The sequence below is a fragment of the Massilia sp. CFBP9026 genome (assembly GCF_034045165.1).
Classification (GTDB): domain Bacteria; phylum Pseudomonadota; class Gammaproteobacteria; order Burkholderiales; family Burkholderiaceae_D; genus Telluria; species Telluria arenae.
In genome coordinates this window covers 56,671-172,013 of record NZ_JAXCWH010000001.1, presented here as the reverse complement: position 1 = coordinate 172,013, position 115,343 = coordinate 56,671, and the positions used below count along the sequence as shown (strand labels likewise).

Here is a 115,343-nt window from a genome sequence, read left to right as displayed (position 1 = left end):
CGAGTTCGGCACGCCGGAAGGTGACCGGCTGGACGTGCTTGCGACACTGGTCGAAGCCTACGAGGCAAAGCACTTTCCCATGGAAGTCGCAGACCCGGTCGAAGCCATCAAATTCCAGATGGACCAGAGAGGCCTCACTGTCAAGGATCTCGAACCGATGATCGGCCGCTCTAACCGGGTGTTCGAAGTGCTCAATCGGATACGTCCTTTGACACTTCCGATGATCTGGAGACTGCATAAGGGACTTGGCATACCCGCCGAGGCACTGATTCAGCCACCCAAGCGTACTGCTGCTGTGTGATCGTCTAGTACCGACTGCAGATGATCTCCAAAGAAAAGCATCTAAAGGCCTTCCGAGATTCGGCCTGGCTATCTGAACCTGACTCACATTAGCTGGTCTCGACGAAAGCCGGGGCGATTCACTCTTCCCAAGAACAAGTTGGGAAGCCTAACCGAATAGTTAGGGCATCTAAAACCGAGCGTTCAGGAAAAGGTTGGGCATCCGTTTATGTCCTCAAGAGCCTGTTCCGTCATCATAAAACTCGCTAGTGCGGCTTGGCCAAAACACTGCACAGCTGTTCGTACTGGCCAATTTGGTGCTGGTCGGCAGCCGCTTCACGATCACTAAATTTCGCAGGCCCTCTTGATTACTGAACAATCCGAGAAATCACGTCAAATGGAGCGAAAAACGGCTTGACCGGCTCGCCGTTCGACCACTTTGCTAAGAAGCGAATTGATCAGCTTCCCTTGGCTGTCAGCCGATCGGCACCCCGACCTGCCCATCGGGCCGCCTGGCTTGGCGGGCTTCGTGCTCCAGGTAGCCTAGACACAGGGTACTGTCAACTTACCGAAGTTCGCAAAGCGTTGTAGGCTAGCGGGGGTGACAACCTCTCAACTTTAACGTGGCTCCGCTACCCTCGCGAGATCATCAGCCATGTGGTCTGGCTCTACTTCCGGTTTTCGTTGAGTTTTCGCGACATCGAGGAGCTCATGGCCAGCCGCGGCGTCATCGTCACCTATAAGACGATCCGTCAATGGACGCTAAAGCTCGGCCAGGGATATGCCAATGCGCTGCGCCGGCGCCAGCCGCAGCGCGGCGACAAATGGCATCTCGACGAGGTGGTGCTCACCATCAAGGGCAAGTACCATTACCTGTGGCGCGCAGTCGATCAAGATGGTCATGTACTGGATATTCTCATGCAGAGCCGGCGTAAGCGGCAGTCGGCGAAACGCTTTTTCTGCGAGCTACTCAAGGGTCTGCGTTACGCTCCACGGGTACTGGTCACCGACAAACTGAAGAGTTACGCCGCAGCCAGGGTGCAGATCATGCCGGGTGTTGAGCATCGACAGCACAAGGGGCTGAATAACCGGGCCGAACTCTCGCACCGACCGACGCGGCAATGCGAACGACAGATGCGTCGCTTCAAGTCACCTGGCCATGCACAGCGGTTTCTGTCAGCGCATGGCCCGATCAATAATGTTTTCCAGTGCCAGCGCAACCGCCTGTCGGCGCAGCAGTACCGACACGTCCGTACCCAAGCATTTTCAATCTGGAATGAGGTCACCAATGTAGGCAGGAACGTGTAATCCGCCACATTTCGTTCCCCGGACCGGGGCAGTTTGTCCCGGCTTCTACAACTCGGTTTCTAGATTCAGCAAGTTGACAGTACCAGCGTAACGGCTTGCTGCCACCCCGAGCGCTCTGGCATGACAATTGCGTACGGATCGGGGGGAATACACCATTCCCTCGCCCCATGAGCGCTTCTGCACCACATCCAGATACGTCCGGCGCCCGCCCGGTCCAGCGGATCGTCAAGATCCGCCGTGACTACAACACCTGGGTGGCCGACGAAACCATCGAGGATTATGCACTGCGGTTCACGCCGCGCGCATTCAGGAAGTGGTCGGTATTCCGGGTCGCCAACACCGCCTTCGGCGCGATCTCCTTCCTGGTGCTGGAGGCGATCGGCGGCACCATCGCCCTGCACTACGGCTTCATCAACGCCTTCTGGGCGATCATGGCGGTGGGGCTGATCATCTTCCTTACCGGCCTGCCGATCAGCTATTACGCGGCGCGCCATGGCGTCGACATGGACCTGCTCACGCGCGGTGCCGGCTTCGGCTACATCGGCTCGACCATCTCGTCCTTCGTCTACGCCTCGTTCACCTTCATCCTGTTCGCGCTGGAAGCGGCCATCATGGCGTATGCGCTCGAATTGTATTTCGGCCTGCCGCTGTGGCTCGGCTACCTGGTCAGCGCGCTGGCGGTGGTGCCACTGGTGACCCACGGCGTGACCCTGATCAGCCGCATCCAGATGCTGACCCAGCCGCTCTGGCTGGGCCTGATGGTGCTGCCCTTCATCGCCATCCTCATCAAACGTCCTGAATTGCCGGCCGAGCTGCTGCACTTCGGTGGTGCACAAGGTGGCCACGGTGGATTCGACATGCTCGCTTTTGGCGCCGCCACGGCGGTCGGCGTGGCATTGATCACGCAGATCGGCGAACAGGTCGACTTTTTGCGCTTCATGCCGCCGCAAGAGAAACCCACGCTGCGCTGGCACCTGGGCGTGCTGGTGGCCGGTCCCGGCTGGATCGTGCTCGGCATCCTCAAGATGCTGGCCGGCGCTTTGCTGGCGCTGCTCGCGATCGAGGGCGGCGCCAGTCTGCTTGAAGCGGTCAATCCGACCCATATGTACCTGGCCGGTTTCGGCGAATTCTTCGACAGCCATGGCGCGGCGATGCTGGCCACCCTGGTGTTCGTGGTGGTGTCGCAGATCAAGATCAACATGACCAATGCCTATGCCGGCTCGCTGGCGTGGTCGAACTTCTTCGCGCGCCTGACGCACAGCCATCCGGGACGCGTGGTCTGGGCCTGCTTCAACGCCCTGATCGCGGTGCTGCTGATGGAGATGGACGTGTTCGGGGCGCTCGACCTGGTGTTGGCGCTGTTCTCGAACGTGGCCATCGCCTGGATCGCCGCGGTGGTGGCCGACCTGGTGGTCAACAAGCCGCTCGGCCTCAGCCCACCCGGCATTGAATTCCGGCGCGCCTACCTGTACGACATCAACCCGGTCGGCGTCGGCGCCATGCTGATCGCATCGACGCTGTCGATCGCCGCCTTCGGTGGCCTGTTCGGCGTGACTGCCCAGGCCTTTTCGGCCTTCATCGCCCTCACCTCTGCCTTCATCGCCGCACCGGCCATCGCGTTCGTCACGCGCGGGCGCTACTACATGGCGCGCCAGCCGCGCGACCAGCCGCCGCGCAGCACCGTATGCAGCATCTGCGAGAAGGAGTACGAACAGGAAGACATGGCGCACTGTCCGGCCTACGGCGGCGCGATCTGCTCGCTGTGCTGCTGCCTCGATGCGCGCTGCGACGACGCCTGCAAGCCGCATGCGCGCATCGCGGTCCAGTGGGAAGCGGTGATGCGCTGGGTGCTGCCACGCGCCAGTTGGCCCTACCTGGGCGGCGGCCTCGGTCACTACCTGCTGTTGATGACGGTGACGGTGCTGTTTCTCGGCGCCTTGCTTGGCCTGCTCTACCTGCACGAAGCCGACGCGCTGGCCCAGGCGGGCGACACGCGCCTCTTGGGGCCACTGCAACTGGCCTTCATCAAACTGTTCGGGGCGCTGCTGCTGGTGAGCGCGATCATCGCCTGGTGGTTAGTCTTGAATAGCCAGAGCCGCCGCGTGGCGCAGGAAGAAGCGCAGCAGGCCAAGCGCCAGGCCGACCATGCCAACCAGGCAAAGAGCCGCTATATCGCCGGCATCAGCCACGAAATCCGCACGCCGCTCAACAGCATCCTTGGCTACGCCCAGTTGCTGGACGACGACCCGACAATCCCGGCGCACCGGCGCCAGGCTATCCGCGTCATCCGCGGCAGCGGCGAACACCTGCTGTCGCTGATCGAGGGCACGCTCGATATCGCCCGCATCGAGGGCGGAAAACTCAGCGTCGATTTGCGTCCGCTGCGCTTCGACGCCTTCGTCGCCCAACTGGTGCGCATGTTCGAGCAGCAGGCCGCGGCCAAGGGCCTGGGCTTCGTCCACGCATGCGACACTGCGCTGCCGGCGCTGGTGCGGGCCGACCGCAAGCGGCTGTCGCAAATACTGATCAACATCCTCGGTAACGCCGTCAAGTTCACGGCGCACGGCAGCGTCACGTTCCGGCTGCGCTATGCACGCGATATGGCGACCTTCGAGGTCGAGGATACCGGCCCCGGCATCCTGCCCGAGGAAATCGACAGCATCTTCGAGCCGTTTACGCGCGGCAGCGCGGGTGACCTTGGGGACAGCGCCGGCACCGGGCTGGGTCTGCCGATCAGCAAACTGCTCACCGAGTTGATGGGCGGCGAGTTGACGGTGCGCGCCGGCGAATCGGGCGGCAGCGTGTTCGCGGTGCGCCTGCGGCTGCCACACATGCAGGACGACGCGAGCACTCCCGCAAGCGTTCCGGTGCGGCGTCATGGTTACGCCGGCCCGAGGCGCCGCATCCTGGTGGTCGACAACGAACGCAACGACCGCGAATTGCTGGCCCAATTGCTTGCACCCCTTGGTTTCGTGGTCGGCCAGGCGGCATCCGGCGCCGAATGCCTGCAGCGCCACGCCGGCTTCGCACCCGACCTGATCCTGATGGACCTGGCCATGCCCGGCATCGACGGCTGGGAGACCAGTCACCTGCTGCGCACCGAACACGCCTGCCTGGCGCCGATCGCGATCGTCTCGGCGAATGCCTACGACAAGGGATTGCCGAATCCGGCCGGCATCGGCGCCGCCGACTTTTTCACCAAGCCGGTGCAGGTCGATGAGCTGCTCGACTGGATCGGGGCGCGTCTGCAGCTCGACTGGCTGGGTGCCGCTGCGGCGCCGGTTGCAACGCCGCGTGCGCTGCAGTTGCCGCCACCGGATGTACTGGCCGGATTGCGCGCCCAGCTCACGGCCGGCTATGTGCGCGGCATCCGCGCAGAACTCGACCGCATCGCCGAGATCGGCGCGGCCCACCACGACTTCGTCGACCAAATGCGCGGCCATGCGGCGCGCCTGGACCTCGACGCCATGACACGCCTGATCGACACGGGAGCGACCCATGCTACAAGCCATTGAACGACCACCAGGACAATTGGTGCTGGTCGTGGACGACGTCCCTGAGAACCTGGCAGTGTTGCACGATGCACTCGACGAATCGGGCTATTCGGTGGTGGTGGCCAACAACGGCGTCACCGCGATCGAACGCGCCTGCGCGCTGTCTCCCGACATCGTGCTGCTCGACGCGGTGATGCCGGGGATGGACGGCTTCGAGGTATGCCGGCGCCTGAAGGCCGACCTGCGCACGCGCGCGATTCCCGTGGTGTTCATGACCGGCCTGACCGAGGATGAACACATCCTGGCGGCATTCCAGGCCGGCGTCGCCGACTACGTCACCAAGCCGGTACGCCAGAGCGAGGTGCTGGCGCGGATCCGCGCCCATATGCGCACCGCCAGCATGGTGACCGAGGCGCGCAGCGCGCTCGACGCCTTCGGTCACGCGGTGCTGGTGGCGGGCCTGGATGGCCGCATCGCCTGGCAGACGCCGCTGGCGCGCGCCTGGATGCAGTCCTGGTTTGCCGACGATGCCAATCGCGGCATGCCGGCGCGCGTGGTGCTGTGGTTGCAGGACGCCGTCAGTGCCCGTGCGGCCGGCCAGGAAACGCCACCGCTGGTACTGGCGCAGGGCACGCGCCGCCTCGCCTTCGACCTGGCCGAGGCCCAGGACGATGGCTATTTCACGCTGGTACTGCGCGAAGAATCGGATGACGCTCAAGTCCAAGGCCTGATGGCCGGCTTCGCCCTGACCCGACGCGAAGCCGAGGTGCTGCACTGGGTCAGCAAGGGCAAGACCAACCGCGACATCGGCGACATCCTCGGCACCAGCCCGCGCACCGTCAACAAGCACCTGGAGCACGTGTTCGCCAAGCTGGGCGTCGAGACGCGCACGGCGGCAGCGTCGCAGGCCCTGGCCCGCAGCGCGCGCCAGCGTTAGATCGCGAGGTGGCGCTTGACGTCGTCGCCGTCCATGGTCGACTGCAGCCCCTGCGCCACCACCGCGCCACGTGACAGCACCACGTAGCGGTCGGCCAACGCGTGGGCGAAGTCGAAGTACTGCTCGCACAGCACGATTGCCATGTCGCCACGCGCGCGTAGCAGGTTGATCACGCGCTCGATGTCCTTGATGATCGACGGCTGGATGCCCTCGGTCGGCTCGTCCAGGATCAACAGGCGCGGGCGCTGCAACAGCGCGCGCGCGATCGCCAGTTGCTGCTGCTGGCCGCCCGACAAATCGCCGCCACGGCGGCCCAGCATGTCCTTCAACACCGGGAACAGGTCGAACACCTCGGGATCGATATGCCGCGCCGCGCGGCCCGGCAGCACGGCCATGCCCATGCGCAGGTTCTCTTCCACCGTCAGGCGCGCAAAGATCTCGCGGCCCTGCGGCACATAGGCGATGCCGGCGGCGGCGCGCGCATGCGGCGCCAGGCGCGTGATATCGCGCCCACCCAGGTGCACCCGGCCGGAAGCCAGCGGCAGCACGCCCATCAGACATTTGAGCAGCGTGGTCTTGCCCACGCCATTGCGGCCCAGCAGCGCCAGGCACTGGCCCTGGGCCAGGTCGAGCGACACCCCGCGCAAGGTGTGGGAAGAACCGTAGTACTGATTCAGGTCATCGGCTTGCAGCATCATGGTCAGCGCCCCAGGTAGACTTCGATCACGCGTTCATCGGCCTGCACTTCGTCCATGCGGCCCTCGGCCAGCACCGATCCCTCGTGCAGCACCGTCACCTTGTCCTGGCGCGCGACGTGGGCGACGAAGCCCATGTCGTGTTCCACCACCATGATCGAGTGCTTCCCCCGTAATTCGTCGAGCAGTTCGGCGGTACGTTCGGTCTCGAAGTCGGACATGCCTGCCACCGGCTCGTCGAGCAGGATCAGCGCCGGCTCCTGGATCAGCAGCATGCCGATCTCGAGCCACTGCTTCTGACCATGCGACAGCAGGCCGGCCGGACGCCAAGCCTGGTCGTCCAGGCGAATCTGGCGCAGCACCGCGTCGATGCGGTCGCGCTGTTCGCCATCCAGGCGCGCGAACAACGCCGCACGCACCCGCTTGTCGGTCTTCAGCGCCAGTTCCAGGTTCTCGAACACGGTGTGCGATTCGAACACGGTCGGGCGCTGGAACTTGCGGCCGATGCCGGCGCGCGCGATCTGGTGCTCGCTCATCGTCGCCAGGTCATGGCGCTGGCCAAACCAGGCGCTGCCCGCCGTGGGGCGGGTCTTGCCGGTGATGACGTCCATCATCGTGGTCTTGCCGGCGCCATTCGGGCCGATGATGCAGCGCAGTTCACCGACCGAGATGTCGAGGTTCAGCCGGTTCAAGGCCCGAAAGCCGTCGAAGCTGACGCTTACGTCTTCCAGGTACAGGATCGCGCCGTGGCTGGTATCGAGCGCGTCGTCGTGGGCGAGCCTCATGCGGCTTCCTCCAATGCTTGTTTTTCCCTCAAAGCAGTTGGTGAGGCGCGCCGACGCGGCAGGCGCAGTCCCAACATCCCTTTCGGCATGAAGAGCGTGACCAGAATGAACAGCATGCCGAGCGCGAACAGCCACAGGTCGGGGAAGGCGGCGGTGAACCAGCTCTTGAGGCCATTCACGGTGAACGCGCCCAGGATCGCCCCAATCAGCGTGCCGCGCCCACCCACCGCAACCCAGATCACCATCTCGATCGAGTTCGCCGGTGACATCTCGGACGGATTGATGATGCCGACCTGCGGCACGTAGAGCGCGCCGGCGATGCCGCACAGGACCGCCGACAGCGTCCACACGAACAGCTTGAACCACAGAGGATCGTAGCCGATGAACATCAGGCGCGGCTCGGCATCGCGCACGCCCTGCAGCACCCGGCCCAGGCGCGACGCCACCAGCCAGCGGCACAGGCACAGCGCGCCGACCAGGAGGGCCAGCGTCACCAGGAACATCACCGCACGTGTACCAGGCGCGGTGATGTCGTGGCCGAGGATGCGGCGAAAATCGGTGAAGCCGTTATTGCCACCGAAGCCAGTATCGTTACGGAAGAACAGCAACATGCAGGCGTAGGCCAGCGCCTGGGTGATGATCGAAAAGTACACGCCCTTGATGCGCGAACGGAAGGCGAAGTAGCCGAACACGAAGGCCAGCACGCCCGGCACCAGCACCACCAGCACCATGCAGTACCAGAAGCTGTCGGTAAAGGCCCAGAACCACGGCAGCTCCTGCCAGTCGAGGAAGACCATGAAGTCGGGCAGCGCGCTGCCGTACACGCCATCGCGGCCGATCGCGCGCATCAGGTACATGCCGTGGGCATAGGCGCCGAGCGCGAAGAACAGCGCGTGGCCGAGCGACAGGATGCCGGTATAGCCCCACACCAGGTCGAGCGCCAGCGCGGCAAGTGCGTAGCACATGAATTTGCCGACCAGCGCCAGCGTGTAGCCGGAAATGTGCAGCGTGTGCCCGGGAGGGAACACCAGGTGCAGCAGCGGCAGCAGCGCCGCCACGACGACCAGCACCACGAGAAGATAGCGGGCCGGCCGCGAGAACAGCGCTTGCGTCGGATGGGTCATTCCACACTCCTTCCCTTGAGCGCGAACAGTCCCTGCGGACGGCGCTGGATGAAGACCACGATGAAGACCAGGATGCCGATCTTGGTCAGCACGGCGCCAGTGAACGGTTCGAGCAGCTTGGTCAACTCTCCCAGGCCGAGCGCGGCGATCACGGTGCCGGCCAGTTGCCCGACGCCGCCCAGCACCACCACCATGAACGAATCGATGATGTAGGCCTGGCCCAGGTCGGGCCCGACGTTGCCGAGCTGGGACAGCGCCACGCCACCCAGGCCGGCGATGCCGGAACCGAGGCCGAAGGTCAGCATGTCGATGCGGCCGGTCGGCACGCCGACGCAGTCGGCCATGCGCCGGTTCTGCATTACCGCACGCACGAACAAACCGAGCCGGGTGGCGTTGAGCAACAGCCAGACGGCGGCGGTGACCAGCGCCGCGAACACGATGATGGCGATGCGGTTGTACGGCAGCACGAGCGAGCCGAGTACGGTCACGCCACCCGCCATCCAGGCCGGATTGGCGACTTCGACGTTCTGGGCGCCAAACAGCGTGCGTACGCCCTGCATCAGCACCAGGCTGATGCCCCAGGTGGCGAGCAGGGTCTCGAGAGGACGGCCATATAGCCAGCGGATCACGGTGCGCTCGAGCGCCATGCCGGCCAGCGCCGCGACCAGGAATGCGGCCGGCAGCGCCGCCAGCAGATACCAATCGACTGACTCGGGAAGATAATGGCGAAACAGCGACTGCACCAGCCAGGTGGTGTAGGCGCCGATCATCAGCAGTTCGCCGTGCGCCATATTGATCACGCCCATCAGGCCGAACGTGATCGCCAGCCCGAGCGCGGCCAGCAGCAGCACGCTGCCCAGCGACAGCCCCTGGAACAGGCGGCCGGCCAGGTCGGCGCGGCGCTGACGGCTGTCGAGGGCGGCCAGCGCCGTGGCCGCGGCCACGCGCACCGACTCGTCGGTTTCAAAGCCCGGTTCCAGCAAGGCTTGCAGCAGCGGGCGCTGGGCCGCGTTGCCCGATTCTCCAAGCTGCACGGCGGCGGTGCGACGCTCGGCCGGGTCGTTCGATTGCAGTCCAATGCGCGCTACCAGCAGCGCCAGCACCGCGCGCACCTCGTCATCGGTCTCCTGAACCAGTGCGCGCCGCGCCGGCGCCGACTGGGCCGGATCTGGTTCGCCATCGAGCATGGCGCGCGCCGCTGCCAGCCGACGTGCGGGCTGCGGCGCGCCCAGGTCCATGCCGGACAATGCCGCCGCGATGGCCACGCGCAGCCGGTTGTTGACCATGATGGTTTCTGCACCCTCGGGCAGGCTGCGGTCCGGACCGGCGATGCCGACTTCCCCCTCCGCGGTCGCGTACAGCGCGTCGTCCTGCAGCGCGCGCAGCACCGCCGCCGCCTGCGGCGTGCCGAGTGCACCCAGGAACGCCACCGCCGTCACGCGGGCGTCGGGGTCGTCGCCGGCCAGCGGCGCCAGCAGCGCCGGCGCCACGCCTGCCGGTGTGGCCCAGGCGGCGCCGGCGACCAGCCACAGCGCGGCCAGCAGAACCCGTAATACGTGCATCGTCATGTGGCGCTCTCCTCGACCCGCAACCGTTGGTGCATCAGATCTTCTGCTTCGCTTCGTTGCCCTTGATGTAGGGGCTCCAGGGCTGGGCGCGGATTGGCGCCTTGCTCTTCCAGACCACGTTGAACTGGCCGTCGGCCTTGATCTCGCCGATCATCACCGGCTTGTGCAGGTGGTGGTTGGTGGCGTCCATCGTCAAGGTGAAGCCGGATGGCGCCTTGAAGGTCTGGCCGGCCATCGCCGCGATCACCTTGTCGGTATCGACCGACTTGGCTTTCTCGACCGCCTGTGCCCACATGTGGATGCCGACATAGGTCGCTTCCATCGGGTCATTGGTGACCGCCTTCTGCGCATTCGGCAGCTTCTTGGCCAGCGCGTAGGCTTTCCACTTCCTGGTGAATTCGGCGTTGACGGGGTTCTTCACCGACTCGAAGTAATTCCAGGCCGCCAGGTGGCCAACCAGTGGCCGGGTATCGACGCCGCGCAGTTCCTCTTCGCCGACCGAGAACGCCACCACCGGCACGTCGGTTGCCTTGATGCCGGCGTTGCCCAGTTCCTTGTAGAACGGGACATTGGAGTCGCCGTTGATGGTCGAGATCACCGCGGTCTTGCCGCCCGCCGAGAACTTCTTGATGTTGGCGACAATGGTCTGGTAGTCGGCGTGGCCGAACGGCGTATAGGCTTCCTGGATATCCTCGTCCTTCATTCCTTTGCTCTTGAGGAACGCACGCAGGATCTTGTTGGTGGTGCGTGGGTACACGTAGTCGGTGCCGAGCAGGACGAAGCGGCGCGCGCCGCCGCCATCCTTGCTCATCAGGTATTCGACGGCGGGAATCGCCTGCTGATTCGGCGCGGCGCCGGTGTAGAACACGTTCTTCTCGAGTTCTTCGCCTTCATACTGGACCGGGTAGAACAGCAGGCTATTGAGTTCCTTGAACACCGGCAGCACCGACTTGCGCGACACCGAGGTCCAGCAGCCGAACACCGCGGCTACCTTGTCGCGGGCTATCAACTGGCGCGCCTTCTCGGCGAACAGCGGCCAGTTCGAGGCCGGGTCGACCATCACCGGTTCGAGCTTGCGGCCCAACACCCCGCCCTTCGCATTGATTTCCTCGATGGCCATCAGGGCCACGTCCTTGAGCGTGGTCTCCGAGATCGCCATGGTGCCCGACAGCGAATGCAGGATGCCGACCTTGATGGTCTCGGCCGCGGATGCCGGCAGGCCGCCAGCCAAGAGGGCGGTGGCCGCGGCGATATGGGTCAGGCGAGTGATGAATTGGCGACGCTGGTGCATGGTGATTCTCCTGGTCGATGAAATAAGGCACGCTCAGTACTGGACTTGCAGGTTGACGGCGAAGATCGAACGGTCGGCAAACGTGTCCTGCCGGGTCTTCGAATAGACCGCGCCAAGCTGGGCGTTGTAGCCGTCGATGATCCAGTTGACGCCGGCGTCGCTCTGGCGTGTGTCCAATCCGGTATCGGGACGGAACTGCTGGTAGCGCACGAACGGCTGCAGCGGGCCGGCGCCGGCATTAACGGCGAAGATGTAGCCGAGACCCGCCGACCAGGCCTTGCCCTGCTCGGCCAGCACCACGTCGTCGTTGCGGTAGTGGTAGTACGCCGCTTCGACGGAGAGCGCGCCGCCCGGCAGGCGTTTCTCAAACAGGAAGTCGACGTTCCAAGCGGTGTAGTTGCCGACGTCCGACACGGTGAGCACGCCCTCCTTCTGGTAGCGCGCGGCGACGCCGATCGCCAGGATGTCCTTGCTGCCCAGGTAGTTGCCGGTGCCGTAGTAGCCCGGCTCGGCGTCCCAGAAATCGTATTGCAGGCGCCCGGCGAACATCGGCTGGTCGCCGGCATCGACGCCGGCGGCGCGCGCCTGGCCCTGGGTCAGGCTGCCGATGCCGAAGGTGCGGCCTTCGAAGGCGCCGAACGAATATCCCAGTTTGCCGTCGGCCACATTGCCCCACACGACCACGCCGTCGTCGCGGCCGCGGAAGATGCCGCCGTTGTAGCCGTAGCGCGACGCCACGCCGGCCCAGTAGCCGCCGCCGAGCGAGTAGTACGGTCCGGCCATGTTGGCGCGGTCGCTGGGCGAGAGCAGGCGTCCCGCCCAGACATTCAGCGCCGGTGAGATGGTGAACTGGGCGGCGGCGTCCAGCACGCGGATCCGGTCGCCGTCCCATTCGGTATTGAACATGCCGCCGATGGTCTTGTTCAGGGTGGCGCCGAAGTACAGGCGGCCGCTGTCGAGGTTGAAGTCGTGCGAGCGGCTGTCGCCATCCGGTGCGCCATCCTCGACGCTGGCGTAACTGGCGCGGGAGCCGAAGCCGACCGAGACCGAACGGTCCGGACCGATGGGAATCGTCGCGCCGGCCTGGGCCTGGGCTGCGGCGCAGGCGCACAGCAGAACGGAAAGCTTGAAGGTGGATCGCATGCGGTCCTCGTTGTGGGGTGGGCGGGATTGCCTGAAATGTTTCCTGTTGCGAAAAGATTAGCGACCCGCGCCGGGTTCGGACATACGTCACTTGGCGTATTGAGGGTGGCTTCCCGCGCCGGGATACTGGTCACGGAAGAGCTGTCCCGTCACCGATCACTTACCCATCACGCACAACCATGACCAATCACCCGAGCGCCCCCCCTCTCTCCACCGCGTTCTGGACGCTGGCCGACTGGGCCGCCGCCTATCGGAACGGCGCCAATCCGGCCGACCTGCTGGCGCCGCTGGTGGCTGCGCTGGATGACGCCGACCCAGCCTGGATCACGCGTCTCGACGGCGCTGCGCTGGCCGCGCGCCTGGAACGGCTGGTGCAGCAGCGCGACGGCGCCGGCGACCTGCCCCTGTACGGCGTGCCATTCGCGGTCAAGGACAATATCGACGTGGCCGGACTGCCGACCACCTGCGCCTGTCCCGACTTCGCTTACGTGCCGGAGACCAGCGCCGCCGTCATCGCGCGCCTGGAAGCGGCCGGCGCGGTCGTCATCGGCAAGACCAACCTCGACCAGTTCGCCACCGGCCTGGTGGGAACGCGCTCGCCGTATGGTCCAGTACCCAATTCGTTCGATCCGGAGTACGTCAGCGGCGGCTCGAGTTCGGGCTCGGCGTCGGCGGTGGCGCGCGGCCTGGTGCCGTTCGCGCTCGGTACCGATACTGCCGGCTCGGGCCGGGTGCCAGCCGGCCACAACAACCTGGTAGGCCTGAAGCCGACCCGCGGCCTGGTCTCGACGCGCGGGCTGGTGCCGGCCTGCCGCACGCTCGATTGCATTACCGTGCTGGCCCTGAGCGTGGACGATGCCGATGCGGCGCTGCGCGTAATGGCCGGCTTCGATGCGGAGGATCCGTATTCCCGGCATGCGCCGGCGCGGCCGGTGACATGGCCGGCGCGGCCGGTGCTGGGCGTGCCGCTCGCGTACGACTGGTTCGGCGATACGAACGCCGAAAGCCTGCATCTGGACGCCTTGCAGCGTCTGGAGGCACTGGGCGTCGAATTGAAACCGGTCGACTTCGGGCCGCTATTCGAGACCGCCGCGCTGCTGTACGAAGGCCCCTGGGTGGCCGAGCGCTACGCCGCAATCGCCCCCTTGATGCAGAAGCACCCCGAATCCGTCCATCCGACCGTGCGCGCCATCATCGGCCGCGCCACCAATTTCAGCGCCGTCGACGTCTACCAAGCCGAATACGGCCGCATGGCGCTGGCGCGCCAGGCCGAGAACCTGATGGCGGGCCTGGACGGCCTGCTGGTGCCTACCGCACCCACCATCCCCACCATCGCCGACGTGCTGGCCGATCCGGTCACGCTCAATTCGCGCATGGGCGTGTACACCAACTTCGTCAACCTGCTGGACTGGAGCGCGATCGCCCTGCCGGCCGGGATCCGCAACGACGGCCTGCCGGCCGGGATCACCCTGATCGCCCCGAGCTGGCACGAGGCGCGCCTGCTTGAATTCGGGCGCAGCTGGCAGGCGGCGTCACCATGGTTGCGCGGTGCGTCGGGTCAGCCGCTTCCCGCGCCAATGCCCCCTGCGCCATCGCTCGACGGCCAGGTCGTGCTGGCCGTGGTCGGCGCCCACCTGTCCGGCATGCCGCTTAACTGGCAGCTGGCCGAGCGCGGCGCCGTGCTGCTGGAAGCGACGCAAACGTCCAGCGCCTATCGCCTGTATGCGCTGCCCGGCACCGTGCCGCCCAAGCCGGGACTGGTGCGCATCGGCGCCGGCGCGCCGATCGCCGTCGAACTGTGGGCGATGCCGGTCGAACGCTTCGGTTCCTTCGTGGCGCTGATCCCGGCGCCGTTGGGCATCGGCACGCTGGAACTGGCCGACGGCCGCAGCGTGCAGGGCTTCGTCTGCGAATCGTGGGCCACTGCCGGCGCCCAGGACATCACGGCGCTGGGCGGCTGGCGCGCCTATATCGCCACGCGCTAAAACGACGTTTCCCGGGCTTGATCCCTGACTGGAGTATCCGACCATGTTCCACACCGTCCTGATCGCCAACCGCGGCGAAATCGCCGTGCGCATCGCGCGCACCCTCAAGAAGATGGGCATCCGCTCGGTGGCCGTCCATTCCGACGCCGACCGCGACAGCCTGCACGTCGCCGCCGCCGATGTCGCAGTATCCCTGGGCGGCAACAGCGCCGCCGAGAGCTATCTGCGCGGCGAACGCATCCTGGACATCGCGCGCGAGACCGGCGCCCAGGCGATCATTCCCGGCTACGGCTTCCTGTCCGAAAACACCGAATTCGCCGAACAGTGCGCTGCAGCAGGCATCGTGTTCGTGGGGCCGACGCCCAGCCAGGTGCGCCGCTTCGGCCTGAAACACACGTCGCGCGAGATCGCGCAGGCCGCCGGGGTGCCGCTCACGCCCGGCACCGGTCTTTTAAATGATCTCGACGAAGCACGCGCCGCCGCCGAACGTATCGGCTATCCGGTCATGCTCAAGAGCACCGCCGGCGGTGGTGGCATCGGGCTGTCGCGCTGCGACGACGCAGCGCAACTCGATGCGGCTTTCGCCTCGGTCCAGCGCCTGGGCCAGAACTTCTTCAAGGACAGCGGCGTTTTCATCGAGCGCTTCGTCGCCGATGCGCGCCACGTCGAGGTGCAGATCTTCGGCGATGGCCGCGGGCGCGTGGTGGCGCTGGGCGAGCGCGATTGCTCGGTGCAGCGCCGCAACCAGAAAGTGGTCGAGGAAACGCCGGCGCCGCTCCTGCCGCCCGCCACCCGCACCGCCATGCTGGACGCCGCAGTGCGCCTGGGCCAGGCGGTGGACTATGTCTCGGCCGGCACCGTCGAATTCATCTACGACGGCGCGCGCGACGCCTTTTATTTTTTGGAGGTGAACACACGCCTGCAGGTCGAGCATCCGATCACCGAGCTTGTTACCGGTCTCGATCTGGTCGAATGGATGGTGCGCATCGCGGCCGGCGAGCCGCCCTCCTTCGACGACCTGGCAACGCCGCAAGGCGCGGCGATCGAAGTGCGCATCTATGCCGAAAACCCGGCGCGCAACTTCCAGCCGGCGCCGGGCGTGCTGACCGAGGTGGCCTTTCCCGAAGGCGTACGGGTCGACACCTGGGTGCGCACCGGCACCGAGGTATCGGCCCATTACGATCCCATGATCGCCAAGGTCATCGCCCACGGCGCCGACCGCGAAGATGCACGCCGCAAGCTGCTGGCCGCGCTGGAGGCGACCCGCCTGCACGGCAGCGCCACCAACCTCGACTACCTGCGCGGCATCCTGGCCAGCAGCTCCTTCGCCGAAGGCCGCGTCTCGACCGGCTTCCTCGACACCTACACCCACGAATCGGCGCTGGTCGAAGTACTCGAAGGCGGCACCTACACCACCGTGCAGGATTACCCGGGACGCGCCGGCTACTGGGACATCGGCGTGCCGCCGTCAGGCCCGATGGACGACCTGGCCTTTCGCCTGGCCAACCGCATCGTCGGCAACGACGAAGGTGCGGCCGGCCTCGAATGCACGCTGCAGGGCCCGACCCTGCGCTTTCACGGCGACGCGCTGATTGCCTTGACCGGCGCGCCGGCAGAGGCGACGCTGGACGGTGGCCTGCCCCTGCCCTGGTGGCAGCCGGTCCCGGTGCGCGCCGGCCAGGTGCTGCGCATGGGACGCGCAACCAGCGGCTGCCGCAGTTACCTCGCACTGCGCCACGGCCTCGATGTGCCCGATTACCTGGGCAGCAAGTCGACCTTCGTGCTGGGCAAGTTCGGCGGTCATGCCGGGCGCACGCTGGGCGTGGGCGACGTGCTGCCGATCTGCCGTCCCGGGCCTGACGCCGACGCCCTGCCGATACCCCAGGGAATGGCGCAGGCGCCGGCGTACGGGCGTCACTGGGACATCGGCGTGCTGTACGGCCCGCACGGCGCGCCGGACTTCTTCACCGAAGACAGCATCGCGACCTTCTTCGCCACCGACTACGAGGTGCACTACAACTCGAACCGCCTGGGCGTGCGCCTGGTCGGTCCGAAGCCCGCATGGACCCGCAGCGACGGCGGCGAGGCCGGCCTGCATCCGTCCAATGTGCACGACTGCGTGTACGCGATCGGCAGCGTCAACTTCACTGGCGACACGCCGGTGATTCTGACCTGCGACGGTCCGAGCCTGGGCGGCTTCGTGTGCCCGGTGACGATCGCGCGCGCTGAACTGTGGAAAGTCGGCCAGGTAAAGCCGGGCGACACGATCCGCTTCAGGCGCATCGGTTTTGAAGACGCCCTGGCGCTTGAACTGGCCCAGGATGCGGCGATCCGCGCGCTCGCGCCCTTGCCTTCCCTGCCAATCCTGTCGGAGCAAGCCGTATCGACCGGCTGCGTGCTGGCCGCGCTGCCCGCCGATGGCGAACGGCCCGCGGTGGCTTATCGCCAGGCCGGCGACAAGTACATCCTGCTGGAATACGGTCCCAACGTGCTGGACCTGCGCGTGCGGCTGCGCATCCACCTGTTGATGGAGGCATTGAAGGCGTTGCGCCTACCCGGCGTGCAGGAACTCTCGCCCGGGGTGCGCTCGGTGCAGATCCACTACGACAGCCGGGTGTTGGCACAGGATGCGCTGCTGGCGCGATTGATGGCGCTCGAAGCGCAACTGTCCGGCATCGAAGGCGTGCAGGTCCCGAGCCGGATCGTGCACCTGCCGCTGGCGTTCGAGGATTCGGCCACGCTCGGCGCGGTCGAACGCTACCGCGAAACCGTAAAGGCCGAGGCGCCCTGGTTGCCGAACAACGTCGACTTCATCCAGCGCATCAATGGGCTGGACAGCCGCGAGGCCGTGCGTGACGCCATCTTCGACGCCAGTTACATGGTGATGGGTCTCGGCGACGTGTATCTGGGGGCGCCGTGCGCGGTGCCGCTCGACCCGCGCCACCGGCTGCTGACGTCGAAGTACAACCCGGCGCGTACCTATACCGCCGAGGGCACGGTCGGCATCGGCGGTATTTATATGTGTATCTACGGGATGGACTCGCCCGGTGGCTACCAGCTGGTGGGGCGCACGGTACCGATCTGGAATAAATTCCTCCATAACCGCCAGTTTGGCGACCAGCCCTGGCTGCTGCGCTTCTTCGATCGGGTGCGCTTCTATCCGGTGGGCGAGATTGAACTCGAGGCGTTCCGCGATGACTTCCGCGCCGGACGTGCCCAGCTACACATCGAGGAATCGGTGTTCGACCTGGTCACGCACGAACGCGAACTGGCGCAGGATGCCGACGCGATCGCGCAGTTCCGGGCGCGCCAGCAGGCCGCCTTCACGGCCGAAGTGGCGTTGTGGCATGAAGACGCCGGCGCTGGCGCCCAGGCGGACGAAGAAGTGCAGGCGCTGTCCGATATCTCCGGCACCGCGGTCGCGGCCGAGATGTCGGGCAATGTCTGGAAGCTGCTGGTGGAACCCGGCCAAGTGGTGCAGGCCGGCCAGGTGGTGGCGATCCTGGAGGCGATGAAGATGGAGTTCTCTGTGCAGGCGCCGCACGCCGGGACGGTAACGGCAGTGTATTGCCGCGCTGGCAAAATGGTCGATGCGGGACAGGCGCTGTTCGCGCTCGAGGTAGCGTGAGAGTCAGTCGCGACGCACGCGCCGCTTCGGCGCCAGCACGCGCCAGGCCGGTACTGTCAACTTACCGTAGTCCGCAAAGCTTTGTAAGCTAGCGGGATGACAACCTCTCAACTTTAACGTGGCTCCGCTACCATAGAACCTGGGTCGAAATGTAAACGGCCAAGCGACGGCCATTTGGCCGTTATCAGGTGTGGTGCACACACTTGGCGTGTGGTGTTGAACCCAATGCAAACGGGCCCCAACGGGGCCCGTACTATGAGGATCTGGAGGCGAGGACGGGAGTCGAACCCGTCTAGACGGCTTTGCAGGCCGCTGCATAACCGCTTTGCTACCTCGCCAGAGGATATAGTGCGCTTGATCGATGTGAACGGTTATGAAGCACATCAACAAGGGAAGAAAGGATCTTCCTGAATTCTGGAGCGGGAGAAGAGTCTCGAACTCTCGACCTCAACCTTGGCAAGGTTGCGCTCTACCAACTGAGCTACTCCCGCTTAGGAGTGTTACCACTTATCTTGCAAAACCTGGAGCGGGAGAAGAGTCTCGAACTCTCGACCTCAACCTTGGCAAGGTTGCGCTCTACCAACTGAGCTACTCCCGCATGGAGCCTTACAATTTACTACCGACTGCAGCGCCAGTTCAGAAAACTGGAGCGGGAGAAGAGTCTCGAACTCTCGACCTCAACCTTGGCAAGGTTGCGCTCTACCAACTGAGCTACTCCCGCGTACAGAACAACGATTATGACAGAACTTTGACGTTTTTCCAAGATCGCTTTACAGCTTTGCAATCTTTGGAGCGGGAGAAGAGTCTCGAACTCTCGACCTCAACCTTGGCAAGGTTGCGCTCTACCAACTGAGCTACTCCCGCTTCGTCTTTCATTCTGTTGCGTTGTTGTCGCAACAGGCAGGCATTATAGAGATTCTATTCTGTACGTCAAGGATGCCACGAAACAAATTAAATCGCCCCCGCCTTCTCCTTGATCAGGGGCCAGGCGCGGCGCAGATAGTAGAACATCGACCACACCGTCAGCACGCCCGCCACCCACAACAGGTACTCGCCCCAGAAGTGAATGTCGATGCCGAACAGGCGGTCATGGAACAGCAGCATCGGGATTGCCGTCATCTGGGCAGCGGTCTTGATCTTGCCGATCGAGCTCACCGCCACCGAGCGCGTGGCGCCGATCTGGGCCATCCATTCGCGCAGGGCCGAGATGGTGATCTCGCGGCCGATGATGATGCCGGCGATGATCGCGTCCACCCGGTCGAGCTGGACCAGCACCAGCAGCGCGCCGGCCACCATCAGCTTGTCTGCAACCGGGTCGAGGAAGGCGCCGAAGGCCGAGGTTTCGTTCCAGCGGCGGGCCAGGAAACCGTCGAACCAGTCGGTGATGGCGGCGACGATGAAGACGGCGGTGGCCGCCAGATTGCGCTCGTGGAGCGTCATCCAGTCAGTAGGAAGATAGAACAATCCGACAACGAGGGGAATGAGCGCGACGCGTAACCAGGTCAGGAGAATCGGTATATTGAAGGGCATGAGAGAGCTGATTACCGTGGAAAAATGCTTGGCCATTAGTCTACATGGGTATGCTGGTTTGGGCCAGTTGACTCATCTGTATGCTCCCAATTGAGCGCCTGAAAGCTCAACGTCCGACAGACATCGCGGGTTGACGTGAGGCATATAAACAGAGCAAGCACGTCGTTCCCGCGCAGGCGGAAATAGCGCCACTGGCACTATTTCCCCCAAGCTTGAGTACACCGCTCAGGCCCGGCAACACTGGCGGCGCTCACGACTTGGGCTCCCACCTTCGTGGGAGCGACGTGCGTGGGTCGCTAGTTAATGCAACTGCCTGTAAATCTCTTCCGCCAACGCGCTCGAAATCCCCTCGACCGTCATCAAGTCTTCCACGCTGGCGTCGACCACCCCGCGCAGGCCACCAAAGCGCGCCAGCAGGCGCTGGCGGCGCTTGGCGCCGATGCCTTCGATCTCTTCCAGGCGCGAGGCCTGGCGCGCCTTGGCGCGCTTGGCGCGCATGCCGGTGATGGCGAAACGGTGCGCCTCGTCGCGGATCAGCGCCACCAGCATCAGCGCCGCCGATTCCTTGCCCAGTTCCTGGGCCGGGCGGCCGTCGGCGAAGATCAAGGTCTCCAGGCCCACGCGCCGCCCTTCCCCCTTCGCCACGCCGACGATCATCGAGATGTCCAGCCCCAGCTCCGTAAATACCTGGCGCGCCATTTCCACTTGCCCCTTGCCGCCGTCGACCAGCACGATGTCGGGCATCACGCCCTCCCCGCCCGCCACTTTTTCGTAGCGGCGCGTCAAGACCTGGCGCATGGCGGCGTAGTCGTCGCCCGGCGTGATGCCGTTGATGTTGAAGCGGCGATATTCGCCGTTCTGCATCTGGTGGTGGTGGAACACCACGCACGACGCTTGCGTCGCCTCGCCCGCCGTATGGCTGATGTCGAAGCATTCGACGCGCAAGGCGTCCAGGTCTTCGCTGTCGAGCTGCAAGGTGTCGGCCAGCGCGCGCGTGCGCGCCTGTTGCGAGCCCTGCTCGGACAGCAGGCGCGCCAGCGCGATCTCGCCGCCCTTGCAGGCCATCTCGAGCCACTGGCGGCGCTGGCCACCCGGCTGCAGCACCAGGCTGATGCGGTGGCCGCACTGCTCCTGCAAGGCCATGATCAGCTCGGGCTGGTCGAATTCCACGTTCAGGATCAGGGTGCCCGGGATGAACTGGCCGGCATAGTGCTGGGCCAGGAAGGCGCACAGCACCTCCACTTCGATCGGGCATTCCCCCAGCGATTCGCCGACGTGGCTCGGGAAATAGGCGCGGTCGCCCAGGTGACGGCCGCCACGCACCATGGCCAGGTTGACGCAGGCGCGCCCGCCCTGCACCACCACGGCGATGACGTCGACATCGGCGTCGCCCGTGGTCTCCATGCTTTGCGCGTGCAGCACCTTCGACAGCGCCTGGATCTGGTTGCGCACCGACGCGGCCTGCTCGAACTTGAGCTCCATCGCGTAGTCCTGCATCTTCTGCTCGAGGTCGGCCATCACCTCGCTCTGGCGTCCGCGCAGGAAACGCGCCGCGTTCTCGACGTCGAGTTTGTAGTCCTCCGGCGCGATCAGTTTCACGCAGGGCGCGCTGCAGCGGCCGATCTGATGCAGCAGGCAGGGCCGCGTGCGGTTCGCATAGACGCTGTCCTCGCAGGTGCGCAGCCGGAAGACGCGCTGCAGCAGCTGGATCGATTCCTTCGCTGCCCAGGCACTGGGGAAAGGACCGAAGTACTGATTCTTCTTGTCCAGCGCGCCGCGGTAATACGCCATGCGCGGCGCCTCGCCGCCAGTGATCTTGATGTAGGGGTAAGACTTGTCGTCGCGGAATAGGATGTTGTAGCGCGGCTTGAGCGTCTTGATCAGGTTGTTTTCCAGGATCAGCGCTTCGGCCTCGCTGCTGACGACCGTCGTTTCCAGGCGCGCGATCTGCGACACCATCATCGCGATGCGCGGGCTCGACAGGTTTTTCTGGAAGTAGCTCGAGACGCGGTTCTTGAGGTTGCGCGCCTTGCCGACGTAGAGCACATTGTCGGCCGCATCGAAGTAGCGGTAGACGCCGGGCAGCCCCGGCAGGCGGTTGACGACGGCCAGCACTTGCGCGCGCACGTCGGCCTCCACCTTCGGGCTCAATTCGCGGTTGGCTTCGGCGCGCATTTCCTCGCGCGCGTCCGACAGGCGCTCGCGGCCGAGCCGTGCGGCCAGTTCGGGAGTGACGTCGACGGATGGGGTGCCGGTTGCTGCGGGTTTTGCTTCGGACATTACTCTGCCAATGATGGTGATACCAACGGCGCCTGGGTCACGATCACGAAGGCGACGCCGTAGTCGGCCTCGTCGCTGATAGTCACCTGGGCGCTGAGCCGGTGCTCGCGCATGAAGTCGCCAAGGGCGCCGCTGCAGACGATGACCGGCTTGCCGCTCGGGTCATTGAGCATCTGGGCGGAACGCCAGGTCATGGGCATGCGCATGCCCATACCGATGGCTTTCGAGAACGCTTCCTTGGCCGAAAAGCGGGTGGCCAGAAAGCGCAGGCCGCGCACCGCGTTCTTGGCGCTGCGGGCATGGTATTTTTCCAGCTCTTGCGGGCCGAGGATTTTCTCGGCGAAGCGCGGGCCGCTGCGCGCGAGGGCAGCCTCGACACGCGAGATCTGGACGATGTCGGTGCCGATGCCGTAGATCATCTCAGGCTCCGGCTTTCGCAGTGTAGGTCACGCCCAGGCGCGCCGCGACCATGATCGCCTTCATCTCGCGCACCGCGTTTTCCCAGCCGGCGAACAGCGCATGCGCCACGATGGCGTGGCCGATGTTCAGCTCGTGCAGGTCGGGAATCGCCGCGATCGGCTGCACGTTCGTGTAGTGCAGGCCATGGCCGGCATTCACGCGCAGGCCGCGCTTCGCGCCTTCATGCACACCCAGCTTGATGCGTTCGAGCTCGTGCGCGACTTCATTGCCTTCGGCCTCGGCATAGCGGCCCGTGTGCAGCTCGATCACGGTGGCACCCACGGCAGCCGCCGCTTCGATCTGGCGCGCATCGGCATCGATGAACAGCGAGACGCGGATGCCCTCTTCCTTCAGCTGCTTTACGGCCGCCTCGACCTCGTTGTAGTAGCGCACCACGTCCAGGCCGCCCTCGGTCGTGACTTCCTCGCGCCGCTCCGGCACCAGGCACACGTCCTGCGGCTTCACCTGGCAGGCGAAGTCGATCATCTCGCGCGTCACGGCCGCTTCCAGGTTCATGCGCGTCAAGAGCAGCGGACGCAGGGCCAGCACGTCGGCATCCTTGATGTGGCGGCGGTCTTCGCGCAGGTGCAGGGTGATCAGGTCGGCGCCCGCCTGCTCGGCCAGCAGCGCGGCGCGCAGCGGGTCCGGATACGTCGTGCCACGCGCATTGCGCACGGTGGCGATGTGGTCGATGTTCACGCCCAGGTCGATCACCTGGCCGGCGGGTTGCAGGAAGCTCATAGTATTATTTTTACAATTGCATCAAATCGATCAAAATCTGGCGCGTATTGAGCGGCTGTCCGCCCAGGTGGTGCGCCAGCAGGAAGCGCATCAATTGCTTGCTCTGCGCCTGGGTCGCCGGATCAGTATAGTCCTCGCGCTCCATGTCCAGCAGGGTCTTGCCCAATACGACGGGCCAGACTTCGCCGGAACCCGCCGCGCGCGCGCCGCGCTCAGGATCGACCACGTAATCGCGATCCGGCGCGACCGGGCCGCGGCTGCTCGTGCAGCGGCCGAGATCGGCTGCGACGCCTGTTTCCCTAAGTAAGGCCCTTTCGAATTTTCGCAAGACGATTTGCGCCGGTTCGCCGTGGGCGAGCTGGTTCAGGGTCGAGACGTAGTGGTCGAACAGGGCCGGATGGCGGTCGTCGCGCGCCAGCAATTTGACGAGCAGTTCATTCAGATAAAAGCCGCACAGCAGCGCGGTGCGTTCCAGCGGCAGCATGCCGCCCACCCACTCGGCATCGATCAGGGTGCGCAGCTCGGACTTGCCGCTCCACGATACCGACAAGGGCTGGAAGGTCTGGAGCACGCCGCGCAGCTTGGAGAACGGGCGCTTGGCGCCCTTTGCCACCACCCCCACCCGGCCATGGTCGCGGGTGAACATGTCGATGATGAGGCTGGTCTCTTTATAGGGATAGCTGTGCAGTACGAAGCCGGGCTGGCCGACGATACGGCTGTCACGCGTTGGCGCGCGCGGACGCTTGCCCGCGGCGGGCGCGCCCTGCTCCGGCGCGTCGTCGATAAATTGGTCGTGGCTGGACATGCGCGCGGCTAGCGTCCCTCGCCCTTACTCATAACCGTAAGCGCGCAGGCCCGCTTCGTTGTCGGCCCAGCCGGATTTGACCTTGACCCAGATTTCCAGATAGATCGGGCCGCCGAACAACTTTTCCATGTCGAGGCGCGATTGCGTCGAAATTTCTTTCAGGCGCGCACCCTTGTCACCGATGATCATCGATTTATGGGTGCTGCGCTCGACCAGGATGGCGGCGAAGATGCGGCGCAGATTGCCTTCCTGTTCGAACTGTTCGATCACCACGGTGCTGGTGTACGGCAGTTCGTCGCCCAGCAGGCGGAACACTTTTTCACGCACGATCTCGGCCGCCAGGAATTTCTCGCTGCGGTCGGTGATGTCGTCCGGTCCGAACACCGGCGGATTTTCCGGCAGGTGGCGCTTGATCTCGGCTTCCAGCGCATCGACCTGGAAGCGCAGCTTGGCCGAGACCGGCACGATGGCGGCGAAGTTGAACAGGGCCGAGATTTTTTGCGCGAACGGCATCAGCACCGCCTTGTCCTTCACGCGGTCCGATTTATTGATGACCAGGATCACCGGGACATTCTTTGGCAGCATGTCCAGCACCTGCTGGTCGGCCGGGCCGAAGGTGCCGGCTTCGACCAGGAACAGGATCGCGTCCGACGACGTCAGCGTGTTCGAGACGGTCTTGTTGAGCGTCTTGTTCAGCGCGTTGGCGTGGCGGGTCTGGAAGCCCGGGGTGTCGACGTAGATGTATTGCGCATCGTCGCGGGTCTGGATGCCGGTGATGCGGTGGCGCGTGGTCTGGGCCTTGCGCGACGTGATCGACACCTTGGCGCCGATCAGGACGTTCATCAGGGTCGACTTGCCGACGTTCGGGCGGCCGACGATGGCGATATAGCCACAACGGAAGTTGCCGCAATGGGAATTGTCGGGAGTGGCGTTCATGCTTTTTCTGTTCCTGGTTGTGCTGCTTGGGCGTCCGATGTGGTGTCGCCCTGATTGGTACCGATGCCTGCCAGCTTCAGCTGGGGCGAGCGCTGCCGTGGCTTGCGCCCGCCCGGGGTCTTGGTCAGCGCCTTCTGGGCCGCTTCGAGCGCCAGGCTGGCGGCGGCCTGCTCGGCCGCACGGCGGCTTCCGCCGCGGCCGAACACCTGCACGCTCAGCTTGGGCACCAGGCATTCGACTTCGAATTCCTGGCTGTGGGCGGCGCCGTGGGTGGCCACCACATTATAAGTCGGCAGCGCGATGCGCTTGGCCTGCAGGAATTCCTGCAGCAGGGTCTTGGCGTCCTTGCCGAGCGTGGCCGGGTCGACCGTCTCCAGCAGCGGGATATAAAAGGCGCGGATCGTGTTGCGCGCGCTGTCGAAGCCGCCGTCGAGGAAAATCGCGCCGAGCAGCGCTTCCAGGGTATCGGCCAGGATCGAGGGGCGGCGAAAGCCGCCGGACTTGAGCTCGCCCTCGCCCAGGCGCAGGAATTGCGACAGGTCGAGCTTCTGGGCGATCTCGAACAGCGCCTGCTGCTTGACCAGGTTGGCGCGCAGGCGCGACAGGTCGCCCTCGTCGAGCGTGCCGAAGCGTTCGTACAGCACCGAAGCGACGACGCAGTTGAGGACCGAATCGCCCAGGAATTCCAGGCGCTCGTTATGCAGACTGCTATGGCTACGGTGGGTCAGGGCTTGCTGCAGCAGCCCGACTTCCCGGAACGTATACCCCAAGCGCGTTTGCAATAACTGAAGATTCATTGTTGATGTCGTGTGCGTGGCCGGACGGGCCACGGTGTTTCTATAAAGGCTTAAGGGGCGGCGCTATCGGCCTCGGCCACCACGCCGCTGGGGTCGGTGGTGCCGGCGAAGTCGATCAGCAGGCTGACGTTACCCATCAGCGGCAACCGTTTTTCGTAGGCAAAGCTGATCTGGGTTTCTTCACCGTCGCGGGTGAAGACCAGGTCCTGGCCGCGTACGGCCTCGACGTCGTTGATGCTGGTATGACGGTTGAAGGCTTGCTGCATCTCTCGGATGCTGCCGCCGTTGCTCTTGACCTGAGCGATCCCGGACTTGATCGCGCTGTACTCGATATAGGCCGGGACCATGCGCATGGCGAAGATGCCGGCCACGCCGATGATGGCCAGCGCCCCGATCAGGCCGGACAGGGAAAGTCCAGCTTGCTTGTTCAACAGCTTCCTGCGATCCATGCGCGCCCCTTGTTATTGGATACCGCCGACACGTTTCGGATTGCTGAAGTTCATCCAGACCACGAAGGCCTTGCCGACGATATTGCGATCAGGCACGAAACCCCAGTAACGGCTGTCCGCGCTATTGTCGCGATTATCGCCCATCATGAAATACTGCCCTTCCGGCACCACGCAGGTGAACTTCTCGTAGGTGTATTCGCAGTTTTCACGCAGCGGGAAATTGTCCACGCTGCCCAGGTCGATATTGCGCTTGTCGGCCGTGTTCAGGATGCGGTGCTGGGTCAAGCCGCCCGGGCTCGGCAGTTTTTCGACGAACTGCTTGTGGTAGATCGGATGCTGGTCGTCCAGGTAGTCGTCCAGCGCCGTGTACTCGACCGGCTTGCCGTTGACCGTCAGGCGCTTGTCCTCGTACGTGATTTTATCACCCGGCACGCCAATGACGCGCTTGATGTAATCCTGGTTCATATCTTTAGGATACTTGAACACCATCACGTCGCCGCGCTGGGGATTATTGATCTGGATGATTTTTTTATTCACGATCGGCAGGCGGATGCCATAGGTGTACTTGTTCACCAGGATGAAGTCGCCCACCAGCAGGGTCGGCACCATCGACGACGACGGGATCTTGAACGGCTCCCACAAGAAAGAGCGCAGGATGAACACCAGCGCGATCACCGGGAAGAAGCTGCCCGAATACTCGATCCAGGTCGGCTGGCGCAGGTGGGCCTGCTCGATCGCCGCGCGGTTGCCGTTGTGGTCGACCTTGATCCCATCCGCGACCAGCTTGGCGTTGCGCGTATCGTACTCGCGCAGGGCGGCATCGGCGGCGCGGCGCCGTTGTTTCGCCAAATAGAATGTGTCCAGGCACCAGATGATGCCAGTGATCACCATCAAGACGAACAGGATCAGGGCAAAATTGCCCAGGATGGGTTGCAGGTTCATTATTTATCTTCCACCTGGAGAATGGCCAGGAAGGCTTCTTGTGGAATCTCCACCGAGCCAACCTGCTTCATGCGCTTCTTGCCGGCCTTTTGTTTCTCCAGCAGCTTTTTCTTACGCGAGATGTCGCCGCCATAGCACTTGGCCAGGACGTTCTTGCGTAGCGCCTTGACGTTTTCGCGCGAGATGATGGTGGCGCCGATGGCAGCCTGGATCGCCACGTCGAACATCTGGCGCGGGATCAGTTCGCGCATCTTGGCCGCCACCTGGCGTCCGCGGTAAGGCGCATTGGCGCGGTGCACGATGATGGCCAGGGCGTCGACTTTTTCGCTGTTGATCAGCATGTCGACCTTGACCACGTCGGCCGCGCGGTTCTCCTTGAACTCGTAGTCCATCGACGCATAGCCGCGCGAGGTCGACTTGAGGCGATCGAAGAAGTCCAGCACGATCTCGGCCATCGGGATCTCGTAGTGCAGCTTCACCTGGCGGCCATGATAGGCCATGTCCATCTGGATGCCGCGCTTGCCGTTACACAGGGTCATCACCGCACCGACGTACTCTTGCGGCATGTACAGGTTGACGTCGACGATCGGCTCTCGCACTTCGTTGATCTTCGACGGTTCCGGCATCTTCGATGGATTGTCGACGCGGATCATGGTGCCGTCGCGCATCTCGACCTCGTACACCACGGTCGGCGCCGTCGTGATCAGGTCCATGTCGAATTCGCGCTCCAGGCGCTCCTGCACGATTTCCATGTGCAAGAGGCCCAGGAAGCCGCAGCGGAAGCCGAAGCCCAGCGCCTGCGAGACTTCAGGTTCGTACATCAGGGCGGCGTCGTTCAGCTTCAGCTTTTCCAGCGAGTCGCGCAGCGCGTCGTACTGGTTCGCTTCCACCGGGAACAGGCCGGCGAACACCTGCGGCTGCACTTCCTTGAAGCCTGGCAGCGGCTCCGGCGCCGGACGGCTGGCCAGGGTCACGGTGTCGCCCACGCGGGCGGCAGTCAGTTCCTTGATGCCGGCGATGATGAAGCCCACCTGGCCAGCGGTCAATTGCGGCAGCGACACCGAGCGCGGAGTGAATACGCCGATGTTTTCCACCAGGTTCACCGACTCGGTGGCCATCAGGAGGATTTTTTCTTTCGGGCGCAGGGTGCCGTTGACCACGCGCACCAGCATCACGACGCCCACATACGGGTCGTACCAGGAGTCGACGATCAGGGCCTGCAGCGGCGCATCCGGGTCGCCCTTCGGAGGTGGCACCTTGGCAATCAGGGTTTCCAGCACGTCTTCCACGCCCAGGCCGGTCTTGGCCGAGCACACGGTGGCGTCGGCCGCGTCGATGCCGATCACGTCCTCGATTTCTTTCTTGGCGTTGTCCGGGTCGGCGTGCGGCAGGTCGATCTTGTTCAGGATCGGCACCACTTCCACGCCCAGGTCGAGCGCGGTATAGCAGTTGGCGACCGTCTGCGCTTCCACGCCCTGCGAGGCGTCGACCACCAGCAGCGCGCCTTCGCAGGCCGACAGCGAGCGGCTCACTTCGTACGAGAAGTCGACGTGGCCCGGGGTATCGATCAGGTTCAGGTTATAGACCTGGCCGTCGCGCGCCTTGTACGACAGCGCCGCGGTCTGGGCCTTGATGGTAATGCCGCGTTCGCGTTCCAGGTCCATCGAATCGAGCACTTGCGCGTCCATTTCGCGGTCCGACAGGCCGCCGCACAGCTGGATGATGCGGTCGGCCAGGGTCGATTTGCCATGGTCGATGTGGGCGATGATGGAGAAGTTACGTATGTTGTTCATTAACAAAGCTCAAAACCAGAAAGGCCGCGAAAGGCGGCGATTACGACGAAATATGGCGCACTGCGTTGCAGGACGAACGGGCCGCGCAATACGAAAAAGCGCTGCGTCGGGGGCCGTGCCGGTCCCCAGGCGAGCGCCTTGGAATTCTTGGAAGGTTAGACATCACCGCTCCGACCCGGCATTTTACCGGATTTCGAGCCAGAAAGGCCGGTTTCCAGAGGGTGGCTCAGGACGCGTGCTGGGCGAGGTAGGCCCGCACCGCCGCCTCGTCCAGGAAGTAATGGCATAGCTCGGGCTGGGCCGGGTCGCCGTACAGCACCGGCACCAGCTCGTCGAACCGCGCCACCAGCGCCGGGTCGGCGTCGACGTCGAGTACGGCGACGTCGAACGCCTGCCCGGGCGGCTCGAGCGCGCGCAGCGCCGCCAGCATGTCCTCGCACAGGTGGCACCAGCTGCGCGAATACAGGACAAAGCTTGGGCCGAACTGCGTCGGCATACTCCCCTGCTGCGTCACTGGCGCGGCTTGAGCGTGATGTACTGGGTGGTCTCCTCGCGCTGCACCAGCAGGGCCACTGCCTTCGATTTGTCGTGCTTGGCCAGCAAGGCCTTGAACTGCTCGACGCTGGTGATCGGCGTATTGTTCCACTGCAGCACCAGGTCGCCGGGCTGGATGCCGGCGCTGGCGGCCGGCCCCTGCGCTTGCTCGACCAGCAGGCCGTGGTCGATGCCCAGCTCCTTGCGATCGGCGGCCGGGATGTTCGACAGCTGCAGGCCCAGCGCATCCGGGGCGACGCCCGGCGCCGGTTTCTTCGGCTGCTGGCGGCCCTGGGTCGGACGCTCCTCTTGCAGCTCCACGATGGTGACCGGCACCTCGACCTGGGCGCCGCGGCGCCAGACGGTGACGCTGGCGCGGCTGCCCACTTTCGAGGCGCCCACCAGGCGCGGCAGGTCGCCCCGGGATTCGATCGGCTGCTTGTTGAAGGCCAGGATGATGTCGCCGACCTTGATGCCCGCCTTCTCGGCCGGGCCACCCGGCTCGACCATCGAGACCTCGGCGCCGCGCGCCTTGCCCAGGCCCAGCGATTCGGCCACATCGCGCGTGACGTCGCTGATCTGCACACCCAGGCGGCCACGGGTGACCTTGCCGGTGGCCTTGAGCTGGTCGGACACGCGGATGACCTCGTCGATCGGCACGGCGAACGAGATGCCGTTATAGGCGCCCGACAAGGTCGCGATCTGCGAGTTGATGCCGATGACTTCGCCACGAAGATTGATCAGGGGACCGCCCGAGTTGCCGGGATTGACCGCGACGTCGCTCTGGATCAGCGGCAGGTATTCGCCAGTATCGCGCGCAGTGGCGGAGATGATGCCGGCGGTCACAGTATTCTCGAGGCCGAACGGCGAACCGATGGCCAGCACCCACTCGCCGACCCGGATCTTGCTGGAGTCGCCGGTGCGCAGGTAAGGCAGATTCCTGGCCTCCAGCTTCAGGACGGCGACGTCCGAACGGGCGTCGGCGCCCAGCACCTTGGCCTTGAACTCGCGCCGGTCGGAGAGCGTGACCGTGACTTCGTCGGCGCCCTCGACCACGTGGGCATTGGTCAGCACGAAGCCGTCGGCCGAGATGATGAAGCCGGAGCCCACGCCGCGCTGCACTTCGCGTTCTTCTTCCTGTTGCTGCGGGCCGCGCCGGCCGCCGCCGCGCGGCACCATCTGGCCGCCGAAGAAGCGGCGCAGGAATTCCTGCATCTCTTCCTCGCCCGCCGCACCGCCGCGGGTGCGCACGCGCTCGGTGGTGCGGATATTGACGACGGCCGGCCCCACCTTGTCGATGACGTCGGTGAAGTCGGGCAAGCCGGAGACGTTCGGGGTGGGGACGGGGGCGGCGGCGTGGACGGGTTGGATGAATGCCGTGGCGCCGGACACGAGCAGCGCCGACAGGAGCAGGCTGGCAGTTTTACTGGTCATGGATTCGCTATCGAATGGCTAAGATTGACTGAATGGTAAGCCAAATTATGCGCTTTGTCGCGCCATGCCAGCCGCGTATCGCCTACGTCCGACGGAAGAGAGATGGAATTTAAGCCTGGGATAAGGATGGCCGACCGGGAAGTCAGGAAGAAGCGGTCTTGGCGAGCACCGCCGCCAGGCCGGTGGACTCGGCCGCGACGCCCGCGCGGCGCAGCGGCGGCGGCTCGCTGGCGAGGCGCTCGGCCAGGCGCGCGCGGAATTCGGGCGACAGCGCCGGCGCGGCCGTCTCGCGCAGCGTGTCGCCGATCAGGTGATACAGATCCCAGGCCTGGTGGCCGTCGCTGCCCTGCAGCGCAGCCAATGCCAGCTCCAGGTCGGCGTCAAGCAGGGCGCCATCTTTCAGCGCAGAAATCTGCTCGCGTAATTTTCTATTGGTGTCCATCGGTGGTTCCATCGACGTCGGTAGTGTTCAATATGTGCTGTGTTCGTACGATCCCGCTACCTACCGACGTTTGTCAACCGGGAAATCGAGTAAAGGGCGTAATTTCTCGGCAATGACTTCGCGCGCCCGGAAAATCCGGCTGCGCACCGTACCTATTGGACAGGCCATCACTTCGGAGATTTCCTCATAGCTGAGTCCTTCGATTTCGCGCAAGACGATCGCCGTACGCAGTTCGAGCGGCAATGCCTCCATGGCCGCGTTGACTGTATGGGCGATCTGCTTACTGGCGAGCATGGATTCAGGTGTATTAATGTCGCGCAAGCTGTCTGCATCATCGAAGCCTTCGGCGCGTTCGGCATCCGTCTCGGTCGAGGTCGGTGCGCGCCTTCCCTGGGTGACCAGAAAATTCTTGGCAGTGTTGATTCCTATTCGATAAAGCCACGTATAAAAAGCCGAGTCCCCGCGAAAATGGCGCAGGGCCCGGTATGCTTTGATGAAGGTCTCTTGCACCACATCTTCGGCTTCGGCCGGATCGTGGACGAGACGCGACACCAGGCGCATCAGGCGACGCTGGTACTTGGAGACAAGCAAATCGAAAGCCCCCTGGTCCCCGGCCTGGACGCGCTCTACCAGCAACTGATCACACTCGCGTTCTGTCGTCACGGACCATGCCCCATTGGCGACCCTCTCGCGAGAAGCACCGATCTACTCGTGCAACGTAAATCGGTACATCCTTAAGAGTTGGCCCCCTGCAATAAGTTCACACTGTTTTGTATCGGTATTGTTGCAACCCCATTGGCCAGGGCACGCACGGCCACCGCCAGCGCGCGGTACTGGCCGGAGCCCACGGCGTCTGGCAGCAGCACCAGCGGCCAGGTCGCGCCGTCCTCGGCGCGCAGGCGCAACACGATGCAGCAAGGCCAGACCGTGGCGCCTTGAAGCAGCGTCATGGCTGGGCCCGGCCCCGGAATCGCGGCCGCCGGCCCGCCTTCCCCCAACTCCTGTTGTACCGTCAGGCGTAGCTGCCCAACTCCAGAAATATCAATTCGGCGCACCGTTGCAATCGAGTGCAAAATCGCTGTGGAATGTGTGAGGAGGCGGGCCAGCGATAGCGCGGCCAGCAGCGGCGCGCATGCGACAGCGCCGCCGAATGCGAAGCGCTCAGGCAGCAGCAGGCCCACGGCCAGGGCGGCCGCGCACAGGGACGCGCAGAAGGCGGCCAGCAGGCAGCGCAGGCGACGCGACGGCGCGATGACGGCGGACACCGCAAGCGACATGGAGCAAAGGATGAGGGACAGGATGGCGGGCGGAGGAGGATCCTCTACCGCCAGCACCGGCCTGCCACCACGAACGGGCGGCAGGCCGGGCTGTTGGAAGCGCCCATCCCGTTAGACCGGGATGGGGCAAAGTGGTTCAGACTTTAGCGAAGATCAGCGTACCGTTGGTGCCGCCGAAACCGAAGGAGTTTTTCACCGCGTAGTCGATCTGCATCTCGCGCGCCGTGTTGGCGCAGAAGTCCAGGTCGCACTCGGGATCCTGGTTGAAGATGTTGATCGTCGGTGGCGACACCTGGTTGTGGATCGCCAGCACGGTGAACACCGATTCCAGGCCGCCGGCGCCACCGAGCAGGTGACCGGTCATCGACTTGGTCGAGTTCACGACCAGGTTCTTGGCATGGTCGCCAAACACGCGCTTGATGCCCTGCACTTCAGCCTTGTCGCCCAGCGGGGTCGAGGTGCCGTGCGCATTCACGTACTGCACCTGGTCGACGTTGATGCCGGCGTTGTTGAACGCGTTGACCATGCAACGCGCCGCGCCAGCACCGTCCTCGACCGGCGAGGTGATGTGGTAGGCGTCCGCGCTCATGCCGAAGCCGATGACTTCAGCATAGATCTTGGCGCCACGCGCAACGGCGTGTTCATATTCTTCGAGCACCATGACACCGGCGCCCTCGCCCAGCACGAAGCCGTCGCGGTCGCGGTCCCATGGACGCGAAGCGGTCGCCGGATCGTCGTTACGGGTCGACAGCGCGCGTGCCGAGGCGAAACCGCCCAGGCCCAGCGGCGACACGGTCGACTCGGCGCCGCCCGCGATCATCACGTCGGCATCGCCGTACTCGATCAGGCGCGCTGCCGCGCCGATGCTGTGCAGGCCGGTGGTGCAGGCGGTGACGATGGCCAGGTTCGGGCCACGCAGGCCGAACTTGATCGAGAGATCGCCCGAGATCATATTGATGATCGAGGCCGGCACGAAGAACGGCGAGATGCGGCGTGCGCCGCGGCTTGCGTATTCTTCCTTGGTCGCTTCGATCATCGGCAGGCCGCCAATGCCCGAACCGATCACCACGCCGATGCGGTCCGCGTTTTCTTCGGTGACTTCCAGGCCCGAATCCTGCAAGGCCTGGATGCCGGCTGCCATGCCGAAATGGATAAAGCTATCCATGTGGCGGCCTTCTTTGCCCGGCAGGTAATCTTCGACGACGAAGTTCTTGACCTCACCAGCGAAGTGGGTCGTGAATGGCGCTGCATCAAACTTGGTGATGGCGGCAATGCCCGACTTGCCGGCCAGTGCCGCATCCCACGTTTCGGCAACGGTGTTACCGATCGGTGAGATGCAGCCCAGGCCGGTGACGACGACACGGCGGTTGCGTGAACGACTCAAGCGATTCTCCCAAAAACTGTAAAGCGACTACTTAGGCCTTGACGTGCGCGGTTGCGTAGTCGATGGCTTGCTTGACGGTGGTGATTTTCTCAGCCTGCTCGTCAGGGATTTCCATTTCGAACTCGTCTTCCAGTGCCATCACCAGTTCAACGGTGTCCAGCGAGTCAGCGCCGAGGTCGTCAACGAACGAGGAATCGATTTTGATGTCTGCTTCTGCAACGCCCAGTTGTTCAGCGACGATTTTTTTAACGCGTTGTTCGATATCCGACATGTTGTAGCTCCATTAAGGTATGTGTTGCGGAAAGTGCGCGCATTTTATCAGGTTTGCGACCCGAAAAACTATTTTCGGCGACTGCGGCTATTTCGCCGGAAAGTCCTGCTAAAAGTCCGGATTGCGCTCCAATCGGGACCGGCTGGCCGGGGCCGATTGGAACGCGATCTTTATCTATTTATTACTTTACTGATTAATTCATGTACATGCCGCCATTCACGTGCAGCTCGGTGCCCGTGATGTAGGCGGCCGTTGGTCCGGCCAGGAAGGCGACCGCATGGGCGATGTCTTCCGGCTGGCCAAGGCGGCCCAGCGGAATCTGGGTCAAGAGGGCCTCGTGCTGGCCTTCGCCCAGCGACTTGGTCATGTCGGTGTCGATGAAGCCGGGGGCCACGCAGTTGACGGTGATGTTGCGGCTGCCGATCTCGCGCGCCAGCGCGCGGGTCATGCCGGCCACGCCGGCCTTGGCGGCGGCATAGTTCATCTGGCCTGGGTTGCCGGCCGCGCCGACCACCGAGGTGATGCTGATGATGCGGCCGGCCTTGGCCTTCATCATGCCGCGCAGCACGAGGCGCGACAGGCGGCCGACGGCGGTGAGATTGGTGGCGATCACGTTGTCGAACTCGTCGTCCTTCATGCGCATGGCCAGGTTGTCCTGGGTGATGCCGGCATTATTGACCAGGATAGCCAGGCTGCCGAAGCCCTTCTGCACGTCGTCCACGACTTCTGCGCAGCGGGCCGCGTCGAGCACGTTCAGGACCACGCCCTTGCCGCCGAATTCGGCCAGGTAGTCGGAGATCGCCTGGGCGCCCGACTCGCTGGTGGCGGTGCCCACGACCTTGGCGCCCTGGCGCGCCAGTTCCAGCGCGATGGCCTTGCCGATGCCGCGCGATGCGCCGGTAACGAGGGCGACTTGGTTCTGCAGATTCATAGATTGTTCCTTTTATCGGGTTATTGCATCGATGCCAGCACGCGCTCCAGCGCAGCCTGGTCGACCAGCGCTTCGCCGACGAGGTTCGCGTCGATGCGCTTGGCCATGCCGATCAGGGTCTTGCTCGGTGCGCATTCGATGACCTGGGTCACGCCGTCGGCCGCCATTTTCTGCATGGTCTCGACCCAACGGACCGGACCGGCGGCCTGGCGCACCAGCGCGTCCTTGATCTGCTCGGGATCGTTCAGCACGGCGACGTCGACGTTGTTGATGACGTCGATTTGCGGAGCAGCAAACTTCAGCTCCGACATATAAGTACGCAGGCGGTCGGAGGCCGGTTTCAGCAGCGACGAGTGGAACGGCGCCGACACCGACAGTTTCATGGCGCGCTTGGCGCCCTTGGCCTTGGCGATCTCGCAGGCGCGCTCGACAGCGGCGGTATGGCCGGCGATCACGATCTGGGTCGGCTCGTTGAAGTTGACGGCTTCGACCACTTCGCCCTGCGCCGCTTCGACGCAGACGGCGCGCACGTCGTCGGCCGAGAGGCCCAGGATGACGGCCATGCCGCCCTGCCCGACCGGCACCGCGTCCTGCATCGATTGCGCGCGGAATCGCACCAGCGGCACGGCGTCGGCGAACGGGATCACGCCGGCCGCCACCAGGGCCGAATATTCGCCCAGGCTATGACCCGCGACCACATTCGGCACCGGGCCGCCGGCCGCGATCCAGGCGCGGTAGACGGCGACCGCGGCGGTCAGCATGACCGGCTGGGTATTGGTGGTCAGGTCCAGGTCTTCTTTCGGACCCTCGGCGATCAGGCGCTGGAGGTCGAAGCCCAGGGCGTCGGACGCTTCTTGCACCGTCTGGTCGACAACCGGGTTACCGGCGAAGCCGTTCAGCATGCCCACTGCCTGGGCGCCTTGTCCGGTGAACAGGAATGCGAATTTGCTCATCGTTGTTTTCCGTAGTTTTGTTGTTCTTGGAGGCGAGGCCCGGCGCTTACATGCGCGCCAGCACCGCGCCCCAGGTGAAGCCGCCGCCCACGCCTTCCATCAGGACGTTCTGGCCCGGCTTGATGCGGCCGTCGCGCACCGCCTGGTCGAGCGCCAGCGGAATCGAGGCGGCCGAGGTATTGCCGTGTTCGTTGACGGTGACGACCATCTTCTCGAGCGGCAGGCCGAGTTTCTTGGCGGTGCCGTTCATGATGCGGATATTGGCCTGGTGCGGCACCAGCCAGTCGACCTGATCGGCGGACACGCCGGCGTGATCCAGCACCTCATGCGCGACTTTTTCCAGCACCGATACCGCCAACTTGAACACCGCCGGGCCGTCCATGTGCAGGAAGCCGCTGCCGGCGACCGCGCCATTGGCCAGGTTGCCCGGGATCGACAGGATGTCGGCGTGGCTGCCGTCGGCGTGCAACTTGGCGCCGAGGATGCCCGGCTCGTTCGAGGCTTCGAGCAGCACGGCGCCGGCGCCGTCGCCGAACAGCACGCAGGTGGTGCGGTCGTTGAAGTCGACGATGCGCGAGAACACCTCGGAGCCGATCACGAGCACCCGCTTGTGGTTGCCGGCGCGGATGAAGGCATCGGCGGTCGAGACCGCGTACACGAAGCCGCTGCACACGGCGGCCACGTCGAAGGCGGCGCTGCCGTTGGCCATGCCCAGCTTTTGCTGGACGATGCAGGCCGTGCTCGGGAAGCTGCCGTGGAAATCGGGGGTGGAACTGGCGACGATCACCAGGTCGACGTCGGCCGGGGACTTGCCGGCCATCTCGAGCGCGCGGCTAGCGGCGTGCACGGCCAGGTCGGACGACAGTTCGTCGGCCGCGGCATAGTGGCGCGCCTCGATGCCGCTGCGGGTGACGATCCACTCGTGCGAGGTCTCGACGCCCTTCTCGGCCAGTTGGGCCGCCAGCTGTTCGTTGCTGACGCGGTTGGCTGGCAGATAGCTGCCGGTGCCGGTGATTTTGCTGTACATGCTCATTGCTTCACCATCCTGCTGGGTTATTGTGCCTGGCGCTGGCCGTCCTGCACGGGCGCCGCAGCGGTCGCGGGAGCAGTGGCTGGAGCCGTTACCGGGGAGCTAGGCATCAGTTCGGCGATCAGGGCCGACAGGTGCTCTTGCACATTATTGTGCGCGGCATCGTAGGCGCGCTTGATCGCCCACTCGAAGGCATAGGCATTGGCGCCGCCGTGGCTCTTGAAGACCAGGCCTTTCAGGCCCAGCAGGCCGGCGCCATTGTAGCGTTCCGGATTGAGCTTCTTGAGCGACTTGCGCGCCAGCAGCGCGCCCAGCATCGACAGGATGCTTTCCTTGAACACGCTCTTGACGAAGCGCGACATGCCTTCGATCGTTTTCAGGGTGACATTGCCGACGAAACCGTCGCAGACGACGACGTCGACCGTGCCCTTGAAGATGTCATTGCCTTCGACATTGCCAAAGAAGTTCAGTTTGCCACGTTCGGCATCGGCGCGCAGCAGCACGCCGGTGGCTTTCACCACCTCGTTGCCCTTGATGTCTTCGGTGCCGACATTCAGCAGGCCAATGGTCGGGCGCGGAATACCCTCGATCGCCGAGCACAGCACCGAACCCATGATGGCGAACTGGTGCAGGTGATCGGGCTCGCAGTCGACGTTGGCGCCGAGGTCGAGGATATAGGTCGGCGCGCCCTTCTGGTTCGGGATGATCGAGCAGATCGCCGGGCGGTCGACGCCGGCCATGGTCTTGAGCACGTAGCGCGAGACAGCCATCAAGGCGCCGGTATTGCCGGCCGAGACGCTGGCGTGGGCGCTGCCATCCTTGACGAGCTCGATCGCCACGCGCATCGACGAATCCTTCTTGCGGCGCAGGGCGACTTCGACCGGATCGTCCATCGCGACGACTTCGGAGGCGTGCTTGATGGTCAGGCGCGGGTGTTTGTCCGCATGATGCTTCTTGAGTTCTGCGCGCAGCACATCCTCGACGCCCACGAGCACGAGCTCGGCGTCAGCTTGCTTTTTGAGGAAGGAGATGGCTGCCGGAATGGTAACTGAGGGGCCGTGATCGCCGCCCATGCAGTCAATGGATATTTTAATTGTCATTTGTTGGAGATGCCGCGGCTCACACAGGACGGGCGGCCAGAGGGGATCGGGGCGTGGCGCACATGCGCACGGGATCCAGGCTGTTCAACATGACGGCGGTGCCAGGGATGCAGCCGGTTACTGAGCAGATGCCAAAGAAAAAGCGGCGCCACGCAGATAACATACGTTGCGCCGCTTTCATGATACTAAAAACCAGAACGTCGATTACTCGTCGTTCTTGGTCTTCAGGACCTTGCGACCACGGTAGAAACCGTTTGGCGAGATGTGGTGACGCAGGTGGGTTTCACCGGTGGTCGGCTCGACTGCCAGGTTAGGGGCGGTCAGGAAGTCGTGCGAACGGTGCATGCCGCGCTTCGATGGGGATTTCTTATTCTGCTGAACAGCCATGATAACTCCTAGTACAAAGTTCTAAAATTTTAACACAATCGATATGCAAAAAGGATGCAAGTCGAGTATCTCGGCGGCAAGCCCTAAGGACTGCCGACATGTTGAACGCTGCTACAACTACCGCGAATGCCATACTCGATTGCACGCGTTTGACACGTTTTTTTGCAGAATTTGGACGACATTGTTTCTACGCTGCCGCCACCGTACTGCGAATCCTGTGCTGCTGATTTTTCCTGCTATTTCTTCTTCTTAGTCCGTCTTCAAGTTCTTGAGAGCGGCGAAAGGCGACACTTTATCGGTTTTCAGGCGATCGAGCAAGCCCGTATCCGGACAAACGTCATGCCGTGGCGACTGCGGCAAGGCCAGCAGGGCCTCATCCTCGAGCAACTGGCGGATGTCGCAGGTACGGCTGCCAACGATCACGTCGATGCTTTCGTCATCGAGGATTTCCTCGATCGCATCAGCATCCTCGTCGTTCTCGCCCAGCACCAGCATGGTCGACGAATCGATCTCGTAGTCCAGAGGCTGCAGGCAACGCTGGCAGACCAGCTTGACGTGACCGGCGACCGCGAGGGTCATCGACGGATAGCCATGGCGGGTCTTGCCGCCCTGGATCGACCAGGTGATGTCGCCGCTCTTTTCCACGCTTTCGGCGGCCAGACGGGTCATCTCGACCAGGGGCGTAGCGCCTTCACGATGACCGTCGTTCTTGCAAAACTCGAAGGCGTCGATGACAAAAGCGCTCATTTAGAAAGTTACCCCGGAAAACCTGCGATAATAGCAGGCTTTTCGCGCCAGCGTCAAAAAACCGTCGTATTCCCCCGTCGTATTCTCATCAAACAGCACCATGAAACCGATGCCTTTGCTCATCCTCGCCTCGAGTTCCGCCTACCGCCACGAACTCTTGCAGCGCCTGGGCCTGCCCTTCGAGGCCGTCGCGCCCGACATCGACGAGACACCGCTGGATGGCGAAACGCCGCAAGCCACCGCCCTGCGCCTGGCGCGCGCGAAGGCGCAGGCCGTCGCGCGGCTGCACCCCGGCGCGCTGGTGATCGGTTCCGACCAGGTCGCCACGCTGGACGGGCTGCAGATCGGCAAGCCGGGAGACCATCCACGCGCCCTGGCCCAGTTGCAGCTGATGCGCGGACGCGAAGTCATGTTCCATACCGCTTTGTGCCTGTGGGATGGGCGGGTTGCCGACCCGGACCAGGCCGCGCAAGTGGAGAACGTGCAGGTGCGCGTCGCTTTCCGCGACCTGCCCGACCATGAACTCGACGCCTACCTGCGCATCGAGCAGCCGTACGACTGCGCCGGCAGCGCCAAGAACGAAGGGCTGGGCATCGCCCTGCTCGACAGCATCCAATCGAACGACCCGACCGCCCTCACCGGCCTGCCGCTGATCGCCCTGACCGGGATGCTGCGCAAGGCCGGCGTGCAGTTCTTCGGCGTCTGATCCACCATTTTCATTTCACCATGCCCGGCACCCTGTACCTGATCCCGAACACCCTCGGCCCGACCGACGCCACTCCAGGCTCCCTGAACGCCCTGCTCCCGACCCAGGTGCAGGCGCTGACCAGCAAGCTCGATTACTTCGTGGCGGAAAACGCCAAGACCGCCCGCGCCTTCCTGAAACTGATTGCGATCGACCACCCGCTGGCCAAGCCGCTGCAGGAAATCGAGATCGCGGAACTGAACGTGAACACGCCGCCGGCGGCGCTGGCGCAACTGCTGGCGCCGCTACTGGCGGGCCGCGACGCGGGCCTGGTATCGGAAGCCGGCGTGCCTGCCGTGGCCGATCCCGGCGCCGACCTGGTGCGCCTGGCCCATCAACACGGCATCGCGGTGCGTCCGCTGGTGGGGCCGTCGTCACTGCTGCTGGCCGTCATGGCGAGCGGCCTGAATGGCCAGAGCTTCGCCTTCAACGGCTATCTGCCGACCGATGCGGTGCAGCGCACCAAGCGCATCCAGGACCTGGAAAAGCGTTCGCGCAACGAGCGCCAGACCCAGCTGCTGATCGAGACGCCTTATCGCAACGGCGCCATGCTCGAAGCGTTGGCAGCCGCTTGCCAGCCCGGCACCCTGATCTGCGTGACGACCGACCTGTCGCTGCCGACCGAGTCGGTACGCACCCTGACGGCCGCCAAGTGGAAGGCCGCGCTGGCGGCCAACAAGGGGCCGGACTTCCACAAGAAGCCGACCGTGTTCCTGTTCCTGGGTCAGTAAAGCTCGCGCCAGGACTGCGGCAAAGGCTCGATCCGGTCCCCGCACTGCTCCACAGATACCGGCCGGACTGCGCGCGGCGATGCGCTACGCGCCTCGGGCGTCCACCCCGCCTGGATCTGAATGGATCGCACGGCCGCCCGGCAGTCGCCCAGTGTCCGCCCATGCCGGAACAGCGCGGCCGCCAGCGCGTGATCGCCGCGGCGCTCCAGCACCAGCCCGTAGCGATAAAAGGCGCCGCCGTCGCGTGAGCGCATGGCGGTCTCGTACAGTATGAGCACTTCGTCCGGCGCCTCAGCCTGCGCCCGGCCGGCCTCGATCAATGTCGCCAACGCCGTTTCGGCGCGTCCCCCACTGCGCCCGAGCGCGCGCCGATACAGTACGGCAGCCAGCACGTCATCCGGCTCGTTGCCGACACCCAGCTCGTAACTGCGCCCCAGGTAATAGAGACCGGCGGGATCGTCCGCCACGGCCGCGCGGGCGAACCATTGCGCACCGGGCGCCTGCGCTTCGGCATAGGCCGCCCGATCGAGCATCAGCAGGCCGAGCCGCACCTGGGCGGCGGCCAGTCCGCCTTCGGCCGACCGGGTCAGCCACTCGCGCGCCTGCTTCATATCCCGCTCGCCGGCGCTGCCATGCTGATAGGCCCAGGACAGATTGGCCTGGGCCCAGCCATGCCCCTGCTCGGCAGCCTTGGCATACCAGAAAACCGCCTGACGGCGATCGCGCGCCACGCCGGCGCCACGGTTGAGCAGCACCCCGAGATTGTTCTGCGCGTACGCGTTGCCGCCGTGCGCTGCGAGACGGTACAAGGCCGCGGCCTGCGCCAGGTCTTTTTCGAAGGAGCGGCCCTGCTCATACCAGGTACCGAGGGTGTTCTGGGCGACGGGGTCGCCCTCCTCCGCCAGCCGCTGGGTACGCATGACCAGCTCCGGATCGAGCGCCCGCGGCGGCTCCCCCGGCTTCCAGATGAACTGCGCCGCGAACCGCTTGCCTGGCGGCTTGCCCAGCGTATTCACCGCATGAAAGCTGCATGTGCGGATGCTGGCCAGCGCCGCTGCGTCCAGATCGGCCCTGCCGCTGGACACCGCGACGCGCGCGTCAGTGACCTTGCCCTCGGCGCCAACCTGGATTTCCAGCGTCGATTGTCCGCCGGCCCTTTGCGCCAGCGCGGCAGGCGGATAGGCAGGACGCGCGCAGGCGTAAAGATCGAACTTCATCGCCTGCCGAATGCGATCCTGTTCTGCGGAATCGTGGACTGAAGCGACGGCCGCGGCGGCGGCCAGGAAAAGGATGGCGACACTCATCCCTTGACTGTAGCGCCAGACGCAGCGCTACACACTCACGGAATGTCACGCATGCCGCAGTAGTTACTGCAGGGGCGGCGGGGCGTCGTTGGTCAGCTCGCGTACCCAGTCAAACGCCGCCAGCTCGATCTCGCGCACCTCGGCCACCGTCAGGCCGATCTTCTTGAGCGCGCTCGCCAACTTGCGGCCACCCTCGGCCGCCTCGAGCAATTCGGCGATGCGCAGCATGGTGCCGAAATCGCCTTCGCGCTCCAGCAGCGCCTCGCGCACGTCGTGCGCGATGTCGACGTGGGCCAGGATATCGGCCATCGGCACCGAAAACAGGGCTTCGGCCAGCGACATGATGCCGACCGTGAAGGCACGGTCGGCGCTGGCGGTGTCGCCCGGCCGCACGCGCAGGGTCATCAGTTCGAGCAGCTTGCCGCGCGTGGTGGCCAGTTGCAGCAGCGGCGACTTGAGCTCGACCCGGGCGCCGGCCGCCGTATACAGCAGGATTTGCAGCCAGCGTCCGAGCTGGCGCCGGCCGAGCTGGACCAGGGCTTGCGACAGCGACTCGATGCGCGGCCCCGGCACCGCGCGGCTGTTCACCAGGCGCAGCAGGTTCAGGCTGATCAGGGCGTCGCGCTTGACGGCGGTCTCGATCGCCTGGCTGTCGGCGTTCGAGTTGACCAGTTCCAGCAAACGCAGGATGGTGATCTCTGACGGCGTGATCTTGCGTCCGCTCAGGATCACGGGACGCGCAAAATAATAGCCCTGGAAATATTCGAAGCCGAGTTCCATGCACAGCTTGAACTCGTCGATGGTCTCGACCTTCTCGGCCAGCAGGGTCTTGCCGGTGCCGCGCAGCGATTCGACCAGCTGCGCCAGCTCGTTCGGGACGACGCCCTTGACGTCGACCTTGATGATGTCGACCAACTGCACCAGCTTGTCGAGCTCGCTCGAGTGCTCGACCACGTCGTCGACCGCGAATTTAAAGCCCAGCTCCTTGAGCTCGGCCACCCGCGCCAGCAGTTCCGGCGTCGGCTCGACGGTCTCGAGGATTTCCAGGATTACCTTGTGTGGAGGCAGGAAGCGCACGAAGTCGCTCATCAACACCACTTCGTCGACGTTGACGAAGGCGAGCTGCTCGCCCACCACCTGCTCCATGCCGAGCTGGGATGCATGCGAGATGACGGCCGCGGTTGCCGCAGCACCGTCGGTCAGCTTGGCGTCGTCGTCCTCGCCGGCCGCACGAAACAGCAGCTCGAACGCCACCAGATGCTGGTCGCGCCCGAGGATGGGCTGACGCGCAAGAAAGAAATCGTCGGACGGCACGGAGACCGCTGCCGTTGCATCGGCGTGCATCGAAAAATACTCCTGGAAACAGTCACGGCAGCGCGCCGCGCCCGGTGGACGGCACGCGCCGTCCACCTATCGGCGACTATACTACAAAAATGCTAATCTTAGCATTTCGACATCGAATCGAACGACGCCTGAATCAGCCGCGGCCGCTACCACCCTGGCGGGTGCGTCCATTGCGCGGCGCGCTCGGCGCTGCCGGACGGGCAGCGCTGTTGCGCGTGCTGCGCGGTGCGCCATCGCGCGGCCCCGTGGCTGCATCGGCGCGGGTGCGCGACGCATTGCCACGTGGGGCGGCAGTGCCGCGTGGCGCTCCATCGCGCGGTGCGCCATCGCGTGGCGCGGCAGTGCGTGGACCACCGGCGCGCGCCGGTTTCGCTGGCGCGGCCGGCGCTTCGTCGGCGCGCGGCATGCTCTGGCCCGGCAGGCGCAGGCTGCCCTTGCCCGACAGCGGGCTGGCGCGGCGCGCATTGCCGACCGGCGCCCGTGGCGTATCGCCCACAATGCGGCCGGCGGCGGCGCCGGTCACTTGCGTACCCTTCTCGATCGTGAAGCGGGCGCCGGCGTCCTTGCCCAGCACGCGCACCAGATAGGGCATGACTTCGCGCAGGATCGGCTCCAGCGTGTACGGCGGGTTCAGGATGAACATGCCGCTGCTGTGCATGCCGGTGCCGTCCGGGGTCGGGGTATTGGTGGTGAGCGTGACGTTGAGCCATTCCTTGGCCGGCAGGCGCTTGAGGCGGTCGGCGAACTGGCGCGACTCCATGCGCTGCAGCACTGGATACCAGATCGCAAAGATCCCGCTCGGGAATTTGGCCAGCGCTTCGTCGAGCGCGTCGCGCACGCGCTTGTAGTCGTCCTTGATCTCGTAGGGCGGATCGATCAGCACCAGCGCACGGCGCGACGGTGGCGGCAGCAGCGCCTTCATGCTGTGGAAGCCGTCGCCATGCTCGATCATCACGCGACGGCCGCGCGAGCGCTCGCCCTGCTCGGCCTTGTGCGCGTCGAGCTTGCGGAAGTTATCGGCCAGGATCTTGCAATCGGCCGGATGCAGCTCGAACAGGCGCAGGCGATCCTGCTCGCGCGACATCTGCTCGGCCACGTAGGGCGAACCCGGGTAGTAGCGCATCTTGCCGCTCGGATTCATGCCCTTGATGAGGTCGAGATATTCCTTCAGCGGCGCCGGGACGTCGGTGCAGTTCCACAGCGGGCCGATGCCGGTATCGAATTCGGCGGTCTTGGTCGCCTGGAAACTGTCGAGCGCATACACGCCGGCGCCCGAGTGGGTGTCGATATAGGTATAGGCGGCATCCTTCTGGTTCATGTACACGTGCAGCTGCACCTGTACAAAATGCTTGAGGACATCGGCGTGGTTACCCGCGTGGAAGGCGTGGCGGTAGCTCAACATAAGCTGGAATTCCTAAAAGAGGTTGCCGCGAGAAAGTTGGCGGCAGAATTAGGCGCCATTATCCACTACAACCGGCTGCGGCTGGGAATTCCAGTAGGGACGGCGGCGGAGCCGCCGCCCCCGACGATCACGCCACCTTTTTTGGCTCGAAGAACTGTTCGTCCTCCGTCGAGCCGTGCAATGCGGTGGTCGAGCTCTGGCCCTGCTGGATGGCCTGGGTCACGGCGTCGAAGTAGCCGGTGCCCACTTCGCGCTGGTGCTTGACGGCGGTGAAGCCCTTCTCGGCCGCGGCGAATTCGGCCTCTTGCAGCTCCACGAAGGCCGACATGCCACTGCGGGCATAGCCGTGGGCCAGATTGAACATGCCGTAGTTGAGCGAATGGAAGCCAGCCAGCGTGATGAACTGGAATTTATAGCCCATGGCGCCCAGCTCTCGCTGGAATTTGGCAATGGTGGCGTCGTCCAGGTTCTTTTTCCAGTTGAACGAGGGCGAGCAGTTATAGGCCAGCATCTTGCCCGGGAATTTCGCGTGGATGGCGTCGGCGAAGCGGCGCGCGAATTCGAGGTCGGGCTTGCCGGTCTCGCACCACACCAGGTCGGCATACGGCGAATAGGCCAGACCGCGCGAGATCGCCTGTTCGATGCCCGGCTTGACGCGGAAGAAGCCCTCCACCGTGCGCTCGCCGGTGCAGAATTGTTTGTCGTTGGGGTCGACGTCCGAGGTCAAGAGGTCGGCGGCCTCGGCATCGGTACGGGCGATGACCAGGGTCGAGGTGCCCATCACATCGGCGGCCAGGCGCGCGGCATTCAGTTTCTCGACCGCCTCGCGGGTGGGCACCAGCACCTTGCCGCCCATATGGCCGCATTTCTTGACCGAGGCCAGTTGATCTTCGAAGTGCACGCCGGCGGCGCCCGCCTCGATCATCGACTTCATGAGCTCGTAGGCATTGAGCACGCCGCCGAAACCCGCCTCGGCATCGGCCACGATCGGGGCAAAGTAGTCGATGTCGTCCTTGCCTTCGGACCATTGGATCTGGTCGGCGCGCTGGAAGGTGTTGTTGATGCGGCGCACGACCAGCGGCACCGAGTTGGCCGGATACAACGACTGGTCGGGATACATTTCGCCGGCGGCATTGGCGTCGCCCGCCACCTGCCATCCCGACAGGTAGATCGCCTTCAGGCCGGCCTTCACCTGCTGCATGGCCTGGTTGCCGGTCAGGGCGCCGAGGGCGTTGACGTAGGGCTCGTCGTGCACCAGGTTCCACAGTTTGTCGGCGCCGCGTTTGGCCAGGGTGTGCTCGATCGGGACCGAGCCGCGCAGGCGCACGACGTCGGCCGCGGTGTAGTTGCGGACCACGCCTTTCCAGCGCGGATTGCTGTCCCATTCCTGCTGCAATTCGGCGATTTGCTGTTCACGGCTAGTCATGATGCTCTCCTGAAGATGATTGACAACGATTGGTGGGTAGTGCGAATCCGTTGAATCCATCATAGCCCGCTTTGTGCGCAGCACAATCACTCTTATATAAGACAGATCACTATAATTTTGTCGTTTGTTTTCAATAGCTTGAAATCTTAGTTCCGGCATACGAAATGAAATTTCTTACAATGAGAACAAGTCAGGGTCTGGCTTTGCTGCGCATTCCATATGGCAGGACGATCATTTCGCATCCTGAAAAATCGCGCCTTAATTCCCAGCAAGAAAGACCCTGCATGCGAGCGTAAACGCACAAAGGGCGCGGCAGATGCCGCGCCCTTGCGTCGCTTTACACCGAATGGCTTACTTGGCCAGGTCGACCGCCTCTTCGCCGAACACCAGTTCGCCGTGACGCACCCGCACCGGGATGACATCCTTCGGCCCGAAGCGGCCCGCCAGGATCGCCTTGGACAGCGGATTCTCGATCTGCTGCTGGATCGCGCGCTTGAGCGGACGCGCGCCATATACCGGATCGTAGCCGGCCTCGGCTATTCTTTGCAGCGACTCTTCGTCGATATCGAGCGTCATCTCCATCTTGGCCAGGCGCCCTTCCAGGTTGTGCAGCTGGATACGGGCGATAGCGCCGATATTCTTCTCGTCGAGCGCATGGAACACCACGATCTCGTCGATCCGGTTGATGAACTCGGGACGGAAGTGGCCACGCACCTCGGCCATCACGGCCATCTTCACCACGGCGGGTTCGTCCGTATCCATCGACTGGATCCGGTGCGAGCCCAGGTTCGAGGTCATCACGATCACCGTGTTCTTGAAGTCCACCGTGCGGCCCTGGCCATCGGTCATGCGGCCGTCGTCCAGCGCCTGCAGCAGCACGTTGAACACATCCGGGTGCGCCTTCTCGATCTCGTCCAGCAGGATCACGCTATAGGGCTTGCGGCGCACCGCCTCGGTAAGGTAACCGCCCTCCTCGTAGCCGACGTAGCCCGGCGGCGCGCCGATCAGGCGGGCGACCGAATGCTTCTCCATGAACTCGCTCATGTCGATGCGGATCAGCGCATCCTGGGTATCGAACAGGAAGCCCGCCAGCGCCTTGCAAAGCTCGGTCTTGCCGACCCCGGTCGGGCCCAGGAACATGAAGGAGCCATAGGGACGATTCGGGTCCGACAGGCCGGCGCGCGAACGCCGGATCGCATCCGACACCGCCTCGATCGCCTCGTCCTGGCCCACCACGCGCTTGTGCAGCTCGTCCTCGATGTGCAGCAGCTTGTCGCGCTCGCCCTGCATCATGCGCGCCACCGGAATGCCGGTCGCGCGCGAGACCACTTCGGCGATTTCCTCGGCGCCCACCTGCGTGCGCAGCAGCTTCGGTTTCACGTTATCCGTTTCGGCACGGGCCGTGGCTTCCTCGGCCTGGCGCAGCTGCGCCTCCAGCTCCGGCAGGCGGCCGTACTGCAGCTCCGAAGCCTGCTGCCAGTTGCTCTGGCGCTTGGCCTCGTCCATCTGGAAGCGGATGCGCTCGATCTCTTCCCGAATGTGGGTGGTGCCCTGCACCGCCGCCTTCTCGGCCTTCAGCACTTCTTCGTAGTCGTTGTACTCGCGTTCCAGGCGCGCGATCTCCTCGCCCAGGAGTTCCAGGCGGCGCTGCGAGGCTTCGTCGGTCTCGCGGCGCACGGCTTCGCGCTCGATCTTCAGCTGGATCATGCGCCGCTCGAGGCGGTCCATGACTTCGGGCTTGGAATCGATCTCGATCTTGATCTTGGCCGCCGCCTCATCGATCAGGTCGATCGCCTTGTCGGGCAGGAAGCGGTCGGTGATATACCGGTGCGACAGCTCGGCCGCGGCGATGATCGCCGGGTCGGTGATGTCCACCTGGTGGTGCAGCTCGTACTTCTCCTGCAGGCCGCGCAGGATGGCGATGGTCGCCTCCACGCTCGGCTCGTCGACGATGATCTTCTGGAAGCGGCGCTCGAGGGCGGCGTCCTTCTCGACATACTTGCGGTACTCGTCGAGCGTGGTCGCGCCGACACAGTGCAGCTCGCCGCGCGCCAGCGCGGGTTTCAGCATATTGCCGGCGTCCATCGCGCCTTCGGCCTTGCCAGCGCCGACCATGGTGTGGAGCTCGTCGATGAAGACGATGGTCTGGCCCTCATCCTGCGCCAGCTCCTTCAATACGCTTTTCAGCCGCTCTTCAAACTCGCCGCGATACTTGGCGCCGGCCAGCAGCGCCGCCATGTCGAGCGACAGCACGCGCTTGCCCTTGAGCGAATCGGGCACTTCGCCATTGACGATGCGCTGGGCCAGTCCCTCGACGATGGCTGTCTTGCCCACGCCCGGTTCGCCGATCAGCACCGGGTTGTTCTTGCTGCGCCGCTGCAGCACCTGGATCGCGCGCCGGATCTCGTCGTCGCGGCCGATCACGGGGTCCAGCTTGCCGGCGCGAGCGCGCTCGGTCAGGTCGAGCGTGTATTTTTTGAGGGATTCTCGCTGGCCTTCGGCTTCGGGCGAGTTCACGGCTTCGCCGCCGCGCACGGCTGAAATAGCCGACTCCAGCGATTTACGGGCCAGGCCGCTCTCGCGCGCCAGGCGGCCGGCGTCGGACTTGTCGTCGGCCAGCGCCAGCAGGACCATCTCGGACGACAGGAACTGGTCGCCGCGCTTTTGCGCCTCGCGGTCGGACAGGTTCAGCAGGGCCATCAGGTCGCGCCCGGCCTGGACGTTGCCGCCGGCGCCGGTGACTTTCGGCTGGCGCTCCAGCTGCGCCTTCAGGGCATTGGTCAGCGCGCCGACATTGACGCCGGCGCGCTGCAGCAGCGAGCGCGCGCTGCCGTCGTCCTGGTTCAGCAGGGCGATCAGGAGGTGTATCGATTCGATGTATTGGTTATCGTTGCCGACCGCCAGGCTCTGGGCATCCGCCAGCGCTTCCTGGAGCTTGGTCGTCAATTTATCTTGCCGCATGGTGTTGCTCCCTAGAGGTAGTTATTAGCTTGAGAGCAAGATAGGGATGAGAGGCGGTCTTTTCAAGATGCCCACGCGTCCCACCATCCCGTACAATGCGCACACGGCGCTTTCGTTTCCCGCAATGAACCTATTCAGCATTCTTATCACCGATCAGGCCCATGCCGACCAGGCGCTGCCGCCCGCCATCGCACGCAATCTCGCGTCGTTGCGCGAGCACCACCCGGGCCTGCCGCACCGCCTGTACGGCCAGGACGCCATCCGCGACTTCCTGCGTGCCCATATGGAGGCCGACGTCGCCTGGGCCTACGACCAGCTGCTGCCTTACGCCTACCGCGCCGACCTGGCGCGCCTGTGCCTGCTGCACGAGTTCGGCGGCCTGTACGCCGACCTGTCGGTGTTCTTCCATGCCCCGCTGCCGCTGGAGTCGGGCAAGCTGATCGTGTTCCGCGACCGCGCCGTGGTGGCGCCCTGGATCGTGAGCAACACCATCCTGGGAGCGCCGCCGCGCGCGCCGGCCCTGGCGGCGGCGATCCGGATGATCGTCGCCAACTGCCGCAGCCGCTACCGCGGCGCTTCCTCGCTGTGCCCCACCGGCCCGGTCCTGCTCGGCAAGGCGATCGCCCTGCACTGCGAACCGGACCAGATCCACCTGGGCGAGGTGAGCAACCTCGCCCAGCGCAACGATACCGAGTCGCTGGCCTTCATCGACGCTACCGACGGGCGCCTGGTCGGCTACCGCACCAAGCGCGCCGCCGGGCTGGCGGAGCTGGGGCTGGAGCGGGGCGTCAACGACTACAACGATTTTTATTATGCCCGCCTGACCTATGCCGCCGACTATCCGGTACTGATCGACGCCGACTACCTGGCGCGCCATGGCCGCACCTCGGCAACGCTCGAAGGCGGCCGCCTGGCCTATCCGGGCGCGCCGGCCAGGAGCGACGGCGCCCTCGACACGGTGGCGCTATGCCACCTGCCGATCCCGTTCGCGGCGGGCCGCTACCGGGTGCTGCTGGAGCTGGACGACGCGACCGCCGGCGCGCCGCTGACCCTGATCGCGCTGGAGAACGGCTCCGGCCTGCCGCTGGCGCGCGCCGAGCACCGCCTTGGCGGCGGCGCGGCCATGCCGGCGCTCGACCTCGACGTCGCCACCAGCCGCAAGGACATCGTGATCGGCATCTTCAGCGCCGGCCCGGCGCCGCTGCGCATCGCCGGCCTGCGCGTCGAGCGACTGCCCCAGTCCCATTCCCAGGAAGCCGCATGACCATCAAATATGTCTCCTATGGCGACACTACCGGCTACGGCCTGTCCGGCCTGGCCTACCTGCGCGGCCTGCTCAACCTGGGCCTGGACGTGCAGTGGCAGCCCGTGTTCTGGGGGCCGCAAGGCCTGCAGTTCTGGGAACCGGGCATGGCGCCCGAGCTGCTCGAGTGCATGCGCGCGGCGAGCGCCGACCCGAGCCTGCGCGACCTGCCGGCCATCCTGGCGCGCTGCACCGCACCACGCGACTGCGACATCGTGGTCGCCCACCTGGTGCCCGAATACCTGGAAGCCTGCCTGGAGCCAGGCAAGCGCAACTATGCCTACTGCACCTGGGAAGCCGACCGCATCCCGGCCCACTGGCCGGCGATCCTGAACCGCTTCGAGGCGGTGCTGGTGCCGTCGACCTTCAATGCCGAGGCGTTCCGCGCCGGCGGCGTGACGGTGCCGGTGCACGTGGTGCCGCACATCCGGCGCCACGCGATCGACGACGTCACACCCGCCGCCCGCGCCGGACTGCGCGAGCGGCTGGGCTTCCGGCCTGACGACCACGTGTTCTACACGATCGGCGCCTGGATGCTGCGCAAGGACTTGCCGCGCCTGGTCGAGGCCTTCCTCGCCGAGTTCACGGCCATTGAGCCCGCCGCGCTGTGCATCAAGACCTCGACCCGGCCGGTACACTTCCCGCTGCCCAACGAACAGGGAAAAACCTCGAGCGAACTGGTGCAGGAAACCATCCACGCCTTCGCCGCCCGCAGCGGGCGCGCGCAGTTGCCGCGCGTCGGCGTGCTGGCCGGCGACGGCCTCGAAGGCGGCTGGATCGACTGCCTGCACGGCATCGGCGACACCTATGTGTCGCTGAGCCGCGCCGAGGGCTGGGGCATGGGCGCCTTCGACGCCGCCGCCCTCGGACGCCCGGTCCTGATGACCGGCTGGAGCGGGCAGCTCGACTACCTCGGGCGCGACCATCCCGGCCTGATCGGCGGCCGCCTGGAAGCGATCGACTGGCCCGGCACCACCTATATGCCCGACCAGCGCTGGGCGGTGGCCGACGTGGCGGACGCGCGCGCCAAGATGCGCTACCGCTTCATCCACCGCGATGCGCCCGATCCCCACGCCCGGCGCCTGAGCGAAACCATCGCCAACCGCTACGCAGAGGGAACCGTCATGCGCCAGTTCGCCCGCGCGATCGGCGTCCTGGAAGGCCAGCCATGATCCCGCGCATTTTTCACTTCGTGTTCGGCCTGCGCGTGCAGGACGAACCATTCCACCTGGCGCACTACCTGTGCCTCGAATCCTGCCGCCGGCTCAATCCCGGCCACGCGATCTGGTTCCACCACGATCACGAGCCATGGGGTCCGCTGTGGGAGCGCATCAAGCCGCACCTGGTGCTGCGCAAGGTGACGCGCGAAGCGCTGCCGCAGGCCGCCTACCAGCAGTCCGGCGAAGGCCGCATGATCGCCGCCGCCGGCTGGAGCTATGCCCACGAGGCCGACTTCATCCGCCTGCGCGTGCTGGCCGAGCATGGCGGCGTCTATGCCGACATCGACACCCTGTTCGTGGCGCCCATGCCGGACCACCTGCATGACCACGATTGCGTGCTGGGCGACGAAGGCGCCCTGCCCGACGCACGCGGCATCCTGCGCCCGTCGCTGTGCAATGCCCTGATCGCGGCCCGGCCCGGCGCGCCCTTCGTCGCACGCTGGCTGCACGATTCCCACGCCGCCTTCGACGGCAAGTGGACCAGCCACTCGTGCCAGCTCGCGACGCGCCTGTGGGAAGCACAGCCGGAGCTGGTGCACGTGGTGCCGCGCCAGTACTTCTACCGCCATCCATGGACGCCGGACGGCATGCGCAACCTGTTCGAGCGGGTCGATTCCGACCTGCGCGACGTGGTCAGCCTGCACCTGTGCAGCCACCTGTGGTGGGATGCCGCGCGCACCGACTTCACCAGCTTCCACGCCGGCCTGCTGACCGAGGACTGGGTGCGCGCCGGCGCCTCGACCTATGCGCTATTGGCGCAGCCGTACTTGCCGGGAGCCGCGCCATGAACGGGCCGCGCTTTACCGATTTCCTGCCCGGCCCCGGCCGCGGCGCCGGCTTCAAGCTGGGCCAGGACGGCGTGCAGGTGGCGCAGGGCGTGCTGCAGCAGCTGGCCTGGCCCGGCGCAGAGCCGCTGGTATCGTGCCTGATGGTCACCCGCGGCCGCCTGTTCCCGGCGCGCTTCGCGGTCGACTGCTTCCGCGCCCAGGGCTGGGCCGCGCGTGAGCTGGTGCTGGTATGCGACGCGCCCGGCACCGAGATCGAAGCCTATTGCCGCCAGCTCGGCGACGAGCGCATCCGGCTGGTCTTCCCCGCCACGCCCGCGGCCAGCCTGGGCGAGCTGCGCAACCTGTCCCTGGAATCTGCGCGCGGCGACTGGGTCTGCCAGTGGGACGACGACGACCTGTACCACCCCGACCGCATCGCCCTCGGGATGCAGGCCTTGCTGGCGCTGGGCGCCGACGCCATGTTCCTGCAGCGCTGGCTGCTGTGGGCGCCGGGCGCGCGCCGGCTGGGCGTGTCCGGCGCGCGCGAATGGGAAGGCTCGATGCTGGCGCGGCGCGCCAGCGTGCCGCCCTACCCGGCGCTGGCGCGCGGCGAGGATACCGCCGTCATGCACGCCATGCTGCGGCGCGGGCGGGTGCTGCTGCTCGATGCGCCGTGGGCCTACACCTATGTGCAGACCGGGGTGAATACCTGGGCCGCGGAACACTTCGCGGCGATCTGGGCGGCGGCCAGTTTCGAGCAGGCGCAAACGGGATACGAGGCCGCGCTGGCGGCGCTGGGAACGCATGGACCGCATGCGGCCTACGCGGCGGCGCTGGCGACGGCGCCACGCGCCGATCGTCCGAACTGACGCGAATATGGCTGGCTGTTTCCCGCACTGGCCACGCACGTGCTGGGCTATCATCTGTCAAATTCATTATTTCCTAGCAGCATGTTTTCGCGACTCGACTCCAGCCTGAAGATTTTCGGCGCCCTGATCATTCTCATCCTGGCCTGCCTTGCCACGCTGCCCATCCTCAGCAGTTCCCAGGCAAACGCCACGCTCGAAGCCCTGAAGGAAGGGGCTGCCAAGGAACGCTCCTACAGTCTCATGCTGACCCTGCTGCAGGATGCCGAAACCGGGCAGCGCGGCTTCCTGATCGGCAGCGACGAGAGTTTCCTGGCTCCATACAACGCCGGCGTGGCGGGCATACCCGCGGCGCTCGATCATCTGCAGCGGCATGCCAGTTCGGAAGCCGAGCGCACGCTGGTGGCGCGTATCGTCGAACTGAGCCGGGCAAAGGTCTCGGAAATGGACCAGACCATCCGCCTCAAGAAAGCCGGAAAGACCAAGGCAGCAATGGATATGGTGGCCAGCCAGCGCGGAAAGGTCATCATGGACGATCTGCGCACCCTGCTCGGCCGTCAGCAAAAGGCGCTGGCCGACCACCGCAACGGCTTGCGCGACCAGCTGACCGCCACCCTGCGCTACAACTCGGCGCTGGGCATCGGCGCCAGCCTGGCCAGCGTCGTGCTGATTTTTGCGACCATCTACATCGTGACCAGGAGCCTGAACGAACAGGCGGAATCGGCGCGCCAGTCGAAGTCGCTGGCAGAGAACAACGCGCAGCTGGCGCAACAGGCCGCCATTCGCGCCGAGCGCCTGGCGATCACGGCCGATATGCTGCAGGCCCTCGATAGCGTGAAGACACCGCCCGAGCTCGAGCGGGTTTTACCGGTATTCCTGCGCAAGCTATTGCCTGGCACATCTGGCGCGGTCTATCTGTATCGCAATTCGCGTGACGTGCTTGAACTGAAGGCAAGCTGGGGCCTGATGGAGGATGCGCCGCCCATGGTGGCGCCAGGCGAATGCTGGGCCCTGCGCCTGGGCAAGGTCCATCGAGCCAGCAGAGAACACGATCTGTGCTGCGACCATGGCGCCACCTGGCACAGGGACCATGAGTCCCAGACCTGCGTGCCGATGATTTCCCAGGGCGATGTGATTGGCATCCTGGTGATCGCGGGCGACCGGCACGACGCCAGCCGGGGCGACAGCGCACACGTCGTCTCGCTGGCCGAACAGCTCAGCCTGGCGATCAGCAATGTCTCGCTGCGCCACACGCTGCGCTACCAGTCGACCGTCGATCCGCTGACCGGCCTGTACAACCGGCGATTCTTCGACGAATCGCTCAAGCGCGAGCTGGCGCGCTCGCAACGCAGCCACAGCGTCTGCTCGGTAGTGATGATCGACCTCGACCATTTCAAGCGCATCAACGACACCTATGGCCACGATGGCGGCGATCTCGTGCTGCAGGCGGCCAGCCGCGTGCTCTTGCAGCGGGTGCGCGCCAGCGACGTGGCCTGCCGTTACGGCGGCGAGGAACTGGTGCTGATGCTGCCCGACTGCGGCGCCGAAGAAGCCGCGAAGTGCGCCGAAACGATACGCCTGACCCTGACCGACATGGTCATCCAGCACCAGGGCGCGACGATCTCGGGCATCTCGGCCTCGTTCGGCGTTGCCCAGTGGCGCGGCGATGGCGAGCAGGAGGCCGATCCGCTGCAGGCGGCCGACCGCGCCCTGTACGCGGCGAAGAAAGACGGGCGTAACCGGGTAGTGATCGCAGGGCAGCCACGCCAAGATGAATCTAACGCCGGCACGCGCTAGCGGCTCGACTCGACCTTGTCGCCCCCGCCATACTGCACCCCGCGCGCGCGCATGAATTCCATCCGCCGCGCATGCAGCTCGTCGTTCGGGTCGAGCGCCACGCACACGCTGGCTACGCCGGTGCAGCCATGCGGCTCGTGGCGCAGCTGTTCGAACACCAGCCGGTCTTCGCCGTCGCCGGTCGCGAACGCGGCGCACGACCACAGGTGCACCAGGTGCAGCAGCTGCAGCTTGTCGATCGCCAGCCCGCTCGGCCGCACGAAGCCGCCGAAGCGCTCGGCATAGATGCCGCGGCCCACGCCCACGCTCTCGATCTCGTCCACGCACAATTCCTGGCCGGTGTTGCCATCGGCGTAGACCGAATACGAGAACGCCCATTTCTTGCCCTCGATCGCGGCCAGCACCAGCGCGCAGTGGTCGTCCCTGAACCAGTCGTCGTCGTCGAGGTAGACCACCACCCGGCTGTCGGCCAGCAGCGTCAGCGCCGAGCGCAGCGAGCCGCCGTAGAACGACGCATGCACGCCCCCGTGGCGGCGCGAGGTCGAGTAGCCCAGGTCGATCAGGCTGAGCGTGACGTGCGGCGGGCATTCCGGCGCCAGCTGGGCCAGCAGAGCATCGAGCCGGCCGTGCCGGTCGCAATCGACGCCGACCAGGATCTGGATGCGGCCTTCGATGCGCTGGCCATACACCGAGCGCACGGCGCGCGCCAGCGACTGGCGGCAGGTGGTGGCGATCACCACCGCGACGTCGTGGCTGGCGCCGTTCATGGCTGGCCCAGCGCGAACGGGTAGTCGCCGCTGGCGGCGAGGATGCGCTGCCTGAGCCCCTGCGCCGCCAGCGCGCCGGGCCGATGGTGGGTGGCGTCGCGCTGCGGCGCATGGGTCGAGTCGAGCGCGATGTCGTTGAAGAAGTACGGCACCGTCGCCGTGTAGCAGGCGGTGCGCCGGTACAGCAGGTGGTCGGCCACCAGCATGCCCCAGGCGTGCACGCCGGACAGGTCGAGCCCGATCCCGTCCGGGCTGTAGCGCGCCAGCAGGGCCGCCAGCGCGCCGCGCCGCGCGACCCAGGCGCCGGCCGAGTAGCAGCTCGGCTCCCATTCATGCCACAGGATGCCGTGGCGCAGGTACAGCTCGCCCAGCTCACCGATCACCGGCGCATGGCTGACGTGCAGCTGCAGGATTTCCCAGTCCGGCGGCGCCGACGCCAGCAGCGCCGCGCCGTCGTAGCGGTGGTGGGCGCGCACGTCGTCCTCCATGATCACCGCGGTCGCGACGCCCGCATCGAGCGCAGCGCCGGCCGCGCGCAGGTGCGAGGCGACGATCGCCAGCTCGTGCAATGAGTTGGCGAACGGCTCGCGCACCTTCACCGCCGGCAGGGTGTCGGGCGTGACCGCCTCGATGCGCGCATGCGCCACGCCGGCGCGCTCGAAGGCCTCGCGCGCCAGCAGGCGCCGCCCTTCGTCGGCGGCGCGGTTGATCCAGAAATGGGGCAGTCCTTCGAGCATGACGTCAGTCTAGCTTAGAACCTATCCCGGCAGCGATCAGAACACGCCGCGCAGGCCGGCGTTGCCGCCCACGGTGTGGTAATCGCTGCGTGCTTCGCCGCTCACGCCGAAGTAGAGGTAGGCCCCCTTCCTGAGCTGGACGGTACCGGTGACGCCGCCCTGCACGAAACCGCGGCCCACGTCGGGCGCGCCGACCGCGATGCGCTCGCCGGCCAGGGTGGCGCCCAATACGGGACGCAGCAGCTCACCACCGTCGACGCCGGCGCCGAGCTTGAAACGCCAGGTCGAGGCCAGCAGCGGGTCGAGGTTGCGCGAGGCGCCGGCCACGCCCAGCACGGTGCGGGTGCCGTTGGCCGACCAGTCGTCCAGCGCCAGCGCCGCCACCGAGGCCGACGTCTCCATCAGCGCATCGCGCTCGACGCGCTGGACCGTCACCCGGGCGAACGGCGCCAGGCTGGCGCCCCCGACGAGCGTCGGCAGGCTGGCGCCGACACCCAGCAGGGCGCTATTGCCGCTGCCGCGCGTGGCCAGTCCAACCGCCGGGTCGAGCGGATCGGCGCGCCGGCTTTCCGTCTTGTCGCGACCATAGCTGCCCTGCAGGTCGAACACGACCTTGCCGGCAGTCGCCTCGCCATAGGCGAACACCTTGTTCTGGCGCAGCTTGCCATTGCCGGCCTGCGCATCGAGGTCGGTGCTGGCGTGGCTGGCGCCGAAGCCCAGGCGCGCATCGCGCCCCGTCAAGAGGTCGAAGCCCACCGTGACCTGCACGCGGTCGGCGTCGAACGCGGAGGCGACGTCGCCGCCCTTCCACTTGGCGCGGCCGGCGCCGAGGTCGATCCACAGCGCGCGCGCGTCCTGGCTATCCGAACGCTGCAGCAGGGTGCGCTGCAACTCCCAGTTGGCCTGCGGCAGGGCCGCCGCCAGCGCGCCGTGCACCTCGCCCGCCAGGCCCTGCAGCACGCCGCCGAGCTGTTGCGCGTTGCGCGAACCGGTCTGGTAGCTCAGGCTGGTCTGGGTGGCGCTGCCCTTGCCGGCCTGGTCGAGGTCGACGATGCGGTCGAGCGCTGCGCCCACCGAACGCGCATTGGCGCCCGCTTCCCCGGCCCAGGTGGCGTACGAAGCCGGCAACACCTTCAGCTCGATGCTGTTGTTGCCGCCATGGTCGTAGAAGGCCGCCAGGCGGGTATTGGCGCCCAGGCCTTCCGGCTGCGCCAGGGTGTCGAAGCGGCCATCGATGCCGCCGTCGGCGGTCAGGATCAGGAAGTTCTGGCCCAGCTCGGGCACGAACTGCGGCGAACCGTAGCCGGACTGGCCGGGCGTGTACAGGTTCTTCAGCGTCGGCGCCAGCGTGGCGCCGGACTCGATCGTGAAGCGCTTGCCGTTGACCACGTGCAGGAAGGAGTAATGGCCGGCCGCGCCGATCGGCGTGTTCATGCCGGCTTGCGTGGCGCTGCCGATGTCCTGCTTGTAGGTGCTGCCGGCGGCCATCGTGATGTTCGAATCGGCGCTCAGCATGCCTGGCGAATTACCTGGCGACAGGGTGCCGTGGACGAGCACGTCGCCCTGCAGCGTGCCGGCGCCGCCCAGCGTGGCGCCCTTGGCGACCATCACCTTGCTGGCGAACACGCCGTTGGCCAGCAGCTTGCCTTCGAGAACGCAGGTGGCGTCGATGCGCGCCGCGCCGGTCACGTTCAGCGTGCCCAGGCCGGTCTTGTTGAAGCAGCCGTCGCCGGCGCCGGTCGAGATCAGGTCGCCCGCCAGCGTGGTGCTGGTGCCGGCATCGACGTTGATGTCGGTCTTGCGGCCCATATTGATGTCCTGGCCGGTCAGGATGTCGACCGTGGCGTGGATGGTGCCCGAATTGAAGGTCATCACGCTGCCCCAGCCCAGGCCCCAGGAATTGGTCACCTTCACCAGGCCCGAATTGATGGTCAGGCCGCCGGTCCAGCCGTCGCCCGGCCGGTTCGCCGCGAGGCGGCCGCCGGCGTTGTCGCCGGCCAGCACCAGGGTGCCTTCGCCGTCCTTGACGATGCGGCCGGCGCCGGTGATGTTGCCGTCCAGGGTGACGACGCTGTCGGCGCCCTCGGTGTCGACCACGCCATTCTTCGCCGTGACCTCGATGCCGCGCGCGGAGTCGAGCGTGGCGGTCGTCTGCAGGCGGCCGCCGTCGAGCACCAGGCCGCTGCCGGCCGCGCCCAGGTTGGCGTCGCGGTCGATGCGCAGGGTGGCGCCGGAACCGATCGTGGTGCCGCCCGTGTAGGTGTTGTCGGCACTCAGGGCCAGGGTGCCGCCGCTCACCTGCAGGCCGCCGCCATTGGCCAGCGTGCCGCGCAGGATCAGGGTGCCGGCACCGTCCTTGACCAACTTGCCGCTGCCGTCCACCGTGCCGGTCTCGACCAATGTGGTCGCGGCGTCGACGTCGACCGTGCCGCGCCCGGCCAGCAGCAGGCCGCGGCCGTGGGTCATGTCGGCGCCGGTCTGCCAGGCGCCGTCGCGCAGTTCCAGCGCGGCCCGGCCCAGGCCCAGGTTGGCGTCGGCCAGCGTGCGCAAGGTGGCGTTCGCGACCACGGTCTTGCCGGTGTAGGTGTTGTTGCCGAGCAGCGCCAGCTTGCCGCCTTCGACGTTCAGGCCGCCGCTGCCGGCGAGGATGCCGCTGAACGAGCCGCCACCTTTGGTCACGCTCAGGTCGTTCGCGCCCAGCAGCACCGAGCCGGCGCCGCTCAGGCCCGCGACCGCCACCTTGCCGGTCGCGCCGGAGACGTCGAACACGCCGTCCACGCCGACCGCACTGCCGGCGATGCCACCCCTGCCCGAAAGCACCAGCGTGGCGCCCCTGGCGATGTCGGTCGCACCCGTATAGTCCTGGGCGCTGGTGAAGCTCAGCTTGCCGCCCGCCAGCTTGACGCCGCCGGCGCCAGTGATGCTGCCGCCGAAACTGTCCGCGGCCTCGGTCAGGGTCAGCGTCTGGCTGCCCAGCCGCACCGTGCCGGCGCCCGCCAGGCTCTTGACGGCGGCCTTGCCATTGCTGCGCGAGACGTCGAAGGTGCCGCCGACATTGACCCGGCTGTTGGCGATGCCGCCGTTGCCGGAAAGCGCCAGCGTGGCCAGGCGGCCGATCAGGGTGGGGCCGCGGTAGGTATTGGCGCCGCCCAGGGTTTCGGTCCCGGCGGCAACCTCGAGGCCGCCGTTGCCGCTGATGACGCCGGTAAAGGCGCCGCTCGCATTGCTCAGGCGCAGGGTGTTATTGCCGAGCCTGACCGCACCGGCGCCCGACAGCGTCTTGATGCGGGCGCTGTCGGCCTGGCTGACGTCGAAGGTGCCGTTGGCCAGCACGCCGCTCGACAGGGCCAGGCTGCCCGAACCCGACAGGGCCAGGGTGGCGCCGGCGCCGATGCTGGTGGCGCCGGTGTAGCGGTTGTCGCCGGCCAGCACCGCGGTGCCGCCGGCGATGGCGAGACCGCCCGAACCGTCGATGCTGCCGGTGAAGGTGTCGCCGGCCCGGGTCAGGGTCAGGGTCTGGCCGCCCAGCAGGACGGCGCCGGCGCCGCCCAGGCTCTTGATGGCGGCGCCGCCGGTACTGCCCGCGATGTCGAGCGTGCCGTCGCCGGTGACGCGGCTGTTGGCGATGCTGCCGTTGCCGGACAGCGCCAACGTCGCGCCCTGGGCAATGCTGGTGTCGCCACTATAGGTATTGCGTCCGCTCAGGATTTCACGGCCGGCCGCCAGTTCCAGGCCGCCCGAACCGGCGATCGTGCCCGAGAACTGGCCGCTGGCATTCGTCAGGGTCAGGGTCTTGTTGCCCAGGTTGACGGTTCCGGCGCCGGACAGCGTCTTGATCTCGGCGCCCGTGTCCATGGCGGCGATATCGAGCGTGCCGTTGGCCAGCACGCCGCTCGACATCGCCAGGCCGCCGCTGCCGCCGCCCGACAGACCCAAGGTGGCGCCGGCGTCGATGACGGTCGCGCCCCGGAAGATGCTCAGGTGGGTATCCAGCACCTGGGTGCCGCCGGCGATCGCCAGGCCGCCCGAACCGCGGATATTGCCGGTGAAGGTGTCGCCGGCGCCGGTGATGGTCAGCGTCTGGTCGCCCAGGATCACCGAACCGGAACCGGACAGGCTCTTGACGGCGGCGCCGCCATCCGTGGCCGCGATGTCGAAGCGGTTACCGTCGAGCACCAGGCGGCTGTTGGCGATGCTGCCCTCGCCTTCCAGCGTCAGGCGGGCGCCTTGCGTCAGCACCGTGTCGCCGCTATAGGTATTGGCGCCGCTCAGGATTTCGTGGCCGGCGGCGATCGCCAGCCCGCCCGAGCCCTGGATGCTGCCCGAGAAGTTACCGCTGGCCTGGGTCAAGGTCAGGACCTGGCCACCCAGCAACACCGCGCCCGAGCCGGACAGGGTCGTGATCTGCGCGCCGTTGGTGGCCTGCGAGACGTCGAAGCGGCCATCGGCTACCACGCCGCTCGAGAGGGCGATGCTGCCGGAACTGCCCAGCGCCAGCCCGGCGCCGTCGTCGATCCGGGTCACGCCGTTGTACCAGTTCGTGCCGTTCAGGGTCTGGGCGCCGCCAGTGACGGTCAGCCCGGCCGCGCCATGGATGCCGCCGTCGAAACGGCTGTGGGCGTCGGTCAACACCAGGCTGTCGTCACCGAGGACCACGGTGCCGGAGCCGGACAGCGATTGCAGCCGGGTATCCTGGCCAGGCTGGGAAAAATAGAGGAAGCCTTCGAGCGCCACTTCACGCGAGGCGGCAAGGCTGGCCTGCCCCGTCAGCGACAGCACGGCCTGGCGGTCGACGCTGGTCTGGCCGGTGTAGTGCTGGGCCTCGGTCAGGGTCGCATAGCCGCCGGCGATCGCCAGACCGCCTGAACCGTGGATGCTGCCGTCAAATTGTCCGCCAGCATTGGTCAGGGTCAGCGTCTTGCCCCCCAGCCAGACCGCGCCATTGCCCACCATATTCTTGACCTGGGCGCCATCATGGCTTGCCGAGATGTCGAACACGCCGTTGTTGAACAGGCCGCTCGACATGGCGATGGCGCCGCTGCCGCTCAGGGCCAGGGTGCCGTCGGGTCCGATGCTGGTCGCGCCCGTGTATTCCGTGGCGGCGCCCAGGATATGGGTGCCCTGGCTCACGCTCAGGCCGCCATCGCCGGCGATGCGGCCGTTGAAGTTACTGCCGTGGCCGGTCAGTTCGAGCGCGCCGCCGCCCAGCAGCACGGCGCCGGAACCGGACAGCGAGCCCAGGGCGGTATCGCCATTCGCCAGCGTCAGGTCGAGCGTGCCGTCGATGGCAGCGCCGCGCGAGTCCGCGATGCTGCCATTGCCCATCAGGGCCAGGCGGGCGCCTTCGGCGACGGTGGTGGCGCCCGTGTAACGGTTGACGCCGCTGAGCACTTCGCTGCCGCCATCGACCGTCAGGCCGCCCGCGCCGGCGATCGTACCCGCATAGTGGCCGCTGGCGGCGCTCAGGACCAGGGTCCGGCCGCCGAGCACCACACTGCCCGAATTGCTGCCGGATAGGGAACGGATGCCAACATCCTTGTCGGCGGCGGAGATGTCGAACTGTCCGTTATTGAGCACGCCGCTCGAGAACGCGATGCTGCCCGAGCCCGACAGGGCCAGGCTCGCGCCGCGGTTGATCGCCGTCGCGCCTTCGTACCCGTTGAGGCCGCCGAGCATGCCGATGCCGCCGGCCAGGAGCAGGCCGCCGGAACCCTGGATGCCGCCCAGGAAGACGTGGTCCGGACTGGCATTGGTGAGCGTCAGCAGGCGTTCGCCCAGCAGCACGGTGCCGGAACCGGACAGGCTTTGCAGGCTGGTGCCGGTATTGGTCGCCGAGATGTCGAGCTCGCCATTATTGTCGATATGCCAGCCGGCGGCCTGGCCGTTCGAGTCGTCCCCATCGTTCAGGGTCAGCCTGGTTTGCTCGGCGATGTGGTGGGTGTCGTAGGTCACGCCGTTCTGCGCCAGCGCCAGGATCGGGAACAGCGCCGCGACGGCCGCCGCCAGCAAGGTGCGGGCTCCGGCGAAGCCCCGGTCCACCGCAAGCTCGCGCCGCACGCCGGCATCGCTTCCAGTCTCCTTGCCGTTCGTGCTGGCGACTTCGGCGACGGCCATCAGCATATGGCGTTTCTTGTTCCAGACGAGGCGGTAAATATGGTTCATGGCAATATCGGTAAGTGGCGAAGACGGCGAAAGCCGTAAAACCGATATTATTTAACGGAAATAATGCCGCTGAACAATACTAAATGCCGACAACCATACATTGGTGCATGCGAAGTGCATTTTCACCACAGTTTGTGACGTCGATCCCAGGGTACCCTCACGAAAATACACATTATTTCACGTGAGAAACTACCCATCTGCTCAGGTCAGCGGCGACCTTGCGCACCACTGTTTCCCACTCGCCTGCCGCCGCCTGGCGATACAGGCGCATTACGCCCGGATACCACGGCGAATCGGCGCGCCCTTCCATCCAGCGCCAGTCCGGGTGCACCGCCGGCAGCAGGACCCAGCACGGCTTGCCCAGCGCGCCGGCCACGTGGGCCACGGCGGTGTCGACGCAGATCACCAGGTCGAGCGCGGCAACGATGGCGGCGGTGTCGCCGAAGTCGCCGATCTGCGGGCCGAGGTCGGCCAGGTGCGGCGGCAGCGCTTCGCCCGCGCCGGCCTCCATGCCGCGCTGCAGGCTCAGGAAACGCACGCCCGGCACAGCCAACAGCGGCGCGAGGCAGTCCACGCCGGGCAGCGAGCGGTTGGCATCGTTGACGTGGCCGCCGAAGCCGCGCCACGCCAGCCCCACCCGCAAGCCGGCGCCGTCCTGCCCCAGCCGCGCACGCCAATCCCGCGCGCGCGCCGGATCCGGCGCCAGATAGGGCAATGCGGCCGGGATCGTCGTCAGCGAAGTCCGCGCATGCAACGGCAGGCTCATGAGAAAGACCCAGCAATCCTGCGGCGGCAATCCGGCCGCCGCGCCCAGGCCCACTACCCGGTCGGCGCCGGCCACGGCGCCCAGCAGCGGCAGCAAGGCGTCCTGGCATACCAGGGTGACCCGGCCGGCGCCGGCCGCCTTCAATAGCGGCAGGTAGCGCACGAACTGGACGGTGTCGCCGAAGCCTTGCTCAGGCCATACCACGATGCTGCGGCCGGCCAGGGGCTCGCCGCGCCATTGCGGGCAGCCCAGCTGCGGCGCGGTCGCGATCGGGCGCGCCAGCGCCGGATCGTAGCGCGCTTCCATCCACGGCCAGCCTTCTTCCAGGCGGCCGCGCGACAGCAGCAGGAAGCCCAGGTTCCAGCGCGCTTCCGGATAGTCCGGGTCGGCGGCGATTGCCTGGCGGTAGGACGCCTCGGCCTCTCCGGCCAGGCCTTCGCGCTGCAGCAGCGCGCCGAGGTTGTTCAGGGTGCGGGCGTTGCGCGGGGCGAGCGCCAGCGCCTGGCGATAGATCGCCTCCGCCTCCGGCACGCGGTGCAAGTACTGGCACACATTACCCAGCGAATTGAGACCTTCCGGATCGTGCGGCCGCAGCGCCACGTAGGCGCGCAGCGCCGCCTCGGCGTCCGGCAGGCGGCGCCGCGCCGTGTATAGCAGGCCCAGGTTGTGCCAGGCCTCGGCATACGCGGGACGCAGGTCCAGCGCGCGCCGGTAGTGGGCTTCGGCCGGATCGGGATGGCCGGCGCCGGCGTACAGCACCGCGAGGTTGTTGTGCAGTTCGGGCTGGTCCGGCTGCAGTTCGAGCGCCGCCAGGTAGCACGTCTCGGCCTCGGCGCGCCGGCCCTGCCGTTGCAGGCCGTCGGCCTGCTCTTGCAGGAGGATGCGGAGATTGTCGCGACATGCCGCGTGGCCCGGCTGCAGCGCCAGTGCCTGGCGCCAGCGGCGCTCGGCCTCGAGCGGCTGGCCAAGCGCCAGCGCGCAGGCGGCGGCCAGGTTCAGGGCATCGACATTGGCGGCCGCGCCATCCAGCAGATCGCCCACCGACGCCAGTGCGTCCTGGAATGCGCCTTGCCGGTACAAGGCGATGGCGGCATCGATGCGGCGCCCGAGCGCAAGCGGCGCGGGCGGATGGGACGGTTCAGCCACGCAGCATGCGCCAGGTGGCGAAGCCGGCCGCGCACAGCAGCAGCGAGCCGGCCAGGTGCAGCGCCGTATGCGCCAATGCCCAGCCGACCTCGCCACGCTGGAGCAGCAGCACCGACTCGCCCGAGAAGCTGGAAAACGTGGTCAGGCCGCCGAGGAAGCCGGTGATGACGAACAGCCGCCACTCGGGCGCCAGCTGCGGCTGGTCGGTGAAGAAGCCGAGAGCCAGGCCGACGAGAAAGCCGCCGACCAGGTTGGCCGCGAGGGTCCCGACCTGCACGAAGCCGTGCAGACTGCCCAGCCACAGGCCCAGGCCCCAGCGCAGCCAGGCGCCGAGCGCGGCGCCGATGCCGACCGCGGCAAAGCTCAGGGCGCTTCCCACCTGGCCTTCGCGCTGTCGTCGCTGACGCGGGCGTCGACCCAGCGCGCGCCGTCCGGCGTCTGCTCTTTCTTCCAGAACGGGGCCTCGGTCTTGAGGTAGTCCATGATGAATTCGCAGGCCGCGAAGGCGTCGCCACGATGGGCGGCGCTGCAGGCCACCAGCACGATCTGGTCCAGCGGCGCCAGCGGGCCGACGCGGTGGATGACCAGGGTGCCGTACAGCGGCCAGCGTTCAGAGGCGCGCGCCGCGATCGCCTCCAGTGACTTCTCGGTCATGCCCGGATAGTGTTCCAGCTCCATCTCCGAGACCTTCGCGCCGTCGTTCAGGTCGCGCACGGTGCCAACGAAGGACACCACGGCGCCGATGCGCGCATCGTTCGCGCGCAGGCGCGCCACTTCGTGACCGAGGTCGAAATCCCCGGCCTGTACCCTCGCTTCGTTCATGGATGGTCCTTCGGCTGGCGCAGCAACAGGTGTTCAATGCGGGTTTCGGTGCGCACGTCGAGCAGGGCCGGCAAGGCCAGCAGCGCGCGCAGCCCGGCCGCCTGCGCGCCCGGCTTCTGGCCCGACTTGAGCGAGCTTTGCAGCACCTCGACCTGCAGGCGCAGGCGCTCGCGCGCGAACTCGGGGCCGCTGTCGATGCCGGCCGCGATTTCCAGGCGCAGCAAGTCGTTCAGCAGGCGTTCGCGGTTGCCTTCCATCGTGCGCACGCAGGCGGCGCGTTCGCCGTCCGAGGCTTCCAGGGCCGCCAGGGCGGCGTCGAAGCGCGCGCGCAGGATCGGCTCGTAGCCGCCGTCCAGCGCCAGCATGGCGTCCCAGCGCCCGCGCCAGTCCGCAGCCTGGGTGTGGGACTCTGCATTGGCCAGCGCCGTCTCGAGCGCCTGGACCAGGCGCAGCTTGTCGTGCACGGCCCCGGCCAGCGCCGTGTCCTGGGCGCGGCGGGCGGCGTCGGCATGCTGCTGGACGCGGGCGACAGCGGCTTGATAACGCTTGTCGATGCGCGCCTCGTGGGCGCGCGGCACCGGGCCGATCGCCTGCCATTCGGCGGCAGCCTCGCGCAGCAGCTTGCCGACGTTGGCAGGCGTGGCATCCGGGGCGGCCGCTTCCAGGCGTTCGCACACGGCTTCCTTGGCGGTCTCGTGGGCGCGGCGCTCGCTGTCGGCCGCGTGCGCCTGCTCCTTGCGCGCGGCGAACAGCGCGTCGCAGGCGCCGCGGAAGCGCTGCCACAGCGCCTGCTCGGCCTTGCGCTCGAGCGGCAGCGCGCGCGCATGTTCCTGCCAGCGCGCCTGCAGCTCGCGCAGCATGTCCACGGCGTGGCGCTCGTGCGGGTCGAGCTTGTGCACTTCTTCGATCAGCTGCTCGCGCACCGCGATCTCGACCTTGCGCTGGTCTTCCAACGGACGCTGCAAGGTGGTCAAGGCGTCGGCGAACAGCCCGTCCAGGCGCTTCTTTTCCTTGCGGTCGACCGCCCCCAGGTGGCTCCAGGCGGTGCGCAGGCGCTGCACGGTGCCGGACACGTGCTTCCAGTCGGCCTCGCCCGATTGCAGGCGCCCGATCTCGGCCTGCGCTTCCTCGACCAGGGCCTGGCCGCGCGCGGCATTGGTGTGGCGTTCGTCGGCCAATTGGCGAAAGTGGGCCGCGGCCGGCGCATAGGCGGCGCTGCAGGCGGCGTCGAAGCGCTCCCACAGGCTGCGCGGCGCCGGGCCGGACAGGCTGTCCAGGGCTTTCCAGCGATCGCGCATGCTGCCCACCTTCTTGGCCAGCTCGGCCATCGCCAGGCCCTGGGTCGGCAGCGTTTCGACGGTCTTGATCAGTTCTTCGCGCGAGACGTTGCCGCCCCAGCGCGCCCAGTCCGACAACCGCTTGAGCTCGGCGCGCAGATGGGCCAGGCGGTCGGACTGCGGCGCGGACAGGCGCACGCCCTTGTCCTTGGCTTCCTTCAGTGCCTTGTCGAGCTCGGCGGCGGTGCCGAGCGAGCCTTGTTGCAAGGCGGCTTCGAGCGCCTCCATATTGTCGAGGAAAGCCTGGTCGGCGCCGCGTGCGGCCGGCCTGGCGCCGTCTTTTGCGCCTTCCTTCACGACCGGCGCCGGCTTGGCCGGACGGGTTTCCTGCGGCAGGCTCGCGAGCAGCGCGGCGAAGCGCTCCTGCACGGCGCCGGCGGCGGCGTTGGCCGGCAAGGCGGGCAGGCGCTGCCACTCCCTGCGCAGCGTCTCCGGCTTGAGTTCTGCCGGGGCCTGGGCCTGCCATGCGGCCAGCGCCGCCTCGCGCGCGGCCAGCGCGGCCTGGTCTTGTTCGATCGTCGCCAGGCCGGCCGTCAGGCGTGCGTGTTCGGTCGCGAATTCGGCCACCAGGGCGCGCGGCAGCGAGGCGTGGCCGGGATCGACCAGGGCCGCCTCTTGCTCCTGCTGCAGTTCGGCCAGGCGCGCGGCCAGCGCGGCCGCGTCCAGTCCACCCGCGTCCAGGCCGCGCAAGACGGCCAGGCGGTCGATCATGGCGCGCTGCAGCGCCACCTGCGATTCGAGGCGGCGGCCGAGCTCGGCGCGCACGGTGTCGAAGTCGGCTGCCAACTCAGGCGCGCGGATGACCGACCATCTACGGTCCAGCTCGGCCACGTGGTTCGGCGTCAGGAGGTTGTCGTTCAGCAGCGACCTGGCCTGGGCCAGCGCCTCTTCGCCGCGGCGCAGCTCGGATTCGTGGTGGCGGATCGCGTCCAGCCTGCCCTGCACCAGCTTGGCGACGCGGCGGTCGACGTTACGCATCGCCGTGTGCACGCGCTCGAGGTGCTCGCGCCCGTGGACCAGTTCGGCCGCGGCGAGGCGCAGTTCGGAGAATTCGGATTGGAGGATGAAATCGACGGCGGCCGCTTCGTCGGCGCCCAGCGCCTTGAGTCGTTCGGCCTGGCGTGCGCGGGCATCGGCGAGCGCGGTACGGGCGGCCTGCGCGTCATGCGCAGCAGCAGGAGTGCCCGACTTGCCCGAACCAGTCTTGACGCTGCGATCCGCCGGCCCCGAGGCCTTCGCCGCGGCAGGTTTGGCCTCCGGCTTGTCGCCGGACGTGGCCGATTTCCCGCCCTGCCGCTTGAATAGGAATTCGAACATGATGAAATCGCACTTCCAAAACTCCCATCATAGCAAAGAACCCTGGCATCGATCGACATGTCCGGCCCGGCAGCCCCCTTAGTTTGCGAGTAGCAATTTACGAATGACAAAGCCGGTTTTGCCTTGAGGAAATCTCGGCTGGCGGCAGCCCCCGCATTACGCCCATGTCAGGGCCACGGCCTTCACCGCGATTCTCGCTCTGGTGGGCATCATGCGCCAGCATCTGGTTGGCGATGGCGAACCAGGTCTCGCCCGGGATCATGGTGCGCGCCAGCGGCAACAGCTCGCGCTCTTCGCGCTCGAGGCGTTCGAGCAGCAGCTCGCAGCAGCGCTCGAGCGCCGCCAGGCAGCCGGGATCGCCGTCGACGGCGGGCGGCCGCGCCCCCTGGGCCGCCCCCCGCGCCCGCCGGCCCCACCCATCCAGCTCGGCCACCAGCCGCGCGGCATCCTCGCCACGGCGGCGCAGCGCGGGCAGCACGAACTTGTCGAGCTTGCGCCAGTGACAGGCCTCGCAAACCTGGCGCAAGGCGTCGCAAGCCTGTTCGTACTGGCGCATGCTGGGCGGTTCGCCCCACCAGGCGCAAGGTCGCCAGCGTTCGAGCAACGCCTGCACCTCGATCCGCGTGCGTGCCTGCTCGACGGACAAGGCGACCAGCGTATAGGTTGATGTCAGCATGGTGTCTCCTCTCAATTTGCTCCTCCGAGCGCACGTAGTCCACGCCTGGGGCGGTCGGGGATGCTTTATAGGGGTAGCCGGCTATTGTGTGTTTATGTGCCGGCCGACAGGAACTTCGTAGTGTAGAGAGAAGAAGGTGGGCGGGTTTGACTTTTCTCAAACCCGATTTCACAATGCGAGCGAGGTCAGGCGGGGTGAATTTCCTCTACAAAATACTCTTCCAACATGTTACCGAAAGCGGCCGGGTCGCTGCCCACCACTGCGATCCGCGGGCAGCCGTGCCAGGCCGCGCAGCGGCTCACCGCCCCGGCAACGTCGCGCGCCAGGCTCGCGGAGAGGCGCAGGCCGGGCTCCAGCGCCACGCTGCGCAGTTCGAACACGCCCTGCTTGCGGTGCGCCTTGGCGTCGATGCGGCCGACCAGGGCGCCGCGGCGCAGGATCGGCAGGGTGAAATAGCCGTAGCGGCGCTTGGGCGCCGGTGTGTAGCACTCGAGCCGGTAATCGAAGCCGAACAGTTCGAGCGCGCGACGGCGGTCCCAGACCACCGGGTCGAATGGCGACAGCAAGGTATTCAGGCGCGACACCAGCTTGCCGTCCGCCGCCTGATGCGCCAGCGCCAGCTGCTCGGGGTGGATGTAGACCGGCTCGCGCCAGCCCTCGACCCGGGCCCGCACCAGCAGGCCTTCGTCCACCAACTGCGCCGGATCGACGTGCGGTCGGCGCGTGCGGTGATAGTCCGGGATCCACGCCGCGCGCGCCAGGCCGAGGGCGTGCACGGTGCGCAGGGCAAACTCGCGCTGCACCGCGTCCAGGGCCGGCATCCGGTCGTCATGCCAGCTCGGGTGGACGCGCTCGGCCAGGTCGTACACGCGCTGGAAGTTGTGGCGGCGCGCGATCATCAGGGCGCCGGCCGTGAACAGCACTTCGAGCGAGCGCTTCTCGGGTTTCCACTCCCACCAGCCGCCGGACTTGCCGTCCTGGCGCGCGAAGTCGGCGGCCCGCACCGGCCCACTGGCGCGGATGTGCTCGACCAGCTGCGCCACTTCGTCGGCGCGCTCGCGCATCCAGCGCGCCGAATACTTCCAGCCCATCGCTTCGGGATCGAGCATACGGTGTCGGTACAGGCCGTAGTCCTCGATCGGCAGGAAGCAGGCTTCGTGGGCCCAGTATTCGAACAGGCGGCCCTCGGCCAGCAGCTCGTCGAGCCAGGCGGGATCGTAGTCGCCCAGCCGGCTCCACAACACCAGGTAGGGACTGCGCGCGACCACGCTGATGGTGTCGATCTGCAGCATGCGCATGCGCCGGATCGCGGCCAGTACGTCGTCTTTACAGGTGCGGCGCCTCGGGCCGGCCAAACCCTGGGCCGCCAGGTGCAGGGCGCGCGCGGCGCCGATCGATAGGGTGAGTTCGCTCATTCGGCCATTTTGACCGTCCGGGCAAGATCGCGTCAATCGCCCGGGCATTCTCCAGCAAACGAGCGGCCGGCTGCGTTATAGTAGGCGCCGATTTGTCGTTCCACTTTTCTCGAGTCTCTCATGCGGCTGCTGCACACCTCCGACTGGCACCTCGGCCAGAACCTGCACAATCACGACCGGACCTACGAACACCAGTGCTTCCTCGACTGGCTGGCCGACACGCTGGCCGAGGAGCAAATCGACGTGCTCCTGATCGCGGGCGACATCTTCGACACCGCCAATCCGTCCTCGAGCGCCCAGCGCCAGCTTTACCGCTTCCTGCAGCAGGCGCGCACCCGCGTGCCGCACCTGCAGGTGGTGGTCATCGCCGGCAACCACGATTCGCCGGGCAGGCTGGAAGCGCCGACCCCGCTGCTGGAAGCCCATGGCACGATCGTGGTCGGCAACGTCCTGCGCCGCGGCGACGGCGAGATCGACCTGGAGCGCCTGCTGGTGCCGCTGCGCGACCGCGACGGCAACACGGCGGCCTGGTGCCTGGCCGTGCCCTTCCTGCGTCCGGGCGACCTGCCGCGCCTGCGCGCCGCCGAAGGCAGTGAGCCGGCCGAAGACAGCGTGCGGGATCCTTATATGCACGGCACCGCCCTGCTCTATCGCCAGGCGCATGCGCTGGCGCGCGAACGGGCGGCCGAAGGCCAGGCCATCGTCGCCATGGGCCACTGCCATATGGCCAAGGGCCAGGCGTCCGAAGACTCCGAGCGCCGCATCGTGATTGGCGGCAGCGAAGCCCTGCCGGTCAGCATGTTCGACGCCGGCATCGCCTATGCGGCCCTGGGCCACCTGCACCTGGCCCAGCGCGTCGGCGGCCTCGAACACGTGCGCTATTGCGGCAGCCCGCTGCCGCTGTCGTTCTCCGAAGTCGGCTACCAGCACCAGGTGTTGCGCATCGATCTCGAAGGCGGCAAGGCCGGCGCCATCACGCCACTGTTCGTGCCGCGCCCGGTCCAGCTGCTACGCGTGCCCGCCACGCCGGCGCCACTGGAAAAAGCGCTGGCGGCGCTGGAAACCCTGGAACTGGACGCGGACCTGCCGCAGCAGGCCTGGCCCTACCTCGAAGTGCGGGTGCTGCTGGACGGCCCAGAGCCGGGCCTGCGCGCGCGCATCGAGGCCGTCCTGGCGGGTAAACCTGTGCGGCTGGCCAAGATCGAGCCGACCCGCAAGCTGGTCGCGGCAAGCGACGAGGCCGAAGCCCTGAGCCTGGACCAGCTGGCGCAACTGCAGCCGGACGACATCTTCCGCCGCCTGTGGCGGCAAAAATATGGCGATGAGGCGCCGCCCGAGCAGATCGCGTCGTTCGCCGAACTGTTCCACGCCGTGGAAGGAGACGCGCCATGAAGATCCTCCGTATCAGCGGCAAGAACCTGGCCTCGCTGGCGGGCGAATTCGCGGTCGACTTCGAATCCGGACCGCTGGCCACCACCGGCCTGTTCGCCATCAGCGGCCCGACCGGCGCGGGGAAAAGCACGCTGCTCGACGCCCTGTGCCTCGCGCTGTACGACGCCACCCCGCGCATGCTCAAGCGCGCCGGCAGCCAGCTGCCGGACGTCGGCGGCGACACCGTCTCGGCGCTCGACCCGCGCACCCTGCTGCGGCGCGGCACGGCCGAGGCCTGGGCCGAAGTCGACTTCGTCGGCAGCGACGACGGCCGTTACCGCGCGCGCTGGAGCGTACGCCGTTCCTACGGCAAGCCGGGCGGCGCGCTGCAGCCGGCCAAGATGAGCCTGCACCGCCTGCCCGAACTCGCGCCGATCGGCGGCACCAAGACCGAGGTGGCGGCGGAGATCGTGCAGCGCATCGGCCTGTCGTTCGAGCAGTTTACGCGCGCCGTGCTGCTGGCCCAGAACGAGTTCTCGGCTTTCCTCAAGACCGACGAGAACGAGCGCGGCGAACTGCTCGAGACCCTGACCGGCACCACAATCTACAGCGATATCTCGCGCCGCGCCTTCGAGCGCTACAAGCTCGAACAGCAGCGCACCCAGGTGCTGCAGGCCAAGCTCGCCGATGTGGCGCCGCTGGCACCAAGCGAACGCGCCCAGCTCGACCTCGAGCGCAGCGCCGCCGATGCCGCGCGCGAAGCGCTCGACAGCCGCCACGCCCTGCTGGAGCAGCAGCTGCGCTGGCACCAGGAACTCGACAAGCTCGGACGCGGCCAGGCCCAGGCCGAGGAAGCGCTGGCCACCGCCAACGGCGAACGTGCCGCGGCTGCCGAACGGCGCCAGCGCCTCGCTACGCTGGAAGCGGTGCAGCCGGCGCGGCCGCTGGCGGTCGAGGTCCAGCGCCTGGAAGCCGAGCGGCGCCAGGCCCATTCTTCGGTCGCGAAGCTCGAAGGCGAGCTGGCGGCGGCTCTCGAACTTCGCCGCATCAGCAGCGCCGAAGTCGACGCCGCCATCGCGCGCCTCGACGCCGTCGAAGAACAACTGCGCGCCGCCGGCCCGCAACTGGACCAGGCCAAGGCCCTGGATGCGGCGCTCGATGCGCTTGCTCCCGGCCACACCCAGGCAAAAAGTGCGCTGGAAGCGGCGCGCCAGCAGGCCCGCGAGGCGCGCGTCCAGCACGGGGCGAAGTCCGAGGAACTCGCGCGTGCGCGCGGCCTGGTAGAGGCCGCCGCGGCATGGCTGGCAGCCCAGTCCCGGCACGAAGCCGTGGCCACCGGCTGGCCGCAGTGGGAACGCCTGCTGCGCCAGGCCGGCCAGGCACAAGCCGCCCTCACTGCCGGCGCAACGGCGCTGGCGACAACCCGCACGGCGGCCGACCAGGCGCTCGGGCGCGACGCCCAGGCAGCCGGCGCGCTGGCGCAGGCCATCGAAGGTCTCGATACATTGGAAGCGAACCGGCGCGCGGCGATGGCGACGCTGGCGGAATTCGACGCCGAGGCGATCGGCGCCGAACGCCAGCAGCTGGAAGGACGCCGCGAGCGGCTGGCGGCGGCCGAACGCGCCTGGCTCGACCTGTCGGCGGCGCGCGAAACGCTGGCCGGACTCGCGCGCGAATCCGAGCGCGCCGCCACTGCGGCATCAGGCGCCGAACGCGCCCTGCAGGATGCGCGCGCCGCGGCGCCGGCACTGGAAGCGGCGATGGCGCAGGCCGAACGCTCGCTGAGCACCGCCGAACTGGCGTGCGCAGCCAATGTGGAGCAACTGCGCGCGAACCTGATCGACGACGATCCCTGCCCCGTGTGCGGCGCCCTCGAGCATCCATATGCCCACCAGGATGCGACACTGAAGGCGATGTTGACGGGCCTGCGGGCCGAAGTCGACGGCTGCCGCCTGCGCGTGCGCGAGAACGGCGCGCTGCAGGCGACCCACGGCGCCGCCCTCGCCGCCGCCCAGGAACGCCTTGCCGCGCTTTCCCAGGATCGCACGGCGCTCGATCTGCGCATCTCCGGCCTGGGCCAGGCCTGGGACGCCGATCCGCTGGCGTCCCAGGCGCCAGGCGAGCCGGAACGCAGCGACTGGTTCGGCGCCCAACGTGGCGCCGTACGCGACGCCCTCGATGCGCTGGCGCGGCGCGAGCAAGCCTGGCGCGCCGCCGCCAGCGCGCGCGATGCGGCCCAGCGCGACGTCGACGGCGCGCAATCGGTGCTGGTCCGGCTGCGCCAGAGTGCCGAGGCCGAGCGCGAAACGGCGACCCGCCTGCTGAACGAACTGAAGACACTGGACGCCGGCCAGCAGGCGACAGCCACGCAACTGGATGCCCTGCTAGCCGAGCTCGATCCTGCCATGGCCGCCGCCCACGGCGACGGCTGGCAGACGGCATGGCGCCGCGATCCCGCCGGCTGGAGCCAGGCCCGCGCGACGGAATCGGCCGGGTGGCGCGAGCAGACCGAGGCCCAGGCCCGCGGCGCCGCCGCGAGCGCGACCCTGGAAGTCGAAGCGGGCGCGCTCCAGGCGCGTATCGCCGAGATCGATACGGCCGGGGCCAGACTGGCCGCGGAGTTCGAGCGCATCGACGGCGAGTCGAGCGCGAAGCGCGCGGCGCGCGCCGCCTTGTGGCAAGGGCGCGTGGCGGGCGAGGTCGAACGCGAACTCTCCGCCGCCGTGAGCGGCGCGCGCGAGCAGGTCGCGGCGCGCCAGCAGGCCGCCAACGAGGCCGCGCAGGCCGAGACCCGGGCCCGCACCGCGCAGGCCCAGCTGGTCGAGCGCATCGCGGAACTCGACGGGGCCGGCGCCACGGCCAGCGCCCAGCTCGTCGACTGGCTGGAAGACTACCGGCGCCAGGCCGACGGCCTGGATGACATCGGGGATACCGACGAACTGGCGCGCCTGCTGCAGGTGGGCGCCGCCTGGCTGGCGCAGGAACGCAGCGCCCTGAACGCCATCGAGACCGGGGTCGCCAATGCCAACACGGTCCTGGCCGAACGGCGCGCCCAGCGCGCGGCGCATCTCGAGTCGGCGCCGCCGGAAGGCCAACCGATGGACGTGATCCAGGCGATGGTCGACGCGCTGGTCGTCGAGCGCCAGGCATCGATCGAAGCGGCGACCGCGCTGCGCCTGCGCGCGATGCAGGACGACGAGCGGCGCCGCCAGGCCGAATCGAGCCTGGCCGAGATCGAGCGCCAGCAGGCGGTCGAGCAGCGCTGGGGCAAGCTGTCGGAGCTGATCGGATCCAGCGACGGCAAGAAGTTCCGCAACTACGCCCAGCAATTCACGCTGGACGTGCTGCTCGGCTATGCCAATGAACACCTGAAGCAGCTGGCCCGGCGCTACCGCCTCGAGCGCGTCAGCTACCAGGGCATGCCGTCACTGGCGCTGATGGTGCGCGACCAGGACATGGGCGGCGAAGTGCGTTCGGTGAACTCCCTGTCGGGCGGCGAATCGTTCCTGGTGTCGCTGGCGCTGGCGCTGGGCCTGGCCTCGCTGTCCTCGAACCGGGTGCGGGTCGAATCGCTGTTCATCGACGAGGGCTTCGGCAGCCTCGATAGCGAAACGCTGGGGGTGGCGATGGACGCCCTGGATGCGCTGCAGTCGATGGGCCGCAAGGTCGGCGTGATCTCGCACGTGCAGGAGATGACCGAGAGGATCGCGACCAAGGTGCTGGTGCGGCCGGCCGGTGGAGGCAGCAGCGCGGTGGTGGTGGAGTAAGTATTACCTTGTTGGCCCAAAGACCGTCGTCCCCGCGAAGGCGGGGACCCAAGTTTGCTCGCACAGCCACCACGATCTGCTTTGGTGGTCCGCACGGTACTTGGGTCCCCGCCTGCGCGGGGACGACGTTTTTGAGCCAACGATTAAAGGCTGTTCGCTGGCTGGATCAGTGGTTGTGGCGCGGCATATCGTGCCCCACGCCGCGATACGGCAAGGCCAGCTCCATGCACGCGCCCTTGTGCAGCTGGCCCACCGAGGCGCGGTAGATCTCTTGCCACGGGGTCTGGCTGGCGGGGATCGCCGGCGGCGTGTCCTGGCGGCGCGCGTCCATTTCTTCATCCGACAGCAGCACGTCGCAGCGGCCGTGGTTCAGGTCCACGCGCACCACGTCGCCCGTGCGCAGCAGCGACAGGTTGCCGCCGGCCGCGCTCTCGGGCGAGGCGTTCAGGATCGACGGGCTGTCCGAGGTGCCCGACTGGCGGCCGTCGCCCAGGGTCGGCAGGTTGTTGATGCCTTGCTTGATCAGGTGATCGGGCGGCTGCATATTGACCACCTCGGCCGAACCGGGCCAGCCGACCGGGCCTGCGCCGCGAATCACCAGCATCGTGTACTCGTCGATACCCAGGCTCGGATCGTTAATGCGATGGTGATAGTCGTCCGAACCGTCGAACACGACCACCTTGCACTCGAAGCAGTTTTCGTGCCCCGGATTGGCGAGATAACGCGCGCGGAAGGCCGGCGAGATCACGCTGGTCTTCATGATCGCGAAGTCGAACAGATTGCCCTTCAGGACCAGGAAGCCTGCGGTATCTTTCAGCGGCTCGGCGAATGGCTTGATCATCTCGCGGTCGTCGGTCTCGCGATCGTAGATGTTCTCGGCGATGGTCTTGCCGGTGACGGTGAGGCGTTGCGAGCGCAGCTTGCCCGCCTGCTCCAGCTCCCACATCACGGCCGGCACGCCGCCGGCGCGGTGGAAACGCTCGCCCAGGTATTTACCGGCCGGCTGCATGTTCAGCAGCAGCGGCACGTCGTAGCCGTATTCCATCCAGTCCTCGGGCGTGATCTCCACGCCCGCATGGCGCGCCATGGCCACGATGTGCGGCTGGGCGTTGCTCGAGCCGCCGATCGCGGCGTTGACCACGATCGCATCCAAAAAGGCGTCACGGGTCAGGATCTGCGACGGACGCACGTCGTCCTTCGCCAGTTCGACGATGCGGCGGCCGGTCTCGTAGGCCATTTGCCCCCGCTCGCGGTAAGGCGCGGGAATCGCCGAGCAGCCGGTGAGCGACATGCCCAGGACCTCGGCCACGGCATTCATCGTCGAGGCGGTGCCCATGGTGTTGCAGTGACCGGCCGACGGGGCCGAGGCGGTAGCGATGTCGACGAACTTCTTCTCGTCGATGGCGCCGGCCGCCAGCTGGCGGCGCGCCTTCCAGATCGCGGCGCCGGAGCCAACCAGCTCACCCTCGAACCAACCGTCGAGCATCGGGCCGCCCGACAGCACGATGGCGGGAATGTCGACCGTGGCCGCAGCCATCAGCTGGGCCGGCACGGTCTTGTCGCAGCCGGTGGTGAGCACCACGGCGTCGATCGGATAGCCGTGCAGGATCTCGACCAGACCGAGATAGGCCAGGTTGCGGTCCAGCGCCGCGGTCGGGCGGCGGCAGTTCTCGAAGATCGGATGCAGCGGGAATTCCATCGGGATGCCGCCGGCGTCGCGGATGCCGTCGCGCACCCGCTTGACGGTCTCCAGGTGGATGCGGTTGCACGGCGTGATGTCGCTGCCGCTCTGGGCGATGCCGATGATCGGCTTGCCGCAGCGCAGTTCCTCGGGCGTGATCCCGTAGTTCATGAAGCGCTCGAGGTAGAGCGCGGTCATGTCGATGCGCTCGGGATTGTCGAACCAGTCCTGGGAGCGGTAGCGACGCTTGGCGTTATTGTTGACGTTGTTGCTCATGAGTCAATTATTCTATGGTTGATCCTGCAGCCGCAGCGCATGCTGCGGCAGTCCCGGCACATCGGCGCGGAAGGTGAACAGCCCGCCCGCGAGCGGCTGCGCCTCGAGCTGGGCGGCGGACAGGCCCTTGCGCGCCGTCGTAGCATACACGGTGCGCAGGTCGTCGCCGCCGAAGGCCAGCTTGGTGATGTTCGCACATGGGAAGCGCACTTCGCCCAGCTTGCGTCCCTGCGGGTCGAAACGGTCGATGCGCCAGCCGCCGAAGGTGGCCACCCACAGGCAGCCTTCGGCGTCCACCGCCATCCCGTCCGGATAACCGCCATCGGCCAGCTCGGTGAACAGGCGCTTGCGCGCGACCAGGCCGTCCTGGCCCAGGTCGAAGGCATAGACGCGCTTGGCCAGCGTATCGGTGTGGTACAGCGTGCGGCCGTCGGGGCTGACGGCCGGGCCGTTGGTGATCACGTAGCCGTCGTCCACGCGGCTTACCGCGCGGCCGTCGTAACGGTACAGGGCGCCGGTGGCCTGGTCTTCGGCATCGTCCATCGAACCGAACCACAGGCGTCCCGCGGCGTCGACGTGACCGTCGTTGAAGCGGTTGCCCGGCTGGTCGGCCTCGACCTTCAGCAAGGACGAGAATTCGCCGGTGGTTTCATGGAAGCGGTACAGGCCATCCTCCAGTGAGCAGACGAAACCGCCGCCCGCGACCGGCACCACGAAGCTCACCTGCCCCGGCGCGTCCCAGCTGCGCTTTGCGCCGTCCCGGGTGTCGTAGCAATGCAGGCGCCGGCCCTTGATGTCCACGAACCACACCTGGCCGGCCGCACCATGCCACAGCGCGCCTTCGCCAAGCGTGGCCTCCACCTCCCACAGGCAGTGCGGCGCGCTGTTCATGCGCCGTACCAGCCCGCGTCGACGAAGTATTCGCGGCCGCTGCAGCGGCGCGCATTGTTCGAGGCCAGGAACAGCGACAGCGCCGCCACATCATGCATTTCCACGCGCTCCTGCAGGCACTGGCCGTTCAGGATGCGCGCTTCCTCGTGCGGCGTATGCCACAGCGCTTCCTGGCGCGGGGTGCGCACCGCGCCGGGAATCACCGCCACCGCGCGGATGCCGTGCGGTCCGAGCTCGCGCGCCATGGCGCGCGTCATGCCCTCGACGCCGGCCTTGGCCGTCATGTACAGGGCCAGCTCGGTGTGCGGCAGGTGCCACGAGATCGAGCCGAAATTCTGGATCACGCCATGGCCCTGCTCGCGCATGCCGGGAATCACGGCCTGGGAACAGAAGAACTGGTGGCGCAGGTTGACGTTCATCCGGCTTTCCCAGTAGGCCGGGGTGACCTCGCCGATGCGGTGACGGTCGTCGTTGGCCGCGTTATTGAGCAGGATGTCGACGGCGCCGGCTTCCTGCACGATGCCGTCGAAGGTGCGCTTGAGCGCATCGAGGTCGGTCAGGTCGCAGTGGATGAAGCTTGGCGCGTGGGTCGGGTTGACCACCGATTTGGTCAGCGACTCGGCCAGGGCTTGTCCTGCGCCCTCGGCGATGTCGAGGAACCAGACCCGGGCGCCCTGGCCGACGAAGGCGGTGACCAGCTCGGCGCCGATGCCGCTGCCGCCGCCGGTGATGACGACGCGCTTGCCGTTCAGGTCCGGATAACTTGCGTATTCAAAGGCTGGTTGGTTGATGTCAGACATGGGGTTTTCGTATTTGAGAGCTGTTTTATTTCTGGACCAGCAGGCCGCGCTGCGCCAGGTTGGCGTACAGCGCGCGCACGCCGAAGGTCCAGGGCGTGATCGCGTCGCTGCGTTGCACGGTGTTGACCAGGGTGCCGAGCGATGGGGTCGAGATGCCGACCTTGTCGCCCAGGTGGTGGGTGAAGCCGCCGCCTTCGGCATCGCGGTCCTTGATCGGCGAGAACATCGTGCCGAGGAACAGCATGAAGCCGTCCGGGTACTGGTGGTGCGCGCCGCAGGTCTGGGCCACCAGGTCGAGCGGGTCGCGGCTGATCTCGCGCATGCGGCTGCTGCCTTCCAGGATGAAGCCGTCGTCCACGCCTTCGATCAGCATGTTCACCTCGCATTCGCGCAGGGTGTCGAGCGTGTACGTGGCGTCGAACAGGCGGACGAAGGGGCCGATGGAGCAGGAGCCATTATTGTCCTTGGCCTTGCCCAGCAACAGGGCGCTGCGGCCTTCGATGTCGCGCAGGTTGACGTCGTTGCCCAGGGTGGCGCCGACGATCTCGGCGCGGCTGTTCACCGCCAGCACGATCTCGGGTTCCGGATTGTTCCAGTGCGAGGTCGGATGCAGACCGATGTCGGCGCCGTGGCCGACCGACGACATCGGCTGCGACTTGGTAAAGACTTCGGCATCCGGGCCGATGCCCACTTCCATGTACTGCGACCACAGGCCGCGCGCCGACAGCTCGGTCTTCAGGCGCGCCGAGGCCTCGGAACCCGGGACGATGTCCGACAGGTCGGTGCCGATCGTCGCCTGCAGCTGCTCGCGCAGTGCCTCGGCGCGCGACGGGTCGCCCTTGGCCTGCTCTTCGATCACGCGTTCCAGCAGGCTGACGGCGAAAGTCACGCCCGCGGCCTTGATCGCCTGCAGGTCGCATGGCGCCAGCAGGCGGATGCCGTTGGCGCCGGCTTCGCCGCGCAGCGCGGCGTCCATCAGCGCGCGCACTTCGCCCAGGTCTTCGCCCTCGGCGCTGCCCGCGATGGCCAGCAGGTCGGAGCGTTCGAACAGGTCGGCCACGGTCGGCGCATGGCGGGTGATGTCGACCAGGCGGCCGCCGCGCACGGCGACCACGGCTGGACCTTCGTTGGCGCCGGTGCGCCAGACCCGGCCGACCAGCAGCGCGCGGTCGAGGTCATCGGGAAGCGGATTGGCTTGGAGTGTAGTCATGATTCCTCTATTGATGATGCCGCCCCTCGGGGCGGCAGTATCGGTATGTGACGGAGCATCGGCGGACATGATTCTAACATTAATGTTAACGCAATCATTGGCCAACATCGGTTTTGACGCCTTGCGTCCCTGCCCCGCACTCACCGGTGTACGGCGAGTGCGGGCGGGGAGTCAGGCCAAGGCAGTATCAGAACTTGCCGCGCAGGCCCAGCTGGAAGGTACGGCCCGGGTCATAAAAGCCGAACTGGGCGTTCTCGAACTGGAAGTAGGAGTCGCGCTTGGCCTTGTTGATGTTGACGACATCGAAGGTGATGGTCGGCCAGTTCTCACGATCGAACACCTGCTCCAGATCGACGCTCGACGAGAAGTCGGCCTGCTTGTAGGCACGGCCATACAGGGCAGCTGCCGCGATACCGTTCTGGCCGCCGTTGGCCGCCTGGCTGCCTTCGCGGTAGGTGTGCGAGAAACGGGCCATGAAGCCGTGGTTCTCGTAGTAGACGCCGAAGTTGTTGCTCTTGCGTGGCACGTTCAGCGCCACGAAGCCGTTCGTGCCTTCGCCGCTGGCCGACTGGTTGATCAGGGTCGCGGTTTCGCTGAAGCCGAAGCCCTTGATCGGCAAGAACCTGTCGAGCGGCTGGACCCAGCCGATTTCCAGGCCGCGGATCCGCAGGATGCCGCCGGCATTGCGCTCCTGGCTCATCACCACGGTCGCCGCGCCCGGACCGCCGCGCGCATCGATCGCCGCCTGCTGGTTCGGAATCAGGTTGGCATAGGTGACGCCATACTGCTCCAGCGCGCTGAACGGCAACGACCGGTTCTCGATCACGGTGAAGCCCTTGAGCTTCTTCTGGAACACGGTCAGGCTCACATAGCCTTCGCCGCCGGTGTACCAGTCGACGCCGAAGTCTAGGTTCTTCGAGATGTAGGGCATCAGCTCGGGGCTGCCGATCGTGCCGACGTCGGCCGACACCGAGCTGAAGTTGATGCCAGGACGCAGCGAGTTCGGATTGGCGCGGGTCATGCTCTTCGATGCCGCGGCGCGCACGATGACATTGTTGGCGACCGTCAGGGCGGCGGTGCCGGATGGCAGCGTGTTGTTGTAGGTGTTATTCACATACTGCCACTCGGTCGCGTTCGGATACTTGGAACCGTTGGCCGTGAGCGATGCGTTGCGTGGGTCGGCGAACGAATTGAGCGAGCCGACTTCCTGCTTGGTGCGCACATACCGCACGCCGGCGTTATACCGGAACGGCATATTGGCGAGCAAGGTCGAGCCATTGATCTCGGTATAGAAGCCCGAGCTCTTCTCGCGCATATAACCCGCGCTCGCCCCGGTCGACGAACTGGTCGAATCCGGCGCCGTCGAGTTGTAGTAGTCGTAGTTCGAATCCTTCCTGAAACGGTCCCAGTCGACGACCAGGCGGCCGTATTCGCCAGGCACCAGGTAGCTTGCCAGCTTGTCGGCCGGGATCAGCGAGCCCTGGTAGACCAGCTGGTCCGTGCGTCCCGCGGTGTAGCCGGTGCCGAAGCCAGGATAAAGCGCGGCTGCGCTCGCGCCAGGCGTGTTGGCGCCGTCGCAGGCCGGAGCGCCGTTAGGACCTTGCAGGAACACGCTTGGATTGTTGCCGCACACCGCGGCCTGCCAGGCGGCCGAGTTGTCCTGGCCGCGGATGCGGCGATCGATGTCGTCATAGGCGTAGCCGAGCTTCAGGTTCAGCTTGTTGTCGCCCCAGGTCAGGTCGGTATGGAAGCCCTTGGTGCTGGTTTCGCGCAGCTCGTTCTGGATATTGACGCGGCCACCTGCCCATACGTATTGCGAAGGATCATTCAGGTCCTTGTTGAAGGTGATGCTCGGCACGCCGCCGTTGGTGGCGTCGTAGGTCGCCACGAGGCCGCTGCCGGCCGGCGTGATGGGCATGACCGTCGGCGCTTCGTGGGTGAAGTCCGACTTCGTCGCGTTGGCCTGCGCCTCGAGCTTCAGGGTCGGGGCGATCTGCCACGTCATCCCCGGATTGATGCCCTTGAGCGTGGTCTTGTCGCGGCGCGGTCCGTATTCAATGAAGGAGCGCGCGTTGGCAAAGGTGCCGCCCGTCGCCGTGCAGCCGGCGTTGCAGTCTGGGCGGTCCACGGTCATGTTGAGCGGGATGGCGAACTCGTTGCGCATTGCCCAGGTGTAGCCGATGCGCTGCATGTCGTCGTCTTTTTCGCTGTATAGCGTGTCGACGTAGAAATGCAGGTTCTCGGTAGGACGGTATTCGGCGCTGATGATGGCGGCAGCCTTGTCGCGGTCGCCGTAGTACTCCATGTAGCGGCCGAGGCGAGGCACCAGCGCGTTGTCGATCGCGGTGATGCTCGTACCCGGGTTGTTGGCCTCCAGGAAACCCTGGTTGATCGGGGTGCCGGGGACGAGGCCTGCGCCCGCGCCGACCGGCACGGTGCCGGGGATCGTCCAGTTGCCGCCGCCGGTGTTGTTACGCGACGGCAGGCCGTTCTGCGCAGCCGACAGGTTGGCATTGGTCAGGCCGACCGTCTCGTAGCCGGTGGTGCGTGCTTTCTGGCGGTTGAAGTACACGCCGCCGAGGATACCGAACTTGTCGCCCCAGGTCTTGCTGGCCAGCAGCGAGCCGCGTGCGCCGACGTCGTTGGCGATTTCCTGCTTCTGTGCGGTCGCGCTGTAGACGACGTAGGTGCCTTCCTTGTCGAAGGGACGCGCGCTGCGCAGGTTGACGACGCCGGCGGCGCCGCCCTCGAGCTGCGAGGCATTCGGGCTCTTGCTGACGGTCAGCTTGGTGAACAGTTCGGTCGGCAGCAGGTCGAGGTCGATCTCGCGGTTGGTGCTGGCGCCGTCGATCGGTCCGGACGACGCCACGGCGATCTGCGCATTGTTCAGCAGGACCTTGGTGAAGCTCGATCCCAGGCCGCGGATCTGGACGTTCATGCCCTCGCCCGTCACGTCGCGCGAAATCTGGACACCTGGAATGCGGCTGAGCGATTCCGCGATGTTCTTGTCCGGGAATTTACCCATGTCTTCCGAACTGATGGTGTCCTGGAAGCCGACCGCTTCCTTCTTGTCGCGGGCGGACGCCAGCAGACTGCCGCGGTAGCCGGTCACTTTCACGACGTTCACGTTGGCCTGCGCGTTGGCGTCGGGGGCGGTGGTGGCGGTGGCGTCCTGCGCATATGCCTGGTGAACCAGGCCCGCCATGACGGTCAGGCCAAGCGCCCATTGGCGCCGGCGCGCTGCACCCTGCTGCTGAGAATTACGAGTCATTCAATGTCTCCTGATGGTTTTTTTCTACTTCTAATTACTGCTGAGTAAGCAACCTTCAACGGTTGTCTGGTGAGTGGGTAAGACTGCCCGATGCGGCAAACAGGGCGTTCTTCCCGGCGCGCTCTAGCGGCAGGTCACGGTGTTCGAACCCGCTGGATGCGCTCGGCGCGGGGTGGGCGAAGCCGACCACGCGCCTGGAATGGATGGGTGAAGGGTGCGGCCGCCAGATGGCATGGCCGGACGTGCGGTGACGTCTCGTTGTTGCATGCTTATCTCCTCGTTATTTTTTTACTTCAAGCACATGTTACGAACATCTCTATTAACACGAATGTTATCGCAACCATCCCAGTCTACTGGTCAAAAATAATGATTGTCAACAAAATATTCCGAACGTCGCTAAAGCGCGAATGTTATGCATACCAAGCGCTCCTGACGAGACGCTTGCCGAACCACCGTCGGGCAGGCCACTTGCCATGATTTGCGCAACAAAACGCTTTCAAATCGAAAAGGTTCGCGCTAACATTCCCGCAGCCGGATGATACAAAACAAACATTCCGGATCAAAAAACATGGAGACAACCTCATGCATCGACTCTTCGGGCGGCTCTGGGCCGCGTTTCTTTTCGGCATGCTGCTGTGCATCCCGACCCATGCCGCCGCAGAGGATGGTTACCAGCTGTGGTTGCGCTATCAGCCCCTCCCCGCCGCCCAGCGCGCACACGTTCCCGATTCGATCCTGGTGCTCGGCGCCGACAGCCCCACCAAGGGTGCCGCGCGCGCCGAGCTGCAACGCGCCCTGCTGGGAATGCTGGGCAAGGCGCCTGGCATCGTCGACAAGGCGCGCCTCGATACCATCGTGCTGGCGCGCGGCGCCGACCTGCCGGCCGGCCTGGATACCGCGTCCGCCGTACGCGATGAATTGAAAAAGCTTGGCGACGAAGGCTATCTGGTGCGGCGCGCGAAGCTGAACGGCGCTGCCGTCACCCTGGTCGCGGCCAATACCGATGCCGGCCTGCTGTATGGCAGCTTCGCCTGGCTGCGCGAGCTGCAGCTCCCATCGGGCAAAGGCGCCGACAGGATCGCGCTGGCCTCCAGCCCCACCCTGCCCCTGCGCGTGCTGAACCACTGGGACAACCTCGATCGCAGCGTCGAGCGCGGCTATGCCGGCGAGTCGATCTGGAACTGGTGGGAACTCCCGAACATCATCGATCCGCGCTATACCGACTATGCGCGCGCTAATGCCTCGCTGGGCATCAACGGCACCGTGTTGAACAACGTGAACTCCAAGGCCGAGGTGCTCGGCGCGCCCTTCATCGCCAAGGCCGCGGCCATCGCCGACGTGCTGCGTCCGTATGGCATCCGGGTCTACCTGTCGGTGCGCTGGTCGACCCCGCTCGAGATGAAGCAAACCAAGACGGCCGATCCGCTCGACCCGGAGGTCGCCGCCTGGTGGAAGAACAAGGCCGACGAGATCTACCGCACCATTCCCGATTTCGGCGGCTTCCTGGTCAAGGCCAATTCGGAAGGCCAGCCAGGCCCGCAGGACTACCGCCGCAACCACGCCGACGGCGCCAATATGTTGGCGCGCGCCGTGGCCCCGCACAAGGGCATCGTGATGTGGCGCGCCTTCGTGTACGCCTCGCCCGAGGAGTCGAAGGCCGGCAAGGCGCACGACCGCGCGGTCGAGGGCTATGACCAGTTCATCCCGCTGGACGGCAAGTTCGACGACAACGTGCTGGTGCAGGTGAAGAATGGCGCGATCGACTTCCAGCCACGTGAGCCGGCCCACCCGATGTTCGGCGCGATGCCGAAGACGCCGCTGATCATGGAATTCCAGATCACCAAGGAATACCTGGGCTTCGCCACCCACCTGGCCTATCTCGGCCCCATGTTCCAGGAGACCCTGGAATTCGACACCCGCATCGGCGGGCGCAAATTGACCGTGGCCGACACCATCCAGGGCAAGCAGGGCCGCGTTGGCGGCATCGCGGGCGTGGCCAATATCGGCAGCAGCCGCAGCTGGAGCGGTTCGATCTTCGACCAGTCCAACTGGTATATGTATGGCCGCATGGCCTGGGACCAGGGCCTGGACAGCCGCGTCATCGCACGCGAATGGGCGGCCCAGACCTTCAGCCCGGATGCGCGCCTGCTGGACCCCGTCGTGAACATGATGATGCGTTCGCGCGAAGCCGTGGTCGACTACATGACGCCGCTCGGCCTGAACCACGTGATGGGCAGCAGCCACCACCATGGTCCGGCGCCCTGGGTCGACAACCTGGAACGCGCCGACTGGAATCCGATCTATTACCACCGCGCGGGCCGCGACGGCATCGGCTTCGACCGCACCGCCAAGGGCAGCAATGCCGTGGCCCAGTATTCGCCGGAGGTGGCGCGCCGCTTCGCCGACCCGAAAACGACGCCGCCGGAGCTGCTGCTCTGGTTCCACCGCCTGCCTTGGGATTACCGGATGGCGTCCGGCCGCACCCTGTGGGAAGAGCTGGTGACCCGCTACGACCACGGCGTGGCCGAAGCCGCCGCGATGCAGGCCGAGTGGCAGCGCATGAAGCCTTTCGTCGACGCCCAGCGCTTCGCGGATACCGCCCAGCGCCTGGCCCAGCAGCACGTCGAAGCGCAATGGTGGCGCGACGCGAGCATCGCCTATTTCCAGGACGTGTCCGGGTTGCCGTTGCCGGCCGGCGTGCGCAAGCCCGCGCAGTCGCTCGAACACTACAAGTCGATCCGCTTCCCATATGCCCCGGGGATTTGAGCGACTCGCCCCGTTTGCCTGAATGACTTCTGGAGATGCATAGATGAACCCGATTCAACGCGCCGCCACCCCGACCATCGCCCTGATGCAGGTGATCCCGGTCGCTGGCCGCGACAGCATGCTGCTCAACCTGTGCGGCGCCCACGCGCCCTACTTCACCCGCATCCTGGTGCTGTTGAAAGACAGCGCCGGCCGCACCGGCATGGGCGAGGTGCCCGGCTCGAACGGCATCCTGCTGGCCCTGCAAAAGCTGGTGCCGCTGGTACAAGGCACCGAGATCGGCCACCACCGCCGCACCCTGAACCGCCTGCGCGCCGCCATCTCGGGCGTCAGCCATCAGGTCACGTCCAGCGCCGAAGCGGCGGTGATGAAGCAGCCGCACGAGATCAACCTGCGCCTCGAGAACGTAGTAACGGCCGTCGAGGCGGCCCTGCTCGACCTGCTGGGCCAGTTCATGGGCGTACCGCTGTGCGAACTGCTGGGCGACGGCCAGCAGCGCAGCCACGTACCGATGCTGGCCTATCTGTTCTATATCGGCGACCGTGGCCGCACCGACCTTGGCTACGACGACGATGCCGGCCGCGACGGCTGGTACCGGGCCCGCAACCAGGAAGCGCTCACCGCCGAATCGATCGGCGACATGGCCGCGGCGGCGGTCGAACAATATGGCTTCAAGGACTTCAAGCTCAAGGGCGGCGTGATGCGCGCGGAGGAAGAGATGGAAGCCGTCGCCGCGATCAAGCGCCGCTTCCCCGACGCCGGCGTGACGCTCGACCCGAACGGCGCCTGGTCGCTGCGCGAGGCGATCGACGCCTGCCGCGGCCAGGGCCACCTGCTGGCCTATGCCGAAGACCCGTGCGGCCCCGAAGCGGGCTATTCGGGACGCGAGATCATGGCCGAATTCAAGCGCGCCACCGGTATTCGCACTGCCACCAATATGGTCGCCACCGACTGGCGCCAGATGGCCCATTCGCACCTGCTGGGCGCGGTGGACATCCCGCTGGCCGATCCGCACTTCTGGACCATGCAGGGTTCGGTGCGCCTGGCGCAGCTGTGCCACGACTGGGGCCTGACCTGGGGCTCGCACTCGAACAACCACTTCGACGTGTCGCTGGCGATGTTCACCCATTGCGCGGCGGCGGCGCCGGGCACGATCACGGCGATCGACACCCACTGGATCTGGCAGGAAGGCCGCGAACGCCTGACCACCGAACCGCTGCAGATCGTCGGTGGCCAGGTGGCGGTGCCGGAGCGTCCGGGCCTGGGCATCGAGCCGGACATGGCGCGCATCAATGAGGCGCATGAACTCTACAAGAAGGTGGCCGGCGGCGCGCGCGACGATGCGATGGCGATGCGCTACCTGGTGCCCGACTTCAGCTACGATCCGAAGCGCCCCAGCATGGTGAAGCCATGAAGGCGGCCCAATGATTGCGGCAGTCCTGGGCCGGGTCCGCGGCGGCACCGTCCGCGGCCTGCGCTGGTGGATGATCAGCCTGATCATGCTGGGCGCGGTGGTCAACTACCTGACCCGCAGCTCGCTGGCGGTGGCCGCTCCCACCCTCCTGACCGAGCTGAATATCACGACCCAGGAATACGCGTACATCACCGCGGCATTCCAGGGCGCGATCATGCTGCAGCCGCTGTGCGGCTACGTGCTGGACGTGATCGGGCTCAAATATGGCTTCGCGATCTTCGCCACCGCCTGGTCGCTGATCTGCATGGCGCACGGCATGGCGACCAACTGGCAGACCCTGGCCATCCTGCGCGGCCTGCTCGGCCTCGCCGAAGGGTCGGCCAACCCAGCCGGGATGAAGGCGGTCTCTGAGTGGTTCCCGGCCAAGGAGCGCGGCCTGGCGGGCGGCGTGTTCAATATCGGCGCCTCGTTCGGCTCGATGCTGGCCCCGCCGCTGGTGGTGTGGGCCATCCTGCACTACAACTGGCAATCGGCCTTCGTGATCACCGGCGCCCTGGGCCTGGTGTGGGTATGCGCCTGGCTGCTGCTGTACGACGCGCCGAAGCGCCATCGCCGCCTGTCGAAAGACGAGGCCGAGTACATCGCCGCCGGGCAGGAAGATCACCTCGCCGGCGACGGCAGCAAGCCCTCCATCGTCAGCATCCTTAAAAAACGCAATTTCTGGGGCATCGCCCTGCCGCGCTTCCTGGCCGATCCGGCCTGGGGCACGCTGGCGTTCTGGGTGCCGCTGTACCTGACCACGGTGCGCGGCTTCGAGCTGAAGGACATCGCCATGTTCGCCTGGCTGCCCTTCCTGGCGGCCGACCTGGGCTGCATGTTCGGTCCGGTGGTCGTGCTGGCCCTGCAAAAGCGCGGGGTACGCCTGATCAATGCCCGGCGCGGCGCGTTCACCCTCGGCGCCATCATGATGATGGGCGTGGCCTTCGTCGGCTACGTCGACAATGCCTATGCCGCCATCGCCCTGCTCAGCCTTGCGGGCTTTGCCCACCAGACGCTGTCGGTCACCGTCATCACCATGTCGTCCGACCTGTTCCGGCGCAACGAGGTGGCCACCGTGGCCGGCATGTGCGGCACCTTCGGCAACCTGGGCCTGCTCATCTTCTCGCTGCTGATCGGCACCCTGCTGGCCAGCGTCGGCTACACGCCCTTCTTCGTCAGCCTGGCGGTGCTCGACCTGATCGCGGCGGTGCTGCTGTGGACCCTGGTGCGTGAGCCTGTACCTGAGCCGGCGCAACCTCTATCGATACAAAAAACATGATCCACAACCCGATCCTGCGCGGATTCAATCCCGACCCGTCCATCGTGCGGGTCGGCGACGACTACTACATCGCCACCTCCACCTTCGAATGGTATCCGGGGGTGCAGATCCATCACTCGCGCGACCTGGTCAACTGGCGCCTGGCCGGCCGGCCGCTCAATCGCGCCAGCCAGCTCGACATGCGCGGCGCGCCAGATTCCTGCGGCGTGTGGGCGCCGTGCCTGACCTATGCCGACGGCCTGTTCTGGCTAATCTACACCGACGTCAAGCGCTATGGCCGCACCTCGACCGGCGGCGCCGGCGGCAGCGCCTCGCTGCGCGATTTCCACAACTACCTCGTTACCAGCCCGAGCATCGACGGGCCGTGGTCCGATCCGGTCCACATGAACAGCAGCGGCTTCGATCCGTCGCTGTTCCATGACGACGACGGACGCAAGTACTTCCTGAACCAGCTGTGGGATCACCGCCCGGGCGGCAAGCGCTTCGCCGGCATCGTGTTGCAGGAGTATTCGGTCGAGGAGCGGCGCCTGGTCGGCAGCCGTACCAACATCTTCGCCGGGACCGAACACGGATTGACCGAAGCGCCGCACCTGTACCGCCGCGACGGTTATTACTACCTGCTCACCGCCGAAGGCGGCACCGGCTGGAACCATGGCGTGACCATGGCGCGCTCGCGCGAGCTGCTCGGACCGTACGAGCTGCACCCGGACGTGAACGTCCTCACCACGCGCTCGCGGCCCGACGCAGCGCTGCAGCGCGCAGGTCACGCCGACCTGGTCGACACGCCGGATGGGCGCACGTATATGGTCTACCTGTGCGGCCGGCCGCTGCGCAACCGCGGCACCTGCACCTTGGGACGCGAGACCGCGATCCAGGAAGTGGTGTGGGGAGAGGACGGCTGGCTGCGCACGCTCGATGGAGAAGGCATGCCGCAGCTGGAGGCGGAGGCGCCCGACTTACCCGCGCATCCCTTCGAGCCTGAGCCCGCGCGCGCCGAATTCGACGGGGCGGATTTGCCGCTCGATTTCCAGTGGCTGCGCACGCCGTATCCGGAAGAGCTGTTCAGCCTCACGGAACGCCCCGGCCACCTGCGCCTGTTCGGCCGCGAGAGCCTGGGCAGCACCTTCCGCCAGGCGCTGGTGGCGCGCCGCCAGCAGGCGCACTGCTTCAGCGCGTCGACAGCTGTCGAGTTCGAGCCGGAACACTTCCAGCAGCAGGCGGGCCTGGCCTGCTACTACGGCGCCGCCAAGTTCCACTACCTGTACATCACGCGCGACGACGAGTTAGGCAAGCACCTGCGCGTGATGAGCAGCCTGCCCAACCACCTGCAGGCGGATGCGTTTACCGCGCCGATCGCCCTCCCCGAGGGCGTGCCGGTCGAGCTGCGGGTGGAGGTAGACGAGGAGCGCCTGGTGTTCGCTTATCGCGTTGGCGACGGTCCCTGGCAATGGCTACCGCAGCAGCTCGACGCCAGCATCCTGTCGGACGAGGCCAGCGCGCCCGGCCAGCCCAATTTCACGGGCGCCTTCGTCGGCATGGCCTGCCAGGACATGGCGGGCACCGCGCTGCATGCCGACTTCGATTATTTCGAGTACCGCGAGCGGCCCTACCTCAGCCGGCTGTAGGCGCAGTTGTCGAACTGCTGCAGCGGCACCGCCGCTGCCAGCGCGGCATACCCCGCATGCGACGGATGCAGGCCGTCGCCGCTGTCGTGGGCCTTGGCCAGGTAGGACGGCCGTGATGGATCGCGCAGCACCGCGTCGAAATCGAACACGCCATCGAAGGCCTTCTCGCTCCTCACCCAGTCATTGACCGCCTGGCGCAGCGCCTCGTTGTGCTGCGCCGGCGCGTAGTAGCCGCTGCCCATGAACGGCGTGATGGTCGCGCCGATCACGCAGATCCCTTTCGCATGGGCGCGCGCGATCATCTGCAAATGGGCTTGCTTCAAGTCCTCCAGCATCGCCTCGATCGCCTGCGGCGTGTCTTCCTTCGAGCGGCGCAGCACGCCGATGTCGTTGACGCCGATGAAGACGATCGCGTGGCTCACGCCATTCCTGGCCAGGACGTCGCGTTCGAAGCGTGTGATAAGGCTCGGGCCCAGGCCCTCGCGCAACAGGCGGCCGCCGCCGATGCCGGCATTGATCACGGCGAGCTGCCGCTTGCCGTCCTGGGCGATGCGCTGCACCAGGTGATCGGTCCAGCGGTTGTTGGCGTCCGTGGTGGCGCCGTAGCCGTCGGTGATCGAATCGCCGATCACGACCACGGCCCGCGCGGGCGGCGCCGCGCTCACTTCGATGTCGGCCAGCTGGTGCCAGCGGGTGACGGTCTTCGCATCCGGGAGACTCGCGGCCATGGTCTGGCGGCCCGGGGCCAGGTACGTCGTGGTGCGCGCGCCGGCGTGGCCGGTCTGCTGCCCCGCCGCATTCGCCAGGTGCATGGTGACCGCGATATCGAGACCGCTCGCCGCCGCCGGGTCGACCGGATCGCTGACGTATTCGGCGCCCGCCGGTATGCGCACCGAGGTGCTGCCGTTGAAGCGCAGGCTCTGGAGCGATCCCGCCACCACCTCGGAGGAGCCCGGCTTCACCGCGCGCGCGATGCTGGCCTCGTTCACGACCAGCATCTCGCTGCCGTAGGCATTGCTGATCCGGACCCGGACCTGGCTGCCCCCCAGCGACAGGCGCACCACCTGGCGCACGGTACCGTCCTTCCACAACTCGGCCGGCATGGCTTCGGCCTGGCCGTACGGCATCTGGGACGTGCCCCAGCTGGCGACCCAGTGACGGGCGCCGCTATCGTTGGCAGACGGTGGCAGTGTGCAGGCGCCCAGGCCGAACGCGGCCAGGACGGCGATGGCCAGGCGGCCTCGACGTAAAGTATTCAAGATGGTCTCCGGTGATGGCTGGCCTGCGGGAGGCAGGACTACCAAATCTGTAACGCCAATGATAGCGCAACCAAACCGGACGTAAAACGAAACTTTCAGGCGAAGATGCGCACTGGCGGCCGAATCCGCGGCGCTGCGTCGGACTGGCGCCGCACCAGCGTGAACTCGGTCCTGATGTGCTCGGGACCGGCCGGCAAGCCGGTGCGCTCGTTTGTCACGCGCTGGACGATGCATTCGATCGCCGCCTCGGCCATGTCCATGGTCGGCTGGCGCACGGTGGTCAGCGCCGGCCAGATCGTGGTCGACAGCGCGGTATCGTCGAAGCCGACCACGGTGATATCGCCCGGTACGTCGAGCCCCAGGCGATGCGCCACCGCGACCGTGGCGGCGGCCATGTCGTCGTTGCTGGCGAAAATCGCCGTTGGGCGGTCGGCCAGCGCCAGCAGGATCTCGGAGGCGTCGAGCCCGGAGCGGTAGTTGAACATCCCCTGCGTCACCAGTTCGGCTGCGGGGTCGGCCCCGAACTCCTTGATGGCGGCCTGGTAGCCTTCCAGCCGCGCCGCGCTGGCCGACTGGTAGGGATGGCCGCTGATGAAGCCGATGCGCTGGTGGCCCAGCTCGATCAGGTGGCGCGTCATCTCGAAGGCGGCCTGGCGGTCGTCGATGCCAATCGCGCCGGCCCGCGCATCGGGCTGGCCGCAGGCGATCAGGACCAGCGGAATGCCGGCGTCGACGATGCGCGCCACGATCTCGGCATTGTCGACCAGCGGCGGCGGCAGGATGATGCCGTCCATCTGGTTATCGATCAGGCGCTGGGTGTGGAGGGCGATCTGCTCGCCGTCCGCGCACTTCTCGACCAGCAGCTGGACGTTGTTCAGGCTGACCTTGTTCAGCAATCCCAGCAAGACCTCGGTGAGGTAGGCGCCGCTGCGCACGCTGGGCATGCTGTACAAAAAGCCGATGCGGATCGGCCTCGACCCGGCCAGCAGGCGCGCCTCGGGGTTCGGCGCGTAGTTCAGGGCCGCGGCGGCGGCGGTCACCTTCTTGCGGGTGCTCGCGCGCACCGTCGACTTGCCGTTCATGACGCGCGAGACCGTCATCGGCGAGACCCCGGCGAGCTTGGCCACGTCGGCCATATTCGGACCGCGCTTGGGCTCCGCTGGATTGACGAGTCCGATATTGGAAGTAGACATGCCGACGACCTCTGGAAAACGATGCGATGTTTGCGCGAACTTTAATGCTCATATTCTAACACGCAGCGCCGTATTTACCGGTCAATCCCGTGGTTATATCTGGTATGCGGCCAGGCAATAAAGCGGTTGACGGGCGTTAGCATCTCATCCACAATCGAAAACAATGATTGCGCTAACTTTTTTACGGTTGGCGTGGTACATGCGTGGCCCGATCTTCATCTACGCGCTTGCCGCGTGGCTGACGGTTGAGGGCCGCAATTGCTTTTCAACACATAGATTGGCAAGACAATGACTACAATTATTAAAGCGCAGCCGACGCTGGAGACAACTGAAAAAATCGGCTATGCACTGGGCGACCTGGCCGCCAACCTGATCTTCCAGACCCTGCTCACCTTCCTCGCTTTCTTCTACACCGACGTCTATCAGATCTCACCGAACGCCGCCGCCAGCATCATCTTCATCGGCGGCCTGGTCGGCGCCTGTTTCAACCCGCTGATGGGCATCATCGCCGACCGCACCTCGACCCGCTGGGGCAAGTTCCGCCCCTGGATCCTGTGGACCTCGGTGCCGTTCGGCCTGGTGGCGATCCTGGCCTTCAGCACGCCCGACCTGGGCGAGCGCGGCAAGTACATCTACGCGATGCTGACCTATATCCTGCTGATGCTGGTGTACTCGGCCAACAACCTGCCCTACTCGGCCCTGAGCGGCGTACTCACCGGCAGCATGGCCGACCGCAACAGCCTGTCGTCGTACCGCTTCGTCGCGGTGCTGATCGCGCAACTGGTGATCCAGGTGCTGCTGCTGCCGCTGGTGCTGATCCTGGGCGGCGGCGACAAGGTGGCCGGCTTCCAGACCGTGATGATGTTCTTCGCGGTGGCCGGCACCATCTGCTTCCTGATCACCTTCTTCACCACCCGCGAACGCATCGTCCCCACCCAGAGCCAGCGCTCGAGCATCAAGCAGGACGTGGCCGACCTGATGCGCAACCGCCCCTGGGTGGTGATGCTCGTGTTGACCATCCTGGTGTTCATCACGCTGTCGCTCAAGGGCGGCATGTACATCTTCTACTTCCGTAACTTCCTGGAAGAGGCGGCGCTGGCGGCCTTCTTGAGCGACGTCGGCTTCCTGGCCTTCATCGACGGCCTGAACTCGCTGCTCACCGGCATGGGCCTGACGCAGTTCCACTGGCCGGAAGACGCCGCCACCTCGGGCTTCAGCTTGTTCAATGCGGTCGGCATCATCCTGATGATCGTCGGGATCGGTTTCTCCAAGCCGCTGGCCGACCGCTTCGGCAAGCGCGACGTGTTCGGCGCCGCCCTGCTGCTGGCGGCCGTGTTCCGCCTGAGCTACTACTGGATCGGGCCAAGCTCGATCGGCCTGGTGTTCGGCGCCCAGATCCTGTACGGCTTCTTCTACGGCATCACGATCCCGCTGCTGTGGGCGATGATCGCCGACGTCGCCGACTACTCGGAATGGAAGAACAACCGCCGCGCCACCGCCCTGCTGTTCTCGGCCATGATCTTCGGCCTCAAGGCGGGCCTCTCCATCGGCGGCGCGCTGGTGGCCGCCCTGCTGTCGGCCTACGGCTACGATGCCGCCCTGGCCGTCCAGTCGGGCCAGGTCGCCGATGGCGTGCGCCTGTCGGTCAGCGTGTACGCCGCCATTCCCTTCCTGCTGGCCGTGTGCTGCCTGGCGGCGTACGACATCCGCAAGAACACCGAGCTGCAGATCGAGCGCGAACTCGGCGAACGCCGCGCACTCGCCGCCCAGCAATGATTGTTAATTGAACCCGAACCAGACGATACCCATGCCTGAAAATATCGACAAAGACCGCGTGCAAGCACTGAAAGAGCGCGCCATCTCCCAGCCCCTGCTCGAGCACATCTACATCGCCGATCCGTCCGCCCACGTGTTCGACGGCCGCATCTATATCTATCCTTCGCACGACATCGAGGCCGGCGTGCCCTTCAACGACGACGGCGCCCATTTCGCGATGGAGGATTATCACGTGGTCTCGATGGACCACCCGGGGGCCGAAGCGGTCGACCATGGCGTGGCCCTGCACGTGCGCGACGTGCCGTGGGCGGCGCGCCAGATGTGGGCGCCCGACTGCGCGCGCAAGGACGACAAGTACTACCTGTATTTCCCGGCCAAGCGCCCGGACGGGATTTTCCAGGTCGGCGTCGCGGTCAGCGACATGCCCACCGGCCCGTTCACGGCGCAACCGCAGCCGATCGCCGGCAGCTATTCGATCGACCCGGCCGTGTTCGGCGACGACGATGGCGAGTTCTATCTCTATTTCGGCGGCATCTGGGGCGGCCAGTTGCAGAAGTACCGCGACAACCTCTATAGCCCCGACCATGAAGAACCGGCGGCGCACGAGACGGCGCTGCAGCCGCGCGTGGCGCGCCTGCGCGGCGACATGCTCGAGCTGAGCGAAGCACCGCGCGCGGTGCGCATCCTCGACGCCGACGGCAACGAACTCCTGGCCGGCGACCACGATCGCCGCTTCTTCGAGGCGCCATGGCTGCACAAGCACGACGGCAAATACTACTTCTCGTACTCGACCGGCGACACCCACCTGCTGTGCTATGCGACCGGCGACAACCCCTACGGCCCGTTCACCTACCAGGGCCAGATCATGACCCCGGTGATCGGCTGGACCACGCACCACTCGATCTGCGAGTTCGAGGGCCGCTCGTATCTCTTCTATCACGACAGCAGCCTGTCCGGCGGCGTCACCCACCTGCGCTCGGTGAAGGTGACCGAGCTGCATTACGACGCCGACGGCAAGATCGTCACCATCTCGCCGTATCGCCAGGACTAAGACCTGCGATAACACCCACAATAAATTAAAGGAGACACCACCCGATGACATCTCGACGCGATACGCTGAAACTGCTTGGCACGGCGGCCGGCGCCATGCTCGCCCCCCACGTACTGGCCGCGCAAGACGCCGGTCCCGCCCTGAAAGACCTGGCCAAGGCCAAAGGCATGCGCTTCGGTAATGCCATCGGCTTGCTGGAAGACCAGGACACCCGCAAGAGTTTCCGCGACCCGGCCTACCGCGCGCTGATGGCGCGCGAGTGCAATATGATCGTCGCCGAGAACGAGACCAAGTGGCAGGCCTTGCAACCGAAACCGGGCCCCTACCAATGGGGACCGGCCGACGAGATGTTCGCCTGGGCGCGCAAGGAAGGCATGGCGATCCGCGGCCATGCCCTGATCTGGCAGGATCCGAAGTGGCTGCCCGCCTGGGTGAACGCGCTGGACCTGAAATCCAAGCCGGTCGCCCACGCCGAAGCTATCCTGCGTGAGCACGCCAAGACCGTCTGCACGCACTTGAAGGACGTGATCAGCCACGACGTCGTCAACGAGGCGGTGTCGCCGAAAGACGGCAGCCTGATCCAGAACGTGTTCACCAAGCGCATGGGCGCCGTCGAGCAGATCGAGTTCGCCTTCCGCCAGGCCCACGAGCACGCGCCGAAGGCGCAGCTGGTGTACAACGACTTCATGGGCCCCGGCCTGGGCGACGACGCCAAGCACCGCGCCGGCGTACTGAAACTGCTGGCCGAACTCAAGAAACGCGGCGCCCCGATCCACGCGCTGGGCCTGCAAAGCCATGTCAGCGCGGGCGACATGATGTCCGGCCCCGCCAACGCGGCGGTATTGCGCGAATGGCGCAAGTTCCTGGACGAGGTCACCGGCATGGGCCTGGATCTGCTGATCACCGAGTTCGACGTTAACGACAAGGCCTTCCCGGCCGATTTCGCCAAGCGCGACGCGGCCACCGCGGCGCTGGCGCGCGACTACCTCGACGTGACCCTGAGCTATCCGACCTGCCGCGATTTCCTGCTGTGGGGCATGGCCGACCACGTGAACTGGCTGCAGGTCTGGGCCGACGCGAAGCGTCCGGACGGTCTGGCGCAGCGTCCGACGCCGTACGACAGCCAGTTGCGCGCCAAGCCGATGCGCGAGGCGATCGCCGCTTCGCTGCGCGCGATGCCGATGCGTAAAGCCTGATTCTTCGACATCAGCACCAGAAAAAAGGGCAGTCCGCGTAATGCGGACTGCCCTTTTTTATTGACCAGTTACTTCGCGGCAGGCGTAGGGTGGACGGCTTTGCCGTCCACGCGGCGATAGTTGGCAGCCAGATCATCCGGCGCGAAATCGGCACCGATAACCATCACCGCGTGGAAGGCGAAGCCTTCCACCCTACAGTTAGCAGGCAGGGTGGGCGATTCTTGGCACCCACCCAGGAACAGCCAATGTAACGAGATAAATCAAAGCCGCGGACTTTGCTGCGGCCCCAGGTAGCTCGGCTTCAGGCCACCCGCATCGAGCACCAGCTTCTGCACCACCAGGCCCGGATCGAGCGCCCAGAACTTCAGTACATGCTTGCCCGGCTTGGCCAGCTGGTGCTCGGTGGTGAACACCGCCGCGCCATCCGACACGATCTTTTCCCAGAACTGTTCCGACTCGTCCGCATGCACATTGACGATCTGCGGCGCCTCGTCGTCGATCGACACGGCGTAGCGGAAACCGGCGCCCGGCTGGAACTTGAGGGTCGGCGCGAGCGTCACCTGCAATGTCACCTTGCCGCTGCTGACCGTATTGACGTCGTACTCCAGGCGCATGCCCTGCTTCACGTCCAGCGCGGCAGCGGTCACCGGCAAGGTGGTCACGCCCGCATCGGTGCGGCCATGACCAGGAATCCTGAGCCAGCTGCGGCCCTCGGGCGCCAGCGCACGGGTATAGTTGGCGGCCTCGATCGACACCACACGATCGGTCTCGACAAAGCCCTTGGCGCCTTTCGGGATGTCCGCACGGCGCAGCGGCACATTGACCAGCACGCGCGTATTGTTCGCCCCGGTGATCGTCAGCACGGCCGGTTGCGGCTTGGCTGGCACCTTGTCCCAGCGCACGTCGACCGTCACGCGCTGCTCGCCCGTCACCTTGCCGCTCGCCTGGCTCACCACCACCCAGGGCTGATTGGACTCGATGCGGTAATCGAAAGGTGCGCTGCCACGGTTGAAGATGTCGAGGTAGTGCGATTTCTTCACGTAGGGGTCGAACGTCGGCAAGTCCAGCGCCTTGAGGCCGTAAGCGCCCCAGGCCTTGGCGCTGCCCTCGACCGCCACCGACATATTGGCGCCGGGCGGCACGTCGATGCGGTGCACGGCCGGCAGCACGTTGGCGCGCGGTTGCTCCCAGTTGACGTAGCCGAAGCGGGTCTGCGACATCATGTGGTTCCACTTGCCGCCGCCAATCGCATGGTATTGCCGCGCCAGCTCGACGTCGTTCTTGTACAGCGCCTGCACACGCTCGGCCATGTCATTGGTGGTGGCGCGGAACTGCGTCGCATAGTGGTGGTTCTGGCCGGCCGCCACATACAGCTCGTTCATATTGGCGGACGCCGCGACCGGATACTGCACCAGCTGGAAGAAGGCATCGCGCTGCTCGGCGCGCAGCCTGGCCGCCACCTTGCTCGCACGTTCAGCCAGCGCCGCATAATCGCGCGCGATGCGGCCCGCCTCGTCGTAATTCAGCACGCTATAGGTGCCTGGCTCGAGCTGCTCGGGCTTGCGGCGGCCGTTGAAGCGGGTGTAGCCCTCGACCAGCTCGGCGATCTCCACCGCGTGCTCGGCGCCGAACTCGCGCGTGGCCCACAGGCGCAGGTACTCCGGCAGGCGCTCGGCCGGCCAGGCCGCCGGGTTCCAGGCGTAGGTCAGGAAGAATTCGATCGGCACTTCCATCGGCTTCAGGTCGCCCACGTTGACGATCCACATGCGCTTGGCGTCGTACTGCCAGGCCAGGTGCATCTGCTCCCAGATCTTCGGGATCGGCGTCACGTTCAGCCATTTATACGAACGCGGACCGCCCACGTAATCGAAGTGGTAGTAGACGCCGGCGCCGCCCGAACGGGCGCGTTCTTCCGGCGTCGGCAGGCGGCGGATATTGGCCCAGTTGTCGTCGCACCAGAGCAGCAGCACGTCGTCGGGCACACGCATGCCCTTTTCGTAATAGCCCTGCACTTCCTTGTACAGCGCCCACACCTGTGGCACTTCGCCCGCCGGCTTGCCGGTATCCTTCTCGATCATCGCGCGCTGGTCGCGCACGATTTTCTCCAGCAGGTCGACGTTGTCGTTCTCGGACATCGGCTCGTCGCCGTCGCCGCGCATGCCCAGCGTGATCACGCGGTCCTGGCCATGCGAGTTGCGCAGGCCCTGCTTCCAGAACTCCTGCAGCCCGGCGGCGTTCTTGCTGTAATCCCAGGCGCCCTTGCCGAAGCGGGCCCACTCGTCGTGCGCGCGCATCATCGGCTCGTGGTGCGAGGTGCCCATGATGATGCCCATCTCGTGGGCCAGGCGGCCGTTCTCCGGATCGTCGGCATAGAAGGCCGTGGGAGGCCACATCGCCGGCCACAGGTAGTTGCCGCGCATGCGCAGCACGAGCTCGAACACCTTTTCATAGAAGCGGTGGTTGAAGCCGCCGTACTTTTCCTTGGCCCAGTTGGTCAGCGCAGGCGCTTCGTCGTTCAGGAAGATGCCACGGTACTGCACCACGGGAGCGTCGCTCACCTTCGTGTCAGGCGCGACGGACAGCGTCGCCTGGCGCGCCGGGACCACGTCGGCCCACCACTTCCAGGGCGAGACGCCGATCTGTTCCGACAGGGTATAGACGCCGAAGATGGCGCCGCGCCGGTCGCTGCCGGCCACCACCAGCGCGCGCGCCACGCCCGGCATCGGGTTGGCCACGGCCTGGATCAGGAAGCCCTCCCATTTGCCGCGGATGGCGGCGGCATCGATCTTGCCCTCGGCGGCGAGGCGATCGACCAGGGCGCTCTGGCCCAGGGTGCCGACGATGACGACGCTGCCGGCCGCGCTGCCGGCCGCATTTCCCACATTGTTGGCGAGTACAGGCTTGGCGCCCGTGACCAGCGCGATGTCGCCCTGCAGGTCGGCGACGGCGCGCCGCACGCCCGCATCGTCGTTCGGGTCGACCAGCAAGGGCGCTGCGCGGCCCTTGTCCGCCAGTACCACGGCTTGCGGGCCGGCCTCGAAGCGCACGATCTGGCGCTCGCCCAGCGCCCAGGCCGATGGCGCGGCCAGCACCGCGCATACTGCGGTCAATGGCGCGAGGGCGCGCCGGAACAGCTTCATTGTCAGTGTCATGAGCTACCTTGTCTCCTGTTTGTTATGTGCATCGCACTCTGTAATAACAGTTTATAACATTTAGTGTTAGCGCGATCATTCGAGTATAGGTTTGACGATTCTTTCTTGTCAATTCCTGCGTCGCGGAGCCGGAATGACTGGACGGCGGGTGTAAAATGCCGCTCTTTTCATTCACACCATCACCCATCCATGAAGCCCGCCCGCATCCTGACCTTCAAGTGCGCCAAATGCACCAAGCCGGTCAAAGTCTTCCTCCAGAAAGTGTCCGCCTGCTCGCACATCCAGCCTTACCAGGGCATCTGCGCCTGCGGCGAAGTGAAGCGCCACGCGACCGGCAGCCCGGACGCGGTGAAGTCCTTTATCGAGTCGACCGACGGCAACTGGCATCACCATCACTAATATGACGACGCGCATCGAATGGGTGGAAGGTGGCGAGACGCGCTCGGCGCTGTGGCGTTCCGAGAGCGGCTGGCCCGCGCCGAAGAAAGTGGTGCTGGCCGACGACACCATGAGCGCCGACGCCGCCTATCGGCTGGCGCTGGACGGCACCGCCCTGCTCTGGCGCGGCGACTTCCAGAATGCACGCCAGCTGCTGCAGGCGCTGGTGCGCCGCATCGAGCACAAGGGCGAACGCGGCCGCCGCGCCAAGCCCAAGGCCCCGGCCACGCCGACCGAAGCATTCCACCGCCACCGCCTGACCCAGCTCCAGCGCGCCCGCACGCTGGCCATGGTCCTGATCCCATTCGAGGCCGACCACGGCATTCCGCTGCGGCGCGCGCCGGATGCGCGCCTGGCTTGCCTGGAAGCGTATGGCCCGGCCGCCGAGCCCTATGTGGCTTCGCTGCGCGAACTGCTGGGCGTGATCGGCGCCCATGAGTGGCGCCGCAAGGGCGTCATGATCCCCGCGCTCGACGATCGCATCCACCCCTGGTATGGCGTGTTTTCGCCGGTGCGCGGCGAATACGTCGAACTGGTGGCGCAGGCGCCGCTGCCTGCGGGCGCCAAAGTCGCCTTTGACGTCGGCGCCGGCACCGGCGTGCTGTCCGCCGTGCTGGCGCGGCGCGGCATGCGGGTGGTCGCGACCGATATGGATGCGCGGGCGCTCGGCTGCGCGCGCGAGAATGTCGCGCGGCTCGGCCTGGCCACGCAGGTCGACGTGGTCCAGGCCGACCTGTTCCCGAACGGCCGCGCGCCGCTGGTGGTCTGCAATCCGCCCTGGCTGCCGGGTAAACCGAGTTCGGCGATCGAATACGCGATCTACGATCCGGACAGCCGCATGTTGCGCGGCTTCCTCGGCGGCCTGAAGGAACATCTGGAGCCCTGCGGCGAAGGCTGGCTGATCATGTCGGATTTCGCCGAACACCTGGGTTTACGCAGCCGCGAGCAGTTGCTGGGCTGGATCGCGGACGCGGGGCTGGAAGTCGTGGCGCGCCACGATACCCGCCCGGTGCATCCGCGCGCCAGCGATGCGGACGATCCGCTGCATGCGGCGCGTTCGAAGGAAGTCACGTCGCTGTGGCGCTTGCGCGCTGCTGACTGACGCAGAACTATAGCGGCAACTTGCGCACCTCGGTCTCGCCGGGAGCCAGCAAGTTGCCGCCTTCCCCCACCGGCGCCATGCGCCGCAGGGACTTGCCGGTCTTCTTCTCGACCAGGTCCGAATGCGCCTCACCCTGCGCGAACAGTTCCACTTCTCCCCACTGCCTCAACGCCACCACGACCGGGAATAACCGCTGGCCGCGCTCGGTGAGCACGTACTCCTGATAGGCGCCGCCCTTTGCACTCGGCTGGATAGCCAGGATGCCGGCCTCCACCAGTCGCCGCAAACGATCGGCAAGAATATTGCGCGCGACACCCAGGTTGCGCTGGAAGTCGGTAAAGCGGCGCATCCCGTCGAAGGCGTCACGAACGATCAGGAGCGACCAGCGGTCGCCGATCAGGTCGACCGACCGCGCTACCGGGCAAGAATCATCAACAGCGACATCTCTTTTCGTCATAGTGGTTGCATTTTAAAACCACCTTGACTACGATTCAACTGGTTTCAATTTGCAACCAGATTAAGAGATGATGTCGAATACACGCACTCCCTTATTTGGCACCGCCGCCGGCATGAGCGTCGCCAATGTCTATTACGCCCAGCCGCTACTGGACGCCGTGGCACGCGATTTTTCCATCCCGCTGGCGGCCGTCGGCGGCATCGTCACCGCCACCCAGCTCGGCTGCGGGCTGGCGCTGCTGTTCGTGGTGCCGCTGGGCGACCTGCTCGAGCGCCGGCGCCTGATGCTGGCGCAAGCCGTGCTGCTGGCCGCAATCCTGACTGCCGTCGCCATCGTGAACTCGGCGCCCCTGCTGCTGGCGGCCATGCTGCTGACGGGCCTGCTCGGCACCGCCATGACCCAGGGCCTGATCGCCTACGCGGCCAGCAGCGCGGCAGAGCATGAGCGCGGCCGCGTGGTCGGCGCCACCCAGGGCGGCGTCTTCGTCGGCCTGCTGCTGGCGCGCGTGGTGGCGGGAGGCATTGGCGACGTGGCGGGCTGGCGCGGGGTATATATATGCTCGGCCGGCGCCATGCTGCTGCTCGCGGCGCTGCTGTGGCGCCAGTTGCCGAGACTGGAGCAGAGTGGGACGGACATGTCCTATCCAGCCCTGATCGTCTCGATGTTGGGCTTGCTGCGGCGGCACCGGGTGCTGCAAGTGCGCGGCGTGCTCGCCCTCCTGATGTTTGCAGCCTTCAATGTATTCTGGAGTGCACTCGTGCTGCCGCTAAGCGCGGCGCCCTACGCTTTCTCGCACACCGCCATCGGCGCCTTCGGCCTGGTCGGCGCGGCCGGTGCGCTGGCCGCCACCCATGCAGGCCGCCTGGCCGATCGCGGTCTCGAACGGCGGGTCACGCTGGGCGCGCTGCTGCTACTGCTGCTGGCCTGGCTGCCGCTGGCGCTGATGCCGGTCTCACTGTGGGCGCTGGTCATCGGCATCGTGCTGCTCGACTTGGGCGGCCAGGCGATCCACGTCACCAACCAGGGCATGATCTTTCGCACCGGCAGCGAAGCGCATAGCCGCCTGGTCAGCGCCTATATGTTGTTCTATGCGGTGGGCAGCGGGCTGGGTGCGATCGCGTCGACCCAGGTCTACGCCTACGCAGGCTGGACCGGCGTCTGCCTGCTGGGCAGCGCCATCAGCCTGACCGCCCTGCTGTTCTGGACGACGACCCGAAAGCTGAGTGGCGGCTCGAATTAACTTGGGCCCCCACCTGCGTGGGGGCGACTGTCGCCTTTGGCGACAGTCGATTGCAAATACCCGCTGAACGCGCTATACTATCGTTCTCAGACGCGGGGTGGAGCAGTCTGGCAGCTCGTCGGGCTCATAACCCGAAGGTCACAGGTTCAAATCCTGTCCCCGCAACCAAATTCAATACAAAGCCCGACTCAACGAGCCGGGCTTTTGTTTTCTGCGGCAGAAAATGCAGAGGGCAGAGGATGAGAGACAAGAAAGACAACGCAACGTTCGACCTGCCCGGCTTCGAGCCGGCCGCGCCGCTCGTTACGCTGCCTGGCTCCAGTCCCGAGCACCAATCGGTGCCCAAGCGCACCGGCCCCCGTCCGCGCCGCATCGCGCTCAAGCAAGAGCAGCTTCACCTGCTCGATGAAACCGACACCACCGGCCTGCCCGTCTGGAAGCGCGACGACAAACTCGACCTGACCGGCCTGCCGGTCTGGGCGCCCGATCCCGAATAGCCCGGCCCTGCCGGCTGGAGGCTTAGCCATGCAATCCGACTCGTTCACCTCGCTGTCCCTCGAACCGCGTTTCCTCGCCAACCTGGCCACCCTCGGCTATCACCACATGACGCAAGTGCAGGCCGAGACCCTGCCGTCGGTGCTGGCCGGACGCGACCTGATCGCCCAGGCCAAGACCGGCAGCGGCAAGACCGCGGCCTTCGGCATCGGCATCCTGAACAAGCTCAATCCGGCCTGGTTCGCGGTGCAGGGCCTGGTGCTGTGCCCGACGCGCGAGCTGGCCGACCAGGTGGCCGGTGAATTGCGGCGCCTGGCGCGCGGTGTCGGCAACGTCAAGATCCTGACCCTGACCGGCGGCGTGTCGATGCGGCCGCAGATCGCTTCGCTCGAGCATGGCGCCCACATCGTGGTCGGCACCCCGGGCCGCATCCGCGACCACCTGGGCCGCGCCACGCTCGACCTGTCGAAAGTCCAGACCCTGGTGCTCGATGAAGCCGACCGCATGACCGACATGGGTTTCTATGACGAGATCGCGGGCATCGTGTCGGCCACGCCGGTGCATCGCCAGACCTTGCTGTTCTCGGCGACCTACCCGGACGATATCCGCTTTGCCACCGCCGGCTTCCTGCGCGACCCGCTCGAAGTGAAGGTCGAGGGCAAGCACAGCCTGGAGGCGATCGACCAGCGCTTCTACGAGATCGGCTTCGAAGGCCGCGAGGAAGCGGTCGGCCGCCTGCTCAAGGCGCATCGCCCGGTATCGGCCCTCGCCTTCTGCAATACCAAGGCGCGCTGCCGCGAACTGGCCGACAGCCTGCAGGCGCAGGGGTTCTCGGCGCTGGCGCTGTACGGCGAACTGGAACAGCAGGAACGCGACGAAATCCTGGTGCTGTTCAGTAACCGCAGCTGCTCGGTACTGGTGGCCACCGACGTCGCCGCGCGCGGCCTCGACATCGCCGACCTCGACACCGTGATCAACGTCGACGTCTCGCGCGACCCCGAAGTCCACGTGCACCGCGTCGGCCGCACCGGCCGCGCCGGCGCGAGCGGCATGGCGCACACGCTGGTGGCGCCGAACGAAAAGAAATGGGTGCGCCTGGTCGAGGAATACCAGAACCAGGAAGCGATCTGGGAAAACCTGGACGCCCTGGGCGAGCATCAGGAACCGGCCGCGCCGGCGCCGATGGTGACCCTGTGCGTGGCCGGCGGAAAGAAGGCGAAGCTGCGTCCGGGCGACCTGCTGGGCGCCCTGACCGGCGACGCCGGCCTGACCCGCGAGCAGGTCGGCAAGATCAATATCGGCGAGTTCAACAGCTATATCGCGCTGGAGCGCACTATTGCGGAGGCTGCAGTGGCGCGCCTGGGGCAAGGCGATGCGCCGGGACCGGGCTTCGGCGCCATCAAGGGCCGCTGGTTCAAGATGCGCTTCGTGGAAGTCTGAACCTACATAACCCGCGCGACAGGCACCGCGCACGGTTGAGTGGGACCGCGCCATCCCCGGCGCAATTCTGGCATTATTTGCAATAAATAAATAATCACCGGACGCCCCTCCAGCGTCCGGCACGATGCCATGATGAGTTCCGACACCGCAACACAGCAGCTCGACGGCCGTACCGTCCGTGAAATCGTCGAGCACAACCACGAGATGGTCAGCGAAGCTTGGTGCCGCCGTATCGTGCGCCAGGTGCTGCAATCGCTCGAGGTCCAATACGGCATGCGCATGCCGCACCGCCTGATCACGCCCGACACGCTGCTCATCCTCGATTCGGGCGATCCGATGCTGCTGCCCAGCTCGGACGAAGAACCGGATCCCGAATCGCTGCCCGAAATCGAGGCGCGCGACGTGCATGACCTGGCCGCCGTCGTGCACTATGCGGTGACGCTCGACCTTGTTCCCACGACGCCGCTGCGCGGCCGTCCGCTCGGCGACTACAGCGAATCCTTCATCGAGGCCATCGACCGCTGCCTGGCGCCCGATCCTGCACTGCGCCCGCATACCATCGAACAGATGCGCGAACTGCTGGGCATCGTGGTGCTCGCGCCGCCATCCGCGGCATTGCTGCCGCCGGAGGAAGACGATGCCGCGCCCGTGCAAGCGGCAGCGCCCGCCGATGTACCAGTGGCGCCGGCAGTCACGCCCGCACCGTCTGTGGCGCCGGTTCACCTGCCCCGAACCCGTTCCGCGCCCGATCCGACCGCGGCGCCGGCCGCCACCGAACGCCCCCGGCGCTGGCTGTTGATCGGCATCGTCGCCCTGGTCGTGGCGGCGGCGCTGGCCGCCCTGTTCGCGCTGCTGCGCCAGGCCGACTCCAGCGACGCGCTGGCCCTGTCGGTGCCGCCCGCGCTCGATGAGCCGTACAACGCGTCCGAGACGCCGCTGGTGGCGCTGCCCCAGGAACCCGCGGCCCGACTGGAAGGCCCGGTGATCGACGAAACCGCTTCCGGTGCACCGGTCGCGCCGCCGCCCGCGCCGGACGCCGCGGTGCCGCCCACCGCGGTCCAGCTGGCGCCCAGAGGCACCCCGCCCGAGGCGGCGGTCGCCGGCACCACCTATACGCTGGCAATCAAGCCCTGGGGCACGATCGTCGTCGACGGCGTCGAGCGCGGCGCCAGCCCACCGCTCAGGCGCATCACGCTGCCGCCGGGAGAGCACACGATCCGCATCGTCAACCCGAGCTTCCCGGAACACACCATCACCGTGAACTCGGTCGAAGGCCAGGCGGGCACGATCGAACTTGATTTCACCGAGGAGGCAGCACAGTGAGCATTGTCACCATGAGCCGCGCGGCTACGCTGGCCGCGCTGGCGCTGGCCCTTTCAGGCTGCACCCAGTTCGGCCCCATGTTCGGCGGCCAGGAGAAAGCCCGGCCGCATCCGCGCGCCGACGGCGCACAGCCACGCAACCAGCGCGCCCAACGCGCGCAACAGCCGAACCGCCCCGCCGCGCAGGCGCCCAACCGCGACGACGTCGCGCTGCGCGATGGCATTGCGCTGTACGACAAGGGCGACTACGACGGCGCGATCCGGCGCCTGAACGGCAGCGACATGAACGGCGCCGGCCAGCGCGAGCGGCTCACCGCCCTCAAGTACACCGCCTTCAGCTATTGCGTGACGGGCCGCCAGGCGCTGTGCCGCCAGACCTTCGACCGTGCTTTCAAGCTCGATGCGTCCTTCGATCTCGGCCCGGGCGAACATGGGCACCCGCAGTGGGGACCGGTGTTCGCGCAGGCGAAACAGGCGGTCAAGCGCTAGACCCTGATGTGCCCCACATAGGTCGGCGCCCGGCGGCGCCGGCCCGCCTGCTCGTAGGCATAGGCCATCGCAATCAGCGCCGGCTCGCTCCAGGCCTTGCCGACGAAGGACAGGCCGATCGGCAGCCCGTGCAGCAGGCCGGCCGGCACCGTGATGTGAGGATAGCCGGCCACCGCCGCCGGCGACGAAAAGCTGCTGCCGTAATGGTCGCCGTTGATGTAGTCGGTGAGCCAGGCCGGCCCGCCGGTAGGCGCCACCAGGGCGTCGAGCTTGCGGTCGCGCAGCACCTGCTCCAGTCCCTTGTCGCGCGCATAACGCCGGTTGTTGGCCAGCGCCTTCACGTAGTCGCGCGCTTGCAGGCCGCCCTTGGACTGGGCCGCGATCAGGTGTTCCTGGCCGAAGTACGGCATCTCGCGCTTTGCATTGCGCACATTGAAGTCGATGATGTCGGCCATGGTCTTGACCGGCGCGTGCGGCGCATAGGCCGCCAGCCAGGCCTCGAGGTCGGGCCGGAATTCATGCAGCAGCACCGTCAGCTCGGTCTCGCCGTACTTGTCGCTGTTGGGGATCGTGACGTCTTCCAGGATCGCGCCCTGCTCCCTCAGCAGGGTCAGCTCTTTCTCGATCAGGGCATTCACCCCTTCGTTGGCGCCGAAGAAGTCGCGCGCCACGCCCAACCGCTTGCCGCGCAGGCCATCCTTGCGCAAGAAGCTCGCATAATTGATGCGCGGGGCCTTGGCGGTGACGCCGTCTTGCGGATCGGGGCCGGCCAGCGCTCCCAGCAAAAAGGCGGCGTCCGCCACGCTGCGCGTCATCGGGCCGGCCGTGTCCTGCGAGTGCGCGATCGGGATGATGCCGGCGCGGCTGACCAGACCCAGGGTCGGCTTGATGCCGACGATGCCGCAGCTGGCGCTGGGCGAGACGATCGAGCCATCGGTCTCGGTGCCCACCGCCAGCGTGGCCAGGCTGGCCGCCATGGCCGCAGCCGAGCCGGAACTCGAACCGCTGGTGTTGCGGTCGAGCGCATACGGGTTGCGGGTCTGGCCGCCGCGCGCGCTCCAGCCGCTGGTCGAGCGCACCGAGCGCATATTCGCCCATTCCGACAGATTGGTCTTGCCCAGGATGACGGCGCCGGCCGTGCGCAGGCGCGCGACCAGGTGGGCGTCGCGGGCGGCGCGCACGCCGTCCAGCGCCAGCGAACCGGCGGTGGTGCACATCTTGTCGCCGGTGGCGATATTGTCCTTCAATAGCACCGGGATGCCGTGCAGCGGGCCGCGCAGCTTGCCGGCCTTGCGCTCGCGGTCGCGCTCGCGGGCGATCGCGAGGGCGTCGGGATTGAGCTCGATGACCGACCGCAGGCGCGGGCCGGCGCGGTCGACGGCCTCGATACGGGCCAGGTAACGCGTGGCGAGCCCGTGCGCCGTCAGCTTGCCGGCGCGCATGGCCTGCTGCTGGAGCTGCACGCCGGCTTCGAGCATCGGGTCGGGCCTGAATCTTGCGGACGCCGGCTTCTGCGCGGTCGCAGCCAGTGCCAGGCCAGATGTTCCCGCGGCCGCGCCGGCCGCCAAACCCAGTCGTACAAAATACCTGCGCTCCATGCCCCGCCACTCCATGTATTACAAAGCAATAGCATAGCAGCACGGCAGGCCGTCCCGCAGCACTTCTGTGATACGCAGAACCACTTACAGGCCATACGATCATATATTGGACAAATCCAGCCCCAGCCTTCACCCTGATGCCATCATTGTTTTTCGCATATGCAGGAGCACCCATGCCGACCTACCGTTCGCACACAACCACCCAGGGCCGCAATATGGCCGGAGCCCGCGCGCTGTGGCGCGCCACCGGCATGAAGGACGGCGACTTCGACAAGCCGATCATCGCCGTCGTCAATTCCTTCACCCAGTTCGTGCCCGGCCACGTCCACCTGAAAGACCTGGGCCAGCTGGTCGCGCGCGAGATCGAGGCGTCCGGCGGCGTGGCCAAGGAATTCAACACGATCGCGGTCGACGACGGCATCGCCATGGGCCATGGCGGCATGCTGTATTCGCTGCCCTCGCGCGACCTGATCGCCGACTCGGTCGAGTACATGGTCAATGCGCACTGCGCCGACGCCATGGTGTGCATCTCCAACTGCGACAAGATCACGCCGGGCATGCTGATGGCCGCGATGCGGCTGAACATCCCGACCGTGTTCGTCTCGGGCGGCCCGATGGAGGCCGGCAAGGTGGTCAAGGTGGTCAACAACGAGCGCAAGGTGATCAAGCTCGACCTGATCGACGCCATGATCAAGGCCGGCGACGCCAGCGTGTCGGACGCCGACGTGGCGGAAGTGGAGCGCTCGGCCTGTCCGACCTGCGGCTCGTGTTCCGGCATGTTCACCGCCAACTCGATGAACTGCCTCACCGAGGCGCTCGGCCTTTCGTTGCCGGGCAACGGCACCATCGTCGCCACCCACGCCGAGCGCAAGGAACTGTTCCTGCGCGCGGGACGCCTGATCGTCGACGCGGCCAAGCGCCACTACGAGGGCGACGATTACTCGGTGCTGCCACGCTCGATCGCCACCAAGGCCGCGTTCGAGAACGCGATGGCCCTCGACGTCTCGATGGGCGGCTCGACCAATACCGTGCTGCACCTGCTGGCCGCCGCCCACGAGGCCGAAGTCGAGTTCACGATGGCCGACATCGACCGCATCTCGCGCCTGGTGCCCTGCCTGTGCAAGGTGGCGCCGATGACCGACAAATTCCACATCGAAGACGTGCACCGCGCCGGCGGCATTCCTGCGATTCTGGGCGAACTGGCGCGCGCCGGCCTGCTCGACACCTCGCTGCCGACCGTGCACAGCCCCAGCATCGGCGCCGCGATCGAGAAATACGACATCAAGGTCAGCGACGACGCCGACGTGCACCGCTGGTTCCGCGCAGCGCCGGGCGGCGTGCCGACCCAGGTGGCGTTCTCGCAATCGGAGCGCTACGAACAAAACGACCTGGACCGCACCAGCGGCTGCATCCGCGACCGTGCGCACGCCTACTCGCAGGACGGCGGCCTGGCGGTCTTGTACGGGAACATCGCCGAGAAGGGCTGCATCGTCAAGACCGCCGGCGTGGACGAAAGCATCCTCAAGTTTTCCGGCAAGGCGCGCGTGTTCGAGAGCCAGGATGCGGCGGTTGAGGCGATCCTGGGCGACACCGTGCATGCGGGCGACGTCGTGATCATCCGCTACGAAGGCCCGAAAGGCGGGCCGGGCATGCAGGAGATGCTGTACCCGACCTCGTACATCAAGTCGAAGGGCCTGGGCAAGGCTTGCGCGCTGTTCACCGATGGGCGTTTCTCGGGCGGCTCATCGGGGCTGGTGATCGGCCACGCCTCGCCGGAGGCGGCGGAAGGCGGCGCCATCGGGCTGGTGGAGGAAGGCGATATGATCGACATCGATATCCCGGCGCGCACCATCAACCTGCGCGTGACGGCCGAGGAACTGGCGCACCGCCGGGCGGCGATGGAAGCGCGCGGCCACGATGCGTGGCAGCCGGTCGACCGCGAGCGCTACGTGTCGCAGGCGCTGCAGGCGTATGCGGCGCTGACCACCTCGGCCGACCGTGGGGCGGTGCGGGATCTGTCGCAACTGCGACGTTGATGTCTGCTGAACTTGGGTCCCCGCCTACGCGGGGATGACGTGCGCCCTAACGGGCGCAAAAAAAACGCTGCCGAGGCAGCGTTTTTCTTTGAATAGCCAGTGCTTAGTTACGCACGACTTTCTTATATTCGTTGGTACGGGTGTCGATCTCGATCACGTCGTCCTGGCTCACGAACAGCGGCACCATGATGGTGTGCTGATGAGCTTCGATCGCGTTTTCCAGCTTGGCTTCTTTCAGGACGTTGCCCGAAGTGTTGCCCTTGACTGCTGGCTCCGAGTAAATGATCTGGCGAGCGATGATGGTCGGCAGTTCAACCGAGATGGCCTTGCCGTCATAGAACACGGCTTCGCATTCCATACCGTCTTTCAGGTAGTGCAGTGCGTCGCCCAGGTTCTCTTCTTCGATCTCGAACTGTTCGTAGTCGGCGTCCATGAACACGTACAGCGGGTCGGCGAAGTACGAGTAGGTGACCGGCTTCTTGTCCAGCACGACCACGTCGAACTTGTCGTCGCCGCGGAACACGTTTTCCAGTGGAGCGTTGGTCAGAAGATTCTTCATCTTCCACTTGTAGGTGAAGCCGGTGCGGCTCGAGCCGTTGACGTCGGAACGCAGCACGATGAATGGCTTTTCATCAACCATGATGATGTTGCCAACACGAATTTCTTTTGCGGGTTTCATAGGTATTTTACGTAAAAAGATAGTTGCATTAAATCATCGCGGGCTGGTGACTAAGAGCCTCGGAACCTGCGTTTGATCGTCGGAATCCGTTAGAAACTAACCGGGCATTATACTCGGTTTTCCTGCGCCTGCCCCAGCTCGCGCACGAAATCGAGCAGCTTCGTCGCCAAATCGCCATGCGCGCTGACCTGTTCGCCCCACGCTTCGGCCTGCTCCGCGATACGCGGCAGCTCGGCTTCCAGCGCCGCCCAGGCGACCGTCCAGTCGCCAACCTCGCGCGCCCCGTTCCAGCCGAGCATGAAGGCATCCAGCGCCGGCAAGTCCCGCGCATAGGCCTGCAGGAAGGCGCGCAGTTTCTTATGGTGCAGCTGCTCGTCCTGCGGATAGATGTGCCAGACGAAGGGACGCCCCGCCCATTGTGCGCGCACCCAGGAATCCTCGCCGCGCACGAAGTTCAGGTCGCAGGACCACAGCAGCAGGTCGTAGTCTTCCTGCGGCACGAAGGGCAGCACCCTCAGTGTCAGGGCGCCGCGGGTGGCGCTGGCGCCGGCCACCGCCGCGTTGCCGAGGAAGTCCTCGACCTGGGCGCGCGCCACACCCTCGGGCACCAGGCACAGGGTCGGCTGCGCCGCCTCGCGCCAGGTCTCGAACAAGGCATCGACCGGCGCCTCGGGATAGCAGAACAGCGACACCTTGCGCCAGGCCGCCTCCTCCGGCCGCACCCCAAAGCGGGAGAGGAACGCCGCGGCCTGGGCCGGATCCTGCTGGAAGGCGCCGCGGCGTGCGTCGAGGTCGGCTTCGCACAGCAGGCCGCCGGTGCGCTCGTTAAAGCCAGGGAAGAAGAAATGCTTGGTCAGCTTCAGCCGCGGATGCATCGACGGCAGCCGGTGGCAGCCTTCAACCCAGTCCTCGGCGGTCAAGCCTTCGTAATTGATCCAGACCGGACGCGGCGTGCGCGCCGCCATCGCCTCGATCCACGACGGCGGCAGCTCGCAGCCGAAGAACTCGATGACGACGTCGGGGATGTCCTCCACGCCATACGTGCCGTCCTGACCGCCCCAGTGCCGCACGGCGACGCCCTGCACCGCCTGCTCCGCGGCGCCCGGATCGACTTGCGGACAGATACGCCGAAAGCTCGCCAGGTCGTCCACCCACAGCGTGACCGCGACCCCGTGCTCGTGGCGCAACTGGCGCGCCAGGCGCCAGCAGATGCCGATGTCGCCGTAGTTGTCGACGACTTTGCAAAAGATGGCCAGCGACGGCGCGGAAGCGTTCTGGAACATGGGTAAACAGTGGCCCGTCAGGCGGCGGTGGCAGGGGTCGCCATTCTAACGCCATCCGACAGAATATCCCTGAGCACAGTGCAATCCGCGAAGAAATTCGGGCGTTTCTGGCGCGCGTCTGCGTTATCGCAATGACCAAAACGGAAGTGCGCATCGACCACCAAGAGCCAAAAACTTCGCCATTGACGCCCGGTCGAACAGCCTACCTGCAGGGAAGGCGGCCTCGATGGCAGCCCTTCCTGCCCTTCGCGTCGCGTCATCGGTCTTGCGGTGGCGCGAACAATGTGAACACGGCCGATCATGGCAGGCGCCAACCCGCTTCCTGCCTGCCGCGATACGGCCGACTACCTGGAGGAGTTACCATGAACGAGTATCAACAAGCAGGCTACCCACAACAATTCGGACCACAACAGTTTGCACCGCAATCGCTGGGCAGCATGTTCGGCGCGCCATTGGGTGGCCTGATCGGCCGCGGCATCGGCGGCCTGTTCAACAATTCCGGCCTGGGCGGCCGCATCGGCGAAACGGCCGGCGGCTTTCTGGGTCGTTTTTCGCCGTTGTCGGCCGATCCGTCGGGCGGCCTCGGCGGGCAACAACTGGACCCGCAACAACTGCAAGAGCTGCAGCAACTACAGCAGCTCCAGCAATTGCAGCAGATTCAGCAGATGCAACAGCAACAGCAACCGCAAGGTCAACTGACCCCGCAAGGCGGCTTCTTCGGCAACCTGATCAGCACGATCGGCAAGCCGGCCGGCAACCTGATCGGCAATCTGACCGGCAACCGCACCCTGGGCAATATCATCAGCGAAGGCTCCAGCTACGGGCGTTACGTGCCGTTCGGGGCCGAGCCGCAGGGCCAGCAACAAGGCCAGCAAGCATCGTCGCCGCTGGTCCAGCTGCAGCAACTGCAAGTGCTGCAACAGCAGTTGCATCAAGCGCTGCAGCAAATCCAGCAGCACCAGGCCGTGCTGCAGCAGCAAGTCGCCCAGCAAGGCGGCCAGCAAGGTGGCCAGATCGCCCCGCAAGGCTGGCTCAGCAATGCCATCACCCAATACGCTCGCCCGGTCGGCGGCTTCATCGGCGAACAGCTCGGCAACCAGGGCCTGGGCGCCGCGATCGGCAATGTCGCCAGCCAGCTGGGCCGCTACGTGCCGCTCGGCGCTGATCCCTACAGCCAGCAGCAGTTCGGCCAGCAGCAACTGGGTCAGCAGTTCGGCGGCCAGCAAATGCCGTACGGTGGCCAGCAGCTGCCTTATGGCGGCCAGCAAACCGTGCATTGAACCAGCTGCAGACTGCTCGATGCGCAAGGCTTGACGCTGATTGCCTGATGCTGACGGTCTACCGCTGATTGCCGAACGCTTCTTGCCTAACGCTTATTGTCTAACGACATTGCGCCAGCCTGCCACGGGCACCCGCCAGCGGCAGGCCGGCATTCAGGAGCCCCGCCATGCCGGCATCCCTGCCTCCCACGCTCGGCCGCTACATCGTGCGCGCCGCCAATGATGACAACGCACTGGCCAAGTTTCTCGCGACCCTGGGCACTGAACCAGGCGTGCAATTGGTCGACATTATCGGGCCCTCTTCCGGGCCGCCGCACACGGCGGTCGTCGAAACCGACGCGCCGACCGCCGAACGGCTGCGGCAACAGACTCTTCACCAGTTAACGATCGAACCGGACCAGCCGCTTTCTCTCTCCGACTGAGCGGTCCCGGGCAAAGGACATCCCATGCCAAAACATACGAAAGGCTCCGCCGGCGAAGCCCAGGAGACGACCAACCCGACTCCTGACGGCGCAGGAGCCAAGCGGACCGCGCCTGCGGCCACGGCAGGCGCCATCAATGGCGCCACGGCCATCGCGCGCGGCCGTCCGGTCGCCGAGCGCAAGAAAAAATACCTGGTCGCGCCACGCGCGGCCGTCACCGGCGCCTTCGGCACCAGCAGCTGGGTCGCGCCGCTGGGCCTGACAGCGGTCCAGCAAGCCCTGCACGCCCTGCCCGACATCGACGTGGTCGACACCATCGCCACCCGCGGCGGCATGGCGCCGGCCGGCTTCAGCCCGGCCGCCATGGGCGAACCGGCCGACGGTGTGGTGGTGGCGCGCATGACCGACCAGAAGGCGGGCGAACTGCTGCAGCGCGGCCAGGGCCAGTTGCTGGTCGAGCGCGACCAGCACCTGGAACTGCTCGACCCCATGCTGCGCCGCCCCGACCTCGTCAGTTCGCTGACGCCCTACAGCGGGCCGCAGGCCGAGCTGCTGCTGGCCGTGGTCGGCAAGGA

At 66.3% G+C, this 115,343-nt stretch carries 87 protein-coding genes, 6 tRNA genes and 1 pseudogene (2 of these 94 only partly in view); 34 read left to right on the top strand and 60 right to left on the bottom strand.

Annotated elements, in window-relative coordinates:
- The 4 genes and pseudogenes from SOM28_RS00760 to SOM28_RS00740 form a co-directional block, all read left to right on the top strand.
- A protein-coding gene (locus tag SOM28_RS00760; protein WP_123072083.1) for a helix-turn-helix domain-containing protein crosses the window boundary here: on the top strand, positions 1-301 show its 3' portion. Its footprint begins 74 nt before the window's first position; 301 of the gene's 375 nt are visible here — the last part of the coding sequence; its start codon lies beyond the left edge, outside the window; its stop codon occupies positions 299-301.
- A 608-nt stretch (positions 302-909) separates the two neighbouring features.
- A pseudogene (locus SOM28_RS00750) lies at positions 910-1,587 on the top strand (IS6 family transposase); the annotation flags it as partial.
- A gap of 167 nt (positions 1,588-1,754) precedes the next feature.
- Complete coding sequence (locus SOM28_RS00745; protein WP_320466852.1) at positions 1,755-5,102, top strand: hybrid sensor histidine kinase/response regulator; 3,348 nt, start codon at positions 1,755-1,757, stop codon at positions 5,100-5,102.
- Positions 5,086-6,018, top strand: coding sequence for a response regulator transcription factor (locus SOM28_RS00740; RefSeq protein WP_123069633.1), 933 nt, complete (start codon positions 5,086-5,088; stop codon positions 6,016-6,018). The genes SOM28_RS00745 and SOM28_RS00740 overlap by 17 nt, the downstream gene beginning before the upstream one ends.
- Here the strand turns inward: SOM28_RS00740 and urtE are convergent.
- The 6 genes from urtE to SOM28_RS00710 are packed head-to-tail and all read right to left on the bottom strand — an operon-like array spanning position 6,015 to position 12,624.
- Complete coding sequence (urtE, locus tag SOM28_RS00735; RefSeq protein ID WP_123069648.1) at positions 6,015-6,713, bottom strand: urea ABC transporter ATP-binding subunit UrtE; 699 nt, start codon at positions 6,711-6,713, stop codon at positions 6,015-6,017. The genes SOM28_RS00740 and urtE overlap by 4 nt on opposite strands.
- A gap of 5 nt (positions 6,714-6,718) precedes the next feature.
- Positions 6,719-7,498 carry an urea ABC transporter ATP-binding protein UrtD gene (gene urtD / locus SOM28_RS00730; RefSeq protein ID WP_123069634.1) on the bottom strand — a complete coding sequence of 260 codons (780 nt, stop codon included), beginning with the start codon at positions 7,496-7,498 and terminating at the stop codon, positions 6,719-6,721.
- Positions 7,495-8,622 carry an urea ABC transporter permease subunit UrtC gene (urtC, locus tag SOM28_RS00725; RefSeq protein ID WP_123069635.1) on the bottom strand — a complete coding sequence of 376 codons (1,128 nt, stop codon included), beginning with the start codon at positions 8,620-8,622 and terminating at the stop codon, positions 7,495-7,497. Before urtC ends, urtD begins: the two co-directional genes overlap by 4 nt.
- Positions 8,619-10,184 (bottom strand): urea ABC transporter permease subunit UrtB, encoded by a 1,566-nt coding sequence (gene urtB / locus SOM28_RS00720; protein WP_320467307.1) that lies wholly within the window; start codon positions 10,182-10,184, stop codon positions 8,619-8,621. Before urtB ends, urtC begins: the two co-directional genes overlap by 4 nt.
- Positions 10,185-10,224: 40 nt before the next feature.
- Entirely contained in the window at positions 10,225-11,481 is a 1,257-nt protein-coding gene (urtA, locus tag SOM28_RS00715) for an urea ABC transporter substrate-binding protein (RefSeq protein ID WP_320466851.1), read from the bottom strand.
- Positions 11,482-11,514: 33 nt separating this feature from the next.
- Entirely contained in the window at positions 11,515-12,624 is a 1,110-nt protein-coding gene (locus SOM28_RS00710; RefSeq protein ID WP_123069637.1) for a porin, read from the bottom strand.
- A gap of 179 nt (positions 12,625-12,803) precedes the next feature.
- Here SOM28_RS00710 and atzF point away from each other — a divergent pair, with 179 nt between their 5' ends.
- Both atzF and uca read left to right on the top strand, forming a co-directional pair.
- Positions 12,804-14,609, top strand: a complete 1,806-nt coding sequence (gene atzF, locus SOM28_RS00705) for an allophanate hydrolase (protein ID WP_123069638.1) — start codon at positions 12,804-12,806, stop codon at positions 14,607-14,609.
- 43 nt (positions 14,610-14,652) lie between these two features.
- Positions 14,653-18,237: an urea carboxylase gene (uca, locus tag SOM28_RS00700; RefSeq protein ID WP_320466850.1), complete on the top strand. Its 3,585-nt coding sequence runs from the start codon at positions 14,653-14,655 to the stop codon at positions 18,235-18,237.
- A gap of 264 nt (positions 18,238-18,501) precedes the next feature.
- Here the strand turns inward: uca and SOM28_RS00695 are convergent.
- From SOM28_RS00695 to SOM28_RS00560, 28 genes are all read right to left on the bottom strand, one after another.
- Positions 18,502-18,575: transfer RNA gene (locus SOM28_RS00695), tRNA-Cys, on the bottom strand.
- A gap of 77 nt (positions 18,576-18,652) precedes the next feature.
- A tRNA-Gly gene (locus SOM28_RS00690) sits at positions 18,653-18,728 on the bottom strand.
- A 31-nt stretch (positions 18,729-18,759) separates the two neighbouring features.
- Positions 18,760-18,835, bottom strand: a tRNA-Gly gene (locus SOM28_RS00685).
- A gap of 47 nt (positions 18,836-18,882) precedes the next feature.
- Positions 18,883-18,958 (bottom strand) — tRNA-Gly (locus tag SOM28_RS00680).
- A gap of 67 nt (positions 18,959-19,025) precedes the next feature.
- Positions 19,026-19,101, bottom strand: a tRNA-Gly gene (locus tag SOM28_RS00675).
- 87 nt (positions 19,102-19,188) lie between these two features.
- Complete coding sequence (gene pgsA, locus SOM28_RS00670; RefSeq protein ID WP_123067614.1) at positions 19,189-19,767, bottom strand: CDP-diacylglycerol--glycerol-3-phosphate 3-phosphatidyltransferase; 579 nt, start codon at positions 19,765-19,767, stop codon at positions 19,189-19,191.
- A gap of 300 nt (positions 19,768-20,067) precedes the next feature.
- A complete protein-coding gene (gene uvrC / locus SOM28_RS00665; protein ID WP_320467306.1) occupies positions 20,068-21,942 on the bottom strand; it encodes an excinuclease ABC subunit UvrC in 1,875 nt (624 codons plus the stop codon).
- Between the two features lie 104 nt (positions 21,943-22,046).
- Positions 22,047-22,466, bottom strand: coding sequence for a holo-ACP synthase (gene acpS / locus SOM28_RS00660; protein ID WP_320466849.1), 420 nt, complete (start codon positions 22,464-22,466; stop codon positions 22,047-22,049).
- Position 22,467: 1 nt separating this feature from the next.
- On the bottom strand, positions 22,468-23,247 hold the full coding sequence (gene pdxJ, locus SOM28_RS00655; RefSeq protein WP_320466848.1) for a pyridoxine 5'-phosphate synthase: 780 nt from the start codon (positions 23,245-23,247) through the stop codon (positions 22,468-22,470).
- 10 nt (positions 23,248-23,257) lie between these two features.
- Positions 23,258-24,052 carry a DNA repair protein RecO gene (recO, locus tag SOM28_RS00650; protein WP_320466847.1) on the bottom strand — a complete coding sequence of 265 codons (795 nt, stop codon included), beginning with the start codon at positions 24,050-24,052 and terminating at the stop codon, positions 23,258-23,260.
- A 24-nt stretch (positions 24,053-24,076) separates the two neighbouring features.
- Positions 24,077-24,988, bottom strand: a complete 912-nt coding sequence (gene era, locus SOM28_RS00645; RefSeq protein ID WP_123067618.1) for a GTPase Era — start codon at positions 24,986-24,988, stop codon at positions 24,077-24,079.
- On the bottom strand, positions 24,985-25,758 hold the full coding sequence (gene rnc / locus SOM28_RS00640) for a ribonuclease III (protein ID WP_229414795.1): 774 nt from the start codon (positions 25,756-25,758) through the stop codon (positions 24,985-24,987). Before rnc ends, era begins: the two co-directional genes overlap by 4 nt.
- 77 nt (positions 25,759-25,835) lie before the next feature.
- Positions 25,836-26,216: a DUF4845 domain-containing protein gene (locus tag SOM28_RS00635; RefSeq protein ID WP_229414796.1), complete on the bottom strand. Its 381-nt coding sequence runs from the start codon at positions 26,214-26,216 to the stop codon at positions 25,836-25,838.
- A 30-nt stretch (positions 26,217-26,246) separates the two neighbouring features.
- Positions 26,247-27,176 (bottom strand): signal peptidase I, encoded by a 930-nt coding sequence (lepB, locus tag SOM28_RS00630; protein ID WP_123067621.1) that lies wholly within the window; start codon positions 27,174-27,176, stop codon positions 26,247-26,249.
- Positions 27,176-28,969: a translation elongation factor 4 gene (gene lepA, locus SOM28_RS00625; protein ID WP_123067622.1), complete on the bottom strand. Its 1,794-nt coding sequence runs from the start codon at positions 28,967-28,969 to the stop codon at positions 27,176-27,178. Before lepA ends, lepB begins: the two co-directional genes overlap by 1 nt.
- Before the next feature lie 226 nt (positions 28,970-29,195).
- Entirely contained in the window at positions 29,196-29,465 is a 270-nt protein-coding gene (locus tag SOM28_RS00620) for a glutaredoxin family protein (RefSeq protein WP_320466846.1), read from the bottom strand.
- Positions 29,466-29,479: 14 nt separating this feature from the next.
- Positions 29,480-30,937, bottom strand: a complete 1,458-nt coding sequence (locus SOM28_RS00615) for a DegQ family serine endoprotease (protein ID WP_320466845.1) — start codon at positions 30,935-30,937, stop codon at positions 29,480-29,482.
- A gap of 142 nt (positions 30,938-31,079) precedes the next feature.
- Positions 31,080-31,379 carry an RseA family anti-sigma factor gene (locus SOM28_RS00610; protein WP_123067625.1) on the bottom strand — a complete coding sequence of 100 codons (300 nt, stop codon included), beginning with the start codon at positions 31,377-31,379 and terminating at the stop codon, positions 31,080-31,082.
- A gap of 60 nt (positions 31,380-31,439) precedes the next feature.
- On the bottom strand, positions 31,440-32,042 hold the full coding sequence (gene rpoE, locus SOM28_RS00605) for an RNA polymerase sigma factor RpoE (RefSeq protein ID WP_040776532.1): 603 nt from the start codon (positions 32,040-32,042) through the stop codon (positions 31,440-31,442).
- Between the two features lie 71 nt (positions 32,043-32,113).
- A complete protein-coding gene (locus SOM28_RS00600) occupies positions 32,114-32,713 on the bottom strand; it encodes a protein YgfX (protein WP_320466844.1) in 600 nt (199 codons plus the stop codon).
- A 79-nt stretch (positions 32,714-32,792) separates the two neighbouring features.
- Positions 32,793-34,040 (bottom strand): beta-ketoacyl-ACP synthase II, encoded by a 1,248-nt coding sequence (gene fabF, locus SOM28_RS00595; RefSeq protein ID WP_123067627.1) that lies wholly within the window; start codon positions 34,038-34,040, stop codon positions 32,793-32,795.
- Positions 34,041-34,071: 31 nt separating this feature from the next.
- The gene (gene acpP, locus SOM28_RS00590; RefSeq protein WP_005666812.1) at positions 34,072-34,311 is read right to left on the bottom strand and encodes an acyl carrier protein; all 240 of its coding nucleotides are present in this window, start codon (positions 34,309-34,311) and stop codon (positions 34,072-34,074) included.
- 193 nt (positions 34,312-34,504) lie between these two features.
- A complete protein-coding gene (gene fabG / locus SOM28_RS00585) occupies positions 34,505-35,242 on the bottom strand; it encodes a 3-oxoacyl-ACP reductase FabG (RefSeq protein WP_123067628.1) in 738 nt (245 codons plus the stop codon).
- 20 nt (positions 35,243-35,262) lie between these two features.
- The gene (gene fabD, locus SOM28_RS00580; RefSeq protein ID WP_320466843.1) at positions 35,263-36,195 is read right to left on the bottom strand and encodes an ACP S-malonyltransferase; all 933 of its coding nucleotides are present in this window, start codon (positions 36,193-36,195) and stop codon (positions 35,263-35,265) included.
- Between the two features lie 46 nt (positions 36,196-36,241).
- Positions 36,242-37,228 carry a beta-ketoacyl-ACP synthase III gene (locus SOM28_RS00575; RefSeq protein WP_123067630.1) on the bottom strand — a complete coding sequence of 329 codons (987 nt, stop codon included), beginning with the start codon at positions 37,226-37,228 and terminating at the stop codon, positions 36,242-36,244.
- 20 nt (positions 37,229-37,248) lie between these two features.
- Positions 37,249-38,325, bottom strand: coding sequence for a phosphate acyltransferase PlsX (gene plsX / locus SOM28_RS00570; RefSeq protein WP_320466842.1), 1,077 nt, complete (start codon positions 38,323-38,325; stop codon positions 37,249-37,251).
- A gap of 204 nt (positions 38,326-38,529) precedes the next feature.
- The gene (gene rpmF, locus SOM28_RS00565; protein WP_005666806.1) at positions 38,530-38,712 is read right to left on the bottom strand and encodes a 50S ribosomal protein L32; all 183 of its coding nucleotides are present in this window, start codon (positions 38,710-38,712) and stop codon (positions 38,530-38,532) included.
- 249 nt (positions 38,713-38,961) lie between these two features.
- A complete protein-coding gene (locus SOM28_RS00560) occupies positions 38,962-39,459 on the bottom strand; it encodes a YceD family protein (RefSeq protein ID WP_123067632.1) in 498 nt (165 codons plus the stop codon).
- 109 nt (positions 39,460-39,568) lie between these two features.
- Here SOM28_RS00560 and SOM28_RS00555 point away from each other — a divergent pair, with 109 nt between their 5' ends.
- Together SOM28_RS00555 and SOM28_RS00550 are read left to right on the top strand one after the other, a co-directional pair.
- The gene (locus SOM28_RS00555; protein ID WP_123067633.1) at positions 39,569-40,165 is read left to right on the top strand and encodes a Maf-like protein; all 597 of its coding nucleotides are present in this window, start codon (positions 39,569-39,571) and stop codon (positions 40,163-40,165) included.
- Positions 40,166-40,185: 20 nt separating this feature from the next.
- Positions 40,186-40,935: an SAM-dependent methyltransferase gene (locus SOM28_RS00550; RefSeq protein WP_123067634.1), complete on the top strand. Its 750-nt coding sequence runs from the start codon at positions 40,186-40,188 to the stop codon at positions 40,933-40,935.
- On the opposite strand, the gene SOM28_RS00545 is transcribed toward SOM28_RS00550, so the two are convergent.
- From SOM28_RS00545 to clpB, 5 genes are all read right to left on the bottom strand, one after another.
- Positions 40,929-42,239 carry a TonB family protein gene (locus SOM28_RS00545; protein ID WP_320466841.1) on the bottom strand — a complete coding sequence of 437 codons (1,311 nt, stop codon included), beginning with the start codon at positions 42,237-42,239 and terminating at the stop codon, positions 40,929-40,931. The genes SOM28_RS00550 and SOM28_RS00545 overlap by 7 nt on opposite strands.
- Before the next feature lie 63 nt (positions 42,240-42,302).
- The gene (locus tag SOM28_RS00540) at positions 42,303-43,583 is read right to left on the bottom strand and encodes an EAL and HDOD domain-containing protein (RefSeq protein ID WP_123067636.1); all 1,281 of its coding nucleotides are present in this window, start codon (positions 43,581-43,583) and stop codon (positions 42,303-42,305) included.
- Between the two features lie 133 nt (positions 43,584-43,716).
- Entirely contained in the window at positions 43,717-44,985 is a 1,269-nt protein-coding gene (locus tag SOM28_RS00535; protein WP_320466840.1) for a 23S rRNA (adenine(2030)-N(6))-methyltransferase RlmJ, read from the bottom strand.
- Between the two features lie 127 nt (positions 44,986-45,112).
- Positions 45,113-46,411 (bottom strand): isocitrate lyase, encoded by a 1,299-nt coding sequence (gene aceA, locus SOM28_RS00530; protein ID WP_320466839.1) that lies wholly within the window; start codon positions 46,409-46,411, stop codon positions 45,113-45,115.
- A gap of 351 nt (positions 46,412-46,762) precedes the next feature.
- A complete protein-coding gene (clpB, locus tag SOM28_RS00525; RefSeq protein ID WP_123067639.1) occupies positions 46,763-49,372 on the bottom strand; it encodes an ATP-dependent chaperone ClpB in 2,610 nt (869 codons plus the stop codon).
- Positions 49,373-49,496: 124 nt separating this feature from the next.
- Here clpB and SOM28_RS00520 point away from each other — a divergent pair, with 124 nt between their 5' ends.
- From SOM28_RS00520 to SOM28_RS00500, 5 genes are all read left to right on the top strand, one after another.
- Complete coding sequence (locus tag SOM28_RS00520) at positions 49,497-50,636, top strand: glycosyltransferase family 32 protein (RefSeq protein WP_320466838.1); 1,140 nt, start codon at positions 49,497-49,499, stop codon at positions 50,634-50,636.
- A complete protein-coding gene (locus tag SOM28_RS00515) occupies positions 50,633-51,847 on the top strand; it encodes a glycosyltransferase family protein (RefSeq protein WP_320466837.1) in 1,215 nt (404 codons plus the stop codon). Before SOM28_RS00520 ends, SOM28_RS00515 begins: the two co-directional genes overlap by 4 nt.
- On the top strand, positions 51,844-52,683 hold the full coding sequence (locus tag SOM28_RS00510; RefSeq protein WP_320466836.1) for a glycosyltransferase family 32 protein: 840 nt from the start codon (positions 51,844-51,846) through the stop codon (positions 52,681-52,683). Before SOM28_RS00515 ends, SOM28_RS00510 begins: the two co-directional genes overlap by 4 nt.
- On the top strand, positions 52,680-53,531 hold the full coding sequence (locus SOM28_RS00505; protein ID WP_183407294.1) for a glycosyltransferase family 2 protein: 852 nt from the start codon (positions 52,680-52,682) through the stop codon (positions 53,529-53,531). The genes SOM28_RS00510 and SOM28_RS00505 overlap by 4 nt, the downstream gene beginning before the upstream one ends.
- Before the next feature lie 81 nt (positions 53,532-53,612).
- Positions 53,613-55,325, top strand: coding sequence for a diguanylate cyclase (locus SOM28_RS00500; RefSeq protein WP_320466835.1), 1,713 nt, complete (start codon positions 53,613-53,615; stop codon positions 55,323-55,325).
- On the opposite strand, the gene SOM28_RS00495 is transcribed toward SOM28_RS00500, so the two are convergent.
- From SOM28_RS00495 to SOM28_RS00455, 9 genes are all read right to left on the bottom strand, one after another.
- On the bottom strand, positions 55,322-56,092 hold the full coding sequence (locus SOM28_RS00495; protein ID WP_123067645.1) for a glycosyltransferase family 2 protein: 771 nt from the start codon (positions 56,090-56,092) through the stop codon (positions 55,322-55,324). The two genes, SOM28_RS00500 and SOM28_RS00495, sit on opposite strands and share 4 nt — an antisense overlap.
- Positions 56,089-56,829, bottom strand: coding sequence for a hypothetical protein (locus SOM28_RS00490; protein ID WP_320466834.1), 741 nt, complete (start codon positions 56,827-56,829; stop codon positions 56,089-56,091). The genes SOM28_RS00495 and SOM28_RS00490 overlap by 4 nt, the downstream gene beginning before the upstream one ends.
- 36 nt (positions 56,830-56,865) lie before the next feature.
- Positions 56,866-62,991, bottom strand: a complete 6,126-nt coding sequence (locus SOM28_RS00485; protein ID WP_320466833.1) for an ESPR-type extended signal peptide-containing protein — start codon at positions 62,989-62,991, stop codon at positions 56,866-56,868.
- A 172-nt stretch (positions 62,992-63,163) separates the two neighbouring features.
- A complete protein-coding gene (locus SOM28_RS00480; protein ID WP_320466832.1) occupies positions 63,164-64,903 on the bottom strand; it encodes a tetratricopeptide repeat-containing glycosyltransferase family protein in 1,740 nt (579 codons plus the stop codon).
- Positions 64,896-65,282 (bottom strand): fluoride efflux transporter CrcB, encoded by a 387-nt coding sequence (gene crcB, locus SOM28_RS00475; RefSeq protein ID WP_320466831.1) that lies wholly within the window; start codon positions 65,280-65,282, stop codon positions 64,896-64,898. The genes SOM28_RS00480 and crcB overlap by 8 nt, the downstream gene beginning before the upstream one ends.
- Entirely contained in the window at positions 65,267-65,725 is a 459-nt protein-coding gene (gene moaE / locus SOM28_RS00470) for a molybdopterin synthase catalytic subunit MoaE (RefSeq protein ID WP_320466830.1), read from the bottom strand. Before moaE ends, crcB begins: the two co-directional genes overlap by 16 nt.
- Positions 65,722-68,379 (bottom strand): DUF349 domain-containing protein, encoded by a 2,658-nt coding sequence (locus SOM28_RS00465; protein WP_320466829.1) that lies wholly within the window; start codon positions 68,377-68,379, stop codon positions 65,722-65,724. Before SOM28_RS00465 ends, moaE begins: the two co-directional genes overlap by 4 nt.
- 97 nt (positions 68,380-68,476) lie before the next feature.
- Positions 68,477-69,055 (bottom strand): hypothetical protein, encoded by a 579-nt coding sequence (locus SOM28_RS00460; protein ID WP_320466828.1) that lies wholly within the window; start codon positions 69,053-69,055, stop codon positions 68,477-68,479.
- Between the two features lie 185 nt (positions 69,056-69,240).
- Positions 69,241-70,470: a winged helix-turn-helix domain-containing protein gene (locus SOM28_RS00455; RefSeq protein WP_320466827.1), complete on the bottom strand. Its 1,230-nt coding sequence runs from the start codon at positions 70,468-70,470 to the stop codon at positions 69,241-69,243.
- 120 nt (positions 70,471-70,590) lie between these two features.
- Here SOM28_RS00455 and SOM28_RS00450 point away from each other — a divergent pair, with 120 nt between their 5' ends.
- Complete coding sequence (locus SOM28_RS00450) at positions 70,591-71,862, top strand: exonuclease SbcCD subunit D C-terminal domain-containing protein (protein WP_320466826.1); 1,272 nt, start codon at positions 70,591-70,593, stop codon at positions 71,860-71,862.
- Positions 71,859-75,608, top strand: a complete 3,750-nt coding sequence (locus tag SOM28_RS00445) for an AAA family ATPase (protein WP_320466825.1) — start codon at positions 71,859-71,861, stop codon at positions 75,606-75,608. The genes SOM28_RS00450 and SOM28_RS00445 overlap by 4 nt, the downstream gene beginning before the upstream one ends.
- Positions 75,609-75,774: 166 nt before the next feature.
- On the opposite strand, the gene SOM28_RS00440 is transcribed toward SOM28_RS00445, so the two are convergent.
- The 5 genes from SOM28_RS00440 to SOM28_RS00420 all read right to left on the bottom strand — a co-directional run bounded on the left by SOM28_RS00440 (position 75,775) and on the right by SOM28_RS00420 (position 83,737).
- A complete protein-coding gene (locus SOM28_RS00440; RefSeq protein WP_320466824.1) occupies positions 75,775-77,565 on the bottom strand; it encodes an IlvD/Edd family dehydratase in 1,791 nt (596 codons plus the stop codon).
- 12 nt (positions 77,566-77,577) lie between these two features.
- Positions 77,578-78,456: an SMP-30/gluconolactonase/LRE family protein gene (locus SOM28_RS00435; RefSeq protein WP_320466823.1), complete on the bottom strand. Its 879-nt coding sequence runs from the start codon at positions 78,454-78,456 to the stop codon at positions 77,578-77,580.
- On the bottom strand, positions 78,453-79,256 hold the full coding sequence (xylB, locus tag SOM28_RS00430; RefSeq protein WP_320466822.1) for a D-xylose 1-dehydrogenase: 804 nt from the start codon (positions 79,254-79,256) through the stop codon (positions 78,453-78,455). The genes SOM28_RS00435 and xylB overlap by 4 nt, the downstream gene beginning before the upstream one ends.
- A 25-nt stretch (positions 79,257-79,281) precedes the next feature.
- On the bottom strand, positions 79,282-80,466 hold the full coding sequence (locus SOM28_RS00425; protein ID WP_320466821.1) for a fumarylacetoacetate hydrolase family protein: 1,185 nt from the start codon (positions 80,464-80,466) through the stop codon (positions 79,282-79,284).
- Positions 80,467-80,653: 187 nt separating this feature from the next.
- Positions 80,654-83,737, bottom strand: coding sequence for a TonB-dependent receptor (locus SOM28_RS00420; RefSeq protein WP_320466820.1), 3,084 nt, complete (start codon positions 83,735-83,737; stop codon positions 80,654-80,656).
- A 582-nt stretch (positions 83,738-84,319) separates the two neighbouring features.
- Between SOM28_RS00420 and SOM28_RS00415 the strand changes: the two genes are divergently transcribed.
- From SOM28_RS00415 to SOM28_RS00400, 4 genes are read left to right on the top strand one after another with little or no spacing between them, the layout of a single operon-like run.
- Complete coding sequence (locus SOM28_RS00415) at positions 84,320-86,503, top strand: alpha-glucuronidase family glycosyl hydrolase (RefSeq protein ID WP_320466819.1); 2,184 nt, start codon at positions 84,320-84,322, stop codon at positions 86,501-86,503.
- A 43-nt stretch (positions 86,504-86,546) separates the two neighbouring features.
- A complete protein-coding gene (locus SOM28_RS00410) occupies positions 86,547-87,917 on the top strand; it encodes an enolase C-terminal domain-like protein (protein WP_123068011.1) in 1,371 nt (456 codons plus the stop codon).
- A gap of 10 nt (positions 87,918-87,927) precedes the next feature.
- Entirely contained in the window at positions 87,928-89,235 is a 1,308-nt protein-coding gene (locus tag SOM28_RS00405) for an MFS transporter (protein WP_147934883.1), read from the top strand.
- Positions 89,232-90,860, top strand: coding sequence for a glycoside hydrolase family 43 protein (locus SOM28_RS00400; RefSeq protein ID WP_320466818.1), 1,629 nt, complete (start codon positions 89,232-89,234; stop codon positions 90,858-90,860). Before SOM28_RS00405 ends, SOM28_RS00400 begins: the two co-directional genes overlap by 4 nt.
- Here the strand turns inward: SOM28_RS00400 and SOM28_RS00395 are convergent.
- Complete coding sequence (locus SOM28_RS00395; RefSeq protein WP_320466817.1) at positions 90,842-92,119, bottom strand: SGNH/GDSL hydrolase family protein; 1,278 nt, start codon at positions 92,117-92,119, stop codon at positions 90,842-90,844. The two genes, SOM28_RS00400 and SOM28_RS00395, sit on opposite strands and share 19 nt — an antisense overlap.
- Before the next feature lie 95 nt (positions 92,120-92,214).
- Complete coding sequence (locus tag SOM28_RS00390; protein ID WP_123068007.1) at positions 92,215-93,312, bottom strand: LacI family DNA-binding transcriptional regulator; 1,098 nt, start codon at positions 93,310-93,312, stop codon at positions 92,215-92,217.
- A gap of 288 nt (positions 93,313-93,600) precedes the next feature.
- Here SOM28_RS00390 and SOM28_RS00385 point away from each other — a divergent pair, with 288 nt between their 5' ends.
- Genes SOM28_RS00385 through SOM28_RS00375 form a run of 3 tightly spaced genes read left to right on the top strand, consistent with a single transcriptional unit; the run spans position 93,601 to position 97,335 of the window.
- Positions 93,601-95,088: an MFS transporter gene (locus SOM28_RS00385; protein ID WP_320466816.1), complete on the top strand. Its 1,488-nt coding sequence runs from the start codon at positions 93,601-93,603 to the stop codon at positions 95,086-95,088.
- 31 nt (positions 95,089-95,119) lie between these two features.
- Complete coding sequence (locus tag SOM28_RS00380; RefSeq protein WP_320466815.1) at positions 95,120-96,139, top strand: glycoside hydrolase family 43 protein; 1,020 nt, start codon at positions 95,120-95,122, stop codon at positions 96,137-96,139.
- Positions 96,140-96,183: 44 nt separating this feature from the next.
- Entirely contained in the window at positions 96,184-97,335 is a 1,152-nt protein-coding gene (locus SOM28_RS00375; RefSeq protein ID WP_147934877.1) for an endo-1,4-beta-xylanase, read from the top strand.
- A 260-nt stretch (positions 97,336-97,595) separates the two neighbouring features.
- Here SOM28_RS00375 and SOM28_RS00370 read toward each other — a convergent pair whose 3' ends face one another.
- Positions 97,596-100,487: a glycosyl hydrolase 115 family protein gene (locus SOM28_RS00370; RefSeq protein ID WP_320466814.1), complete on the bottom strand. Its 2,892-nt coding sequence runs from the start codon at positions 100,485-100,487 to the stop codon at positions 97,596-97,598.
- A gap of 189 nt (positions 100,488-100,676) precedes the next feature.
- Here SOM28_RS00370 and SOM28_RS00365 point away from each other — a divergent pair, with 189 nt between their 5' ends.
- Both SOM28_RS00365 and SOM28_RS00360 read left to right on the top strand, forming a co-directional pair.
- Entirely contained in the window at positions 100,677-100,886 is a 210-nt protein-coding gene (locus tag SOM28_RS00365; RefSeq protein ID WP_320466813.1) for a hypothetical protein, read from the top strand.
- Between the two features lies 1 nt (position 100,887).
- On the top strand, positions 100,888-102,027 hold the full coding sequence (locus SOM28_RS00360; RefSeq protein WP_320466812.1) for a class I SAM-dependent methyltransferase: 1,140 nt from the start codon (positions 100,888-100,890) through the stop codon (positions 102,025-102,027).
- Positions 102,028-102,034: 7 nt separating this feature from the next.
- Here the strand turns inward: SOM28_RS00360 and SOM28_RS00355 are convergent, their stop codons facing one another.
- Positions 102,035-102,484: a winged helix-turn-helix transcriptional regulator gene (locus SOM28_RS00355; RefSeq protein ID WP_320466811.1), complete on the bottom strand. Its 450-nt coding sequence runs from the start codon at positions 102,482-102,484 to the stop codon at positions 102,035-102,037.
- Between the two features lie 70 nt (positions 102,485-102,554).
- On the opposite strand from SOM28_RS00355, the gene SOM28_RS00350 reads away from it, so the two are divergent.
- The 6 genes from SOM28_RS00350 to SOM28_RS00325 all read left to right on the top strand — a co-directional run bounded on the left by SOM28_RS00350 (position 102,555) and on the right by SOM28_RS00325 (position 107,470).
- A complete protein-coding gene (locus SOM28_RS00350) occupies positions 102,555-103,724 on the top strand; it encodes an MFS transporter (RefSeq protein ID WP_414675135.1) in 1,170 nt (389 codons plus the stop codon).
- 91 nt (positions 103,725-103,815) lie between these two features.
- Positions 103,816-103,892 (top strand) — tRNA-Met (locus tag SOM28_RS00345).
- A 71-nt stretch (positions 103,893-103,963) separates the two neighbouring features.
- Positions 103,964-104,221 carry a hypothetical protein gene (locus SOM28_RS00340; RefSeq protein WP_123069110.1) on the top strand — a complete coding sequence of 86 codons (258 nt, stop codon included), beginning with the start codon at positions 103,964-103,966 and terminating at the stop codon, positions 104,219-104,221.
- A gap of 28 nt (positions 104,222-104,249) precedes the next feature.
- The gene (gene dbpA / locus SOM28_RS00335; protein WP_147934871.1) at positions 104,250-105,659 is read left to right on the top strand and encodes an ATP-dependent RNA helicase DbpA; all 1,410 of its coding nucleotides are present in this window, start codon (positions 104,250-104,252) and stop codon (positions 105,657-105,659) included.
- Between the two features lie 129 nt (positions 105,660-105,788).
- The gene (locus SOM28_RS00330) at positions 105,789-106,982 is read left to right on the top strand and encodes a serine/threonine-protein kinase (RefSeq protein WP_320466809.1); all 1,194 of its coding nucleotides are present in this window, start codon (positions 105,789-105,791) and stop codon (positions 106,980-106,982) included.
- Positions 106,979-107,470 (top strand): TssQ family T6SS-associated lipoprotein, encoded by a 492-nt coding sequence (locus SOM28_RS00325; protein ID WP_320466808.1) that lies wholly within the window; start codon positions 106,979-106,981, stop codon positions 107,468-107,470. The genes SOM28_RS00330 and SOM28_RS00325 overlap by 4 nt, the downstream gene beginning before the upstream one ends.
- Here SOM28_RS00325 and SOM28_RS00320 read toward each other — a convergent pair.
- Positions 107,467-109,068 (bottom strand): amidase, encoded by a 1,602-nt coding sequence (locus SOM28_RS00320; RefSeq protein WP_320466807.1) that lies wholly within the window; start codon positions 109,066-109,068, stop codon positions 107,467-107,469. The two genes, SOM28_RS00325 and SOM28_RS00320, sit on opposite strands and share 4 nt — an antisense overlap.
- 173 nt (positions 109,069-109,241) lie before the next feature.
- On the opposite strand from SOM28_RS00320, the gene ilvD reads away from it, so the two are divergent.
- Complete coding sequence (gene ilvD, locus SOM28_RS00315; protein WP_320466806.1) at positions 109,242-111,104, top strand: dihydroxy-acid dehydratase; 1,863 nt, start codon at positions 109,242-109,244, stop codon at positions 111,102-111,104.
- A 103-nt stretch (positions 111,105-111,207) separates the two neighbouring features.
- On the opposite strand, the gene SOM28_RS00310 is transcribed toward ilvD, so the two are convergent.
- Both SOM28_RS00310 and earP read right to left on the bottom strand, forming a co-directional pair.
- On the bottom strand, positions 111,208-111,783 hold the full coding sequence (locus tag SOM28_RS00310; protein WP_123072262.1) for an elongation factor P: 576 nt from the start codon (positions 111,781-111,783) through the stop codon (positions 111,208-111,210).
- A 107-nt stretch (positions 111,784-111,890) separates the two neighbouring features.
- Positions 111,891-113,066, bottom strand: coding sequence for an elongation factor P maturation arginine rhamnosyltransferase EarP (earP, locus tag SOM28_RS00305; protein ID WP_320466805.1), 1,176 nt, complete (start codon positions 113,064-113,066; stop codon positions 111,891-111,893).
- A 362-nt stretch (positions 113,067-113,428) separates the two neighbouring features.
- Between earP and SOM28_RS00300 the strand changes: the two genes are divergently transcribed.
- The 3 genes from SOM28_RS00300 to SOM28_RS00290 form a co-directional block, all read left to right on the top strand.
- Entirely contained in the window at positions 113,429-114,346 is a 918-nt protein-coding gene (locus tag SOM28_RS00300; RefSeq protein WP_320466804.1) for a hypothetical protein, read from the top strand.
- Between the two features lie 167 nt (positions 114,347-114,513).
- Positions 114,514-114,768 carry a hypothetical protein gene (locus SOM28_RS00295; RefSeq protein ID WP_123072265.1) on the top strand — a complete coding sequence of 85 codons (255 nt, stop codon included), beginning with the start codon at positions 114,514-114,516 and terminating at the stop codon, positions 114,766-114,768.
- Between the two features lie 24 nt (positions 114,769-114,792).
- Positions 114,793-115,343 carry the start of a S8 family serine peptidase gene (locus SOM28_RS00290; RefSeq protein WP_320466803.1) on the top strand. Its footprint extends 1,354 nt past the window's final position, so 551 of the gene's 1,905 nt are visible here — the first part of the coding sequence; its start codon is at positions 114,793-114,795; the stop codon falls past the right edge of the window.

What these genes read in the sequence shown, in the direction of transcription:
- SOM28_RS00745 (WP_320466852.1), top strand. Translation starts at nt 1,755, where the DNA reads ATGAGCGCTTCTGCACCACATCCAGATACGTCCGGCGCCCGCCCGGTC.
- SOM28_RS00740 (WP_123069633.1), top strand. Translation starts at nt 5,086, where the DNA reads ATGCTACAAGCCATTGAACGACCACCAGGACAATTGGTGCTGGTCGTG.
- urtE (WP_123069648.1), bottom strand. Translation starts at nt 6,713, where the DNA reads ATGCTGCAAGCCGATGACCTGAATCAGTACTACGGTTCTTCCCACACC.
- urtD (WP_123069634.1), bottom strand. Translation starts at nt 7,498, where the DNA reads ATGAGGCTCGCCCACGACGACGCGCTCGATACCAGCCACGGCGCGATC.
- urtC (WP_123069635.1), bottom strand. Translation starts at nt 8,622, where the DNA reads ATGACCCATCCGACGCAAGCGCTGTTCTCGCGGCCGGCCCGCTATCTT.
- urtB (WP_320467307.1), bottom strand. Translation starts at nt 10,184, where the DNA reads ATGCACGTATTACGGGTTCTGCTGGCCGCGCTGTGGCTGGTCGCCGGC.
- urtA (WP_320466851.1), bottom strand. Translation starts at nt 11,481, where the DNA reads ATGCACCAGCGTCGCCAATTCATCACTCGCCTGACCCATATCGCCGCG.
- SOM28_RS00710 (WP_123069637.1), bottom strand. Translation starts at nt 12,624, where the DNA reads ATGCGATCCACCTTCAAGCTTTCCGTTCTGCTGTGCGCCTGCGCCGCA.
- atzF (WP_123069638.1), top strand. Translation starts at nt 12,804, where the DNA reads ATGACCAATCACCCGAGCGCCCCCCCTCTCTCCACCGCGTTCTGGACG.
- uca (WP_320466850.1), top strand. Translation starts at nt 14,653, where the DNA reads ATGTTCCACACCGTCCTGATCGCCAACCGCGGCGAAATCGCCGTGCGC.
- pgsA (WP_123067614.1), bottom strand. Translation starts at nt 19,767, where the DNA reads ATGCCCTTCAATATACCGATTCTCCTGACCTGGTTACGCGTCGCGCTC.
- uvrC (WP_320467306.1), bottom strand. Translation starts at nt 21,942, where the DNA reads ATGCGCGCCGAAGCCAACCGCGAATTGAGCCCGAAGGTGGAGGCCGAC.
- acpS (WP_320466849.1), bottom strand. Translation starts at nt 22,466, where the DNA reads ATGATCTACGGCATCGGCACCGACATCGTCCAGATCTCGCGTGTCGAG.
- pdxJ (WP_320466848.1), bottom strand. Translation starts at nt 23,247, where the DNA reads ATGAGCTTCCTGCAACCCGCCGGCCAGGTGATCGACCTGGGCGTGAAC.
- recO (WP_320466847.1), bottom strand. Translation starts at nt 24,052, where the DNA reads ATGTCCAGCCACGACCAATTTATCGACGACGCGCCGGAGCAGGGCGCG.
- era (WP_123067618.1), bottom strand. Translation starts at nt 24,988, where the DNA reads ATGAACGCCACTCCCGACAATTCCCATTGCGGCAACTTCCGTTGTGGC.
- lepB (WP_123067621.1), bottom strand. Translation starts at nt 27,176, where the DNA reads ATGAACCTGCAACCCATCCTGGGCAATTTTGCCCTGATCCTGTTCGTC.
- lepA (WP_123067622.1), bottom strand. Translation starts at nt 28,969, where the DNA reads ATGAACAACATACGTAACTTCTCCATCATCGCCCACATCGACCATGGC.
- SOM28_RS00620 (WP_320466846.1), bottom strand. Translation starts at nt 29,465, where the DNA reads ATGCCGACGCAGTTCGGCCCAAGCTTTGTCCTGTATTCGCGCAGCTGG.
- SOM28_RS00615 (WP_320466845.1), bottom strand. Translation starts at nt 30,937, where the DNA reads ATGACCAGTAAAACTGCCAGCCTGCTCCTGTCGGCGCTGCTCGTGTCC.
- SOM28_RS00610 (WP_123067625.1), bottom strand. Translation starts at nt 31,379, where the DNA reads ATGGACACCAATAGAAAATTACGCGAGCAGATTTCTGCGCTGAAAGAT.
- acpP (WP_005666812.1), bottom strand. Translation starts at nt 34,311, where the DNA reads ATGTCGGATATCGAACAACGCGTTAAAAAAATCGTCGCTGAACAACTG.
- fabG (WP_123067628.1), bottom strand. Translation starts at nt 35,242, where the DNA reads ATGAATCTGCAGAACCAAGTCGCCCTCGTTACCGGCGCATCGCGCGGC.
- fabD (WP_320466843.1), bottom strand. Translation starts at nt 36,195, where the DNA reads ATGAGCAAATTCGCATTCCTGTTCACCGGACAAGGCGCCCAGGCAGTG.
- SOM28_RS00575 (WP_123067630.1), bottom strand. Translation starts at nt 37,228, where the DNA reads ATGAGCATGTACAGCAAAATCACCGGCACCGGCAGCTATCTGCCAGCC.
- plsX (WP_320466842.1), bottom strand. Translation starts at nt 38,325, where the DNA reads ATGACAATTAAAATATCCATTGACTGCATGGGCGGCGATCACGGCCCC.
- rpmF (WP_005666806.1), bottom strand. Translation starts at nt 38,712, where the DNA reads ATGGCTGTTCAGCAGAATAAGAAATCCCCATCGAAGCGCGGCATGCAC.
- SOM28_RS00560 (WP_123067632.1), bottom strand. Translation starts at nt 39,459, where the DNA reads ATGAGCGCTTTTGTCATCGACGCCTTCGAGTTTTGCAAGAACGACGGT.
- SOM28_RS00555 (WP_123067633.1), top strand. Translation starts at nt 39,569, where the DNA reads ATGCCTTTGCTCATCCTCGCCTCGAGTTCCGCCTACCGCCACGAACTC.
- SOM28_RS00550 (WP_123067634.1), top strand. Translation starts at nt 40,186, where the DNA reads ATGCCCGGCACCCTGTACCTGATCCCGAACACCCTCGGCCCGACCGAC.
- SOM28_RS00545 (WP_320466841.1), bottom strand. Translation starts at nt 42,239, where the DNA reads ATGAGTGTCGCCATCCTTTTCCTGGCCGCCGCCGCGGCCGTCGCTTCA.
- SOM28_RS00540 (WP_123067636.1), bottom strand. Translation starts at nt 43,583, where the DNA reads ATGCACGCCGATGCAACGGCAGCGGTCTCCGTGCCGTCCGACGATTTC.
- SOM28_RS00535 (WP_320466840.1), bottom strand. Translation starts at nt 44,985, where the DNA reads ATGTTGAGCTACCGCCACGCCTTCCACGCGGGTAACCACGCCGATGTC.
- aceA (WP_320466839.1), bottom strand. Translation starts at nt 46,411, where the DNA reads ATGACTAGCCGTGAACAGCAAATCGCCGAATTGCAGCAGGAATGGGAC.
- clpB (WP_123067639.1), bottom strand. Translation starts at nt 49,372, where the DNA reads ATGCGGCAAGATAAATTGACGACCAAGCTCCAGGAAGCGCTGGCGGAT.
- SOM28_RS00520 (WP_320466838.1), top strand. Translation starts at nt 49,497, where the DNA reads ATGAACCTATTCAGCATTCTTATCACCGATCAGGCCCATGCCGACCAG.
- SOM28_RS00515 (WP_320466837.1), top strand. Translation starts at nt 50,633, where the DNA reads ATGACCATCAAATATGTCTCCTATGGCGACACTACCGGCTACGGCCTG.
- SOM28_RS00510 (WP_320466836.1), top strand. Translation starts at nt 51,844, where the DNA reads ATGATCCCGCGCATTTTTCACTTCGTGTTCGGCCTGCGCGTGCAGGAC.
- SOM28_RS00505 (WP_183407294.1), top strand. Translation starts at nt 52,680, where the DNA reads ATGAACGGGCCGCGCTTTACCGATTTCCTGCCCGGCCCCGGCCGCGGC.
- SOM28_RS00500 (WP_320466835.1), top strand. Translation starts at nt 53,613, where the DNA reads ATGTTTTCGCGACTCGACTCCAGCCTGAAGATTTTCGGCGCCCTGATC.
- SOM28_RS00495 (WP_123067645.1), bottom strand. Translation starts at nt 56,092, where the DNA reads ATGAACGGCGCCAGCCACGACGTCGCGGTGGTGATCGCCACCACCTGC.
- SOM28_RS00490 (WP_320466834.1), bottom strand. Translation starts at nt 56,829, where the DNA reads ATGCTCGAAGGACTGCCCCATTTCTGGATCAACCGCGCCGCCGACGAA.
- SOM28_RS00485 (WP_320466833.1), bottom strand. Translation starts at nt 62,991, where the DNA reads ATGAACCATATTTACCGCCTCGTCTGGAACAAGAAACGCCATATGCTG.
- moaE (WP_320466830.1), bottom strand. Translation starts at nt 65,725, where the DNA reads ATGAACGAAGCGAGGGTACAGGCCGGGGATTTCGACCTCGGTCACGAA.
- SOM28_RS00465 (WP_320466829.1), bottom strand. Translation starts at nt 68,379, where the DNA reads ATGTTCGAATTCCTATTCAAGCGGCAGGGCGGGAAATCGGCCACGTCC.
- SOM28_RS00460 (WP_320466828.1), bottom strand. Translation starts at nt 69,055, where the DNA reads ATGCTGACATCAACCTATACGCTGGTCGCCTTGTCCGTCGAGCAGGCA.
- SOM28_RS00455 (WP_320466827.1), bottom strand. Translation starts at nt 70,470, where the DNA reads ATGAGCGAACTCACCCTATCGATCGGCGCCGCGCGCGCCCTGCACCTG.
- SOM28_RS00450 (WP_320466826.1), top strand. Translation starts at nt 70,591, where the DNA reads ATGCGGCTGCTGCACACCTCCGACTGGCACCTCGGCCAGAACCTGCAC.
- SOM28_RS00445 (WP_320466825.1), top strand. Translation starts at nt 71,859, where the DNA reads ATGAAGATCCTCCGTATCAGCGGCAAGAACCTGGCCTCGCTGGCGGGC.
- SOM28_RS00440 (WP_320466824.1), bottom strand. Translation starts at nt 77,565, where the DNA reads ATGAGCAACAACGTCAACAATAACGCCAAGCGTCGCTACCGCTCCCAG.
- SOM28_RS00435 (WP_320466823.1), bottom strand. Translation starts at nt 78,456, where the DNA reads ATGAACAGCGCGCCGCACTGCCTGTGGGAGGTGGAGGCCACGCTTGGC.
- xylB (WP_320466822.1), bottom strand. Translation starts at nt 79,256, where the DNA reads ATGTCTGACATCAACCAACCAGCCTTTGAATACGCAAGTTATCCGGAC.
- SOM28_RS00425 (WP_320466821.1), bottom strand. Translation starts at nt 80,466, where the DNA reads ATGACTACACTCCAAGCCAATCCGCTTCCCGATGACCTCGACCGCGCG.
- SOM28_RS00420 (WP_320466820.1), bottom strand. Translation starts at nt 83,737, where the DNA reads ATGACTCGTAATTCTCAGCAGCAGGGTGCAGCGCGCCGGCGCCAATGG.
- SOM28_RS00415 (WP_320466819.1), top strand. Translation starts at nt 84,320, where the DNA reads ATGCATCGACTCTTCGGGCGGCTCTGGGCCGCGTTTCTTTTCGGCATG.
- SOM28_RS00410 (WP_123068011.1), top strand. Translation starts at nt 86,547, where the DNA reads ATGAACCCGATTCAACGCGCCGCCACCCCGACCATCGCCCTGATGCAG.
- SOM28_RS00405 (WP_147934883.1), top strand. Translation starts at nt 87,928, where the DNA reads ATGATTGCGGCAGTCCTGGGCCGGGTCCGCGGCGGCACCGTCCGCGGC.
- SOM28_RS00400 (WP_320466818.1), top strand. Translation starts at nt 89,232, where the DNA reads ATGATCCACAACCCGATCCTGCGCGGATTCAATCCCGACCCGTCCATC.
- SOM28_RS00390 (WP_123068007.1), bottom strand. Translation starts at nt 93,312, where the DNA reads ATGTCTACTTCCAATATCGGACTCGTCAATCCAGCGGAGCCCAAGCGC.
- SOM28_RS00385 (WP_320466816.1), top strand. Translation starts at nt 93,601, where the DNA reads ATGACTACAATTATTAAAGCGCAGCCGACGCTGGAGACAACTGAAAAA.
- SOM28_RS00380 (WP_320466815.1), top strand. Translation starts at nt 95,120, where the DNA reads ATGCCTGAAAATATCGACAAAGACCGCGTGCAAGCACTGAAAGAGCGC.
- SOM28_RS00375 (WP_147934877.1), top strand. Translation starts at nt 96,184, where the DNA reads ATGACATCTCGACGCGATACGCTGAAACTGCTTGGCACGGCGGCCGGC.
- SOM28_RS00370 (WP_320466814.1), bottom strand. Translation starts at nt 100,487, where the DNA reads ATGACACTGACAATGAAGCTGTTCCGGCGCGCCCTCGCGCCATTGACC.
- SOM28_RS00365 (WP_320466813.1), top strand. Translation starts at nt 100,677, where the DNA reads ATGAAGCCCGCCCGCATCCTGACCTTCAAGTGCGCCAAATGCACCAAG.
- SOM28_RS00360 (WP_320466812.1), top strand. Translation starts at nt 100,888, where the DNA reads ATGACGACGCGCATCGAATGGGTGGAAGGTGGCGAGACGCGCTCGGCG.
- SOM28_RS00355 (WP_320466811.1), bottom strand. Translation starts at nt 102,484, where the DNA reads ATGACGAAAAGAGATGTCGCTGTTGATGATTCTTGCCCGGTAGCGCGG.
- SOM28_RS00350 (WP_414675135.1), top strand. Translation starts at nt 102,555, where the DNA reads ATGTCGAATACACGCACTCCCTTATTTGGCACCGCCGCCGGCATGAGC.
- SOM28_RS00340 (WP_123069110.1), top strand. Translation starts at nt 103,964, where the DNA reads ATGAGAGACAAGAAAGACAACGCAACGTTCGACCTGCCCGGCTTCGAG.
- dbpA (WP_147934871.1), top strand. Translation starts at nt 104,250, where the DNA reads ATGCAATCCGACTCGTTCACCTCGCTGTCCCTCGAACCGCGTTTCCTC.
- SOM28_RS00330 (WP_320466809.1), top strand. Translation starts at nt 105,789, where the DNA reads ATGATGAGTTCCGACACCGCAACACAGCAGCTCGACGGCCGTACCGTC.
- SOM28_RS00320 (WP_320466807.1), bottom strand. Translation starts at nt 109,068, where the DNA reads ATGGAGCGCAGGTATTTTGTACGACTGGGTTTGGCGGCCGGCGCGGCC.
- ilvD (WP_320466806.1), top strand. Translation starts at nt 109,242, where the DNA reads ATGCCGACCTACCGTTCGCACACAACCACCCAGGGCCGCAATATGGCC.
- SOM28_RS00310 (WP_123072262.1), bottom strand. Translation starts at nt 111,783, where the DNA reads ATGAAACCCGCAAAAGAAATTCGTGTTGGCAACATCATCATGGTTGAT.
- earP (WP_320466805.1), bottom strand. Translation starts at nt 113,066, where the DNA reads ATGTTCCAGAACGCTTCCGCGCCGTCGCTGGCCATCTTTTGCAAAGTC.
- SOM28_RS00300 (WP_320466804.1), top strand. Translation starts at nt 113,429, where the DNA reads ATGAACGAGTATCAACAAGCAGGCTACCCACAACAATTCGGACCACAA.
- SOM28_RS00295 (WP_123072265.1), top strand. Translation starts at nt 114,514, where the DNA reads ATGCCGGCATCCCTGCCTCCCACGCTCGGCCGCTACATCGTGCGCGCC.